This window comes from Paracoccus jeotgali, assembly GCF_002865605.1.
GTDB classification, from domain to species: Bacteria; Pseudomonadota; Alphaproteobacteria; order Rhodobacterales; family Rhodobacteraceae; genus Paracoccus; species Paracoccus jeotgali.
Genome location: NZ_CP025583.1, coordinates 2,854,088 through 2,942,500 on the forward strand (window position 1 = coordinate 2,854,088; position 88,413 = coordinate 2,942,500).

The following is an 88,413-nucleotide window of genomic DNA, read 5'->3' on the forward strand; positions in this document are numbered from 1 at the left end:
GGTGGCGGTCGCGCAGCAACTGGCCCTCGTCCAGAAAGCAGCGGTTGTGGAAATAGTGACATTCCAGCCGCGCGAAGGCCCGCGCATATTCGGGCGAGGCCGCGCCGGGATAGGGGATGTCCAGCCCTGCCAGCCCGCTTTCCCAGATCGTCCAGTGCCGGGCGACGCGGCGTTCAAGCTCTCGGTCGCCGGAAAACAGGCGGCGGTGATAGGCGGCGATCATGTCACCGCGTTCGGCGGGCGGAATCGGCGCGCAGAAATCGCGCCAGCGTTCCGGCCAGAACCGCGCCGCGCCGCCGCCATAGAACCAGTCGAGTTCCTCGTTGCGGCCCAGAAACACCCCGCGCAGCACCAGCCCGGTGACGCTGCCCGGATGCGCCTGCGCATAGGCCAGCGCCAGCGTCGCGCCCCAGCTTCCGCCAAAGACGGTCCAGGCGCCGATGCCCAGGGTTTCGCGCAGCAATTCGATATCGGCGATCAGATGGGCGGTGGTGTTGGCCTCGATGCTGGCATGGGGTGTGGACAGCCCGCAGCCGCGTTGGTCGAACATCACCACGCGGTAATGCTGCGGGTCGAAAAAGCGCCGCATGAAGGGGCTGCACCCGCCGCCCGGCCCGCCATGCAGCACCACCACGGGCGGGCCGTCGGGGTTGCCGGACTGCTCGACATACAGCACATGCCCCGACCCGGCCTCGACCCGCCGGCGGTCGTAAGGCTCGAGATGCGGATAAAGGCGTGAGGCGCCGAATTGCCCTGCTGTCTGATCCATGACTATAACCTTATACAAGCCACAGGTTGCGCGAAAGGGACCGAGGATGACCGACAGTCAGGACCACGCGGAAATCGCCAAATTCGAGGCCATGGCCGCAGAATGGTGGGATCCTGCCGGAAAGTTCAAGCCGCTGCACATGATGAACCCGGTCCGGCTGGGATATGTCACCGACCAGATCGCGGCCGAGTTCGGGCGCGACCTGAAGTCGCCGCGCCCGTTCGAGGGGCTGCGGCTGCTGGATATCGGCTGCGGCGGCGGGCTGCTGTCCGAACCGATGGCCCGGCTGGGGGCCGATGTCGTGGGCGCCGACGCCGCGCCCCGCAACATCAAGGTCGCCAGCCTGCACGCGGCCGAGGTCGGGCTGGACATCGACTATCGCAACGACACCGCCGAGGCGCTGCTGGCCCAGGGCGAAAGCTTTGACGCCGTGCTGGCGATGGAGATTGTCGAGCATGTCGCCGACCCCGCCGGTTTCGTCCAGTCCTGCCACGATCTGCTGCGGCCGGGCGGCGTGCTGGTCATGTCGACGCTGAACCGCAACCTGCGCAGCTACGCCGCCGCGATCATCGGGGCGGAATGGGTGATGCGCTGGCTGCCCAAGGGCACGCATGAATGGTCGCGCTTCATCACTCCGGACGAGCTGGCGCAGATGATGACGCAGGCCGGGCTGCACGTCGCCGACCGGCGCGGCATGGTGTTCAACCCGATCAGCTGGGGCTGGTCACTGTCGGAACGCGACCTGTCGGTGAATTACGCGATGACGGGGATCCGGCGCGCTCAGGAAGGCTGATCGGGGTCGGCGCCGGCGCCGGGCGCTTCTTCCCGAGGCTCCGCCCGGTCGGACGAGTGGTGCACGCCGTCCGTCCACGGCACCGGGTCCAGATCGCGCGGGTTCACCCCCTCCAGACAGGCGGCGTTGATGCCATATTCGTTGGGGTTCGAGCGTCTGCGGTGGTGGGTATAGATGCCGCAATGCCGGCAGAAGTGATGCTGCGCGGTGTGGGTGCCGAACTGATACAGGCTCAGCGCCTCGGCCCCGCGGACGATCCGCAGCCCGTCCAGCCGCGCGGTCAGCGCCACCGCGCCCCGCCGCCGGCAATAGCTGCAATCGCAGCGCCGGGCCGTCTCCAGCCCGCCGCTCAGCGTCACCGCGATCTCGACCGCGCCGCAATGGCAGGTCAGGCGATGCGGCGAGGTGATGACCGGCAGTGTCATCGCCGCACCACCGGGATGCGGGACCGGGCGTATTCGATGGCCGGATGCGGTGGCTTGCCGTGGGTGATGCGCCAGAAGCCCAGCCCGCCCCGGCGCAGGAACAGCGGCAGGCACAGCGTCACGCCCGCCACGAAACCGCCGATATGCGCCCAATAGGCGACCCCGTCCCCGGCCAGCGAGAAGCTGCCGAAAAGTTGCAGCAGAAACCACAGCCCCAGCACCACCCAGGCCCGCAGCGTCACCACCTTGACGAAGATCAGGATGATCGCGACCACATCGACGCGGGCGCGCGGAAACATCAGCACATAGCCGCCCATCACCCCGGCAATCGCGCCCGATGCCCCGATCATCGGCACCAGCGTCCACGGGTCGGACGCGATCTGCGCCCCGGCGGCGGCCAGACCGCAGAGCAGATAGAACAGCAGAAAGCCCAGATGCCCCATCTGCGCTTCCAGATTATCGCCGAAGATCCACAGAAACAGCAGGTTGCCACCCAGATGCAGCAGCCCGGCATGCAGGAACATATGGCTCAGCAGCCCCCACAGGTTGACGCCGTGCACCACCGCCACCGGATACAGCGCCAGATCCTGCCACAGCGCAAAGCTGCCCCCCAGCCAGGGCGTCGTCATCGCGAACATCACCAGATTGGCGATGATCAGCGCGATGGTGACGTAAGGCGTCTGCCCCGAGGGGTTGTGGTCGCGGATGGGAAACATCGCCGCTCCTTGCGGGTTTGGCCAAGGATGACACGCGGCCTCGATCCCGCGCAAGCAGCGGCGCGCGCAACTGATCGCGAGGGGCCTGTTCGCGGCCCCAGACGGGCGCTAGGATCGCGCCAGCACACAGCAGGGGGGCCCCTATGTCCACACTGACCGACCGCAAGAACGCCGCCATCTCTCGGGGCGTCGGCATGACCACGCAGATCTACGCCGACCGGGCCGAGAACGCCGAAATCTGGGACGGCGAGGGGCGGCGCTATATCGACTTTGCCGCCGGGATCGCGGTCGTGAACACCGGCCATCGCCACCCGCGCGTGATCGCGGCGGTCAGGGACCAGCTGGACCGGTTCACCCATACCTGCCACCAGGTCGTGCCGTATGAAAACTATGTCGCGCTGGCCGAGCGGCTGAACGATCTGGTGCCGGGCGAGGGGCCGAAAAAAACCATCTTCGTCACCACCGGCGCCGAGGCGGTGGAAAACGCGGTCAAGATCGCCCGGCACTATACGCAGCGCGATGCGGTCATCGCCTTCGCCGGCGGCTTTCACGGGCGCACCTTCATGGGCATGGCGCTGACCGGCAAGGTCCAGCCCTACAAGGCTGGTTTCGGGCCGATGATGAACGATGTCTGGCATCTGCCCTTCCCGAACCCGCTGCATGGCGTGACGGCCGAGGACGCGCTGGCCGCGCTCGACCGGCTGTTCAAGGCCGATCTGGAGCCGGGCCGGGTGGCCGCCATCATCATCGAGCCGGTGCAGGGCGAGGGCGGCTTCTATCCCGCGCCCGCCGAATTCCTGGTCAAGCTGCGCGAGATCTGCGACGCCCACTCGATCCTGCTGATCGCGGATGAGGTCCAGACCGGCTTTGCCCGCACCGGCAAGCTGTTCGCGATGGAACATGCCGGCGTCGCCGCCGATCTGACCACCATGGCCAAGGGGCTGGGCGGCGGGCTGCCGCTGGCCGCCGTCACCGGGCGCGCGCAGGTGATGGACAGCCCCGCGCCGGGCGGTCTGGGCGGCACCTTTGCCGGCAACCCGCTGGCCATCGCTGCGGCCCATGCCGTGCTGGACGTGATTAAGGACGAGCAGCTTTGCGACCGGGCCGAGCGGCTGGGCCACCGGCTGAAGCAGCGCCTGGCCGGTCTGCGCGACGCCGTGCCCGAGATCGTGGACATCCGCGGCCCCGGCTTCATGAACGCGGTCGAGTTCAACATGCCCGGCAGCGACGCGCCCAATCCCGACATGGCCAACCGCGTCCGCGAACAGGCGCTGAAGCGGAACCTGATCCTGCTGACCTGCGGCGTCTATGGCAACGTGATCCGCTTTCTGGCGCCGCTGACCATCCCGGACGAAGTGTTCAGCGAGGCGCTGGATATCCTGGAAGACAGCATCATTGCCGCCCGCGCCTGACCGGCGGGGGTTGTCCGCGCCCCGGCCGGGGGGCTAGATGGCGGCTTCGACAGGAACAGGGATGCAATCCAGATGGGCGCGATCATCGAGGTCGACCACCTCAGCAAGACCTATGACAAGGGACCGCGCGCGCTGGACGACGTGTCGCTGACCATCGACGAGGGCGAGATCGTCGCCTTGCTTGGCCCGAACGGGGCGGGCAAGACGACGCTGATCTCGATCATCTGCGGGCTGGTGGTGCCTAGCAGCGGCACGGTCCGCGTCGGCGGGCACGATATCCTGACCGACTGGCGCGCCGCACGGCGGCTGATCGGGCTGGTCCCGCAGGAAATCGCGCTGGAACCCTTCGAATCGGTCATCAACACGGTGCGCTTTACCCGCGGCCTTTACGGGGCGCGGCCGGACGACGCCTATCTGGAAAAGCTGCTGCGCAGTCTGGCGCTGTGGGAGAAACGCGACGCGCCGACCCGCGCGCTGTCAGGGGGCATGAAGCGGCGCGTGCTGATCGCCAAGGCGCTGTCGCATCGCCCGCGCGTGCTGTTTCTGGACGAACCCACCGCCGGCGTCGACGTCGCCCTGCGCCGCGAGATGTGGCAGGTGGTCGATCAGCTGCGCCGCGACGGCGTGACCATCATCCTGACCACGCATTATCTGGAAGAGGCCGAGGAAATGGCCGACCGCATCGGCGTCATCGACGGCGGCAAGCTGCTGCTGATGAAGCCCACGGCCGAGCTGATGGGCGATTTCGGCAAGAAACACCTGACCATCTATCTGCACGAGCCGCTGACCGATTGCCCGCCCGAACTGCTGGAACGCGGGCTGACCCCCAGCCGGGACGGGCTGCAGCTGGGCTATGACTATGACACCCGCGCCGATCGGACCGGCATCGCCAATCTGCTGGCCGACCTGGCGGTGCGCGGGATTCAGGTGCGCGACGTCTCGACCAAGCAATCGACGCTGGAAGAGGTCTTCATGTCGCTGGTCGACAATGGCAGCGGGCCTGACGGCAGCGCCGCCCCGGACCGCAACAGCGCAGGAGAGACGGCATGAACTGGGGTGCGATCCGCGCGATCTACGCGCATGAGATGCAGCGGTTCTTCCGCACCATCTGGCAATCCATCGCCTCGCCGGTGCTGTCGACGGTGCTGTATTTCGTGGTCTTCGGCGCCGCCATCGGCGGGCGTATCCAGTCGGTCGAGGGGGTCGCCTATGGCGCCTTCATCGTGCCCGGACTGATGATGCTGACGCTGCTGCAGCAATCGGTGTCGAACGCGTCCTTCGGGATCTATTTCCCGAAATTCTCGGGCACGATCTATGAGTACCTCGTTGCGCCGGCCGGCTGGATCGAGGTCACGGCGGGCTTTGTCGGCGCGGCGGCGTCCAAGGCGATCCTGATCTCGCTGATCATCCTGCTGACCAGCTTCTGGTTCGTCGGCGCGCAGATCAGCCACCCGATCTGGATGCTGGCCTTTCTGGTGCTGACGGCCTTTGCCTTCTCGCTGCTGGGCTTTATCCTTGGGCTTTGGGCCAAGAATTTCGAGCAGTTGCAGATCGTGCCGATGATGGTGATCACGCCGCTGGTGTTTCTGGGGGGCGCGTTCTACTCGGCCTCGATGCTGCCGCCGTTCTGGGAAAGCGTGGCCAAGCTGAACCCGGTCCTCTACCTGATCTCGGGCTTTCGCTGGGCGTTTTTCGACATGGCCGATGTGCCGGTCGGGCTGTCGCTGTTCGCGGTGGCGCTGATGATCGTGGTCTGCATGGGCGCGATCGCCTGGATCTTTCGCACCGGCTGGCGGCTGCGCGACTGACGCCCGCTATTTCCGCAGGCTGTCGCAGATGCGCGCCTGCGGGTCGAGCTTGATATAGTCCCGCGCCGAGATCCGGTGCATCTCGAGCGAGCGCGACCAGCTTTCGTTCCATTTCTTGCGGATGCCGCCGCGATAGAATTGCGCCATGATCTCGGGCACATAAGGCGGGATGATCTTGGTGTTGGGCAGGCGCGGGGCGTGAAAGCCCAGCACCGCCTTTGGCCCCAGACAGGCGTTCGGCATCGTCACCAGCATCGTGCAGGCCGAGCGGCAATAGCCGCGAATCCGCACCGTCCGGCCCGAGCGTTCAAGCTGGGCGCGGGTCTGGACCATCTCGATCACATTGCCGCCGCGATGGTTGGTGACGTCGATGAACTCGCCCACGCGAACGATATCGGCGGCAGCGGCCAGCGGCAGCAGCGCCAGCGCCGCGCCGATCAGCGCGTGACGTGCGCGGGGTCCGGGGGTGAAAATCCTCATGCCCCGCAATCTGCGACGCGGGGCGGCAAAGCAAAAGCAACAGATGCGTGATCTTGTCCGCCCACCCCCGCAGCCCGCGTCAGAACGCTTGCCATTGCGGGGGCCGGGACCTATCTGACACCCGCATGAGCCAGAACCCGCCCCTGATCCGCCCCGATCTGGCCCGCGCCAGCATCCCCGCCGACCCGCGCCGCGCGGGACAGCCCACCATCGGCATGGTCAGCCTCGGCTGCCCCAAGGCGCTGGTCGACAGCGAACGCATCCTGACCCGCCTGCGGGCCGAGGGCTATGCGATCAGCCCCGACTATGCCGGGGCCGACGCGGTGATCGTCAACACCTGCGGGTTTCTGGACAGCGCCAAGGCCGAATCGCTGGATGCCATCGGCGAGGCCCTGACCGAGAATGGCCGCGTCATCGTCACCGGCTGTTTGGGGGCCGAACCCGACTATATCACCGGCGCACATCCCAAGGTGCTGGCCGTGACCGGGCCGCATCAATACGAGCAGGTTCTGGACGCCGTCCACCTTGCCGTGCCGCCCAGTCCCGATCCCTTCGTGGACCTGCTGCCGGCCAGCGGGGTCAAGCTGACGCCGCGCCATTACAGCTATCTGAAGATCTCGGAAGGCTGCAATCACCATTGCCGCTTCTGCATCATCCCCGACATGCGCGGCCGTCTGGTCAGCCGCCCCGCCCATGCGATCCTGCGCGAGGCCGAACGGCTGGTCGAGGCCGGGGTCCGCGAACTGCTGGTTATTTCGCAGGACACCTCGGCCTACGGCGTCGATCTGAAACATGCCGAGGCGCGTGGCCACCGCGCCCATATCACCGATCTCGCCCGCGATCTGGGCCGCCTCGGCGCCTGGGTCCGGCTGCATTACGTCTATCCCTATCCCCATGTGCGCGACCTGATCCCGCTAATGGGCGAGGGGCTGGTGCTGCCCTATCTGGACATCCCCTTTCAGCACGCCCATCCCGACACGCTCAAGCGCATGGCCCGGCCCGCCGCCGCCGCCCGGACGCTGGACGAGATCGCGGCTTGGCGCCAAAGCTGCCCCGACATCACCCTGCGCTCGACCTTCATCGTCGGCTATCCGGGCGAGACCGAGGCAGAGTTCCAGACCCTTCTCGACTGGCTGGACGAGGCGCAACTGGATCGCGTCGGCTGCTTTCAATACGAAAACGTCGCCGGGGCGCGCGCCAACGATCTGCCCGGCCATGTCGCGCCCGAGGTCAAGCAGGACCGCTTCGACCGCTTCATGCAGAAGGCGCAGGCCATATCCGAGGCCAAGCTGCAGGCCAAGCTGGGCACCCGGCAGCAGGTCATCGTCGATCATGTCGATGCCGAGGGCGCGACCTGCCGCACCAAGGCCGATGCCCCCGAGATCGACGGTAACCTGTTCATCGATCAGGGCTTTGAGGAACTCTCGCCCGGCGATATCGTGACCGTGACCGTGGATGAGGCGGGCGAGTACGATCTGTGGGGACATCTTTGACGCGACAATGGGACGCCTCGGGCAAGCCGCGAAAACCGCGTGTCCTGTGCATCGGCGCCCAGAAGGCCGGAACAAGCTGGCTGCATGAACAGCTGAACAGCCACCCCGCGATCTGGACCACCCCGTTCAAAGAGGTCCATTATTTCAACGCCCGCCACCGCCCCGGCGACCGCAAATGGATGCCCTGGCATTTCCGGCAGGCGATCCGCGCCACCGAACTGCGTTTCGACGCCCGCAAGCAGCAGATGCCGGACGATCTGGTGCGCTATCTGCTCGACATGACGCAAGAGCCGATGTTCACGCCCGCCTGGTATCGTCGCGCCTTCGCCCCCGCGCCGCGCCGCTGCCTGCCGCTGGACACGACGCCCGAATATTCGACCCTGCCGCCGGAAGGCGTGGCGGAGGTCGCGGCGTTTCTGCCCCGCGCCCGCTTCATCTATCTGATCCGCGACCCGGTCAGCCGGGCGATTTCGCAGCTGCGGATGAACCTGTCGCGCCGGCGCAAGCTGCCGCGCACGCAGGCTGGCTATCTGGCGCATCTGGACGACCCCGATCTGGCCGACCGCGGCGATTACGCGACCTATGTGCCGCGCTGGCGGGCGCATTTCGGGCCGGACCGGCTGCTGTTCCTGCCCTATGGCCGCATCGCCACCGACCCCTTGGGCCTGATGCGCGAGGTCGAGGCGTTTCTGGGCCTGTCCGCGCATGACTATCCGCGCCTTCGCGCCCAGATCCACCGCGGCGCGTCCGCCCCCGCCTTTCCCGATGCCGGGCGCGAGATCCTGCGGGCGCGCTTTGCCGCGCAATATGATTTCCTCGCCGCCAATTTTGATGCCGAGTTCAACGCCGCCCTCGACGCGCCGCCCGGCCCACGCGCTGCGGCGCCCAAGACCCGCGCCGCTGCCCCATCCGCACCCGATGAAACCGCCGGTTGGGCGCAAGAGTGGCGGGCGCAAAAGCCCTCGGTCATCGGGATCGGGGCGCAGAAATCCGGCACCACCTGGCTGCATGGCGCGCTGTCCCAGCATCCGGGCCTGTTCAGCCCGCCGATGAAAGAGGCGCATTATTTCGACCACCTCTTCTGCCCCGAAAACCGGGGCTGGACGCCCGGCCATGTCGCGGGCGCGGCGCGCTCGATCCTGGCGCGGCACGACCGCGCGGGGCGCGAGCCATCTGCGGCGATGATGCGCTGGCTGGACCGGCTGACCGGGCAAGAGCTGTTCACCGATGACTGGTATCAGTCGCTGTTCGCGCCCGCGCCGCCGGGCACGCGCCCGCTGGACATCACGCCCGCCTATTCCGGCCTGCCGCCCAAGGGTGTGAACCACGTCGCCAGCTATCTGCCCGAGGCGCAGTTCATCTATCTGATCCGCGATCCCGTGGACCGCGCCATCTCGCAGTTGCGGATGAACCTGACACGCGCCAACCGCCTGCCGGCGGACGAGGCCGGCTGGCTGCGGGCCGCCAATGACAAGGTTCTGGCGGCGCGCGGCGATTACGCCAGCTATGTGCCGCGCTGGCAGGCACGCTTTGGCCCCGACCGGCTGCTGATCCTGCCCTACGGCCTGATCGCCGCCGATCCCGCCGGCCTGATGCGCCGGATCGAGGGCTTTCTGGGCCTGCCGCCGCACCGCTATACCGGGCTGGACCGCCGCGTCTTTGCCGCCCGGGGCGCAGAGGTGCCCGACAGCCTGCGCGACGTGCTGGCGGAACGCTTTGCGCCGCAATACGCCTTTCTGGCCAGCCATTTCGACGCCGCTTTCAACGCCGCGCTGCGCTAGGGGCAGGGGCCGCGCCTGCGGCTGACGGCTTCAACTTTGCCGGGCGAGGGCCTACATAGCCTTCAAATCGGCTTCATCGAGGACATTATGGCAAATTACGAATTCGTCTATCACATGGACGGTGTGTCCAAGACCTATCCCGGCGGCAAGAAGGTGTTCGAGAACATCCGCCTGAACTTTCTTCCCGGCGTGAAGATCGGCGTGGTGGGCGTCAACGGCGCGGGGAAATCCACGCTGCTCAAGATCATGGCGGGGATGGACAAGGATTTCTCCGGCGAGGCCTGGGCCGCCAAGGGCGCCAAGGTCGGCTATCTGCCGCAGGAACCGCAGCTCGATTCCTCGCTGAACGTGCGCGAGAACGTCATGCTAGGCGTGGCCGAGAAAAAGGCCAAGCTGGATCGCTATAACGAACTGGCGATGAACTACTCGGACGAGACCGCCGACGAGATGGCGGCGCTGCAGGACGAGATCGACGCCGGCAACCTGTGGGATCTGGACAGCCAGATCGACGTCGCGATGGAGGCATTGCGCTGCCCGCCCGACGATGCCGATGTCGACACCCTGTCCGGGGGCGAGCGTCGCCGGGTCGCGCTGTGCAAGCTGCTGCTCGAAGCGCCCGACATGCTGCTGCTGGACGAACCGACGAACCATCTGGACGCCGAAACCATCGCCTGGCTGCAAAAGCACCTGATCGAATATCCGGGCACGATCCTGGTCGTGACCCATGACCGCTATTTCCTTGACGACATCACCGGCTGGATTCTGGAACTCGATCGCGGGCGCGGCATCCCGTATGAGGGGAATTATTCAAGCTGGCTGGAACAGAAGGCCAAGCGCCTGTCGCAGGAAGCCCGCGAGGACAAGGCCCGTCAGAAGCAGCTGGAACGCGAACTCGACTGGATCCGCGCCGGTGCCAAGGCCCGTCAGGCCAAGCAGAAGGCCCGGATCAACGCCTATAACGAGATGGCCGGCAAGTCCGAGCGTGAAAAGCTGGCTCGCGCGCAGATCATCATTCCGAACGGCGAACGGCTGGGCGGCAAGGTGATCGAGGTCGAGGGCCTGCGCAAGGCGATGGGCGACAAGCTGCTGATCGAGGATCTGTCCTTTTCGCTGCCGCCGGGCGCGGTGGTGGGGGTGATCGGCCCGAACGGCGCCGGCAAATCGACGCTGTTCCGCATGCTGACCGGGCAGGAAACCCCGGATGCCGGCCAGATCACCTATGGCGACACGGTGCAGCTGTCCTATGTCGACCAGTCGCGCGACGCACTGGGCGCCGACAAGACCGTGTGGGAAGAGATCTCGGGCGGGGCCGAACAGATCGAACTGGGCGATGTGCAGATAAACAGCCGCGCCTATGTCTCGGCCTTCAACTTCAAGGGCGGGGACCAGCAGAAGAAGGTCGGCCAGCTTTCGGGCGGGGAACGCAACCGCGTCCACATGGCCAAGCTGCTGAAGGAAGGCGGCAACGTGCTGCTGCTGGACGAACCGACCAACGATCTGGACGTGGAAACCCTGCAGGCGCTGGAAGCCGCGCTGGACGATTTCGCCGGCTGCGCGGTCATCATCAGCCACGACCGGTTCTTCCTCGACCGGCTTTGCACCCATATCCTCGCCTTCGAGGGCGAGGCCCATGTCGAATGGTTCGAGGGCAACTTCGAGGATTACGAGGCCGACAAGATCCGCCGTCTGGGTCAGGACGCGGCCGAACCCAAGCGGGTGAAATACAAGAAATTCACCCGCTAAACGGGCCTGAACCTCGCGAAACCCCGGCGCCGTCTGCGGATGGCGCCGGGATCGGGCTTTTCCCGGCCGCCTGCGCCCCCTAACGTGGCCGAAACCACCCGAAGAGGGCGTCATGGATCTATGGGACAATGGCTGGGCGCTGCGCCTGCGCGATCAGATGCGCAAGATGTGGGTCCGGGTCGTGCTGGGCGGGCTGGCCGGGCTGGTGCTGGCGCTGGCCTCGCGGCTGATCGGGCCGTTCCTGCCGAACATTCCGGAAATCAACCTCGCCTCCGGCTCGGTCGATTCGCTGCTCAGCATCATCGCCTCGTCGATGCTGGCGGTGACGACCTTCTCGATGTCGATCATCATCACGGCCTATGGATCGGCGGCGCAGAATGCGACGCCGCGCGCGACGCGGCTGCTGGAACGCGACCAGACCGCGCAGACGGCGGTGGCGATCTTCATCGGCTCGTTCCTGTTCAGCATCGCGGGCATCATCGGGCTGTCGGCGGGGCTGTATCCGGGCGATGCGCGGGTGGTGCTGTTTGCCGCGACCCTGGCCGATATCGCGCTGATCGCCTGGGCGCTGCTGCGCTGGGTCAGCCATCTGAACGATTTCGGCCGGATGCGGGACATCATCGGGCGGATCGAGGACGCGACCATGCCGCCCGCGCGGCTGTTTCGCGAACGCCCGGCGCTGGGTGCGGTGCCTGGCCGCGACGTGCTGCCCAAGGGGCTGCCGGAACTGCGGTCGAACCGCGCCGGGCATGTGCGTTTCATCGACATGAAGACGCTGCAGGACTGCGCCGAGGAAAACCGCATCCGGGTCGAGATCCTGCGGATGCCGGGCAAATATGTCCACCGGGGCGAGGCGCTGCTGCGGCTGTCGGCGCCGGTCAGCCATGAGATGCTGGTCGAACTGCGCGGGGCGTTCACGATCCGCAACTCGCGCAGCTTCGATCAGGACCCGCTATATGGGCTGATCGTGCTGGCCGAGGTGGCCAGCAAATCGCTGTCGCCCGCGATCAACGATCCGGGCACCGCGATCGAGGTCTTGCGCGCGGGGACACGTGTGCTCGAGGCGCTGCACGACCCGCACCCGCCCGAGGATGAAGAGGCCGAAGACGGCAAGCACGGCACGCGCCATGACCGGGTCTATGCGCCCCCCCTGTCGCCGGCCGAGGTCTATGCGACCTTTTTCGGCCCCATCGCCCGCGACGGCGCCGGCCTGGTCGAGGTGCAAGAGGCGGTGCAGGATTGCCTGGCCGCAGTCGCCCTGATCGGCGACCCCGCCGCGGCCCGTGTCGAGGCCGAGCGCGCCCGCATCCGCGCCCGCAGCGCCCTGTCCGAGGAGTGGGAGCTGGACCGCCTCGCCAGTGCCTGAGCCTGAGGTTGGCGCATGAAAAAAGGCGGCCCCGTCAGGGACCGCCTTTGATCGTCAAGCCTAGGGCCGGATCAGAAGTGATAGGCCGCGCGCAGCTGGATCAGGTCGGTGTCGAGGTCGACGCCGTCGATGTCCGAGATGTCGCTGAAGTCCTGCTTGCTGTATTCCGCGCCGACGGTGAAGTTGTCGGTGACCTTGAAATCAGCGCCCAGACCGTACGAGACGGCGGTCTCGGAGATGTCCAGCGTGTCGACCTCGGCCGAGACCTTGGCGGCGCCCAGCGTGACATAGGGCATGAAGCGGCCCATGTCGTAACCGGCGCGCGCGCGCAGACGGGTCATGTCGCCCTTGTCGTCGATGTCATCGATGTCGAGCTTGTTATAGTCGAGTTCGGCACCCAGGACGAACTGGCCCATGTCGTGCAGATAGCCGACATGCATGCCATAGCCCTTCATGTCGCGATCATTGGTGAAGTTGTCACCGTCCAGATCGAAGGAACCGGTGCCGTACTGCGCACCAGCATAGAAGCCGGTCCAGTCCGAGGCCGAGACGATGGGCGCGGGCGCGACGATGACTTCGGGCTCGGTGACGGGGGCGACATAACCACCGGCAAAGGCGGAACCGGCGACCATGGTCGCGGCGGCGGCAGTGGCGAGAAGATGTTTCATGATGACTCTCCGTTAGAGTGCGTTGTGATGAACCCTAGCTATGGTTGCAGGGCTGCAAGGTGAAGAGGGTGGCAGCGCAGTCGCCTGACGGCGTTACAACTTGGCCACCACGTCAATGTGACAACGCTTGAGCGGCGGAGAGAGTTCTAGCCAGAAAAATAGCAGTTTCAATCGGCTATAAGTCACAGCAGGCGACCTTGCGCCCTGCGGGAGAGGGCGCTTTGGCGGCAAAATGCGGCCGGTTCCCGTCGCAAGCCCGCTATGCGTATCCTGCATGGCTTGGCCGCCTACGGTTTGCGTCGGCCACGAATGAAAAAGGCGCACCTAAGCGCGCCTTTCTGGTTCGATCTGCGACAGGGCTTAGAAATCCCAGTCGTCATCCTCGGTCGCGACGGCCTTGCCGATCACATAGCTGGACCCGGACCCCGAGAAGAAATCGTGGTTCTCGTCCGAGTTCGGCGACAGCGCGGCCATGATCGCGGGCGAAACCTTGCAGGCCTCGGGCGGGAACAGTGCCTCGTAGCCGAGATTCTGCAGCGCCTTGTTGGCGTTGTAATGCAGGAACGCCTTGACGTCCTCGGTCAGGCCCACTGGATCATACAGGTTTTCGGTGTATTTCGTCTCGATCTCGTACAGATCATAAAGCAGCGAGAAGGCGAAATCCTTCAGCTCGGCCCGCTCGGCCTCGGGCAGCTTTTCCACCGCGCGCTGGTACTTATAGCCGATGTAATAGCCGTGGATCGCCTCGTCCCGGATGATCAGGCGGATCAGGTCGGCGGTGTTGGTCAGCCGCGCCCGCGACGACCAGTACATCGGCAGGTAGAAGCCGGAATAGAACAGGAAGCTCTCCAGGAACACGCTGGCGATCTTGCGGCGCAGCGGGTGCGAGGCGCAGTCGTATTCGTCCAGGATCAGCCGGGACTTGGCCTGAAGCTGCTCGTTCTCGGCCGACCAGCGGAACGCCTCGTCGACCTCGGTGGTCTGGCACAGCGTCGAGAAGACCGAGGAATAGCTGCGCGCGTGCACCGCCTCCATGAAGGCGATGTTGGTCAGCACCGCTTCCTCGTGCGGGGTCTGCGCGTCGGGCAGCAGCGAGGGCGCGCCGACGGTGTTCTGGATCGTGTCGAGCAGCGTCAGCCCGACAAAGACCCGGATCGTCAGGCGCTGTTCATCCGGCGTCAGCTGCGACCAGCTTTGAATGTCGTTCGACAGCGGCACCTTTTCCGGCAGCCAGAAATTGGCGGTCAGCCGGTTCCAAATCTCCAGATCCTTGTCGTCCTGAATCCGGTTCCAGTTGACGGCGGCGGGGACCACGCGAGCGCTGTGGGTGGAATCTTTCATCAGGGGCTTCCCTCAGGTAAATGGGAGTCGATACGGCTCTCGTTCAAAGGAAGAGCCAGCGGTTCCAACCTTACCGGATAAAGCTACGGCTCGCCAAGCCCCCACGACATTTTGCGTCCGCCCTTGAAGCGACCCCCACAAATGGTATGGAAGGCAGCATGAGCCGCCTTCCATGAGTTTGATCTGTAGGCGTGCCCCTAGATCGACACCAGAATCGGCCAAGCCTTGAGGCCGTACTCTGAGGCATGAACCATACGGTTCTGTTTTGGGCACCAACGGCTCGGCCGCCAGATATATCGCTTTCCCGCTGGGGCGGGGGGAAGACCATGCTTTTTTTCTGGCATAATTTTGTCCTTATGATTTGGGCCGTTCCTAAATCGGATTGCCAAACCACCGGAAGCTTTGTACCGTATATTCCTCTGACAGATCGTACGGGAAGCTTTGGTGAGTTGGCGCCGCTTGGCCCTTCTAAGAAGCGACTTAGATCGGAAAGCGCTCGGGTCTTCTCGAGCGCTTTTTTCATGTGAATATTAGGTTCGTATCTCCTTTCTGCTTAGGGGTAGTGGATTGGGCGGACGCATCCGCCCAAGTCTCACAGCGTGCAGGAAACGCAGCCCTCGACCTCGGTTCCTTCCAAGGCGTTCTGGCGCAGGCGAATGTAGTAGATGGTCTTGATGCCCTTGGTCCAGGCGTAGATCTGGGCCCGGTTGATGTCGCGGGTCGAGGCGTCGGCCGGGAAGAACAGCGTCAGCGACAGGCCCTGATCGACGTGCTGGGTCGCGGCGGCATAGGTGTCGATGATCGCCTCGGGGCCGATCTCGTAGGCGTCGCGGTAGAATTCCAGATTGTCGTTGGTCATGTAGGGCGCCGGGTAATAGACGCGGCCGATCTTGCCTTCCTTGCGGACCTCGATCTTGGCGGTGATCGGGTGGATCGACGAGGTGGCATAGTTGATATAGCTGATCGACCCGGTCGGCGGGACCGCCTGCAGGTTGCGGTTATACAGCCCGTCCTTCATCACCGCCTCGCGCAGCGCCTGCCAGTCCTCGCGCGTGGGCACGGCGATGCCGGCCTGCTCGAACAGCTCGCGGCCACGCTCGGTCTCGGGCAGCCAGTCGCGGTCGACATATTTGTCGAAGAACGAGCCGTCGGCGTATTTCGAATCCTCGAAGCCGACGAAACGCTCATCCCGCTCGCGGGCCAGCGCGTTCGATTCGCGCAGCGCGTGATAGAGCACGGTGGCGAAGTAGATATTGGTGAAGTCGATGGCCTCGGGGCTGCCGTAATGGATCCGCTCGCGAGCCAGATAGCCGTGCAGGTTCATCTGCCCCAGCCCGATGGCGTGGCTTTCGTCATTGCCCTTGCGGATCGACGGCACCGAATCGATGGCCGACATTTCGCTGACCGCGCTGAGGGCGCGGATCGCCATGCCGACGGTGCCCGCCAGGTCGCCGCTGTCCATCGCCTTGGCGATGTTCAGCGAGCCGAGGTTGCACGAGATGTCCGTCCCCATCTTGGAATAGGACAGGTCGTCATTGAACTCGGACGCGCTGTTGACCTGCAGGATCTCGCTGCACAGGTTCGACATGGCGATGCGCCCGGCGATGGGGTTCGCCTCGTTCACCGTGTCCTCGAACATGATGTAGGGATAGCCGGATTCGAACTGGATCTCGGCGATGGTCTGGAAGAAGGCGCGGGCGTTGATCTTTTTCTTGCGGATGCGCGGGTTGTCGACCATCTCGTGATATTTCTCGGTCACCGAAATGTCCGAGAAGGGCACGCCGTATTCCTTTTGCACGTCATGGGGCGAGAACAGGTACATGTCCTCGTTCTTCTTGGCGAGTTCAAAGGTGATGTCGGGGATCACCACGCCAAGCGACAGCGTCTTGATGCGGATCTTTTCGTCGGCGTTTTCGCGCTTGGTATCCAGGAAACGCAGGATATCGGGGTGGTGGGCGTTCAGATAGACCGCGCCCGCACCCTGCCGCGCGCCAAGCTGGTTGGCATAGGAGAAGCTGTCTTCCAGCAGCTTCATCACCGGGATCACGCCCGAGGACTGGTTGGCGATGCCCTTGATCGGGGCGCCATGCTCGCGGATGTTGGTCAGCATCAACGCCACGCCGCCGCCGCGCTTGGACAGCTGCAGGGCCGAATTGATGGCCCGGCCGATGGATTCCATGTTGTCTTCGATGCGCAGCAGGAAGCAGGACACGAACTCGCCCCGCGCTTTCTTGCCGGCGTTCAGGAAGGTCGGCGTTGCGGGCTGGAACCGGCCCGAGATGATCTCGTCCATCAGCTTCAGCGCCATCGCCTCGTCGCCGCGGGCCAGCGTCAGCGCGACCATGACCACGCGATCCTCGTACCGTTCCAGGAAACGCTCTCCGTCCCAGGTCTTCAGCGTGTAGGAGGTGTAGTATTTGAACGCCCCGAGGAAGGTCGGAAAGCGGAACTTGCGGGCATAGGCCTCTTCCCAGATCCGGCGCTGGAAGTTCTTGGAATACTGATCGAGAACGGCCTCGTCGTAATAGCCCTCTTCGACCAGATACCCCAGTTTTTCGTCCAGCGAATGGAAGAAGACCGTGTTCTGGTTCACGTGCTGCAGGAAATACTGCCGTGCCGCCATCCGGTCCGCGTCGAACTGGATGCGACCGGCATCGTCATACAGGTTCAGCATCGCGTTCAGCGCGTGATAGTCCTTGGCTTCGGCCTTTGGACGGTTCAGGCGGTCGTCAAGCATGTCTTACTCCAGAACAGGTGAAGCCCTTCGCGGATGCGGGCGATGTCGGTGGGGGTGCCGGCCAGTTCGAACCGGTACAGCAGCGGAACGTTGCATTTTCGGGCGATGACGTCACCGGCAGCGGCGAACAGCGCGCCGAAGTTCCGGTTGCCGCCGGCGATCACGCCGCGGATCAGCGCTCGCCGGTCGGGGTCGTTCAGAAAGCGGATGACCTGTTTCGGCACCGCGCCGCGGCCCTTGCCGTCGGCATAGGTCGGGCAGATCAGCACATAGGGTTCGGTCGGCTCGGGCATGGGGGCGTCGGATTCCAGCGGGATACGCAGCGCATCCAGCCCCAGATCGGCCACGAATCGGGCCGTGTTTTCGGACCGGGACGAATAATAGACAAGCTGCGCCATGGTTTCCGATGCCACCTGCTTGATGCCGTGTGCTGCTGTCGCCCAAAGGCGATCAGGACAGCTGGCCGATCAGGTCGGGACGGAACCCGGACCAGTGCGAATCGCCGGCAATCACGACCGGAGCCTGACGATACCCCAGACCGGAGACATGTGCATAGGCGTCTTCGTCCTGGGTCAGGTCGATGACGTCGAATTCGATGCCACGCGCTTCGAGCGCGCGGGTGGTCGCGGTGCACTGAACGCAAGCGGGCTTGGAATAGACGGTGATGCTCATCGGGGTAACCCTTTGTCCTGATCGCGGTGCCGGGCGTCGGACATCCACCCGGAAAGAGCTTTCCCTTCCCGGTTGGCGCGTCCATGGCTGGCACCATGGTGTGAAAATACTTCGACGCCTGTCCTTGCGGGGTCGGCGTGGGCCGTTTGGCAGCCCCTTCTTGCCCCGCTGCCGGGGTTGATTCCGGGTCCGTCAAAGCATCTTCATACTGGGCCGGGTGCGACCTTGTGTCAACAACATATGGTGTTGAACAGCGCCGTTTTCCACAAGCCTTGGGATCAAAAGGCGGAAATGATGATCTTCCCCTTCTGTTCCGTCAGCGGCACCGGGTCAAGCCCGCAGGGTGCCGGCCCGGCCAGCACCGCGCCGCTTTCGGCGTCGAACTGCGCCTGATGCGAGGAACAGATCAGCCGCCCGCCATCGGCGCTGAGGATTCGCCCGCCGCGATGGTCCAGCGGCAGGAACTGGTGCGGGCACAGGTTCAGAAAGCCGCGCAGCCCCGAAGCGTCGCGGATCACCAGCAGCGGAAAGCCGTCGAGGTCGAAGGTTCTGACGCCCTCGACCTCGTGCGATTCGCAGATGACCGTCCCGCTGGCGGGGGCGGTCGACAGGTCCTGCCAGCTCACCCCGCCGCGTCCGAGGTCAGCACCCCGCGCCGCATCTGATCCTCTTCGATCGATTCGAACAGTGCGCGGAAATTGCCCTCGCCAAAGCCGTCATCGCCCTTGCGCTGGATGAACTCGAAAAAGATCGGGCCGATGACGGTTTTCGAGAAGATCTGCAGCAGGATGCGGGTGGTGCCGCCATCGACCACGCCCTCGCCGTCGATCAGAATGCCGTGTTTTTTCATCCGGTCCAGCGGCTCGTCATGGTCGGTGACGCGCTGGCGCGACATCTCGTAATAGACATCGGGCGGGCCGGGCATGAATTCGAGGCCGCTTTCCGCCAGCGCATCGGTCGCGGCATAGATGTCGTTGGTGGCAACCGCGATATGCTGAATGCCCTCGCCCTTGTATTCGCGCAGATATTCCTCGATCTGCGAATGTTCGTCGGCGGATTCGTTGATCGGGATGCGGATCTTGCCGTCGGGGCTGGTCAGGGCGCGGCTGAACAGCCCGGTCTGCTTGCCCTTGATGTCGAAATAGCGGATTTCGCGGAAATTGAAGGTGTCGTGGTAAAAGCGGTACCAGGTGTCCATGTTCCCGCGCACGACGTTGTGGGTCAGGTGGTCGATGTAATAAAAGCCCACGCCCTCGGGCCGGGGGTCAGGCTCGGCCAGCCACTCGTAATCATCCTGCCAGGCGCTGCCGGTGTCCTCATATTTGTCGATGAAATACAGCAGGCTGTCACCGATGCCATAGACCGCCGGGAAATCCAGCACCTTGCCGGGGCCGGTATATTCGCGCGCGCCCAGCTCGACCGCGCGGCGCAGCGCGTGCTGGGCATCGACGACGCGCCAGCCCATCGCCGGGGCGCAGGGGCCGTGATCGGCGATGAACTGGCTGGCATGGCTGTCGGGTTCCGCGTTCAGCACGTAATTGATCCCGCCTTGCCGATACAGCGTCACATTGCGCGACTTGTGCCGGGCCACGGGGGTAAAGCCCATCTTGCGGAACAGCTGGTCAAGCTGAGCGGGGTCGGGATGGGCGAACTCGACGAATTCAAAGCCGTCGGTGCCGGCCGGGTTGGCGTCGCTGATGCTGGCTTTCGGTGCGTCATGCGGGAATGGACCCATGGTGATTCCTTTCGCGTTGTGGTTGGCCCATTCTCGCGCAAAACCTGCACAAAATTCTTGCAAACGCGACAGTTTGGCGCAGATTGATGCGTGTTTCGTGCAGCATCCGGGGCAGGAGGGGGTATGTTGACGCATGACGCGCGCGACCGGGCGATTCTGGCGGCCCTGCAGCGCAACGGGGCGCTGACAAATGCCGAACTGTCCGAGCTGGTGAACCTGTCGCCCTCGCAATGCTCGCGCCGCCGCGCCGCGCTGGAACGGACGGGCGCGATCCGGGGATATGCCGCGCGGCTCGACCCGCGGGTGCTGGGTTTCGGCATCCGCGCCTTTGCCCGCGTCAATCTGCGCAGCCACGGCGCGGCCAGCGACAAGGACTTTGCCAGCTTCATCGCCGCCCAGCCCGAGGTGCGTGCCGCGCATTCCGTCTCGGGCGATGCGGATTATGTGCTGGAACTGGCGGTGCGCGATCTGGATGCGCTGGCCGATTTCATCCATGACCGCCTGCTGTCCCATTCGCAGGTCACGCAGGTGCGGACCGAGATCGTGCTGAAATCCGCCAAGGAAGACGGCGGGCTGCCGATCTGACTCAGAACAGGTCGTACAGCAGCTTCAGCGCCAGCACGGTGGAACTGGTGACCAGCAGCGGCTTGATCAGCCGCGCCCCGATCCGCATCGCCAGCCGCGAGCCAACCCACGCCCCGGCGATCTGCGCCGCGCCCATCGCGATCCCGGTGATCCATAGCGGCTTGCCCACCAGCGCGAAGGCCAGCACCCCGCCAAGGTTCGACGAAAAGTTCAGCAGCTTGGTATGGGCGGTGGCGCGCAGGATGCCGTAGCCGGCCAGCATGACGAAACACAGCATGAAAAACGCGCCCGTCCCCGGCCCGATCAGTCCGTCGTAAAACCCCACCAGCGGCACGACAAAGGCCGTGAACTGCCCCGGCGTGATCCGCGCCGCGCGGTCCAGATCGTTCAGCCCCGGCTTCAGCGCGAAAAAGGCAGCGATGGCGATCAGCAGCACCGGCAGCGCATAGCGCAGCGCCTGCGTGGGGATCAGCGAGACGCAGAACGCCCCCGCCATCCCCGCCGCAAAGGCCAGCATCGCGGCCCGGATCTGCCCGCGCAGATCGACATGCCCCGAGGCCGCATAGCTCAGCGCCGCCGTCGCCGCGCCGAAGACGCCCTGCACCTTGTTGGTGGCCAGCGCCTGCGCGGGCGGCACCCCGGCCAGCATCAGCGCCGGCACCGTGATCAGCCCGCCGCCGCCGGCGATGGCGTCCATGGCGCCCGCCACGAAAGCGGCGGCGATCAGCCACAGGGTCACATCGAGCGCAAGATCGAACATCCGCGCTTGATCCTGCCGCCGCGCGGCATTGTAAATAGGCGAAAGCAGGGAAGGGCAGTCGATGTTGCAGCGATTGAAGATGCGTGTGCCGGTGGTGCTGGCGCCGATGGCGGGGATTTCGACGCCGGAACTGGCGGCGGCGGTGTCCGATGCCGGGGGGCTGGGCTCGCTGGGGCTGGCGGCGATGGATGCGGATGCCGCGCGCGCGGCGCTGCGCCGGACCCGCGCGCTGATGCAGCGCGAGGCGCCGATCAACGCCAATGTCTTTTGCCACGTCCCGCCGCCCCGCGACAGCGAGCGTGAAGGGGCGTGGCTGTCGGCGCTGGCCCCGGATTTCGGCAGCGTCGGCGCCAGCCCGCCCATGGCGCTGCATGACAGCTATACCCCGCTCGACCACGACCCCGACATGGTGGACATGCTGCTGGCCGAGCGGCCGGGGGTGGTCAGCTTTCACTTCGGCCTGCCCTCGGGCGACAGCATCGCCAAGCTGCGCGACAGCGGCGCGGTGCTGCTGGCGACCGCGACCAGCCGGGCCGAGGCCGAGGCCATCGCCGCCGCCGGGCTGGACGGAATCGTGGCGCAGGGGTGGCAGGCCGGCGGCCATCGCGGCATCTTCGACGAGAATGGACCGGACCGCCGCCTGCCGACGCTGGACCTGCTGGCCGAACTGCGCGATCTGGGCCTGCCGCTGATCGCGGCGGGCGGGATCATGACGGCCAGGGACGTCCGCGCCGTGCTGGATGCCGGCGCCTTTGCCGCGCAATGCGGCACCGCCTTTCTGCCCGCGACCGAGGCCGCGACCTCGCAGCCCCATCGCGACGGGCTGGCCCATGGCCGCACCATCATGACGCGGGCGGTGTCGGGGCGGCCCGCGCGGGGGCTGGAAAACCGCATCACCACCCGCGACGACAGCGAGGCGCCGCCCTATCCCTTGCCCTATTCGGCGCTGAAACTGCTGCATCGCGAGGCCGTGGCCATCGGCGAACACGGTTTCGGGCCGTTCTGGGCCGGGACCGGCTGCACCGAGGCGCGTCCCGGCAGCGCGGCCGAGATCCTGTCGCGGCTGACGCCCTAGCCGGGATCGGCCACCGGCGCCCAGATCACCGCCGCGACCGAGGGCGCCGAGGTCGCCAGCATGACCAGCCGGTCAAACCCCAGCGCAATCCCCGAGGCGGGCGGCATCAGTTCCAGCGCCGACAGGAAATCCTCGTCCAGCGGGTAGGTCTCGCCATAGATGCGGGCGCGTTCTGCCATGTCGGCGGTGAAACGCGCGCGCTGCTCGACCGGGTCGGTCAGCTCGCCGAAGCCGTTGGCGAGTTCCACCCCGCAGGCATACAGCTCGAACCGCTCGGAAACGCGGGGATCGTCGGGCGCGCGGCGGGCAAGTGCGGCCTCGGGCGCGGGATAGCGGTCAAGGATGGTCGCCGCGCCGTGGCCCAGATGCGGCTCGACCCGCTCGGCCAGGACGCGGGAAAAGACGTCGGACCATGTGTCATCCGCCCCGCAGCGCACTCCCGCCGCCTGCGCCTGCGCGGCCAGCATGGCCCGGTCGGTCCGGCCTTGGGGCGAGATGCTGGCCAGCAGGTCGATGCCGGCGAAGTCGTGAAACGCATCCGCCACGCTGATCCGTTCCGGGCTGGCATAGGGATCGCAGGTCGCGTCGCGATAGCGCAGCAGATCGGCCCCTGCCGCGTGACCCGCCAGCATCAGGAAATCGGCGCAATCATCCATCAGCACCGTGTAATCCTGCCCCGCGCGATACCATTCCAGCATGGTGAATTCGGGGTGATGCAGCGGCCCGCGCTCGCGGTTGCGCCAGACGTGGCTGAAGGCCGCGATCCGCGTCTCGCCCGCCGCCAGCAGGCGCTTCATCGCGAATTCGGGCGAGGTGTGCAGATACATCGGGTGGGCGCGGGCGTCATTGCCGATCATCTGGGTGGCGAAGCCGTGCAGGTGCGTCTCATTTCCGGGGCTGACGACCAGGGCGGCGGGATCGACCTCGGTGAAATCATTGGCGTCCAGCCAGTCGCGGATGGCGCGCTGGATGCGGTTGCGGGCCAGCAGCGCGGGCCTGCGGTCGGCGTGGCGATGGGGCCGCCACCATTGGCTGTCGGTCATGGTTTCTCTGGCAAAACGGCTGATCTTGCGCTAGGGACACGCGCAATGGGCTTACGCGCCCCCCAAAGACTTCGCAAGGAATCCGCAGATGAAAGTCATCGCATCCAGCCTCCGCAAGGGCAATGTGCTCGAAATCGACGAGCGCCTTTACGTCGTGCTGAAGGCCGAAAACTTCCACCCCGGCAAGGGCACCCCGACCACCAGCGTCGAGATGCGCCGCATCTCGGACGGGGTGAAGGTGATGGAGCGCTGGAAGACCACCGATCAGGTCGAAAAGGCCCATGTCGATGAGCGCAGCTATGACTATCTGTATAATGACGGCGAAGGCTACCACTTCATGGAGCCCGAGAGCTATGAGCAGGTCGTGGCCCCGGCCGATGTGATCGGCGATCAGGCGGTCTATCTGCAGGAAGGGATGCGGGTCTTCCTGCAGGTCTTCAACGGCGTGCCGATCGCGATGGAACTGCCGCAGAAGATGACCGTCGAGGTCACCGAGACCGAGCCGGTCGTCAAGGGCCAGACCGCGTCGTCATCCTACAAGCCCGCGCAGGTGGATAACGGGCTGCGGGTGATGGTGCCGCCGCATATCGGCGTGGGCACGCGCATCGTCATCAACACCACCGACAACAGCTATGTCGAGCGCGCCAAGGACTGACGCCGGGCGCTGATGCGGATGATGGGGCGTCCGTTCGGGCGCCCTTTTCGTCAGCCGCTGATGAACTCGTCGCGGCCATAGCCCTGGATATACAGCAGCGCGGTCAGGTCGCCATGGTCGATCCGGACGCCCGCCTGCGCGGCGACGATGGGTTTGGCGTGCAGCGCCACCCCGGTTCCGGCCAGCCCGATCATGCCCAGATCATTCGCACCGTCGCCCACGGCCATCGCATCGGCGGGCGTCAGGCCGCGTTCGGCGGTGATCTGGGTCAGCGCCTCGACCTTGGCCTCGCGGCCCAGCACCGGCAGCGCGACATGGCCGGTCAGCACGCCCTCATCGGCCAGCAGCGTGTTGGCGCGGTGTTCGTCAAAGCCCAGAACCTCGGCCACGCGCGAGGTAAAGGCGGTGAACCCGCCCGAGACGAGCGCGCAATAGGCGCCCTGCGCCCGCATCGTCGCGATCAGCTCGCGCCCGCCCGGCGTCAGCGTGATGCGCTGATCCAGCACCTTGTCGATGACGCTCTCGCGCAGGCCGGCCAGCAGCGAGACGCGCTCGATCAGCGCCTCGTGAAAGTTCAGCTCGCCATTCATCGCGCGTTCCGTGATGTCGGCGACGCGGGGGCCGACGCCGGCCTCGGCGGCGAGTTCGTCGATGCACTCCTGCTGGATCATGGTCGAATCCATATCCGCCAGCAGCACCGGCTTGCGCCGGTCGCGGGTCGGCTGGACGACCAGATCGAACCCCGCATGGCGAGCGGCGGCGGCGATCTCGTCCATCTCGGGGGGCAGGTCGGCGACCGGAAACTCTGCCGCGATGCCGGGGGCCAGCCAGATCACCCCGCCGCCGCCCAGCCGGTCCCGCAGCGACGCGACATGGTGGTCGGTCAGATCGGCGCGCAGCGGTGCGGCAAGCATGGTCACGGTGTGCATATTCGGCCCCCTTGGCACTTGTCGCGGCACTGGTCGCGGCACTGGTCGCGCCCACCGCTAGCCCAAACCGCGCCCGCGCGCCAGACGGGCAGGGCGAGTGCGGCGGCCTGCGCGGGCTGTTGGGACGCGGGCCGTGTGACGTGGCGTGACTGACGTTGCGTTCCGCGCCCCACGCCCTGCCGCGACACTTGCCCCAAGGCCCGGTTTCGGCACATGCTTGGACGGGAAACCGGCCGCCAGAACTGCCGGCAACCGGGGGGAGACATGACCAGGAATTTCGGATTTCGCGGCGCCGCCGACCGTGACGCGGTCGAGCGTGAGATGCCCTATGAGGAACGCGACAACGGCCGCACCGTCTATGAGGTGCTGTCGCGCACGGCCGAGCGCTTTCCCGACCGCCCGGCGGTCAGCTTTCAACTGCTGTCCGGTCCCCGCGACCATGCCACCACCCTGACCTGGCGCGAGTTCCGCCAGCGCGTGACCGAGACCGCCAACCTGCTGCGCAAGCTGGGCGTGGGGCCGAACGATACCGTCGCCTATCTGCTGCCCAACAGCATCGAGACCCCGGTGGTGCTGCTGGCCGGGATGACGGTGGGCGTGGTCAGCCCGATCAACCCGCTGCTCGAGGCCGATCACATCGCCTCGCTGCTGCGCGCCACCCGCGCCAAGGTGCTGGTCACGCTGAAATCCTTTCCCAAATCGGATGTCGCGCAAAAGGCCGCAGAGGCGGTCGCGCAGGCCCCGGACGTCCAGCATGTGCTGGAAATCGACCTGAACCGGCATCTGACCGGGCTGAAGAAATTCATCGTCCCGCTGGCCCGGCCCAAGGTCACGGTCAAGCATCACGCCAAGGTCCATAATTTCGAGGCCTGCGCCTCGGCCGAAAACCACGACCGGCTGGAATTCGACGACCCGCCCGAGGATCGCGTCGCCGCCTATTTCCACACCGGCGGCACCACCGGCCTGCCCAAGGTGGCGCAGCACAAGTTTTCGGGCATGATCTATAACGGCTTTCTGGGCGGCTCGCTGCTGTTCGACGAAAACGACGTGCTGATCTGCCCGCTGCCGCTGTTCCACGTCTTTGCCGCCTATCCGATCCTGATGAGCTGCGTGTTTTCCGGCGCCCACATGGTCATGCCGACCCCCGCCGGCTATCGCGGCGACGGCGTCTTCGACAACTTCTGGAAGCTGATCGAGCGCTGGCAGGTGACCTTCCTGATCGCGGTGCCCACGGCGATCTCGGCGCTGATGCAGCGGCCGGTCAATGCCGATGTGTCGTCGCTGCGGACGGCGATTTCCGGCTCGGCCCCGCTACCGATCGAGCTTTACACCCGTTTCAAGACCGCGACCGGGGTCGAGATCGCCGAAGGCTACGGCCTGACCGAGGCCACCTGCCTTGTCTCCTGCAATCCGGTGGACGGGGCCAAGAAGGTCGGCTCGGTCGGGCTGCCGCTGCCCTATACCCATGTCCGCATCCTGCGCCGCAATGGCGACGGGTTCATCGAATGCGCGACCGACGAGGTGGGCGAGATCTGCGTCGCCAGCCCCGGCATCTTCGAGGGCTCGACCTATACCGAGGCTGACAAGAACCGCGACCTGTTCGCCGAGGGGCGCTTCCTGCGCACCGGCGATCTGGGCCGGATGGATGCCGACGGCTATCTGTGGATCACCGGCCGGGCCAAGGATCTGATCATCCGCGGCGGCCACAACATCGACCCCGCCGAGATCGAGGACGCGCTGCTCTCGCACCCCGCCGTGGCCTCGGTCGGTGCCATAGGCCAGCCGGATTCCTTCGCGGGCGAGCTGCCCTGCGTCTATGTCGAGCTGGTGGCCGATTCGACGGTCACGCAGGACGAGCTGATGGAACACGCCCGCAGCCACATCAAGGAACGCGCGGCGGTCCCGAAATATCTGGAAATTCTGGACGAATTGCCGAAAACGGCGGTCGGGAAGATCTTCAAGCCCGATCTGCGCAAGCTGGCCATCGCCCGCGTCTATAATCAGGCGCTGGACGGCACCGGCGCCCATGTCGTGCAGGTGGTCGAGGACAAGAAGCGCGGCCTTGTCGCCAAGCTGGCGCGGGACGCCGGCACGGACGAGGCCGAGGTCCGCCAGCGTCTGGGCCAGTTCACGCGGCCCTGGGACTGGGTCTAGGGCCGCGCCTTAGATCTCGTGCGTGTCCAGCAGGGCGCCCACCGGCTCGTCGCCCGCATCCAGCATGGCGACGATCCGTTCCAAGCTGGCGACCAGCATCGCCTGCTCCCACGTCTCCAAGCCCTGAAACTTGCGCACAAGCTGCTGTTGCAGCGCATCGGGCGCGGCGTCGTGGGTCGCCTGCCCGGCGGGGGTCAGCGTCAGCAGCGTCTGGCGCTTGTCGCCCGCGTCGCGGCGGCGTTCCACCAGCCCGGCCTGTTCCAGCCGGTCGATCAGCGCCGACACCGTCGCCTGCGAGACATGCATCCGCTTGGCAATGGCGCTGCCGGTGGTGGCCCCGGTCTCGGCGATGATCTGCACCACGCGCAGTTGCACCGGCGTGATGCCGATGTGCTGCGCGACCTCCTTGCGGTGGATCTCGGTCGCGCGGATGATGCGGCGCAAGGCCATCAGACAGGCGTCGATCCGTTCCATAGCCGGCCCCTTGTTTTCCCCTGATCCTTCGCCTTGCGACGCAGCCGCGTCAAGCCGCCGCCCGAACGGCGCCGCGAATCGCCCGGAACGGGTGTCGAGGTCAATATTTTCGCATTTTTTTCGGCCCCGGATCGGCCAATGCTGCAAGGGCGAAACGGCCTCAAGCCCCGCCCACAGCGCAAAAAATCGGTTTCAACGGTTGAAAAATGCCGCGGCTCCGAGTAGTTAGTCTAGCGAAGCAATAAAAGGGACAGAACGTGACGGATACGATCCACACGCCACCTGACCGGACCAGTTTCCGCAAGCCGCGCGCCAGCGACGGCAGCGACATCTGGGCGCTGGTGCGGGCCTGCAAGCCGCTGGACGAGAACAGCATGTATTGCAACCTGCTCCAATGCGACCACTTCGCCGATAGCTGCATCATCGCCGAGCGCGATGGCCGGCCGGTCGGCTGGATCTCGGGCTACCTGCGGCCCGGCGCGCCGGACACGCTGTTTGTCTGGCAGGTCGCCGTCCACCCCGACGCGCGGGGTCTTGGCCTCGGCTCTCGGATGCTGGATGCGCTGCTGGCGCGGGACGAGATGAAGCCCGTCCGTCAGTTGCAGACCACCATCACCCGCGACAATGCCCCCAGCTGGGCGCTGTTTCGCAGCCTCGCCGCCCGCCATGGCAGCGAGTTGAGCGAGACGCCGTATTTCACCCAAGATCGCCATTTCGCCGGGGCAGCGCCGACCGAGCACATGGTCACGATCCCCCTTGGCGCCGCCATGGCGCGTGTGGCCTGAGCGTCCGCTCTTCCGCAAATCCAGATAAAATCGAGGTTTCCCATGACGACTGCCAAAGCAGCCGATACGACCATCTTTACCCGCCGCGAAAGCGAAGCGCGCAGCTATTGCCGCAGCTTTCCCACCGTCTTCACCAAAGCCAGCGGCGCCATCATGACCGATGTGCAAGGCCGCGAATACATTGATTTCCTTGCCGGATGTTCCTCGCTGAACTATGGCCACAACGATCCCGACATGAAAAGCGCGCTGATCGACCATATCAGCCGCGACGGCATCGCCCATGGCCTGGACATGTATACCGACACCAAGGCCGCCTTTCTGGAAGCCTTTGAAAACCTGATCCTTCGCCCGCGCGGCATGGATTACAAGGTGATGATGACCGGCCCGACCGGCACCAACGCCGTCGAGGCCGCGATCAAGCTGGCCCGCAAGGTCACCGGGCGGCGCAATATCGTCGCTTTCACCAACGCCTTCCACGGCATGACCATGGGCAGCCTGGCGCTGACCGGCAACACCGCCAAGCGCGAAGGCGCGGGCGGCGGCAGCCTTGCCGACGTTACCCACATGCCGTTCGAGAACGCGATGGGCGACAACAACACGCTGGAATATATCGAGTGGGTGCTGGAAAACCCGTCCTCGGGCATGGACGATCCGGCGGCCTTCATCGTTGAACCCGTGCAGGGCGAAGGCGGTCTGAACGCCGCCTCGGCCGAATGGCTGCAGGGTGTCGAACGGCTGGCCCGCAAGCATGGCGCGCTGTTCATCATCGACGACATCCAGTCGGGCATCGGCCGGACCGGCCCCTATTTCAGCACCGAAGGCATGGGGCTGAACCCCGACATGATCACGCAGGCGAAATCCTTCAGCGGGATGGGTCTGCCCTTTGCCGCGCTGCTGATCCGGCCGGACCACGACATCTGGAAGCCGGCCGAACATAACGGCACCTTCCGCGGCAATACCCACGCCTTTGTCACCGCCCGCGTCGCGCTGGAAAAGTTCTGGTCGGATGACGCGTTCCAGAAGGAAACGCTTCGCAAGGCAAAGTATCTTGAGGATCGGCTGACCGAAATCTCGGCCCAGATCCCCGGTTCGGCCCTGAAGGGTCGGGGCATGATGCGCGGCATCGATGTGGGCAGCGGCGAGCTGGCCAGCGACATCTGCGCGCGCTGCTTTGAAGCCGGGCTGATCATCGAGACCTCGGGCGCGCATGATGAGGTGGTCAAGGTGCTGGCCCCGCTGACCATCCCGGACGCGGTCTTTGCCAAGGGCCTGAACATACTGGAATCGGCGGTTTCGGCCGCGACCGGCAACAACCAGATCGCAGCGGAGTAACAACATGATCGTTCGTGATTTCCACAAGCTGAAGAACACCGACAAATCGGTCAGCGATGCGCGCTGGAACAGCGTGCGGATGCTGCTGGCCGATGACGGGATGGGGTTTTCCTTCCACATCACCACGCTGGAAGCCGGGTCGGAGCATACCTTCCACTACAAGAACCACTTCGAAAGCGTCTATTGCATGTCGGGCAAGGGCAGCATCACCGATCTGGCCACTGGCGAGACGCACGAGATCCGCCCCGGCGTCATGTATGCCCTGAACCTGCATGACCGCCACACCCTGCGGGCCGAGGAAGAGCTGGTCATGGCCTGCTGCTTCAACCCGCCCGTGACCGGGACCGAGGTTCACCGCGAAGACGGCAGCTATGCCGCTGCAGACGAAACCTGAAGGGGACATCATGACCACAGCCGGACACACAGTCGAAAAGATCGGCGGCACCTCGATGTCGCGCCTGGATCAGCTGCGCGAGACGCTGCTGATCGGCGCGCGCGAAGGCGACGATCTGTATGGGCGGGTCTTTGTCGTCTCGGCCTTTGGCGGCATCACCAACCTGCTGCTGGAACACAAGAAATCGGGCGAGCCGGGGGTCTATGCCGCCTTCGCCAATGCGCCCGAGGGGCATGGCTGGCTGGAAAAGCTGGACCGGGTGGCGGTCGCGATGCGCGCCGCACATGCCAAGGTGCTGGACCACCCCGCCGATCTGGCGCAGGCGGATGATTTCGTCCGCGACCGGATCGAGGGCGCGCGGTCCTTCCTGATCGACATGCAGCGCCTGTCCAGCTATGGCCATTTCCGGCTGTCGCGGCAGATGCAGATCATCCGCGAGCTGCTGTCCGGTCTGGGTGAGGCGCACTCCGCCTTTACCGCGACCCAGCTTCTGCGCCGTTTCGGCGTGGCGGCGCGGTTCGTCGATCTGACCGGCTGGCGGGACGAGCGTGAGCTGTGCCTGACCGAGCGGTTGCAGGACGGCATGAAGGGCGTCGATCTGTCCACCGAAATGGCCATCGTCACCGGCTATGCACAATGCACCGAAGGGCTGATGGCCGAGTTCGATCGCGGCTATTCCGAGGTGACCTTTTCGCGGCTGGCGGCGCTGACCGGCGCGACCGAGGCGATCATCCACAAGGAATTCCACCTCTCCTCGGCCGATCCGGGGCTGGTCGGGGCCGATCAGGTCCGCAAGCTGGGCCACACGAATTACGACGTCGCCGACCAGCTTGCCAATCTGGGGATGGAGGCGATCCACCCCAAGGCCGCGCAGTCGCTGCGCCAGGCCCAGATCCCGCTGCGCGTGACCAACGCCTTTGAGCCCGACGACCCCGGCACGCTGATCGACGAGGCCCCGGCCGACAAGGCCGCCGCCGAGATCGTCACCGGGCTGCCGGTCATCGCGCTCGAACTGTTCGAGCCGGACATGGTCGGCGTCAAGGGCTACGACGCCGCCATCCTCGAGGTGCTGCGCCGTCACAAGGCGTCCATCGTGTCGAAAAGCTCGAACGCCAACACCATCACGCATTACCTCGACGTGTCGCTGAAGATCGCCCGCCGGATCGAGGCCGATCTGCAAGACGCCTATCCCACCGCCCAGGTGACGACGCGGCAGGCGGCCATCGCCTCGGTCATCGGCCGCGACCTGCGCGGGCTGAACGCCCTGCTGCGCGGGCTGCGGGCGCTGGACGAGGCGGGGATCGAGGTCATCGCCGCGCAGCAACCCAGCCGCTGCGTCGATGTGCAATACGTCATCCCCCGCGACGGGCTGAACGAGGCCATCAAGGCGCTGCATCACGAGCTATGCGCCGAGACCCACAAGCCGCTGCTGGCCGTCACCGCGGCCTGAGCAGCTTTGCAAGGGCCGGTCCGGGGTGTCACATCGCCCGGACCGGCCCTTGCGTCTGAACCGGGGGCGTCCCCGTCCGACCGTGACGGCCACGGCAGGGTGTCCGATCCACCGGATCGCTTGCGACACTCCCGCTTTTCTGAAAACCTTCCGCCCACCCCTTGTCAGTCAAGGCTTTTTCGGGGATGAAAATCGCGCCGCGCCTTTGTCGCGGCATGATCGCCGCGCACCTGCGCGTGCCCTGAAGGACAAGGCCGGCGCGCTGCCGGGAAGGTGAATGATGACCAGAATTGCGGTTGCGGGTTTGGGCTATGTCGGCCTGTCGAATGCGGTTCTGCTGGCGCAGCACAATCGGGTGACGGCGCTGGATGTCACGCCCGAGCGGGTGGCGATGGTCAATGACGGCGTCTCGCCCATCGAGGACGCCGATATCACCGCCTATCTGGCCGGTAACGACCTCGATCTCAGCGCGACGCTGGACCCTGAGCAGGCTTACGCGGGCGCGGAATATGTCGTGGTCTCCACGCCGACCAATTACGACCCGCGCAGCAACCGCTTTGACACCTCGACGGTCGAACATGTGCTGACCGACATCCACCGCATCAATCCCGACGCGGTGGCGGTCATCAAATCCACCATCCCCGTCGGCTTCGTCGACCGCATGCGCGAAGAACTGGACTGGCCGAACATCATCTTCTCGCCCGAGTTCCTTCGCGAGGGGCAGGCCCTGCACGACAACCTGCACCCGTCCCGCATCGTCGTGGGCGAACGGTCCGAGCGCGGCCGCCGCTTCGCCGATCTGCTGGTGCAGGGCGCGATCCGCAAGGACATGCCGGTGCGCTTCTGCGGCTCGGTCGAGGCCGAGGCGATCAAGCTGTTTTCCAACACCTATCTTGCCCTGCGCGTGGCCTATTTCAACGAGCTTGACAGCTATGCGCTGGCCCATGGCCTGAACTCGCGCGAGATCATCGAAGGCGTCTGCCTCGACCCGCGGATCGGCGACCATTACAACAATCCCAGCTTCGGTTACGGCGGCTATTGCCTGCCCAAGGACACCAAGCAACTGCTGGCCAATTACGACCAGATCCCGCAGAACCTGATCTCGGCCATCGTCGAATCCAACCGCACCCGCAAGGATTTCGTCTCGGACCAGATCGTGGCGCGCAAGCCTTCGGTGGTCGGCGTCTATCGGCTGGTGATGAAGGCCGGCTCGGACAATTTCCGCGACAGTTCGGTGCAGGGCATCATGAAGCGGATCAAGGCCAAGGGGATCGAGGTCATCGTCTATGAACCGGTGCTGGACGACGATTTGTTCTATAACAGCCGCGTCGTCCGCGATCTGGAGGCGTTCAAGGCCGAAAGCGACCTGATCCTTGCCAACCGGCAGGCGCCGGAGCTGTCGGATGTGGTGGACAAGGTCTATACCCGCGACCTCTTCGGCGTCGATTGATGGCCGAGGCTGCGCCAAATCGGGTCCTGTCGGTCACGACGCAGCGCAATGAAGGCCCCTATCTGCTGGAATGGCTGGCCTGGCACCGCCTGCTGGGCGTGACCGATTTCCTGGTCTTTTCCAATGATTGCGAGGATGGCTCCGACCGGCTGCTGGACCTGCTGGCGGGCCATGGCGTGGTCACGCATCTGCCCAACCGCCCGCCCGAGGGGCGCTCGGTCCAATGGAGCGCGCTGGATCAGGCGTGGCGGCACCCCGCGCGCAAGGCCGCCGACTGGATGCTGATTTCGGATCTGGACGAGTTTCCGGTGATCCATACCGGCGCGGGTCGGATTGCCGATCTGCTGGCGGCGCTGCCGGATGGCGCCGAGGCGGTCGCTCTTGGCTGGCGGCTGTTCGGCGCGAACGGCATCGCCCAGATCAGCGACGCGCCGGTGACGGCGCAGTTCACCCGCTCGGCCCCGCCCGAGATGATCCACCCCATCGCCGGCACCTTCTTCAAATCGCTCTTCCGCCCGGCCAGCTTTGCCCGCCCCGGCGTCCACCGCCCGCGCCACCGCAAGGACAGCGCGCCGCTGTGGGTGGACGGCTCGGGACGCACTCTGCCGCCGCTGGTGGCCGCCAATGACAAGCGCCTGTCTCTGCTGGGCGTCACCGACAGCCGCAATCTGGCCGAGATGCATCATTACTCGCTGCGCTCGGCCCAGTCCTTCCTGATCAAATCCGAACGCGGCCTGCCCAACCGGGCGGACAAGCCCGTCGACCTCGGCTATTGGGTGGCGCGGAACTTCAACACGCAACAGAACACCGCCGCCCTGCGGCTGCAGCCCGCCTTGCAGGACGAGATGGCGGCGCTGAAGGCGCTGCCCGGCGTGGCCGAGGCGCATGACCAGACGCTGCACTGGCACCAGCACCGCGCGGACCGGATCTGCCGCAGCAGCGCGGGGTATGATCTGTTCTGCAAGCTGCTGCTCGCCGCCGACAGCGCGGTGCCGACGATGCAGCGCCAGCGGCAATTGCTGGTGATGTTCCAGGCCATCAAGGCGGATGTGACGAGCTAACCGCGCGGCCGTCACAGGTCGTTGACGAAAACAGGCTTGCTTACTATGGACGCGACAGGGCCAGCCACCTGCAAGCCGTCCATGACCCTTGCCGCAGCGGGCCGCGCGCCCGCCGAAGTGCCAGATCGGATTTGCCCCATGCGCCTTGCCCCGCCGCCTTTCGCTCTGACCGCTCCCTTGTCGCTTGCGGCGCTGGCCGCCCCGGCGCAGGCGCAGGGCGTGCTTACCGCGACCCTGCCGCGCGATCTGTCGCCGGTGGGCATGTTCCTGCAGGCCGATATCGTGGTGCAGGGGGTGATGCTGCTGCTGCTGGCGGCCTCGGTCGTGACCTGGACGGTGCTGATCGTGAAGGCGTTCGAACTGGCCGGGGCCAATGCCCGCGCCGCCGCCGGGCTGCGGCTGGTGCGCGCGGCAGGCAGTCTGGATCAGGCGGTGGCGCAGGTGCAGGGGTGGACCGACAGCACCAGCCACATGCTGCGCCTCGCCGCCTACGAGCGCGCGCGGGCCGGGGGGCCGGGGCTGCCGGGGCGGATTCAGTCGCAGCTTCAGGGGGCGGTCGGACGCGCCGGGCGGCGGGCGGCGATGGGGACGGGGATACTGGCGACCATCGGCTCGACCGCGCCCTTTGTGGGGCTGTTCGGGACGGTCTGGGGGATCATGAACAGCTTTATCGGCATCTCCGAGGCGCAGACGACCAATCTGGCCGTTGTCGCGCCGGGCATAGCCGAGGCCCTGCTGGCGACCGCGCTGGGTCTGATCGCGGCAATTCCGGCGGTGGTGATCTATAACTTCTTTGCCCGGCTGATCACCGGCTATCGCGCGCGGCTGGGCGATGTGGCGGCGGCGATCCAGCGCCTCGCCAGCCGCGACGCGGATCTGGGGCAGGCCTGACATGATGGGCGGGCCAGAGGATGACGAACTGACCGAGCAGCACGAGATCAACGTCACGCCCTTTATCGACGTGATGCTGGTGCTGCTGATCATCTTCATGGTCGCGGCGCCGCTGGCCACGGTCGATCTCAATGTCGATCTGCCCGCCGCCCGCGGCGCGGCCTCGCCCCGGCCCGAGCAGCCGCTCTATGTCACCATTGCCGCGGACGGGGGGATCAGCATCGGCGATCAGGCGGTGGCGGAGGCGGCGCTGATCGCGGCGCTCGAGGCCGCGACCGGCGGCGACCGTCAGGCGCGGCTGTTCCTGCGCGGCGACCGCAGCATCAGCTATGGGCAGGTGATGGGGGTCATGTCGCGGATGCGCGATGCGGGCTGGACGCGGATCGCGCTGGTCGGGCTGGATCAGGGCGCGGCGCCGTGACGGCGGGGTTTATGCTCGACACTCTGAAATGGACCTGCGCGGCGGGGCTGATCGCGCTGGCCCATCTGGCCGCGATCCGGCTGAGCGAGGCCGGCGAAGGCGGCACCGAGGCACTGATTGAGCCGGTCTTTGTCGAGCTGGTCATGCCGGAGGCAGAGCCGCAGCCGGTGCCAGTGGCGGCGTCGAGCGCGGAGAGCGGCACGCCTAGGGACGATCCCGCCGCAGCCGAGGCCGCGCCGGATCAGGCCATGCCCGAGCTCGCTATTCCCTTCACCCCGCTACCCTCGATCAATGCGGCACAGCTTCTGCCTGAGCCTGATGCTCCGACGCCCGAAGTTCCGGACTTCGTCCTGCCACCGATGCAGACGCTTCCGCCCTCTACAGATTTTGCGGAATTGATCGACCTGCAGCCGCGCCTGATCCGCTCTCAGCGCCCCGCCGCGCGGCCCCGACAGCCGGAGCCGGCACTACAGCGACAGGCTGCGCCGAAACCGGCGGCCACCCCCGACGCAGCCACGCGCCAACCTAGTTCGCCGGCCGCGCAGGGGGTGCCGTCACAGCCTGCCCGTGCCGCGCCCTCGGCCGGGGCGCGTCAGAATTGGCAACGACAGGCGGGCGCCATGATCGCGCGTCACATGCAGCGGACGCGGCTGGGGGCGGGGCGGGGCAGCGTCACCGTGCAGCTTGCGATCACCGTGGGGGCGGGCGGCACGATCCAGGCGCAGCTGGCCAACTCGACCGGCGACGCGCGCCATGACAGCGCGATCTCTCGGCAGGCGGCGCGCCTGCCGCGCGTCCCGCCGCCGCCCGGCGGCCAGCCGGTCCGCATGGTCCTGCCGATTCGCATCGACCTGTAGCGGCTACATCTGATCCAGCAGGTCGCGGTGATAGCGCAGCAGCAGCGCCAGCGAGACCGCGATCAGCGTCAGGCTGACCCCGAAGACATAGCTCAGGCTGACATAATCGGCGTGATAGGATGGATAGAACCCCGCCCGCATCTGCCCCACCACATGCACGAGCGGGTTGTACCACAGATAGTCGCGGTAAGGCTGCGGGATCGAATCGAACAGGAAGATCACGCAGCTGATGATGAAGAGCGGCCGGTTGATGATCGCCCACGCCTTCTGCCAGATCGGCATGTAGTTGAACAGAAAGCAGTTCATCATCCCGACCCCCAGGCCAAAGGTCGCCGCCATGCTGATGCTCAGCGCGATCTTGGGCAGGTCCGGATCGGTGCGGGTGTCAAAGACGGTCACGATGCCGAAAAAGACGATATAGACCACCAGCAACTGCGCGATCATGTTGGTGACGAAACGTGCGATGATCGCGTCGAAGAACGTGACCGAGGGGTAGACCAGCAGCTGCCGCGAATACCCGAGGGCTTGGGCGATCTTGCTCGCGATATCGTTATACAGCATGAAGGGTACGACGCCGGTCGCGTAGAAGATGGCGAAGTTGGTGCCCATCGGCGGGCTGCGGAAGGCCAGCGAAAAGATCAGCGTCAACATGATGATACCGCCGACCGGCTCGAGCACGGCCCACAGATATCCGCCCGGCGTCTTGCCATAGCTGGACGACATCTCGCGCATGACGAGGGCGCCGATGGCGCGGAGGGTCGAGAATTTGCGGGTCGAACCGACGGTGCGCAAGCTTGTCATGTCAGGATCCGGTGTGGCATCGACGGGGCAGCGCCGGACCCTGATCGCCGGGCCGGACGCCGCAAGGAACTATGGACATCGTTCCGCTGCTATGTAGGAAGGGGACGGAAATTACAACGCCTGCCCGCCAGACAGAAGGCTTGTCGCGCATGTCGAACCAGACACCAGGACCGCAACCCGTGCCCGCCAACGCGGCGCAGGGCGAGGGCGCCAATCCCGCCCCGGCCAAGGCCGCGCCGGCGGCTGCGGCTGCAAAGCCTGCGGTGGCGGCGGTGCCCTCGGCGGGCGGTCCCGCAGCGGCGCCGCAATCGGGTGCGGCGAAGCCTGCGCCGCAGCCGGCGAGTGCGGCACCTGCGGCCAATCCTTCGGCCAATCCCGTGCCGCAACCCAAACCTCAAGCGGCCGAGGCGGCCCCCACCGCGAAATCTGCCGCGCAACCTGCGCCTGCGCCCAAACCCGCAGCCGCCAGCCCCGCCGCAGCCCCAGCAGCCCCAGCAGCGCCCAAACCCGCCGCAGCACCCGCTGCCGCCAATCCCGCGCCCCAGCCTGCCGGTGCCGCCGCACGACCCGCCGCCGCCCCGCTCCCCGGTGCGCGGCCTGCTGCCGCACGGCCAGCCGGTCCCGGCGTTGGCGCCGCTGCCCCCGTCATCCCGGTCTTGCCGCCCGCCCGTCCCGCCAAGGTCGAGCGCCGTCACCGTATCGTGGCGCTGTCCTTCGTGCTGGCGGTGCTGTTGCCGCTGCTGGCCTGCGGGGTCTATCTGTGGGGCTATGCCAAGGATCAATACGCCTCGTATCTGGGCTTTTCGGTCCGCAGCGAAAGCGGCACGGCGGGCGCCATCGACCTGCTGGGCGGCATCACCGGGCTGGGCGAAAGCTCGACCTCGGACCCGGACATCCTCTACAAGTTCCTGACCAGCAGCGAGCTGGTGCAGCGCGTCGATGAAAAGCTTGACCTCGTCAACATCTGGTCGCAGCCCGAGAACGATCCGATCTTTGCCTATCACGGCGATCACCGGGTCGAGCAGCTGACCAATCACTGGCGCCGCATGGTCAAGGTCCATACCGATTCGGGGATGCTGGATGTCCGCGTCCTCGCCTTCGATCCGGAAGACGCCTATGCGGTGACGCAGCAGATCTTTGACGAAAGCTCGGCGATGATCAACGAGCTGAACGCCGTCGCCCGCGAGGACAGCATCCGCAATGCGCGGGTCGAGCTGGACAAGGCGGTCGAGCGTCTCAAGCTCGCCCGCCAGACCATGACCGAGTTCCGCGACCGCTATCAGCTGGTCGATCCGGTCGCCGATGTGCAGCAGCAGGTGGGTATTCTGAACTCGCTGCAGCAGCAGCTGGCCGAGGCGCTGATCCAGCGCGGCATCCTGCAATCCAACGCCCGCGGCAACGATCCGCGCATCGAACAGGCCGCGCTGCGCATCAACGTCATCCGCGAGCAGATCGACCAGGAGCGCCGCAAATTCGGCGGCCAGTCCTCGGATGGCGAGCAGCTTTCCTCCGTCGTGGGCGAATATGAACGGCTGGTCGTAGACCGCGAATTCGCCGAGCGGACCTATACCGCCGCGCTGGCCGCCTATGATCTGGCGCAGGCGCAGGCGCAGCAGAAAAGTCGCTATCTGGCCGCCTATGTGCGCCCGACGCTGGCGCAGATGCCGGAATATCCGCAGCGGCTCAAGCTGTTCCTGATCACGGGCAGCTTTTTGCTGCTGATCTGGACCATCGGCGTGCTGGTCTATTACAGCGTCCGGAACCGTCGCTAGGTCACCGCCATGATCCGGCTGCAGAACCTGACCAAGACCTACTACCTGAACGGGCGGCAAAAGACCGTCGCCGACAACATCACGCAGGTCTTTCCGACCGGGGCCTCGGTCGCGCTGATGGGGCGCAACGGGGCCGGCAAGTCGAGCCTGCTGCGGATGATCTCGGGCGGGCTGCTGCCGACCTCGGGCAAGATTTATTCGACCGGGACGATTTCCTGGCCGGTGGGGTTTGCCGGATCGTTTCACGGCGAGCTGACGGGGTCGCAGAATGTCCGCTTTGTCGCCCGCATCTATGGCATCGACAGTCAGGAGATGCTGGATTTCGTCGAGGATTTCGCCGATCTGGGCCAGCATTTCCATCTGCCCTTCCGCACCTATTCCTCGGGGATGCGCTCGCGGCTGGCCTTCGGGGTGTCGATGGCGGTGCCCTTCGACACCTATCTGATCGACGAGGTGACCTCGGTCGGGGATGCGAATTTCCGCGCGAAAAGCAACGAGGTGCTGCATGCGCGGCTGGCCAATGCGGGGGCGGTCGTCGTCTCGCACGGGCTGGGGATGCTGAAAGAGATCTGCGATTGCGGCGCAGTGCTGGAAAACGGCAAGCTGACTTTCTACAACGACCTGCAGGACGCCATCGACCACCACACCGCAAACATGACCCGGCGCTGACGCGCTGGCCTGTGAACGCCCGCGACCGACGCCGGGCGGAACAATCCCGGTGCTGCATGGTTGCCCTTCATTGCACGGGTCGCGTGATCGCGGCCGGGATGACAGGAAGGGATTTCGACATGAAGATGATCTGGACACTCGGGTTTGCTGCATTTCTGGCCCAAGGCGCCGTTGCGGCCGAGGTGACGGCGACGGTCAAGAACACCGAGGGCAGCGATCTCGGCACGGTGAATGTCAGCGACACGCCCTCGGGGACGGCGCTGGCGCGGATCAAGCTGACCAACCTGCCGGCCGGCGTCCACGGCATCCACCTGCACGAGACGGGCGATTGCAGCGCGCCGGACTTCAAATCGGCGGGCGGGCACATCGCCGGCGACCGGTCGCATGGCGTTATGGTCGAGGGCGGGCCGCATCCGGGCGACATGCCGAACCTGACCGTGCCAGACAGCGGCGATGCCGAGCTCGAGGTGTTCCTGCCTGGCCTGAACGTCGAGGAGCATCTGCTGGACGCGGACGGCGCGGCCTTTGTCATGCATTCCGGCGCCGATGATTACGAATCCCAGCCCGCCGGCGATTCCGGCGACCGCATCGCCTGCGGCGTCTTTGCCCAGCCGGGCGGCTGAGGAAATCTGCGTTTTTGCATCGCCCGCCGTTGCGCCTTGGTGCGCAGCGGCGGGCGTCTCTTGTGGGGGTGTGTTGGGGGGCGGCGAGGGGCAGTCGGCAGGGTTCAGCCCTACCGACCTCAACGACAGCCGAAGCAGGCGTGCCGACCTCAGTTCATCTGCCTGACCTTGCGCCACGCCTCACTCAGGCCCGCCAGCGTTGCGGCGGTCGCATCGCCCTTCAGCGGCCCCACCCCCTGCCGATCGAGCGCGCGGTGATAGTGCGGCGCCAGCGCATCCGCGCCCAGGATCAGCACCTTCTGCCCCAGCCACATCGCCCGTGACGCCCCCAGATCCAACCCGATCACCAGCCCCGCAAGCCAGCCCGCCACATGGCCGGGGTTCGCGTTTTCGGTCATCGCCTCGACCCGCAGGCGGAACAGCCGGCCCCATGCGGCATGAGGGCGGGACAGGGACAGGTCGAGTGCCTCGTCAAAGGCGGTTTCATCGAAGGCATTATCCTGACCGAGCAGGCTGAAACGCAGGGCGGTCTCCTGCGACAGCGCCTGCAGAATATCCGACGTCATCACCGTCTGGACGTGGCAGATCTCGCCCGCCGAGACGCGCACCCAGCGCGTGTGATGGCCCGGCAGGCAAACCACCCCATCGAAATCCGGCGCGGCGAGCAGCAGCCCGGCGAGGCGCGTTTCGTCGCCGCAGATCAGGTCCGGCGGATCGGCCTGCGTGATCCCGGCCACCATCCGCAGGCTGCGCCCGTCCGCGCCTTCGGGAACCGTCACCAGCGGCAGGGGCAGCGCCGGGCAGGGGACGCGGCGGGTCGCCGCGTCGATGCCGTCACGGGGCGGGTCGCGCATCCCGCAGGCGATCACCGGCACCTGCGGCCAGCCGGACAGCAATTGCGCCAGCGTGGCCTCGAATCCCTCGCGGCGGTCGAGGCTTCGCGTCTCGACGGGGTCATCGCCGCGCATGGCCCAGGCGCGCAGGGTCCGGGGGCCGGACTCGGCGGCGATCCAGTCGGCATCGGTCATGGTGTTCCTCTCATGCGTAAGCCTGTGGCGCTGGCCGGGGCAACCTGCCTGCCACCCACGCCGCGCGTCAACCCCGCGGCCCCGGCCCTTGACGATCCGCGCCCTCGCGTGACACGAGGCGCTCATGCACCGCGCCGTTCCGCCTGACCATGCCGACGAGTTTGCGCCCGCGCCCCGGCGCCGGTTCCGGCCGCTGCGCTGGTTGGGGCGGTGGCTGCGCTTTCTGCTGCTGCGGGTGTTGATCGCCGCCTTCGGGATGGTAGTGATGTTTGCGCTGATCAACCCGCCGACGACGCTGACCATCCTGCAGGCATCGCGCGATTACCCCATCGTTCAGCGCGAATGGACGCGGATGCAGGACATCGCGCCGGTCATGGCGCGGTCGGTAGTGGCGGCCGAGGACGCCAATTTCTGCCGGCACTGGGGCTTTGACATGGTCGAGATCCGGCGCGTCATCGCCTCGGGTCGGTCGGGCGGGGCGTCGACCATCACGCAGCAGGTGGTCAAGAACACCTATCTTTGGCAGGGTCGCAGCTGGCTGCGCAAGGCGGCCGAGGCGGTGCTGACGCCCGCCGTCGAGGCGGTGTGGACCAAGCGGCGCATCCTGGAGGTGTATCTGAACGTGGCCGAGTTCGGCCCCGGCGTCTTTGGCATCCACGCCGCCGCCGCGCATCACTTCAACACCACGCCCGACGCGTTGAGCGCCACGCAGGCGGCGCGGCTGGCGGCCGTGCTGCCCTCGCCCAAGAAACGCAGCCCGACCGCCGCGAGCAAACGCTCGCGCAGCATCGCGGACGGGGCGGCGACCATCGCGCGTGACGGGCGCGATGGGTGTTTTCGGTAGAGCGGAAAGCGTCGGGGGATCGGGTCAGCGATCGGGCTGAGCCCATTCGTGGACTGACACGGATGGGGCTGTTCGATGACAGCGCGCTATCAAGCCACGATCAGCCGCGCCCCCGCCAACCCGATCAGGCTGACGCGCCCTCGCCTCCGGCTTCGGCGGCGATCTGGGCGCGGGATTTGCGGCCGCGCTCGGTGGCGGATTTCAACTGGCCGCAGGCGGCCATGATGTCCTCGCCGCGCGGGGTGCGGATGGGGCTGGCGTAACCGGCCTTGTAGATGATGTCGGCGAAGGCCTCGATCCGCTCCCAACTGCTGCGCTTGTAGGGCGCGCCGGGCCATTCGTTGAAGGGGATCAGGTTGATCTTGGCCGGAATTCCACGGATCAGGCGGATCAGGCGGCGGGCGTCCTCGTCACTGTCGTTGACGCCGTCCAGCATCACATATTCGAAGGTGATGCGTTCGCTGTTCGACAGCCGGGGATAGTCGCGCAGCGCGTCCAGCAGCGCCTGGATGTTCCAGCGCTTGTTGATCGGCACCAGAATGTCGCGGACCTCGTCGGTGGTGGCGTGAAAGCTGACGGCGAGCTGGCAGCCGATCTCTTCGGCGGTGCGGGCAATCTCTGGCACCACGCCCGAGGTCGACAGCGTGATCCGGCGCCGCGACAGGGACAGCCCTTCATTGTCCATGACCACGCGCATGGCGTCGCGGACGGATTCGAAATTATACAGCGGCTCGCCCATGCCCATCAGCACGACATTGCTGACCAGCCGGGTTTCGTCCTTGGGCTGGCCGGGTTCCGGCCACTCGCCCAGATCGTCGCGGGCCAGCATGACCTGCCCGACGATCTCGGCCGGGGTCAGGTTGCGGACCAGCTTTTGCGTGCCGGTGTGGCAGAACGAGCAGGTCAGCGTGCAGCCGACCTGGCTGCTGACGCAGAGCGTGCCGCGGTTTTCCTCGGGGATATAGACCGCCTCGACCTCGTGGCCGCCGGCGATCCGCAGCAGGTATTTCCGCGTCCCGTCGGCCGAGACCTGACGGGTGACGACCTCGGGCAGGGCGATCTCGAACCGCTCGGCCAGCAGGGCGCGGTAATCCTTGGCGAGGTTGGTCATCAGCGCAAAGTCGCGCACGCCCCAATGATAGACCCATTGCCAGATCTGGCCCACGCGCATCCGGGCCTGACGCTCGGGCGTTCCAGCCTGAATCAGGGCCTGCTGCAACTGGTCGCGGGTCAGGCCGACGATGTTCAGCCGACCCGAGTCGGGCAGCTTGCGTGGAATGGTCAGCACGTCTTGCGTGATCGGGGCGGTCATGGCGGCAAAATCCCTGGGAAGGGGCCAGACATAAGCAGAAAAGGCCCGCCAATCAAGCCGGGCCTTTCGTTTCAGCGTTATTGCGCGTCGAAGCGGCTTACTGGCAGCGGGCCTTGGCGGCGTTGGTGGCCGCGGTGATGCCCGACAGGCTGAAGGTGTCGACGGTCTGGGTGCCGCGCGACGACACCGCCGTCAGCGTGACGCTGGACCCGGCGCGAAGCGCGGCGATCAGCTTGGCATCCTCGGCCGAAGAGCCGGTCCAGGCGTTCTCGCCCTCGGTGAACAGGTCGAATTTCTGGCCGCCGACATCGACCTTGACCGTCGAGCCGGGCTTGAAGGGATAGCCGCCGGTAAAGCTGACCTCGCCCGCCGCGCCGGGACGATAGGCGACATACAGCCGGATATCGCCGCGCTGCACCTCGACCACTTGGCCGTCCTTGGTGTTGCGGGTCGATTTCGGCGGCGAGACCGCCCAGCATTCCTTGGGATTGCTGCCGGCAAACACCGTCCAATCGCCCTCGGTCGCGACGACATTGGTCGATTCCTGCGCCATGACGGGCGCGACCGACGTGGCCAGCGCGGTTGCGACGGCGATGATTGCGGCAGCGCCGCGCAGCGATGTGATGGTCATGTTCTGCCTCCTGCCCGATGGCGTTCTTGACGATGCCTGTGGTCAATGTTCCGTTTCGCCGCCAAGATAGCGCCAAATCGCCGGGCGAAAAAACCCCAATCGGCAGGAAATCGCGCAATTGTCAGTTAAAAGAAGGGAAAGGCCGATGGCGGCAGCGGAAATGATCGAATTGTGGCGGGGCGATCTGCGCGAGGGCGTGCATCGCGGCCATGCGGTGATCCATGACGGGCGCGACATCGTCGGCGCCTGGGGCGATCCGCAGGCGATCATCTTTCCGCGCTCGTCCTGCAAGATGGTGCAGGCGCTGCCGCTGCTGGAATCGGGCGCGGCGGCGGCGGCGGGCTTGGGTCCGCAGGAACTGGCGCTGAGCTGCGCCTCGCATAACGGCGCGGCGCTGCATGTGGGCAAGGTGGGCGCGTGGCTGGACGGGCTGGGGCTGGCCGACAGCGATCTGCGCTGCGGCTGCCACATGCCCTGGGACCGGGACGAGGCGCGGCGGCTGACCTGTTCGGACCACAAGCCGAACCAGCTGCACAACAACTGCTCGGGCAAACATGCCGGGTTTCTGACCTGGACCCGCCACGCCAAGGCCGGGCCGGACTATGTCGAACCCGACCACCCGTTGCAGCAGGCGATCCGGCAGGCCACCGCCGAGGTCTCGGCCGAGGAACCGGCGGGCATGGGCATCGACGGCTGCTCGGCCCCGAACTTCGCCGGCTCGATCACCGGGCTGGCGCGGTCGATGGCGGCCTTCGCCCAGCCCGCCGCCGATGCGCGCGGCCGCGCGATGGAGAGCCTTGTGCAGGCGATGTGCGCCTATCCCGAGCTGGTCGCGGGCGAGGGGCGCGCCTGCACCGAGCTGATGCGGGCGATGGGCGGCCACGTCGCCGTCAAGACCGGGGCCGAGGCGGTCTATATCGCGATCATCCCCGAAAAGCGTCTGGGCGTCGCGGTCAAGATCGTCGACGGCGCCACGCGAGCGTCCGAGGCCGCGATCACCGCGCTGCTGGTGCATCTGGGCGTGCTGGACGCCGCCCATCCCGTCGTCGGGCGGCTGCTGACCGACCCGATGCGGAACTGGCGCGGCATGGCCGTGGGCGGTCTGCGCCTGTCGCCGGGCTTCCCGGTCTGACAGGCGGGGGGCCAGACATGGAAAAACCCGCCGGTGAGGGCGGGTTTTTCTGTCTGCGGCCCAAGCTGGCCCGGTGTCGTCTTAGCCCTGACGGGCCTTGAAGCGACGATTCGTCTTGTTGATGACGTAAATCCGGCCCTTGCGGCGCACCACCTGACAATCGCGGTGGCGGCTCTTGAGCGAGCGGAGCGAGTTGCGAACCTTCATCGGTCTCTCCTCATCGCGGCGCTCAGCCAAGCGCCTTGAAACTGAAATACCCCCGGCCCATGTCCGGGGGCGGTGAAAAATGGTGGGCGGTACTGGGATCGAACCAGTGGCCACTACGATGTCAACGTAGTGCTCTACCGCTGAGCTAACCGCCCGATAGCCGCGCCGATCCGCACCCGAAGGGGCCGCAATCGCCTTGGTTCGGGGGTCTATATAGGCAGTCCGCAGCGGTTTCAAGACGGTTGGCGACAGAAAAGCGCGCCGATATAAACGAAGTCCGGCCGCCTGTGGCAGCCGCGCCGCGACAAGGGGTATCCGATGCCATCCCGAGCCACGACCGAGGAAGATCTTGCCCCGGAATTGCTGCGCCCGGCGCGGTGGGAAAGCGGCGTCATCGTCTGCTCGCCCCATTCCGGGCGCGATTATCCCCAGTGGTTTCTGGACGAAAGCCACCTGACCATGGTCGAGCTGCGCTCGTCCGAGGATGCCTTCATGGACCGGATGATCCGGCCCGCGCTGGCGGCAGGGGCGGTCACGCTGACCGCACGCGTCCCGCGCAGCATCGTCGATCTGAACCGGGCGGCGCAGGAATTCGACCCGCTGACGCTGACCTGCCGCAGCGGCAAGCCGGCCTCGCCCCGCGCGCTGGCCGGCCTGGGGGTGATTCCGCGCGTGGTCGCGGGCGGGCGCCCGATTCGCGCCCGGCCCATCGCGCTGGCCGAGGCCAAGCGCCGAGTCGAGACCTATTGGCGGCCCTATCACGCGACCCTGCGCGGCCTGATCGACGAGGCGCGGGCGCGATTCGGCGGGGTCATCGTGCTGGACATGCATTCGATGCCGCATGACGCGATCTCGCATCTGGTCGGGCCGCTGCCGCAGGTGGTGCTGGGCGACCGGCACGGGCAGGGCTGCGGGCCGGTGCTGCGCGACCGGCTGGCCGGGCTGATCCGGGATGCCGGCTTTCGCTTTCGGCTGAACGCGCCTTTTTCCGGGGCCTATATGGTGTCGAATTACGGCCGCCCGGCGCAGAACGTGCATGTGATGCAGATCGAGATCGACCGCGCCATGTATCTGGACGCGCAGCGGATGCAGCCCTCGGCGGGTTACGAGGCCTGCGCGGCGCGGGTGGGGCGGTTTCTGGAACGCGCGGCGCGGCTGCACCCCTCCGAAGGCGCGACCTCGCTGGCGGCGGAGTAGCGGGGCGGGTTAGCCTGACAGGGCGGGACGTAGCTGCCCGCTTTCTGTTCCGGGCGCGGACTGGGGTTGCGGCGTGGCCGCGAGGGTCTGCGTGACGATGACCCTCCAGCACCTTTCGCGCCACAATTTTCACCGAGACCGCGCAACAGAAAGGGGCGGGGCGCACGCGCCCCGCCCCCCGGTTCAGTCTGCGCCCCTTACTGCGCGGGCGTCGGCGCTGGCGCGGTGTCGAGGGTCTGCGCGTCCTGACCCTGCAGCACCTCTTGCGCCTCGCTCAGCGCCTCGCGCGCGGCTTCGGCGGCGGCGTCGGCGGCCTCGGTGGCTTCCTCGGCCGTCACCTCGGCGGCGGTTTCGGCGCCGCCGAGCGCGGCGTCGAGCGCCTGGTCCAGCGTGTCGCTCGCCGGTTCTGCGTTAGCGTCGGCGTCGGCCTCACCCTCAGCCTCAGCCTCAGCCTCGGTCGCGGTGTCGGCAGCCCCATCCGCCGCAGGTGCCGTCGCATCGGCGGCGGCGTTTTCGGCCGCAGCCTCGTCACCGGCCTTGTCGGTGATGTCGGTCTCGGTCGCTTCGGTGGCGGCTTCCTCGGCGCTGTCGGGAAGGGCGGCCTCGTCGCTGGCCGGCAGGCGGATGGTTGCCGCCGGGTTCATGGCGAAGAAGTTCATCGGCATGATGTGGATGGTCTTCCAGTCGGTCGACATGACCGGCCAGTCCTCGGTCCGCGGGATGTGGTGGAAGCCCGCCGTGAACCACGACACGATGTCGGCGTTCTCCAGCGACTGGTCGTCCTCGACCCACTGCGCCAGCGTGTCGGTGCCGTCCGACTGCATCGCGAAGGTGCCGCCGGCATAGCGCTGATCGGGGTCATAGACCGTGTTCCACAGGCTGTATTCCAGATAGCGGTTGCGCTTGAAGGGCGGGTCGTTGTCGAAATCATAGGGCCCGTAGGCGACATTGCCGTGATGGATCATATAGGCCGGGTTGTGGCCAAGCGGCCCCTTGCGGTCGTGATTCATCACATGGAAATAGCGCGGCTTGAAGGCGCTGAAGGTATAGCGCGCGTTCAGTTCCGAATCGGCCATCACCTCTTTCACCTGCCACATCGACTTGCGCGGCACGTCGGGCAGGTTTTCCGCCGGCACGATGTCCAGCGTCGAGGCCATGTTCGCCGGCTGATCGACGTCGAAATCGAGGCGGAAGTTGAAGTAGTGGTCGTGATTCGGCGCGATCAGATGCGGCGCGATCAGGCTGCCGTATTTCGTATCTTCTTCGGCGGTCGGATCGTCCATATGGGTCGTGGCCGACCCCTTGACCGCGTCCAGCCCGGTGGCGCCGATCTGGATCTCGATCTGGCCGTTCTGCTTGAAGCGGTAGTCGATCAGATAGTCATAATTCCCGACCTCGGAGGCGGTGCGGACGACCAGTTCGGTTTCCGGCCGGCCCTCGGCGGGGGTGAACTGGTTCTCGCCCTGGGCGAAGACCTCGAAATGGCGCCATGCCGGGTCGCCGATATTGCGTTCGAAGATACAGACGGCGTCCGGGATCTCCAACGGGTTGCCGGCATCGTCATTGACCACGGCCGGCAGGAAGGTCGCGAATGAGGGGCAGTCCACATCGCGCCGCAGCGGCGTCAGGAACAGACCGAAGCCGTATTCGCCGCTGTCCATATAGGTGCGCCAATACCAGCCCTCGGACGGGTCCATGTAAGGCACGAAGACCTCGGACAGATGCGCCTGATAGAGCACGCTGCGCCATTCCTCGCCGTCCTTCACGTCCACCTCGGACAGGACCAGGCCGGGGCGCTTGTCGGTGCGCCAGCGGAAGCGCCAGATGTCCCAGTTGACGAGGCCGTCCTCCATGGTGAAGTTCGGGCCGCCTTCCTGCACCAGATGGGGCGGGTTGCCCCGGTCGCGGAGCGGCGCGCGTTCGGCGATCTCGGCCTCGGTATAGCCCCAGTTGTCGGTGGGCGCGGGCAGTTCGCCGATGTCGATGACGTCGACGACCTTGGATTGCTGCAGATCGACCATCGCATACAGCCCCTCGAGAGGCTTTGCATACCAGTTCGAGCTTTCGGACGGCGCCTTGTAGCAGGGCACCTTCATCATCCGCGTGCCTTCATATTCCGGGGTCAGGAAGTTGCCGGCAGTCAGCGGCAGGCAGAACGCCTCGTCGGCCTTGACGCCGCGCTTTTCCAGCCCCTCGACCATGCGCGGATCGGACAGCGCGACCTGCATCGCCTTCATGAACTCGCCGAACAGGATCATCGGCTGGCCTTCTGTCGGCGCGCTTTCCTCGACGCTGCCGGCGGTCAGGTTGACGATGGCGCGCTTGAACCCGTCGGGCGTGGCGTAATCGACGATGACGCGGCGGTCGAGGCTGTCGCCCGGCTGCCAGGCCAGGACCTGATCCTTGGGCGGTTCCTTCAGCTCGATCAGCGGGTAAAGCGTGTCGCCATCGGCCTCGCCCGCCTCGCGCAGGATCTCGGTGGTGCGGCGGATCTCGTCGCCGGACAAGCCGTCCAGCGGATGGGCAAAGGCCGCGCTGCCGGCCAGCGCGGCGGCAACGGTCAGCCCTGCGGCAAGTGTGGTTTTCAGAAGTCTCATGGTTTCCTCCCGTATGGCGATCAGCGGATGATCGTCTTGATGTTGGTGCATTCGCGCAGACCCTCGACGCCGAACTGGACGCCGATGCCGGATTTGCGGACCCCGCCAAAGGGGGCGTTGGGCTGGATCATGCCGTGCTTGTTGATCCAGACGGTGCCGGCGCTGATGCGGTCGGCCAGCTTGCGGGCGCGGTCGGGATCGGCCGACCAGACCGAGGCGCCCAGCCCGCATTTGTCGTCATTGGCCAGTTCGACGACCGCATCCTCGTCGCGCCAGCGGGTGATGCCGATGGCGGGGCCGAACTGTTCCAGATCATGCAGTTTCATCCCCGGCTCGACCCCGGTCAGGATGGTGGTGGGGAAGAACAGGTCGTTGCCCGAGGGCACGCCGCCGCAGACCGCCTTGGCGCCCTTGTCCAGCGCGTCCTGCACGAATTCCTTGACGATGTTGTACTGGTCGCGGTTCTGGATCGGGCCGATGACGTTGTCCTCGTCCATGCCGTCGCCCATCGGCATGGCGCGGGCGACACCGGCCAGCGCCTCGACCACCTCGTCATGCACATCGTCATGCACATACAGCCGCTTGAGCGCCGCGCAGGTCTGGCCGTTATTGATGAAGCAGCCCCAGAACAGCCCCTCGGCGATGGCCTTGGGGTCGACATCGGGCAGGACGATGCCGGGATCGTTGCCGCCCAGTTCCAGCGTCACCTGCTTGATGGTCTTGGCGGCCGATTCCATCACCTTGGACCCGGTCGGGATCGAGCCGGTGAAGCTGATCTTGTCGATATCCTCATGCGCGGTCATCAGCCGGCCGATCTCGCCTTCCGAGGCCAGCGCCTGCACCACGCCGGGCGGCAGCGCCTCTTGCATGATCTCGACCAGCCGCAGGGTCGACAGGGGGGTGTTTTCGGACGGCTTGATGATGACGCAGTTGCCGGCAAGAATGGCGGGCACGATGTGCCAGATGCCGATCAGCACCGGCCAGTTCCACGGCGTGATCGCGCCGACGACGCCGATGGGGACGCGGTGCAGCTCGACCCGGCCCTCGTCATTGTCCTGCAGCACCTCCGGTTCCAGCGTCAGGCTGGCGGTATAGCTGGTCCAGGCCTGACAGCCGCCGATCTCGAACCTTGCGCCGACGCCGTTCAGGGGCTTGCCCTGCTCCGCCGTCAGCAATTCGGCGAGTTCGGCCGCATGGTCGCCGATCAGCCCGGCGATCCGGTTGCAGGCCGCCTGCCGGTCGGCCCAGGGGGTCGCGGCCCAGCCCGGAAAGGCCCGTCGCGCGGCGGCCACGGCCCGATCCAGCGCCGCTTCGTTCGCGCCGATGGCCCGCCCGGCAACGGCGCCGGTCGAGGGGTTCATCACGTCGAAGCCGTCGCCTTCCTGATCGCGCTGCCCGTCGATGATATTGGCATAAGTCGTGGTCATTCGGTCCTCCCTGTGTGACGCGCGCTGGCGTCGCCTCGGCTGCACAGGCTAGGCGCGGGCTTGGGGCCTGTCTTGGCGAATCGCGACATTCGGGGCGGCGTCGGGCTGGGGCGCGCGGCGGTATTGCCCCGGCGTGCAGCCATGCGCGGCGCGGAAATCGCGGGTAAAGCGCGAGATGTCGGGAAAGCCCGCCGCCGCCGCGCAGGCGGTCACGGTCAAGTCGCTGCGCTGACGCAGCAGGTCGCGCACCAGCGCCATGCGCCGCGCCGCAATCGCGCCCGAGGCGGTGTCCCCGGTCGCCGCCAGCGCGCGTTGCAGGCAGCGCAGGCTGACCCCCAGCGTCTCGGCCAGCACCGCAGGCGTCAGCGCCGGGTCGCTGGCCCGCCGCGCGATCAGCCCCTGCGCCGCATCCGCCAGCCGCAGCCCGCTGTCGCCCCCGCCCTGGGCGATGGCCAGCAGCTCCGCCAGTTCGTCCACCTGACCGGCCAGCCGCCGCAAGGCCCGCCCGACCGCCCGCCCCATCACCGAATCGCCCGGCAGATGCAGCCCGCCGGCGGCGGCCTTGCCGAAAGCATCGCTCAGCGGTGCGCGGGGCAGATGCAGCGAGGCCTGGACCGAGTTCCCCTCGTACCGGAACAGCGAGGCGCGGGTCGAACTGGCCAGAAAGAAATCACCCGGCTGCAGCGTCACCTGATGGTCGCGCTGCGCCATATGCGACCGCCCGGACAGTTGCCGGATCAGGAAATAATGCGGCACATGGTCGCGCATGGCATCGGTGGCGTCGCGTTCAATGGCGCGGGCATTGGTCGCCACCCGCACCAGATCGAAACCGCCGAAACGCTCGGCCGTGACCAGACCGGCGGGCCGGGCCGCGGCATGAACCTGAAAGGCACCGCAAACGGCGCGCAGATCGCCCTGAAAACGGCGCGGATCGGCTGTCGGTGGTCGCGGTCGCCAATGTTCGGTCACGCGCCACTCCTCCCCCGGCTGTCGCGTAAACTTTCAAGTTCGAAATATAACAGGTCTAACCCGTCTTTGGTCAAGAACTGTCGGACGGAAATGCGCGGGCGAAGAAAATCGAATAGGCATCGCGCCGGTTTCGTCCTAAGACAGGAAAAGAGCGGGGTCGCGCAGCGATCCTGCCGCAAGATCAGACACTGTGGGGAGGTAAAGATGAACCGTTTCCTGACCGCCGGCATCGCGGCGATCATTTCCGTGGGCCTTGGCGCTGGCGCCTATGCCCAGGACATCACGATCAAGTTCAGCCATGTCGTCGCGCCTGATACGCCCAAGGGCAAGGGTGCCGAAAAGTTCAAGGAACTGGCCGAGCAATACACCGAGGGCAAGGTCAAGGTCGAAGTCTATCCCAACAGCCAGCTCTACAAGGACAAGGAAGAGCTCGAGGCGCTGCAGTTGGGCGCTGTCCAGATGCTCGCGCCCTCGCTGGCCAAGTTCGGGCCGCTGGGCATCCAGGATTTCGAGGCCTTCGATCTGCCCTATATCTTCGACAGCTATGACGAGCTGCGCACCGTGACCGATGGTCCGGTCGGCGCGCAGATGCTGGAAAAGCTGCAGGATAAGGGCATCACCGGCCTTGCCTATTGGGACAACGGCTTCAAGATCATGTCGGCCAACAGCCCGCTGTATACGCCGGACGATTTCCTTGGCCTGAAGATGCGCATCCAGTCGTCCAAGGTGCTGGAAGCGCAGATGAATGCGCTGGGCGCGGTGCCGCAGGTCATGGCGTTCTCGGAGGTCTATCAGGGCCTGCAGACGGGCGTCGTGGACGGGACGGAAAACCCGCCCTCGAACATGTACACCCAGAAGATGCACGAGGTGCAGAAACACGCGACGCTGTCGAACCACGGCTATCTCGGCTATGCGGTCATCGTGAACAAGAAGTTCTGGGACGACCTGCCCGAGGATGTGCGCGGCCAGCTGGAAAAGGCGATGGAAGAAGCGACCGTCTTCGCCAACGGCATCGCCAAGGACGAAAACGACGCCGCCATGCAGGCCATGCGCGACGCCGGCACGACCGAGTTCCACGAGATGACCGACGAAGAGCGTGACGCCTGGAAAGAGGTGCTGCTGCCCGTCCACGACCAGATGGCCGACCGCATCGGCGCCGATCTGATCGCCAGCATTAAGGAAGCGACCGGCGGCTGACCGGCCTTCGGACAATCGGGTGGGGCTGGTGATCCGGCCCCGCCCGCCAGACAGCGCAGCGCGAAAGGGGGCAGTCGATGCGGTTTCTTGACCGTTTCGAGGAAGGTTTCATCGTCATTCTGATGGCTGCGGCGACGATCCTGATCTTCGTCGCGGTGGCGCAGCGGTATTCGCTGGACATGACGGCGAATCTGGTGCGGGCCAGCCGCGGCTGGGAGATCCAGTGGATCAGCGATGCCTCGCGCTGGCTGTATGGCGCGCTGCGCAGCCTGAACCTGGTCTGGGCGCAAGAGGCCTGCATCTATCTGTTCGTCTGGATGGCCAAGTTCGGCGCCGCCTATGGCGTGCGCATCGGCATCCATGTCGGCGTCGATGTGCTGACCGAGCGTCTGGACGGCGCGGCCAAGACCATCGTCACCACCATCGCCATGTCGGGCGGCATCCTGTTCACCTTCATCGTGGCCTGGATCGGCTTTGACTTCGTCTGGCATGTCTACAAGAACGGGCCAATCTCGCCCGATCTCGAGATCAAGATGTGGATCATCTACCTTGCCGTGCCGCTGGGTTCGGCGCTGATGTGCTTCCGTTTCATCCAGGCGCTGTGGATGTTCCTGCGCACCGGCGAGATCGCGCATCACAGCTTTGACACCGTCGAAGGCATCGAGGAAGAGGCCGAGATCGCCGCAGAGGGAAAATCGTGACCGCACTTGCCATTTTCCTGATCCTCGCGGCGCTGCTGGTCACCGGCATGCCGGTGTCCATCGCGCTGGGGCTGACCGTGTTCAGCTTTCTGTTCGCCTTCACCGACATCCCGCTCGACAGTATCGCGCTGAAGCTGTTCACCGGAATCGAGAAGTTCGAGATCATGGCGATCCCGTTCTTCATCCTGGCCGGCAATTTCCTGACCCATGGCGGGGTGGCGCGGCGGATGATCCGATTTGCCGCCTCGATGGTGGGGCACTGGTATGGCGGCATGGGGATGGCCGCGGTGCTGTCCTGCGCGCTGTTCGCCGCGATTTCGGGCTCGTCCCCGGCCACGGTGATGGCGGTCGGCTCGATCCTGATCCCGGCCATGGTCAAGCAGGGCTATCCGCCGCAATTCGGCGTCGGCGCCATCGCGACCGCCGGCGGGCTGGGCATCCTGATCCCGCCCTCGATCGTGCTGGTGATGTATTCGGTGGCCACGACCGGCATGGTGGTGACCGGCCCCGATGGCGGGCCGGTGATGTCGGCCTCGATCGGGTCGCTGTTCATGGCAGGGGTCATTCCGGGGCTGATGCTGGCCGCGATGCTGGGCGCCACGACCTATTGGCGGGCGCGGGCCAACGACTATCCGCGCATGGACAAGGCCAGCTGGCGCGAACGCTGGGCGGCGTTCCGCGAATCGGTCTGGGGGCTGATGCTGATCGTCATCATCATGGGCGGCATCTATGGCGGCTTCTTCACCCCGACCGAGGCGGCGGCCGTCAGCGCCGTCTATGCCTTCTTCATCGCCGTCTGGGTCTACAAGGACATCCGCCTGCGCGACGTGCCGCGCGTGCTGCTGACCTCGGCCGCGATGTCGGCGATGCTGCTTTACATCATCACCAACGCGGTGATGTTCGCCTTCATCCTGACGTCCGAGCAGATCCCGCAGACGCTGTCGGCTGCCATCGTCGATCTGGGCTTTGGCAAGATCGGCTTCCTGCTGATCGTCAACGTCATGCTGCTGATGATCGGCATGGTGATGGAGCCGTCGGCCATCGTGCTGATCATGGCCCCGATCCTGTATCCGGTCGCCGTCAAGCTGGGCGTCGATCCGGTGCATTTCGGGATCATGATGGTGGTCAACATGGAGATCGGGCTGTGCACCCCGCCGGTGGGGCTGAACCTCTATGTCGGCTCGGCCATCTCGCAGCTGGGCCTGACCGAGGTCAGCCGCGCCGCGCTGCCCTGGCTGCTGACCGCGCTGACCTTCCTGATGCTGGTTACTTACATCCCGGCCATATCGCTCTGGCTGCCGCGGATGCTGGGAATGTGACGCGGGGCGCTTTGGACTGGAACATTTCGAACTTGAAATGAATTGACGAAGCGCCTAGCGTAGCCCCAGACGCCGATCATCCGGAAAGGAAGCAATGATGCGCATCGCATGTCTGGGGGGCGGACCGGCCGGTCTATACTTTGCGATTTCCATGAAGCTGCGCGATCCCTCGCATGAGGTGGTCGTGATCGAGCGCAACCGCGCCAACGACACCTTCGGCTGGGGCGTGGTGCTGTCCGACGACGCGCTGGAAAACCTGGAAACCAACGACCCCATCAGCGCGCAGGCGATCCGCGACAGCTTCGCCTATTGGGACGACATCGCGGTGGTCCATGACGGCGTGCGGACGGTGTCGGGCGGGCATGGCTTTGCCGGGATCGGGCGCAAGCAGATGCTGATCCTGCTGCAGCAGCGCGCGCGCGAGCTGGGCGTCGAGCTGCGTTTCGAAACCGAGTTCGGCAATGTCGAGGATTACCGCCGCGACTACGATCTGGTGGTCGCCGCCGACGGCATCAACTCGCGGGTGCGGACGCAGTATGAGGACGTCTTCAAGCCCGACATCGACAATCGCGAATGCAAGTTCATCTGGCTGGGCACGCATCAGAAATTCGACGACGCGTTCACCTTCATCTTCGAAAAGACCGAGCATGGCTGGATGTGGGCGCATGTCTACCAGTTCGACAACGACACCGCGACCTTCATCGTCGAATGTCAGCAGGACACCTGGGACCGCTGGGGTTTTCAGGACATGTCCAAGGAAGAGATCGTCGAGACCTGCCGCAAGGTCTTTGCGCGGCATCTGGACGGGCACGAGCTGATCTCGAACGCGACGCATCTGCGCGGCTCGGCGGTGTGGATGAACTTCCCCCGCGTCATCTGCGAGAAGTGGTATCACGAAAACATCGTGCTGATGGGCGATGCCGCCGCGACGGCGCATTTCTCGATCGGCTCCGGCTCTCGGCTGGCTTTCGACAGCGCGATCACGCTGGCGAACTATCTGCACAGCGAACCCGACATGAAGGCCGCCTTCGACCGCTATCAGGCCGAGCGCCGGCTCGAGGTGCTGCGCCTGCAATCCGCCGCGCGCAACAGTCTGGAGTGGTTCGAGCAGGTCGAGCGCTATCTGGACCTCGACCCGGTGCAGTTCGCCTATTCGCTGCTGACCCGCTCGCAGCGGATCAGCCATGAAAACCTGCGCCTGCGCGACCCGGAATGGCTGGAATCGGCGGAGAAATGGTTCCAGACCCAGGCCGGCGCCGACCCCGATGCGCCGGTCCGCGCGCCCATGTTCGCGCCCTACAAGCTGCGCGACATGACGCTGAAGAACCGCATCGTCGTCTCGCCCATGGCGCAATACAAGGCGGTGGATGGCACCCCGACCGACTGGCACCTGATCCATTACGGCGAACGCGCAAAGGGCGGCGCGGCATTGGTCTTTACCGAGATGACCTGCGTCTCGCCCGAGGGGCGCATCACCCCCGGCTGCCCCGGTCTTTACGCGCCGGAACACGAGGCCGCGTGGCGACGCCTGACCGATTTCGTCCATGCCGAGACCGACGCCCGGATCTGCTGCCAGATCGGCCATTCCGGCCGCAAGGGCTCGACCAATCTGGGGTGGGAGGGGATCGACACCCCGCTGGCACAGGACAACTGGTCGGTCGTCTCGGCCTCGGCCATTCCGTGGTCGCGCGGCAACGCCACCCCGCGCGAGGCCACGCGCGAGGAGCTGGACGAGATCACGCAGCAATTCGTCGCCGCCGCCGAAATGGCCGAGCGCGCGGGCTTTGACATGATCGAGCTGCATGCCGCGCATGGCTATCTGCTGTCGTCCTTCATCTCGCCGGTGTCGAACAAGCGGCAGGACGAGTTCGGCGGCAGTCTGGAAAACCGGCTGCGCTGGCCGTTGCAGGTCTTTGCCGCCATGCGGAAGGTGTGGCCGGCGCACAAGCCGATGTCGGTCCGCATTTCCGCCAATGACTGGGTGGGCGAGGATGGCGTGACCCCCGCCGAGGCGGTCGAGATCGCCCGCGCCTTCCGCGAGGTCGGGGCCGATCTGGTCGACGTCTCGGCCGGGCAGACCTCGGTCGAGGGGCGGCCGGTCTATGGGCGCATGTTCCAGACGCCGTTTTCCGACCGCATCCGCAACGAGACCGGCATCCCGACCATGGCCGTCGGCAATATCTACGAGGCCGATCACGCGAACTCGATCCTCATGGCCGGGCGCGCCGATCTGGTCGCGGTGGGCCGTCCGCATCTGGCCGACCCATATTGGACGCTGCACGAGGCGACCCGGATCGGCGACCGCCATGCCGAATGGCCGCTGCCCTATCTGAACGGCCGCGATCAGGCGTGGCGGCTGGCAGACCGCGAGGCCGAGGCGATCCGGGCATGACCGACGACGTTCCCTTGCGCGACCGCCATGTCGTCGTCACTGGCGGCGGCACCGGCGTCGGTGCGGCGGTGGCACGGGTGCTGGCGGATGCAGGGGCGCGCGTCACCATCATGGGCCGGCGCGAGGGGCCGCTGCGCGAACAGGGCCTGCCCTGGCAGATCTGCGACGTCACCGACGCCGCCGCCGTCGCCCGCGCCTTCCATGCCGCGCGGGACGCGCAGGGGCGGATCCTCGGCGTGATCGCCAATGCCGGCGCGGCGGAAAGCCAGCCCTTTGCGCGCATGACGCCCGACGATCTGGCCGCCATGCTGTCGGTCAATGTGACCGGCGTCTTCAATGTCTGGCAGGCGGCGCTGGCCGACATGAAAGCCGCCGGCTGGGGGCGGATGATCGCCATTGCCTCGACCGCGGGGCTGAAAGGCTATGCCTATGTCTCGGGCTATTGCGCCGCCAAGCACGGCGTCGTGGGCTTGACCCGTGCGCTGGCGCAAGAGCTGGCGATGACCGGGATCACCGCCAACGCCATCTGCCCCGGCTTCATCGAGACGCCGATGCTGGACCGCTCGATCGCCAATATCATCGACAAGACCGGGATGAACCGCGACGAGGCCCGCGCCTCGCTGACCCGCGCCAACCCGCAGAAACGCTTTATCCAGACCGACGAGGTCGCGCAGGCCGCGCTCTATCTGATGGGCGAGGCCGCGCGTTCGATCAACGGTCACACATTGACGCTTTCGGGCGGCGAGATCTGAAGGACATGCCATGCGCAGCGACGTGACCCATTTCACCTGCAACATCGACGGCCCCATCGCCACGGTGTCGCTGAACCGCCCCGAGCGGAAGAACCCGCTGACCTTCGACAGCTATGCCGAACTGCGCGACTGGTTCCGCGATCTGCATTACGACGACGACATCCGCGCGGTGATCTTTGCGCCCAATGGCGGCAATTTCAGCTCGGGCGGGGATGTGCATGACATCATCGGCCCGCTGACCCGGATGAACACCAAGGAACTGATGCGCTTCACCCGCATGACCGGCGATCTGGTCCGCGCCATGATCGGCTGCGGCAAGCCGATCATCGCGGCGGTGGACGGGGTCTGCGCCGGGGCCGGCGCGATCATCGCCATGGCGTCCGATCTGCGCATCGCCACGCCCGAGGCCAAGACCGCCTTCCTGTTCAACCGCGTGGGCCTTGCCGGCTGCGACATGGGCGCCTGCGCGATCCTGCCCCGGCTGATCGGTCAGGGCCGCGCGGCCGAGCTGCTGTATCTGGGCCGCTCGATGACCGCTGACGAAGGGCTCGCCTGGGGCTTCTTCAATCGCGTCGTGCCGGCTGATGAGCTGCTGGACAATGCCCGCGATCTGGCCGGGCGCATCGCCGCCGGGCCGGGTTTCGCCAACATGATGACCAAGACGATGCTGGCGCAGGAATGGGCGATGACGCTGGATCAGGCGATCGAGGCCGAGGCGCAGGCCCAGGCGATCTGCATGCAGACGCAGGATTTCCACCGCGCCTATCACGCCTTTGTCGCCAAGCAGAAACCCGTGTTCGAGGGCGACTGATGGCGGATCTCAGCTTTCTGGACTGGCCCTTTCTTGACGACAGCCACCGCGAACTGGCGGCGCAGGTCGATGCCTGGGCGGCGGGCGCATTGGCGGGCATCGACCACGCCGACACCGACGCCGCCTGCTGCGCGCTGGTGGCCGCCATGGGCGAGGCGGGCATCCTGACCCATTCGGCCATCGCGCCCGACCAGCCCGAGGGGCGGCTGGATGTCCGCGCGCTGTGCCTGATCCGCGAGACGCTGGCCCGGCATGACGGCCTCGCCGATTTCGCCTTTGCGATGCAGGGGCTGGGGACGGGGGCGATCTCGCTCTTCGGCACGCCCGGGCAGCAGGCCGAGTGGTTGCCCAAGACCCGCAGCGGGCAGGCCATCGCGGCCTTTGCGCTGACCGAGCCGGCATCGGGTTCCGACGTCGCCAACTCGACCATGACGGCGATGCGGGACGGGGATGATTACGTCCTGAACGGCGAAAAGACCTGGATTTCCAACGGCGGCATCGCCGACGTCTATACCCTGTTCGCCCGCACCGGCGAGGCGCCGGGCGCCAAGGGGCTGTCGGCCTTCATCCTGCCCGCCGGTCTGCCGGGGTTCAGCATCACCGAGCGGCTTGAGACCATCGCCCCCCATCCGCTGGCCACGCTGCGGTTCGACGACTGCCGCATCCCCGCCAGCGCCATGCTGGGCCAGCCGGGGCAGGGGTTCCGCATCGCCATGTCGGTGCTGGACGTGTTCCGCGCCACCGTCGCCGCCGCCGCGTTGGGTTTCGCGCGCCGCGCGCTGGACGAGGCGCTGGCCCGCGTCACCTCGCGGCAGGTGCAGGGCGCGCCGCTGGCCGATCTGCAGATGGTGCAGGGCCATATCGCGGACATGGCGCTGGGGATCGACGCCTCCGCGCTGCTGGTCTACCGCGCCGCCTGGGCCAAGGACATGGGCGCCCCCCGCGTCACCCGCGAGGCCGCGATGGCCAAGCTGTTCTCGACCGAGGCCGCGCAAAAGATCATCGACAGCGCCGTGCAACTGCATGGCGGCGACGGCGTCCGCAGCGGTGAGGTGGTCGAGCGGCTGTATCGCGAGATCCGCGCGCTGCGCATCTATGAAGGCGCAAGCGACGTGCAGCGGGTGGTCATCGCCCGGCAGGCGCTTGCCGAATTTCAGGGCAGATCGTGATGGCACATTACCGCTTTCCCCAGAAAATCCTGTTCAAGCATTGCGATCCTGCGGGCATCGTCTTCTACCCCCGCTATTACGAGATGCTGAACGACGCGGTCGAGGCGATGTTCAGCGACCTGCTGGGCTGGCCCTTTGAAGAGATGCACAAGACGCCCCCGAACGGCAGCGGCGTGCCGACGGTGCGGATGGAGACGGTGTTCAGCGCCCCCAGCCGCCACGGCGACCGGATCGAGCTGGCGGTGACGCTGACCCGGCTGGGCGCCAGCAGCCTTGGCCTGCGGACCGTCGCCTCGGCCGGCGACGAGGTGCGCTTCACCGCCGAGCAGGTGCTTGTCTGCGTCGACGGCCATGGCCGCCCGCGCGGCTGGCCCGACGCGGTGCGCGAAAAGATCACATCGATCATGGAGGACGCGGCATGACGCCACAGACCATTCACCCCGAAGGCTGGGCCCCGGCCCTTGGCTATGCCAATGGCATGTTGATGCCCGACGGCACGCTGCATGTCGGCGGCCAGATCGGCTGGGACAAGGACAAGGTGTTCCAGACCCATGATTTCGTCGAGCAGCTTGAACAATGCCTGCAGAACGTGGTCGATATCGTCCGCGCGGCGGGCGGCGAGCCGAGCCATATCGGGCGGCTGACCTGGTATGTGAAGAACAAGGACGACTACCTGGCCCGGCAGCGCGACGTCGGCGCCGCCTATCGCCGGGTGATGGGCAAGCACTTCCCCGCCATCTCGATGCTGGTCGTGGCCGACCTGATCGAGGACGACGCCCAGATCGAGATCGAGGCCACCGCGTTCATCCCGCAGGCTTGATAGCCGCCGCGCCAGTTGGGCTGAGATGAGTTTGGCGCGGAGCAGCGCGGCGTTACGGCGCTGATCCTGAAATGCAAAAGCCCGACCGTTCGCGCGGTCGGGCTTTCCGCTTTCGGTTTCTGTCTTCACCCGGCCTCAGGCAAAGCTGCGAACGGTCTGCAAGGCCCCGTCCAGCGCCTCGCCCTTTTCATCCAGCAGCGCGGCCTCGCGCAGGCGGCGGATCCAGTCGGCCCCGTCCTCGCGCGTTTCGACCAGCGCGGCGCCCTGCATGACCCGGTCGAACTTCGACTGGCCGCGGGCATGGGTGTCGGAATAGCCCTTGATCAGCCGCTGATTGCGCAGCAACTCGATGGCGACCGCCGGGCAGGGGGCGGCGCGCACCCGCGTCAGCCAGGCGTCCAGATGCGCCTGTTCCTGCGCGTGACGCAGGGTCCGGCGCCGCCAGCCCTTGGCCCCGGCCAGCAGATACAGCACGCCAAAGCCGATCATCCCGTCGCTGCGGATGCGCCGACCGCCGCCTGCCAGCCGTTCGACCCACCGCATCCGGCGCGGGTTGTCCATCCAGCGTGCGCCCATCCGGGCCGGGAACATCGAGACGACCTCTTCGGCGCGGGGGTGCAGGAACTCGGTCACCTGCATGACCTGACCCTGCCGGACCCCCATCTCGGCCTCGATCCGGCTGCTGCGGCCGGTGCGGGTCTTGGCGTCGGCCACCCGGATGATGTCGTCATAGCTCATGGCATTGGCGACGTATTTCGCCGCCTCGACCAGCAGCGAACCGTCGCCGGGGTCGCGGTCCCGCAGGCTGTCCAGCCGGTCCAGATATTCCGCGCCATAGGCCAGATCCTGAAAATCGACCGTCTTTTCCAGACCGCGCCGGGCCATGTCGCGGGCAGAGTCGGGCAGCGTATCCAGCCGCGCCACAAGCGCCTGCCAGTCGCGCAGCAGCCGGTCCGGGCCGCGCACGGTGGCGTCAGCGGCAGGGGCGGGTGCCGCGTCGGGTGTCTGCGCGGCCGCGCCCGTCGCCGCGCCTGACTGGGCGGCCTCGAAACCGGCGGCGAAGGCGCGCAGGCTGGGCTCGACCCCCTTGCCGCCGGCGCGGATCGCGTCCTCGAACGCCTCGCGCGGGAAGGGCAGCGCGCCCGATCCACCGAGCGCGCCGAACAGCGTCGCCGAAATGACCGAGCCCTTTTGCACCGCCATGGCGTCGAAATCGGCGCAGATCAGGCGGCGGGCGGCGATCTCGGCCGCGGCCAGAACCTCTTCGCTGGAGGCGATGCCGTCGCCGGGCACCATCTTTTCCGACACCGCCAGCGCGCGGTGGGTCGAGGTGATCAGCACGGTCCGGTCCGGGGTGACAAAGCCGCGCATGATGGCGCGGCCGGCCTCCATCATCTCGGCGGTGATCATGATGTCGACATCGCCCGCGGCGGGCATCAGCGAGAACACCGGGTCGCGCTCGCCCGCGGGTGCCATCTCGACATAATAGACCGTGGCCCCGGTGCGTTGGGCGACGCCCGCCACGCTGGTCGCCTGCGCGGCATAGCCATTGGCCCGGGCCAGCGCCTCGATCCAGCCGGTCAGCACGCCGCCGCCCTGACCGCCCACGGCCAGGACCGCCAGCTTGATGATGCCGCCCGCGCCGCTTTCGGGCTGCTGCGCGGCGGGCATCATGGCGCGACCCCGAAGGACAGCCGCCGCGCCTCGCGCCGGCGGGTCAGCCAGCCGCGCAGGCGGGCCCGCATCGCGGCTATGCGCGATTCGAAGCGGCCGGGGTTATGGACCACATCGGCGCGGTAGAAGCTGGGGCACAGGATTGCTGCGTCCGCGACCTCGCCGCAATTGCCGCAGCCGACGCAGCTTTGGTCGATGCTGGCGACCGGATCGTCGCGCAGCGGGTCGTCCAGCACCTTCAGCGACAGCGAGGGGCAGCCCGACAGCCGCATGCAGGCGTGATCGCCGGTGCAGACCTCGGCATCGACGCCGAAGCGGGGGATATCCACCCGCCGCCCGTCGCGGATCGCCTGCGCGCGCAAGGGCTTCTCGCGCCGCTGCCGGTTCAGCATGCATTCGGACGAGGCGACGATGACCTTGGGCCCGGTGTCGGTCGTGGTCAGCGCCTCGCGGATGGTGTCGCGCATCCGGCCGACATCATAGGTCCGGTCGATCTGGCGCACCCATTTGATGCCGATTCCCGCCAGCGCCTTGGAGATCGGGTTGTTCGTCGCCTTGCTGCTGTTCTGCGCGCGCGAGGACATGACGTCCTGCCCGCCCGTCGCGGCGGAATAGTAGTTGTCGACGACAATCGCCACGCCGTCGGATTTGTTGAACGCCATGTTGCCGAAGCTGGAGGACAGCCCGTTATGCCAGAACCCGCCATCGCCGATGATCGCGACCGGGCGTTTTTCGCCGCCGCCGTCGAAGGCGCCATTGGCGGCGGGGCCGAGGCCGTAACCCATCGTTGCGCCGCCGATCTCGAAGGGCGGCAGGGCGGCGAACAGGTGACAGCCGATATCGGCGGCGATCTGGTGCTTGCCCAGCTCCTGCTCGACCAGCTTCATGGCGGCGAAGATAGGGCGTTCGGGGCAGCCGGTGCAGAACCCCGGCGGGCGGATCGGCACCGTCTTGGACAGGTCCGGAATCGCCGGGGCGGGCGCGTTGGGGGCGCGCAGCGCATCGGCCAGCATGTCGGGCGCGGCCTCTTTCAAGAACGCCCCGATGCCGTCGCGCATGACGGTGCCAGTGTATTCGCCCGCCATCGGGAACACGTCCTTGCCATGCAGCCGCAGCGAGGCCCCGGCGCGGTAGAGGAACGAGCCGAGCTGGTTCTCGATGAATTCGGGCTGGCCTTCCTCGACCACAAGGATCGAATCCTTGCCCTTGCAGAAGTCGTGAAACTCGTCCGCCACCAGCGGCCATGTCACGTTCAACACATACAGCGGCACCTGGCTGTTGCCGTGGATATCCGCGAGGCCCAAATGCTGCAGCGCGCGGATCACGCCGTTATACATCCCGCCCTGCAGCACGATGCCCACCGGCGCGCGGTCGGGGCCAAAGACCTCGTTCAGGCCGCGCTCGCGGATGAAGGCCTCGGCGGCGGGCCAGCGGTTCTTCACCTTGTCCTGTTCGTGCTGATAGGACATCGGCGGCAGCACGACGCGGGCGAAATCGGACCGGGGATTGGCCACCGCGTCCTTGACGCTGAAGGCCGGGGGCCGGTTGTCGCGGCAGGCAAAGCTGCCGGTGACATGACAGGCGCGGATGCGGACCATCATCATGACCGGCGTGTTCGATGCCTCGGACAGATCAAAGCTGTCGGACACCGCCTTGACGATGCTGGGCAGGTTCGGGCGCGGGTCCATCAGCCAGAATTGCGACTTCATCGCGAATGCGTGGGTGCGTTCCTGCATGATCGAGGAACCCTCGCCGTAATCCTCGCCCACGATGATCAGCGCGCCGCCGGTCACCCCTGACGAGGACAGGTTCGCCAGCGCGTCAGAGGCCACGTTGACCCCCACCGGCCCCTTGAAGGTGACCGCCCCGCGAATGGGATAATGGACCGAGGCGGCCAGCATGGCGGCGGCGGCGGCCTCGTTGGCGTTGGCCTCGAACCGGACGCCCAGTTCGGACAGCAGATCCTCGGCATCGGCCAGCACATCCATCAGATGCGAAATCGGCGCGCCCTGATAGCCGCCGACATAGCCGACGCCGGATTCGAGCAGCGCCTTGGTGATGGCAAGGATGCCCTCGCCGGTGAAAACCTCGCCCTGTCCGCGCCGCAGGTGCTGGACTTCGGCCTTGAAGGATCGTTCTGCCATGGCTATCCCCTGTTGACGGGTTGGCCCGGCCAGATGCGACCGGGGCAGGCTTTGGCCGCGCGGCCGGTGTTCCGGTTCCAGCGCCCCGATGCGCGGTTTTCAGGGGCGGTTCCGTCAGAATATGAGAAGTCATATAAATTGCAAGCGGCGTGATCGGGTGTCTGCGTGACCGCCGGGACGGGTGCGGACCAGTGCTGCGACGACGGGCAAGCCCGCGATAGCGCGCTGGAATCGATGCCGTCTTTCCTGCTGAACCACATCGTCCACCAGTATCACCAGATCCTTCAGGCGCGGCTGAAATCGCTGGGCGTCTCGACGCTGAAGATGCGAATCATCATGTCGCTGAAGCTGCATGGCTCGCTGAGCGTGAACGAGCTGTGCGGCTTTGCCATTGCCGAACAGCCTACGATGAGCCGCGCGCTGGACAGCTTGGAGGCGCAGGGGCTGATCTATCGCGCGCAAAGCGAGCAGGACAGCCGCCTGCGTCTGGCCGCGCTGACCGAGGCGGGCGAGCAGGTGTTCGACCGCATCCAGCCCGAGATCCTGCAGGTGAACGCGCAGATGACGCGCGGCCTGAGCCAGGCGCAGCAGCAGGCGCTGATGGACAATCTGGGCGAGGTGCTGGCCCGGCTGCGCGACATGCCGCGTCCTTGATCGGGCACCCGTTACCCCGCCGCGTGCAAGACCCTTGCCAGATCGGGGCAATGTATGAATAGTCATTGAACCAGCCGCACGCCGGGGAGGGCGTGCGGTCCCGCATGACAGGTGAGGAGGAAGCCGTGTCAGCACGCCGCAACATTCCGCGTCGGCCCGCAGCATGAGCAGGCGGCGCCAGCCCTATGACGGCGTGGCCCTGGTCGCACCGGTGTCGGTGCCTTATCAGCGGTATTCCATCGAGACCGCGCATTGGTGGATCGCGCGTGCGCTGCGCGGCAGCCTGCAGGCGGCCGGTCTGCGGCCCACCGATCTGGACGGGCTGTCGCTGGCCAGCTTCACCCTGTTTCCCGACACCGCCGTGGGCATCACCCAGCATCTGGGGCTGACGCCGCGCTGGCTGGATCATCTGCCGATGGGCGGTGCCGCCGGCATCATCGCGCTGCGCCGGGCGGCGCGGGCGGTGCAGGCGGGGGATGCCGACATCGTGGCCTGCGTGGCGGGCGACACCAACCGGATCGACAGCTTCCGGCAGCTTCTCTCCAGTTTTTCGCGGTTCGCGATGGATGCGTCCTATCCCTACGGTTTCGGCGGGCCGAACGCGAATTTCGCGCTGCTGACCGACCGTTACATGCAGGAATATGGCGCGACCCGCGCCGATTTCGGGCGCATCTGCGTGGCACAGCGCCAGAACGCGCTGCGCAATCCCGGCGCAGTGATGAAAAAGCCGCTGACGCTGGACCAGTATCTTGACGCCCGCCCCATCGCCGATCCCATCGCGCTGTTCGACTGCGTCATGCCCTGCGCCGGGGCCGAGGCGTTTCTGGTCATGACCGTGGACGAGGCGATCCGCCGCGATTTGCCTTACGCCACCATCGCCGGCACCATCGAACGGCACAACGCACATGCCGACGACCCGATCCAGCTGCGCGGCGGCTGGACGCTGGATATCGACGAGCTTTACCAGATGGCCGATTGCGGGCCGGACGATATCGACCTGTTGCAGACCTATGACGACTATCCGGTGATCTCGATGATGCAGATCGAGGATCTGGGCTTTTGCGCCAAGGGCGAGGCGCCGCAATTCGTCCGCGACCACGACCTGACCGTGACCGGCAATTTCCCGCACAACACCTCGGGCGGGCAGCTCTCGGGTGGGCAGGCGGGCGCGGCGGGCGGGTTCATCGGCCTGGTCGAGGCGATCCGGCAGGTGACCGGGCAGGCCGGGCCGACGCAGGTGGCCGATGCGCGGCTGGCCATGGTCTCGGGCTTTGGCATGATCAATTACGACCGCGGCCTGTGCACCGGCGCGGCGATCCTGAAGGGAGAGGGCGCATGACCCGGCCGCTGACCCCGCCGCCGCGCAAGGACCCGCAAAAGCGCAGCATCCGGCCCACGCTTCCGCCCGAGGCGCGCAGCCGCGCCGCCATGGGCCTGACCGCCGCCGCGGCCGAGGGGCGCTTTGCCCTGCAGCATTGCGCGGAATGCGGCGCGGTCCAGTATCCGCCGCGTGATGCCTGCCACCGCTGCCTGTCGGTCCGGCTGGACTGGAAGGACACCTCGCCGATGGGCGAATTGCTGGCCGAAACCACGGTGCGGACCTCGACCAACCTCTATTTCCGCGAGCGCGCGCCGTGGCGCACCGGCTCGGTCCGGTTGGATGCGGGGCCGGTGGTGATCTGCCACGTTCACGGTGATGTGCCCCCGCGTGCGCGGGTGCGGATGATCAACCGGCTCGACCGCGCCGGGCAGGGGGTGTTGATGGCGATGCCGGAACAGCCGACGCCTGACATGCGCGACGATCCGCAGCTGCGGGCGATGACCAGCGACCCGCATCTGCGCCGCATCCTGATCGCCGACGGGCGCAGCCCCGACGCGCCCGCCATCGCCGCCGCGCTGCACAAGGCCGGCGCCACCACGATCTTTGTGGGCGAGGCGGAGAGCTGGCGGCCCAATCCGCACCGGAGGGCGCTGATGGATGTGCCGGGCGTCTCGATCCTGCCGCTGGACGTGACCGACACCGACAGCGTGCGCGAGCTGGCGGCCGAGATCGGCGGCAAGGTCGATATCCTGATCAACAATGCCCGCTTTCTGCGTCCCGGCGGCGTGATGACGCGCGGCGACACCGGCTTTGCCCGCGACGAGATCGAGGTGAATTACCTGGGCCTGATGCGTCTGGCCCAAGCCTTCGGTCCGGCGATGAGCGGGCGCACCGCCGATGGCGTGAACTCTGCCGTGGCCTGGGTCAACATCCTGTCGGTGCATGCGCTGATGCCGATGCCGGAATTCGGCGCCTTCGCGGCCTCGCAGGCGGCGGCGCTGTCGCTAAGCCTGACGCTGCGGGCCGAGTTCCGCGACAGCGGCCTGCGGGTGATGAACCTGTTTACCGGCCCGACCGATGACGATTGGCACCAGACCCTGCCGCCGCCCAAGGTGGCGCCCCGCAGCATCGCCACCGATCTGGTGCGCGGCCTGCGCGACGGGCTCGAGGATGTGTGGTGCGGCGATGTCGCTGCCGACCTGATCCAGCGGTTCCGCGACAACGCCAAGATACTCGAACGCGAAATGACCATGGGAGGAAGATCATGAGCGTGCTTCAAGAACTGGCCGGGGCGCTCGGCTCTGGACAGGTGCGGGTCGTCGACCTGACCCACACCCTCGACCCCGATTTCCCGGTGATCGTGCTGCCGCCGGAGTTCGGCCAATGCGCCCGTTTCCGGATGGAGGAGGTCAGCGCCTATGACGACCGCGGCCCCGCGTGGAAATGGCACAACATCTCGATGAACGAGCACACCGGCACGCATTTTGATGCCCCGGTCCACTGGGTGTCGGGAAAAGACGTGGCCAATGGCTCGGTCGACGAGATCGACCCCTCGGTGTTCGTCGGCCCGGTGGTGGTCATCGACTGCTCGGGCGGCTGCGCCAGCAATGACGATTACGAGCTGACCCCCGAGATCATCACCGCGTGGGAGGAAGAGCACGGCCGCATCCCCGCCGATAGCTGGGTGCTGATGCGCACGGATTGGTCGAAACGGTCGGGCGCGCAATATCTGAACCTGCGCGACGACGGCGCCCATTCCCCCGGCCCCACGCCCGAGGCGATCCGCCTGCTGGTCGAGGATCGCGACATCCGCGGTTTCGGGACCGAGACCATCGGCACCGATGCCGGGCAGGGCGGCCATTACACCCCGCCCTATCCCGCGCATTTCACCCTGCATGGCGCGGGCAAATACGGGCTGCAATGCATGCGCAACCTGGATCAGCTGCCGCCGACCGGGGCGGTGCTGCTGGCCGCACCCTTGAAGATCAAGGGCGGCACCGGCAGTCCGCTGCGGATCTTGGCGCTGGTCAACGACTGATCCTGTCGTAGCAATAAGGCGATACGCATGACTGACACCTCGCCCCTGATCGCGATGCTGGCGAATGAATTCGCGCCGGCGGACCGGGTTCTGCCGCATCTGCTGGACGGCCGCGCCGTAAGCCTTGGCGACGCGCCGCTGTTCAGTTGCGGCGAGATGCGTCTCAGCTTTGCTGCCGCGCGCGATGCCGCTGCGCGCGCGGCGGCCGATCTAGCCGATGCCGGCATCGCGCAGGGCGAACGGGTGGCGATCCTGTGCGGCAACCGGCCCGAGTTCCTGCCGGTCTTCCTCGGCTGCGGCTGGATGGGCGCAGTGTCGGTGCCGATCAACACCGCCTCGCGCGGGTTTCAACTGCAGCATATCCTGTCGAACTCCGGCGCGCGGCTGCTGGTGATCGAGGACGCGCTGCTCGAGGCGCTGGACGGGCTGCAGCTTGACGCGCTGAACATCGCCCGGATCTGGGTCATCGGCGACGGTGCGCTGCCTGATCTGCCGGGGATCGAGGTCAGCCGCCTGCCGCAAGGCGCGCGCATGGCTGAACCGGCTTCAATCCGCCCCTCGGACCCGCTGACGATCCTCTATACGTCGGGGACGACAGGGCTGTCGAAGGGCGTGGTTTGCCCCCATGCGCAGTTCTTCTGGTGGGGCGTCTATACCGGAGACATGCTGGGGCTGCGCGCGGGCGACGTGCTGCACACGCCGCTGCCGCTGTTTCACACCAATGCGCTGAACTGCCTGTTCCAGGCGCTGCTGATCGGCGGGCATCAGGTGGTCGAGACACGGTTTTCCGTCTCGGGCTTCTGGGCGGCGATGGTCCGATCCGGTGCGACGGTGACCTATGTGCTGGGCGCGATGGTGCCGATGCTGCTGTCGCGGCCCGAATCGGAGGAAGAACGCGGCCACAAGATCCGCGTGGCGCTGGCCCCCGGCGTCCCGGCCCCCGCGGCCGAGGCGTTCACCCGACGCACCGGCATCCTGCTGCTCGACGCCTATGGCGCGACGGAAAGCAACTGCGTCATCGGCTCGACCGTGGACACGATCCGGCCCGGCTGGACCGGCAAGCTGCTGCCCGGCTTTCAGGTCCGCATCGTGGACGAGATGGACAACCCCCTGCCCGATGGCGAGCCGGGCGAGTTGGTCATCCGCGCCGATGAGCCCTTTGCCATGTCGCAAGGCTATTTCGGCATGCCCGACAAGACCGCCGAGGCGTGGCAGAACCTGTGGCTGCATACCGGCGACCGGATGCTGCGCGGGCCGGACGGGTATTTCCGTTTCATCGACCGCATGAAGGACGCGATCCGGCGGCGGGGCGAGAATATCTCGTCCTTCGAGGTCGAGCAGGTGCTGGCCTCGCATCCCGCCATTGCCGAGGTCGCGGTCTTTCCCGTCGCCTCGGATCTGGCCGAGGATGAGGTCATGGCCGCGATTATCCTCCACGATGGGGCGCGCGTGACGCATGAGGAGATCATCCGCCATTGCGAGGGCAAGATGCCCTATTTCGCCGTGCCGCGTTATCTGGAATTCACCGACGACCTGCCCAAGACCGCCAATGGCAAGATCCAGAAGTTCCGCCTGCGCGAACGCGGCATCGCCAGCGACACCTGGGACCGAGAGGCGGCGGGCGTCACGGTGCGGCGCTGATGTGGGCGCGGCTTAACCGAACCTAAACGGATGCTGCGCTAGGCAGGGGCAGGGTCTCCGCCTGCCTCGGTCTACCGAGGCGGCGCGGTGACCATCGCAACCGGCTGACAAGGACACACATGGCCCACGCAACGATTTCTTTCGAGAACCCGCAATCCGGACAGATGCGCGAGGCGCCTGTCGGGTTTTCCTGGACGGTTCTGTTCTTCGGCTTTTTCCCGGCGCTGTTCCGCAGTCACTGGGTCGGCTTCGCCATCATCGCGCTCGCGTCATTCGCGTCCTTCGGGCTGTCCAACCTGCTGTTCATGTTCATCTATAACAGGATGTATGTGAAGCATCTGATTTCAGAGGGGTTTCAGGCCAAAAGCGCCAGCGCCGATCTGGATACGCTTGGCAGAAGCTGGCGATGAAGATCCCGCGACTGGGCGGCCTGCCGGTCAAACCGGCCCCGGAAATGGCGGCGGTTTAGCGGGTCCGCACGGCGGGCAGGGGTGCCGCAAGGCGCTGGCAGGAGCCGGGTCACGCCCCGGCGCTGCTGCCCGTGTCGGCGGCCATGCCGTCGCGCAGCGCGCGCAGCGAATCGCGCATCTGGTCCAGTTCCGTGCCCTCGATGCCGCTGAACAGGCGGTCGATCATGTCGCGATGGCCGGTGGCGACGGTCTCGAAGGTGGAAATCCCCTTGGGCGTCAGCCGCACCGTGATCCGGCGGCGGTCCTCGTCCGAGTGGATGCGCATGATCAGCCCGTCCTGCACCAGCCGGTTGACCACCGTCGTCGCGTTGCCGTTGGAAATCAGCAGCGTCCGCGACAGCTCGGTCATCGTCAGCCCGTCGTGAAAGCGATAGAGCGCGGCCATGACGTCGAAGCGGGGCAGCGTGGTGTCATGCTCGACCCGAAGATATTCGCGCAGCTGGTTCTCGGCCTGGCGGGTGACGCCCAGCATGCGGATCCACAGCTTCAGCCGGCGGATGGCGGGGGTGGGATCGTCGTCGAGGGCGGGCGGGGACTGGGGCATGTGTTCGGTCATGTTGCGGCTTTCTCTTAGTCGGTTGCGGCCATCATGCCCCATATCCAAACATTTTAAGAGCGAAATATCACGCTGCGTCGGATTGCCTCGCCCCGACCTCGGCCCGCGCCTGCCGCCGCTGTCAGATCGGCACGGTCCCGATGCTGGCGCCGCCGCAGACGAACAGGGTCTGGCCGGTGATGAACCCGGCCTCGGGATCGGCGAGAAACATGAAGGCCCGCGTCACATCCGCGACCGTCCCCAGCCGCCCGACCGGGATGCGCTGGGCCAGATCCTGCTGCTGGGGGCTGTCCTTGGGCACGATGCCCCAGAAATTGTCGGTCAGAATCGGCCCCGGCGCGACGACATTGACGGTGATCCCGTGCTCGGCCAGTTCCAGCGCCCAGGTCCGCGCCATGCCGATCATCCCGGCCTTGGACGCCGAATAGGCCGTCCGCGTCCGGGCCCCAAGCGCCGCGCGCGAGGCGTTGAACAGCACCCGCCCGAAGCGCTGCGCCTTCATCGCCGGCAGGAACGCCTGCGTCAGGGTCAGCGCCGCGCCCAGATGCAGTTGGGTCAGCACCTGCATGTCCTGCGGGGTGGCGTCCTCGATCAGGTTGGGCAGGATGATCCCGGCGTTATGGACGAAATGCGTGACTTGATGCCGCGCCGCGAGTTCTGCCGCCGTGCCAGCCACGGCGTCGGGGTCCAACAGGTCGCAGATGACGTGCTCCACCCCCTCGGCCTCGCCCTTGTGACGCGCCAGCGACACCACCCGCCAGCCGCGCTGCAGCATGGCCTGCGCCAGATCGGCCCCGATCCCCTTGTTGCCGCCGGTGATGACCGCCGTGTAATCCACCCCGGCCCCCTATGGCAAAAGCTGGATGCTGCGAAAGGCAGCGTCGCAGTTCAGCAGATCCACGCGCTTGCCGGCGATGCGGATGCCGTCCGGCGTGGCCTTCAAGTCGTGGGTCACGGTCAGCGCCAGCAATTGCTGCTCGTCCAGCCGCGTCTCGACATAATGCATCTGCGTCTTGACGCGGGCGCTGTCCTCGGTCAGCTCGACGATGCGCGGGCGGTTCAGCACATGATTGCAGCGGCTTTTCGGCTTTTGACTGAAGGTCCGGGCGCCGTGCAGCCGCTCGATCCGCAGGCGCAGCATGAAGTTGTCCTCATACAGCAGCGAGGTCTCGGTCAGCGGGTCCTGCTGGTTCCAGTTCAGCGGCATCCAATAGACCGCCTCGGGCAGCCACAGGTCGAGCCATTCGTGAAACCGCCCCTCGTCCAGCATCCACGCCTCGTCATAGACGAAATCGATCACCTCATCGCGGTTCATGCCGCACCTCCCAGCATGAAGCGTTTCCAGGCGTCGAACTGATTGCGCATCTGGCGTTCGGTGGTGCCGTTCAGCACGGCCTCCTTGGTGAAATCCTCGTCCTCTTCATAGAGGCGCTGGATGTTCACCCATTCCAGCCCGTCGGCCATCAGACCCTCTTGCGCGCGCTCATACATCTCGAGATCGTCGTGACCGACCATCGAGGTGGGGGCGTTGATCATCCGGTTGTACATCGCCGTCCGCGCCGTCAGTTCCTCGGGCGCGCCTTCCAGGCGGAAGATCCAGCTTTCGACCAGCGTCTTGTCGGGGCCAAGCGCGATGAAGTTCCGCAGCTGCTGGATCGGGCCCTTGATCATGATGTTGGGGAAATAGACCGTGTTGTGCCGGTTCTCGCCCAGGATCTGCTGGGCGCGTTCGGGGCCGTAGGCCTCGTTCATCGCCTCGACATAGCCCGGCACGGCGGAATAATCCGAGTGGATCGAGTGGTGGACCCCGGTATGGCCGTGCCCGTTCGGCCATGTGCGGATGCCCATGTTTTCAAAGAACTCATAGGGCGACATGAATGGCGCGATGATCTCCATCGCCGGGGGCGTGGGCGTGCCCTCGGGCTTGTCCATCTCTTCCCAGATCTTGACGGCGGTGCCGGCGCTGGATTCATGGGCGACCATCGGGTGGCAGGTGTCGGTCTGGTTCTCGACCAGCATCTTCCAGTTGCAGTTGTGCATGAAACGCAGCGGCGCGCCCGCCACGTTGAGCCGGCCCACGGGCGAGCGGTCCACCATGTTGTCGAGGCTGGAGAGCGAGTCGCCGAAGAACTCGTCGAAGCCGATGCCCTCGGGGGCGAGGCGGGCGAAGACAAAGCCGCGATAGTTCTTCATCGCGCCCACCGGCGCCATGCCATGCGCGGCCTCGGTGTCCTCGAGCCCGGTGTTTTCATAGCCCTTTTTCAGCGGGATCGCGAGCAGGCAGCCATTCGTCTTGAACGACCAGGCGTGATAGGGGCAGCGGAAGAACTTGCCGGTGTTGCCGGCGCGGTCGATGACGATCTTGGTGCCCTTGTGCGGGCAGCGGTTATACAGGACGTGGATCTCGTCATCGTTGTGGCGGACCATGATCAGCGGCTGGTCGCCGATCTGGGCGGTGATGTAATCGCCCTTGTTCGGGGTCTGGCTGTCATGGCCGATATAGACCCAGCAATTCGGGAACAGGTGCTTCATCTCGAGCCGGTAGATTTCCGGGCTGGTATAGACGTCGCGGTGCACCTGCTGCGGCCGGATCAGATGGTCGAGGCGGGTTTTCAGGTCGGGATCGCTCATTCTGGCTTGTCCTTTCACAGGTCGAGCTTGAGGCGGGGGGTCAGCGCGCGGCTGACGCAGATCTGCATGACCTTGCCCGAGGCGCGCTCGGCATCCGACAGCACCACGTCGCGGTGGTCGGGAATGCCGTCCAGCACGTCGGTCTGGCAGATGCCGCAATCGCCGCGCTGGCAGTCATAGACAAGGTCGATCCCCGCCGCCTCGAGCGCCTCGATGATGGTATGGTCGGCGGGGATGGTGACGACCTGCCCGGTCGAGGCGATCTCGACCTCGAAAGGCTGGTCGCCTTCGGCGTGCGAGGCGTTTTCGAACAGTTCGGCGTGAAACTGGCTGTCGTCCCGGCCCTGCTGGCGCATCGCGTCGCGGACCGCCTCGATCATCGGGCGGGGGCCGCAGACATAGACATGGGCGTCGGGCGCGGCGGCGGCGACCAGATCGGCGACCGGCAGCGGTGCGCCCTGCGCGTCGTCGTGATGCAGCGCCAGCCTGTCGCCATGGACCGCCAGCCGATCCGCGAATGCCGCCGCGGCGGCCGAGCGGCTGGCGTAGTGCAGGCGGAACTCTCGGTTCTGCCGGGCCAGCGCGGTGGCCATGGAAATCAGCGGCGTGATGCCGATGCCGCCGGCCAGCATCAGCACCGGATCGGTGCCGGATTGCAGCGGAAAGTGATTCTTGGGCCCGGTCGCGGTGATGTGGTCGCCCTCGGCCAGCTCGTGCATGAATCGCGAGCCGCCCTTGCCGTCCTGTTCGCGGCGCACGCCCAGCAGATAGCTGGTGGGCGCGCTGCACGCGCCGGAGAAATCGATCAGCGAATAGGCGTTGCGGGTGCCGCCGGGCAAGGCGATCTCGATATGGGCGCCGGGTTCGAAGGCGGGCAGGGTCGTGCCGGGGGCGGGCGCCAGCTCGATCTCGCGGATTAGGTCGCCCGCCATTCCGACGCGCTGCACGACAAGCTCAAGATCGGACATGCTCAACCCTTGCTGGCGGTTCGCTTGTCGGGAAGTATCGGATCAGCGTCTTCGATCCGTCAAGATTTAAATTCAAAATAGTGAATATTCATATGTCCCGCCGCCGCAGCGCCGGTGCTTCAAGGTCAAAATAGTGAATATTCATATTTTTCTTGCCTGAAATTTCGGCCGGTGGCAGGCTGCTGATCGACTCGCACCCGCAAGCGAGCAGGGGAGGAATCACATGCACTATACCGCAAAGACCGTTGTCGCGGCGGCCTTGTCGCTGGCGCTGTCCGCCGGTGCCGCCGTCTCGGCCGAGGTGACGCTGCGCCTGTCGAACTGGCTGCCGCCCTCGCATCCGGTGGTCAAGGACATCATGCAGCCCTGGGCCGAACAGGTGAAAGAGGCGACCGAGGGAAGGGTCGAGGTCCAGATCCTTGACGCGCCCCTGGGGCCGCCGCCGGCGCATTTCGATCTGGTCGCCAGCGGCGCCGCCGATATCGGCTTTTCCGCCCACAGCTATACACCCGGCCGCTTCACCCTGACCGAGATCGGCGAGCTGCCCTTCCTGACCCCGTCCTCGCTCGCCAATTCGCTGGCGCTGTGGAAGGTCTGGCAGGAGATGCTGGCCGACAAGAACGAACATGCCGGCGTCAAGGTGCTGGCGCTGTTCGGTCACGGGCCGGGGCATCTGTTCACCACCAATCGCGAGGTCTCGCCCCTGTCGGAACTGAAAGGCGCCAAGATCCGCGTCGCCGGGGCGGTGACCGATCAGCTTGTGCAGGGGCTGGACATGGTGTCGGTGCAGGCGCCCTCGTCCGAAAGCTATGAGCTGCTGTCGAACGGCATCGCCGACGGGATCGTGTTTCCCTATGAATCGGTGCCGTTCTTCAAGCTGGACGGGCTGGTCAAGCACGGGCTGCGGGTGCCGGGCGGGCTGTATAACGTCTCGTTCTTCATGGTGATGAACCAGGCCCGCTTCGACAGCCTGTCCGAGGAAGACCGCGCCGCCATCGACAAGGTCTCGGGCGAGGCATTGGTCCGCATGGCGGGCGAGGCATGGGACGCGGCCGATGCCGCAGGGCTGACCGCGCTGGAGGGCAAGGTCGAGTTCCACGACGCAACCGCCGAGGAAACCGCCGAGATCGAGGCCGACGCCAAGGCCATCTATGACCGCGTGCGCAAGGGCTATGACGCCAAGGGCGTCGATTTCGACGCCGCGCTGGCCATGTTCCGCGAGGAAATGGACAAGGCCGCGCCGTGATGCGCGACCCCGAAGCGATTGCCGACCTGCGCGCGCGGGTCGGCATGATCACCGCCGCCCTTGTCGGGCTGATGCTGGTGGCGCTGACCGCGATCACCGTGCTGGATGTGGGCGGGCGCTATCTGTTCAACTCGCCGCTGCCCGGTGGGACCGAACTGACCGAGATCCTGGTCATGGCGGTGATCTTTACCGGCCTGCCGGCGATCACCCTGGATGACGGGCATGTCACCGCCGATCTGCTGTCGCAGCAACTGACCCCCGGCGGCCGCAGGCTGCAACTGCTGATGTCGCGGCTGGCGGCGGTGGTGGCGCTGGTGCTGATCGCCTGGCAGATGTGGACCCATGGCGCGCGGCTGGCCGGCTATGGTCAGACCACGGTCTATCTGCACATTCCGGTCGGGCCGGTCATTCAGGTCGCGGCGGTGGTCTGCGGGCTGTCGGCGGCCATCGTCGCCGGGCTGGCGCTGCTGCGCGCCCCGCACGGGCTGGAATAGGGGGCGCCGTCATGGATTGGCCGATCGGAACCGCGATCCTGTTTGCGCTGCTGTTTGCGGGCATTCCGATCGGCTATTGCCTGACCCTTGTCGGCTTTGCCGGGGTCGCCAGCATCATCGGCATCGACCCGGCGCTGGCGATGATCGGGCAGGTCTATTCCGATGCCGGCCGCAGCTATACGCTGTCGGTGGTGCCGCTGTTCCTGCTGATGGGCAACATGATCGTGCAATCCGGCATCGCGGACGAGATCTATGACGCCGCCAATGCCTGGCTGCGGCACCGCAAGGGCGGGCTGGCGATGGCAACGATCCTCGCCTGCGGCGGCTTCGGCTCGGTCTGCGGCTCGTCGCTGGCGACGGCGGCGACGATGGGCAAGATCGCGCTGCCGGCGATGCGGCGGCACGGCTATTCCGACGCGCTGGCGACGGGCTCGATCGCTGCGGGCGGGACGCTGGGGATCATCATTCCGCCCTCGGTCATTCTGGTGATCTATGGCATCCTGACGCAGCAGGATATCGGCAAGCTGTTTCTGGCCGGGATCGTGCCGGGGCTGCTGGGGATCATCGGCTATATGCTGGCCGTGCGCTTGTCGCTGTTCATGCGCCCCGAGCAGATCGAGGCGCTGCCCCGGCTGTCGCTGGCCCGGCGGCTGGCCGCGACGCGCGGCGTCGCCCCGGCGCTGGCGCTGTTCGCCTTTGTGCTGGGCGGCATCTATCTGGGCGTCTTCACCGCCACCGAGGCCGCCGGAATGGGCGCGGCCGGCGCGATCCTGCTGACCGCGGCGCGCGGCAAGCTGACCCTGCGCGGGACGCTGGTGACGCTGTTCGACACCGGCAAGACCACCGCGATCATGTTCTTCGTGCTGTTCGGGGCGCTGTATTTTCTGAACTACGTCAACCTGTCGGGGCTTTCGACCGATATCAGGGGCTGGGTCCTGGGGCTGAACATGCCGCCGCTGGGGGTGATCCTGATGATCATGCTGATGCTGCTGGTGCTGGGCAGCCTGCTCGAGAGCCTGTCGATGGTCATGCTGGTGACGCCGATCCTATTTCCCATCGTCACGACGCTGGGCTTCGACCCGATCTGGTTCGGGGTGTTTCTTGTCGTGGCGACGGAACTCAGCTACATCACGCCGCCGATGGGGATGAATGTCTTTGTGCTGCGGGTGGTGGCGCGGGACGTGCCCATCGGGCAGATTTTCCGGGGCGTGGTGCCGTTCGTGATCCTCGATCTGGTGCGGTTGGTCTTGCTGATCCTGTTCCCGATCCTGGCACTGGCGATCCCGCGCTCGATGTAGGGGGCAGGGCGATGGACGGGCGTGCGCAGCCAGAAGGCGAGACGGAAGCCGGCGGGTTTCTGCACGACTACACGCTGTTTCTGATGGCGATGGCCAGCGCTCATGTCAGCGCCGGGTTTCACCGCATCGCGGCCGAGCAAGGGCTGTCGGTGCCGGAATGGCGGGTGCTGGCCTGCCTGCACGACCGCAACACCGCCAGCATGACCGAGCTTGCCCGCCTGTCGCTGATGGAGCAGTCGCGCCTGACCCATCTGATCGGCCGGATGCAGGCGCGGGGGCTGGTCAGCCGCAAGCGCAGCAGCCAGAACCGGCGCAGCGTTCAGGTCCGCCTGACGCCCGAGGGCGCGACGCTGGCCGCCGATCTGGTCGCGCAGGCCAAGGCGCATGAAGGCGTGGCGGTCACCGAACGGTTGGGAGAGGACGGCCGGGCGCAGTTCCACGCCCTGCTGCGCCGGTTGATCGACGAGCCGCTGCCGTAAGGCTGGGGCGGATCATGTTCCGGGCCAGCGACGCGCGCTTACATCCCTGACAGTCCGGCAGGCTCAGCCCAGTTCCGCGACGATGGCCTGGGCGGCGGCGCGCGGGTCGCGGGCCTGCCAGATCGGGCGGCCGACCACGATGTGATCGGCCCCGGCGGCGATGGCGGCGGCGGGGGTCTCGATCCGCTTCTGATCGCCCGCATCCGCGCCCAAGGGGCGAACGCCCGGCGTCACGATCAGCCGGCCCGCCGCTTGCGGCAAGGCGCGAATGGCTGCGGCCTCGCGCGGGCTGGCGATGATGCCGTCCGCGCCCGCGTCAAAGGCCCGCGCGGCGCGTTCGACGGCGATGTCATGCAGATCGCCCGGCGCCATCATCCCGGCATCCAGATCGGCCCGGTCCAGCGAGGTCAGCACGGTCACGGCAAGGATCTTCAACTGAGAACCCGACGCGCCCTGCTTGGCCGCGTTGACCACATGGGGGTCGCCATGCACGGTCAGGAAATCCAGATCGAACGCCGCCAGCCCGCGCACGGCGGCCTCGACCGTCGCGCCGATATCGAACAGCTTCATGTCCAGAAAGATGCGCTTGCCGTGGGCGTCCTTCAGCTCTTGCGCGAGCGCCAGCCCGCCGCCGGTCAGCATCCCCAGCCCGATCTTGTAGAACGAGGCCGCGTCCCCGATCCGGGCCGCCATCTCCAGCCCGGCAAGCGCGTTGCCGACATCAAGTGCCACGATCAGCCGGTCGTCCATCCTTCGTTCCCCTGTCCCAGTGCCGCAAAACCGGCGCGGGCGAGGCATAACGCAGAAATCGGCCACCGACCAGTTGCCGGCGGCCGATTTGCTTGACCCCGTTCGGCCCTAATCGAGTTCCTGCACGCCCCCGCCCGAGACGGTCAGGATCTGGCCGCTGATCCAGCTTGCGGCGGGCGAGCAGAGAAACAGCGCGGCCTTGGCCATGTCCTCGGGCTCGCCCAGCCGGTGGATCGGGGTGTGGGACAGCATCCGGCGCTCGATTTCGTCATCCAGCACCGATTCCAGCGCCGCCGTCCGTGTCGCCCCCGGCGCCACGCCGTTGACGCGGATGTTGCGCGGGCCGAGGTCAAAGGCGATGTTGCGCACCAGATGGCTGGCCGCCGCCTTGGACGCGCCATAGGCGGCCATGCGCTTGTTGCGATTCTCGGCCGCCATCGAGGTCACGGCAAGGATCGCGCCGCCGCCCGCCGTTTCCATATGCGGGGCGGCAAGCTGCGCCAGACGGAACAGCGAAAAGACGTTCAGCTCGAACGCCTGGCGGAAATCCTGCATGGGCATGTCGAAGGGCTTGGGCCCGCCGCCGCCGGCATTGGCGATCAGCGCGGTCAGCTTGCCGAAGCGCGAGACGGTGGTGTCGATCAGGGCCGTCAGATCGCCCTCGCGCGTGACGTCGCAGGCGATGGCGGCGGCCTGGCCACCGGCGGCCGCGATCTCATCCGCGACGGCGGTTGCGGCGTCCTCGGTCAGGTCGCTGACCATCACGGCGGCGCCGGCACCGGCAAAGGTCAGCGCAATCGCCCGACCGATGCCCGCACCGGCGCCGGTGACGACCGCCACCTGCCCGTCGAGCCGAAAATCCTGCGGATCATACATGGCCGACCCCCCGCCGCGTCGCCGGCATCACAGCCCCTGCCGCCGCCGTCCGGCCTTGCGCAGCCCGAAGGAGAGCACCACGAACAGCACCCCGATGGCGATGGACCAGATCGCGATCAGCCAGATCAGCGACAGCAAGCCGGCGGTGGGCAGCGTCACCAGCAGCACCCCGAACAGGATCGACAGCACGCCGCCCAGGATCAGCAGCCATTCGCCCTCGATCTGCTTGCGAAGCTGGATCGCGGCGATGATGCGCAGAACGCCACCCACAACCGCCCAGGCGGCGACGAACATCAGCAGCGCGATGGCGGTGATGCCGGGCATGAACAGCGCGATCAGACCGACGATGACCCCCAGCACGCCGTCCAGCAGGAAGGCCCACCACCTGTCCAGCCGGTCGCGGTAGCGGATCGAATCGGCGATGGCAAAGGCCCCGTCGACCAGCACCCAGGCCCCGAACAGGATCACCAGCACCGACAGCGTCAGCCCCGGCCAGGCAAAGGCCGCGATGCCGAACAGGATCGCCGCGATCCCGCGCAGCAGCAAAAGCCACCAGTTCCGTTCCAGATATGTCATCAGATCGTCCATCATGGCTTCCTTTGCTGAATTGCGCGTCATCTCGCCCCAAATGTCGCCCTGCTTTGCCGATGAAACAAGCCGCAGCGCCGATTTCGCCCGCTTTTTCTGCGGATTGCGGGGCGAAAGTCGCAGAAACGGGGTGGCTGCGACATTATGGCAGGCCGCGCCCTCAGCATCTTTCCGCCGAGTCAGAGGGCTTTGATCTGGGTCATGGACTTTCCCATTCGCGGAAGGTTAACGTGGCAGAGAATCGGGGTCTTTCGACCCCTTGGCCACTTGTTCAGTGAGAGACCGGAATGACATATTTTCAGCCTACTCGTCGTGCGTTTCTGATCGGCGCGGCTGCGGCCGGGGGGGCCGCCTATCTGCGGGGTTCGACCGCGCTTGCCTCTCTCGATCCGAATTCCTTCACCACCGACCGGATCTTTCACGCCACCCATTACGGCCCGTTCGAGGCCGTGGTCCGCGATGGCGAGCTGATCAACATCAACGCGATCACCGAACTGGACGCGCAGCCGACCGAGATGCTGATGTATGGCGTCAAGGACCGGACCTATGACAAAAGCCGCATCAACTATCCCATGGTGCGCAAATCCTACCTGGAAAACTGGCAGAACGGCGACACCAAGCCCGAACTGCGCGGCAAAGAGCCCTATGTCCGCGTCGATTGGGACACGGTCTGGAGCCTGACCGCCAAGGCGCTGCTGGACACCGCGACCGAGTTCGGCAACGAGGCGATCTTCAGCTCGTCCTATGGCGGCTGGGCCAATGCCGGCAACTTCCGCCCCAACGTGATGCAGGGGCGGCTGCTGAACCTGATCGGCGGCTGCACCAACACGCAGGGCGACTGGTCGGCGGGTGCCTCGCAGATCTGCCTGCCGCGCGTCATCGGCGATATGGAGGTTTACTCCGCCCAGACCGCGTGGGAGGTGATCCGCGACAATACCGAGGTCTTCGTCTTTGTCGGCTGCGACCCGATCAAGAACAACCGCATCGAATACACCGTGGCCGACCACCAGATGTCCGGCCCCTGGGCCGAGATCCGCGACGCGGGCTGCAAGTTCATCTCGATCAACCCGCAGCGCACCGCCTCGGACGAATATGTCGGCGCCGAGTGGATCAAGATCGTCCCGAACACCGACACCGCGCTGTTCCTCGCCATGGCCCATCACGTGCTGGAACAGGGTCTGGAAGATCAGGCCTATATGGACAAATACAGCATCGGGGCCGACAAATGGATCGCCTACGTCAAGGGCGAGGATGACGGCACGCCGAAGACCCCGGAATGGGCCGCCGCGATCACCGGCATCGATGCCGCGCAGATCCGCGAACTGGCCGAGCTGCTGGCGAAATCGCGCACCGAGATCGCCGGCGCCTGGTCGCTGCAGCGCGCCCAGCATGGCGAGATGACCCATTGGGCGATCGTCAACTTTGCCGCGTTGACCGGCAAGATCGGCAAGCCGGGGCAGGGCGTGGGCTTTTCCTGGCATTACGGCGGCGGCGGGATGCCGCAATCGTTCAAATCGACGCCCACCGGCCTCAGCCAGGGCCGCAACTGGGTCAAGGGCATCTGCCCGGCCAGCCGCATCACCGAGATGCTGGAGAATCCGGGCCAGAAGTTCACCTATAACGGGCACGAAGGCACCTACCCCGACGTCAAGATGATCTATAACGCCGGCAACAACTTCATGTCGCACCAGCAGGACACCAACCGGCTGATCAAGGCGCTGGAAAAGGTCGATCACATCGTCAGCGTGGACGTCTGGTGGACAGCGGCGACGCGGTGGGCCGACATCGTCATGCCCGCCTGCAGCACGCTGGAGCGCGACGACATCAGCGTCGGCGGCACCTATTCCAACGACAAGGTCTATGCGATGAAGAAGGTGATCGAGCCGGTGGGCGAAAGCCTCTCGGACTATCACATCTGCGAAGGTCTGGCCGACAAGATGAACCTGTGGACGCAGTTCACCGACGGCCTGGACCTGATGGACCACATCGAGGACGCCTACTCCCGTTCGGCCGCGGCAGAGCACACGCCCTTCGAGGAGTTCTGGGAAAAGGGCTATGCCCGTCAGGAGGTGCCCGAAGAGGCCCGCCGCTGGGTCCGTCACGGCGATTTCTACACCGACCCGGACAAGAACCCGCTGCACACCAACTCTGGCAAGATCGAGATGTTCTGCGAGGAAATCGCCGGCTTCAATCTGGACGACTGCCCCGGCATGCCGGTCTGGATGGAAAAGCACGAATATCTTGGCAACGCCAGGGAAGGCCAACTGCACGTCGTCAGCCCGCACCCGTGGTACCGCCTGCACAGCCAGATGGACCAGTCGAGCACGCTGCGCGATCTCTACAAGATCCAGGGGCGCGAGCCGGCGCGGATCAACCGGCAGGACGCCGAGGCGCGCGGGATCGAGGATGGCGACCTGATCGAGCTGTATAACGACCGCGGCACGATCATCGTCGGCGCCATCCTGTCGGACGATATCATGCCCGGCGTGGTCTCGGTCTATGAAGGGGCGTGGCCGTCGCTGGACAGCAAGGGGCGCTGCAACTCGGGTCTGGTGAACTTCCTGACCTCGACGCAGCGGTCCTCGGGGCTGAGCCAGGCGACCAGTGCCAACACCGTGCTGTGCGAGATGCGCAAATGCGAGGATCCCGAGGGGCCGAACATGGCCTATGAAAAGCCCGAGATCACCGAGGATTACGAGATCGCAGAGATCGACGAGGATCTGCTGGGCCTCGACCGCGTCGAGCAGATCACCGAGAACCTGCTGGCCGATGCGACCGAGGGCGAAAAGATCTTCTATGAACGCTGCACGGTCTGCCACGGCCCGCGCGAGGTCAGCCACTTTACCCAGAACCAGTGGAAGGGCATCACCCCGTCGATGTTCCCCCGCGCCGGTCTTGACGAGAACGAGGCGACTTTGGTGATGGAGTTCCTGATGGCCAACGCCTCGGACGCGCCCAAGGCGGATTCGCTGCAATAGAGACCGGCAGACCCCGCCCGGCGCGCCGCTGCGTGCGCCGGGCATCAACAGCACGCCACTGCGGCTTTCCAGTCCGCGACCGGCCTGAAGGGAGGAACTGCATGAACACCATGACCGCAACCGCAGTTGCGCTTGCCGCGACGCTGACCATGGGCTCGGGCCTGGCGGCCGAGACGATCCGCGCCACATCCGGCTTTGGCCCCGATCACTCGCTGGCGACGGCCATCTATCCCGAGATCGGCGCCCGGCTGGAGGAGTTCACCCAGGGCGGCTGGAGTGTCGAGGACACGCCGTCCGGCATGGTCGCGCCGAACGAGATGGTCGCCGGTCTGCGCGACGGCAAGACCGATCTGGGCGCCGTCGTGCTGCCCTATTTCCCCGAACTTTACGCCGAATCCTCGCTGCCGTCCGAGCTGTCGCTGATCGGCAGCGACAGCCGCGCGATCTCGGCCGCGACGACGGAATATCTGGTCACCTGCGACGAATGCCGGGCCGAGTTCGCGGCCAATGGGCAGGTCTATCTGGGGTCGGACACCACGCCCAGCTACAACCTGCTGACCACGCAGCCGGTCCGAAATGCCGAGGATCTGCGCGGGATGCGGATCCGCGTCGGCGCGCCGATCTTCGCGGCCTTCATCACCAAGCTGGGCGGGGTGGTCGTGCAGGCGCCCTCGTCCGAACTGGCCGATGCGCTGTCGCGCAATGCCGTCGCGGGGACCTTCGACGGCGATCAGGAAATCATCGGCGGCGGCGTGCGCGACCAGATCAAGTTCGTCACCGATATCGGGCTGGGCGTCTATAACGGTGCCGCCGCCGCCGTCGCCAGCCAGTCGCTATGGGACCGCATGTCGCCCGAGGATCGCGCCGCCTTGGCCCGCGCCGCGCAATACGGCATCGCCAAGGGCATCGACACCTTCCGCACGCAGGCCGACGAGGCCCGCAAGGTCGAGGGCATCGAGTTCATCGAGATGGATGACAGCCTGCAAAGCGCCCGCGACGCCTTCATCGATGAGCAGCTGACCAACGCCGCCCGCATCCTTGCCGACCGCGGCGTGACCGACTCGCAGGCCAAGGCCTATCGCTATGCCGCGCTGATCGGCAAATGGGAGCATCTGATCACCCCAGAGATGACGCCCGAGGATCTGGCCCAGCTTCGATATGACGAAATCTTCGCCGATCTCGACATGGCCGCTTTCCCCCGATAACGACTTGCTTCGCCCGCGCCGGAACGTCGCGGGCGGCTTTCGTTTCAGATGCTTGCAGCATCGCATTCCGCTTCCCATCTGTAGGACAGGACCCGGTCCGCGCCGCGCCAGAACGGGCTGCGCCTTAGCCGGGGGCTGTAAAAGGAGCGATCCATGGATATGGAAAAATTCACCGAACGTTCGCGCGGTTTCATGCAGGCCGCACAGACCATCGCCATCCGCGAGGAAAATCAGCGCGTCGTTCCGGAACATCTTCTGAAAGCCCTGATGGATGACGATCAGGGCTTTGCCACCAATTTGATCAACCGCTCGGGCGGGGATGCGCGCGCGGTGCGTGCCGCCACCGATCAGGCGGTCGCCAAGCTGCCCAAGGTCAGCGGCGGCGACGGTCAGGTCTATGTCGACCCCTCGCTGGTCCGGGTGCTGGACGAGGCGCAGAAGCTGGCCACCAAGGCCGGCGACAGCTTCGTGCCCGCCGAGCGTCTGCTGAACGCGCTGGCGGTCGCCAACACCAATGCCCGCGACGCCTTGCAGGCCGGCAATGTCAGCGCGCAGTCGCTGAACAGCGCCATCAACGACATCCGCAAGGGCCGCACCGCCGATAGCGCGAGCGCCGAGGACAGCTATGAGGCGCTGGCGAAATACGCACGCAACCTGACCGAGGCCGCCGAAGAGGGCAAGATCGACCCGATCATCGGCCGCGACGAGGAAATCCGCCGCGCCATGCAGGTGCTGTCGCGGCGCACCAAGAACAACCCGGTGCTGATCGGCGAACCCGGCGTCGGCAAGACCGCCATCGCCGAGGGTCTCGCGCTGCGCATCGTCAATGGCGATGTGCCCGAAAGCCTGCGCAACAAGCAGCTTTGGGCGCTGGACATGGGCGCGCTGATCGCCGGCGCGAAATATCGCGGCGAGTTCGAAGAGCGGCTGAAGGCCGTGCTGAAAGAGGTCGAGAACGCCGCCGGCGAGGTCATCCTGTTCATCGACGAACTGCACACGCTGGTCGGGGCCGGCAAGACCGATGGCGCGATGGACGCCGCCAACCTGATCAAGCCCGCACTTGCACGGGGTGAGCTGCATTGCGTCGGCGCCACCACGCTGGATGAATACCGCAAATATATCGAGAAGGACGCGGCCCTTGCCCGGCGCTTCCAGCCGGTGCTGATCGAAGAGCCGACGGTCGAGGACACCATCTCGATCCTGCGCGGCATCAAGGAGAAATACGAGCTGCACCACGGGGTGCGGATCTCGGACGCGGCCCTGGTCGCGGCGGCAGAGCTGTCGCAGCGCTATATCACCGACCGCTTCCTGCCCGACAAAGCCATCGACCTGGTGGACGAGGCCGCCTCGCGTCTGCGGATGGAGGTGGACAGCAAGCCCGAGGAACTCGACCAGCTCGACCGCCAGATCCTGCAGATGCAGATCGAAGCCGAGGCGCTGAAGAAAGAGGATGACGACGCCTCGCGCGACCGGCTGGAGCGGCTGGAAAAGGAACTGGCCGATCTGACCGACAAGTCGCGCGCCATGACCGAACGCTGGCAGGCCGAACGCGATAAGCTGGAAGGTGCGCGGGGGCTGAAGGAACAGCTTGACCGGGCCCGCGCCGATCTGGATCAGGCCAAGCGCGAGGGCAATCTGGCCCGCGCGGGTGAGCTGTCCTATGGCATCATCCCCTCGCTCGAGCGGCAGTTGGCCGAGGCGGAAGGCGAGGGCGAGAGCGACGGCATGATGGTCGAAGAGGCCGTCCGTCCCGAACAGATCGCCGAGGTCGTCGAACGCTGGACCGGCATCCCGACCAGCAAGATGCTGGAAGGCGAGCGCGAGAAGCTGATGCAGATGGAATCGCTGCTGGGTCAGCGCGTCGTGGGTCAGGACGAGGCCGTGGCCGCGATCTCGCGGTCGGTGCGCCGTGCCCGCGCCGGGCTGAACGACGAGAACCGGCCTTTGGGCAGCTTCCTGTTCCTTGGCCCGACCGGCGTCGGCAAGACCGAACTGACCAAGGCGATGGCCGCCTATCTGTTCGACGACGAGAACGCCATGATCCGCATCGACATGTCGGAATACATGGAAAAGCACTCGGTCGCGCGGATGATCGGCGCACCGCCCGGCTATGTCGGCTATGACGAGGGTGGGGCGCTGACCGAGGCGGTGCGCCGCCGGCCCTATTCGGTGGTGCTGTTCGACGAGGTCGAAAAGGCGCACCCGGACGTCTTCAACGTCCTGCTGCAGGTGCTGGATGACGGTCAGCTGACCGACAGCCAGGGCCGCAAGGTCGATTTCAAGAACACGCTGATCGTGCTGACCTCGAACCTTGGCAGTCAGGCGCTGTCGACGCTGCCGGACGACGCCGATTCGGCGATGGCGCGGCAAGAGGTGATGGCCGCGGTGCGGGCGCATTTCCGGCCCGAGTTCTTGAACCGTCTGGACGAGATGATCATCTTCCGCCGCCTGACGCGCGAGAACATGGCCGGGATCGTCAAGATCCAGCTCGCCCTGCTGGAGATGCGTCTGGAGAAGCGCAAGATCACGCTCGACATCGACGACAAGGCGCTCGCCTGGCTGGCCGAGGAAGGCTACGACCCGGTCTTTGGCGCGCGTCCGCTCAAGCGGGTGATCCAGCGCGCGCTGCAGGACCCGCTGGCCGAGATGCTGCTGTCGGGCGAGGTGATGGACGGCCAGACCGTCAAGGTCAGCGCGAACGAGGACGGCCTGCTGGTCGGCGACCACCTCGGCAATGCCGGGCCCAAGCTGGGCGCGGTGGGCGAAGGCCCCAAGGACGCGACGCTGCACTGATGCGGCGGCCCGGCACCCCGTTCACGCGCGGGTGCCGGGTCAAACGCGCAATCGTGAAAGCTGATCGTTTGTCTCGGGCGCGGCTGACTGGCATCATGCCAGCCCAATGAACGCAGGAGCAAACGATGAAACTTCGCTGGTCTGACGTTACCCCCGAATCGATCTGGCTGAACCGTCGTGCTCTTGTGGCCGGCGTGGCGGGCAGCGCGGCGATGGCCGCGATGCCGGCCTGGGCGCTGCAGGGCAAGCCCTCGCCCCTGTCCACCGATCAGAAGCCGAACAGCTTTGAAGAGATCACCAATTACAACAACTTCTACGAATTTGGCTATGGCAAGGAAGACCCCGCCCGCTATGCCGATGCGCTGACCACGGACCCGTGGTCGGTCGAAATCTCGGGCCTTGTCGAGCGCCCCGGCAATTACGGGGTCGAGGATCTGGCCCCGGAATCCGCGCTGGAAGAACGCATCTATCGCCTGCGCTGCGTCGAGGCGTGGTCGATGGTCATTCCCTGGCTGGGGGTGCCGCTGTCCAGCGTGCTGAACCGCGCGGGCGTCCAGCCCGGCGCCAAGTTCGTGGCCTTCCAGAGCGTGCTGCGCCCGTCCGAGATGCCGGCGCAGCGCGGCTCGGGCATCGACTGGCCCTATCGCGAGGCGCTGCGGCTGGACGAGGCCATGCACCCGCTGACGATTCTGGCGACCGCTCTGTACGACAAGCCGATGCCGAACCAGAACGGCGCGCCGATCCGGCTGGTGGTGCCGTGGAAATACGGCTTCAAATCCGCCAAATCGATCGTCCGCATCACCGTCACCGACCGTCAGCCCGAAACCAGCTGGCAGACGCTGCAGCCGCGGGAATACGGTTTCTATGCCAATGTGAACCCGCAGGTGGACCATCCGCGGTGGAGCCAGGCGACCGAACGTCGGATCGGCGCGGGTCTGCTGGCCGGACGGGTCGAGACGCAGATGTTCAACGGCTATGGCGATC

83 protein-coding genes and 1 tRNA gene (2 of these 84 only partly in view) are annotated in these 88,413 nt (G+C 66.4%); 50 read left to right on the forward strand and 34 right to left on the reverse strand.

Going from position 1 to position 88,413, the window contains the following annotated elements; all coding sequences use genetic code 11:
• On the reverse strand, positions 1-769 hold the 5' portion of the coding sequence (gene pip, locus CYR75_RS13725; protein ID WP_101500559.1) for a prolyl aminopeptidase. It extends 224 nt beyond the left edge of the window; 769 of the gene's 993 nt are visible here — the first part of the coding sequence; it begins with the start codon at positions 767-769; its stop codon lies off the left edge, out of view.
• A 46-nt stretch (positions 770-815) separates the two neighbouring features.
• Here pip and ubiG point away from each other — a divergent pair, with 46 nt between their 5' ends.
• The gene (gene ubiG / locus CYR75_RS13730) at positions 816-1,562 is read left to right on the forward strand and encodes a bifunctional 2-polyprenyl-6-hydroxyphenol methylase/3-demethylubiquinol 3-O-methyltransferase UbiG (RefSeq protein ID WP_101500560.1); all 747 of its coding nucleotides are present in this window, start codon (positions 816-818) and stop codon (positions 1,560-1,562) included.
• On the opposite strand, the gene CYR75_RS13735 is transcribed toward ubiG, so the two are convergent.
• On the reverse strand, positions 1,550-1,987 hold the full coding sequence (locus CYR75_RS13735; RefSeq protein ID WP_101500561.1) for a GFA family protein: 438 nt from the start codon (positions 1,985-1,987) through the stop codon (positions 1,550-1,552). The genes ubiG and CYR75_RS13735 overlap by 13 nt on opposite strands.
• Complete coding sequence (locus CYR75_RS13740) at positions 1,984-2,703, reverse strand: rhomboid family intramembrane serine protease (RefSeq protein WP_101500562.1); 720 nt, start codon at positions 2,701-2,703, stop codon at positions 1,984-1,986. The genes CYR75_RS13735 and CYR75_RS13740 overlap by 4 nt, the downstream gene beginning before the upstream one ends.
• Before the next feature lie 143 nt (positions 2,704-2,846).
• On the opposite strand from CYR75_RS13740, the gene CYR75_RS13745 reads away from it, so the two are divergent.
• The 3 genes from CYR75_RS13745 to CYR75_RS13755 all read left to right on the forward strand — a co-directional run bounded on the left by CYR75_RS13745 (position 2,847) and on the right by CYR75_RS13755 (position 5,923).
• Positions 2,847-4,115 (forward strand): 4-aminobutyrate--2-oxoglutarate transaminase, encoded by a 1,269-nt coding sequence (locus CYR75_RS13745; protein ID WP_101500563.1) that lies wholly within the window; start codon positions 2,847-2,849, stop codon positions 4,113-4,115.
• Between the two features lie 72 nt (positions 4,116-4,187).
• A complete protein-coding gene (locus CYR75_RS13750) occupies positions 4,188-5,165 on the forward strand; it encodes an ABC transporter ATP-binding protein (protein ID WP_101500564.1) in 978 nt (325 codons plus the stop codon).
• Positions 5,162-5,923 carry an ABC transporter permease gene (locus CYR75_RS13755; protein WP_101500565.1) on the forward strand — a complete coding sequence of 254 codons (762 nt, stop codon included), beginning with the start codon at positions 5,162-5,164 and terminating at the stop codon, positions 5,921-5,923. The genes CYR75_RS13750 and CYR75_RS13755 overlap by 4 nt, the downstream gene beginning before the upstream one ends.
• Positions 5,924-5,929: 6 nt before the next feature.
• Here the strand turns inward: CYR75_RS13755 and CYR75_RS13760 are convergent, their stop codons facing one another.
• Complete coding sequence (locus tag CYR75_RS13760; RefSeq protein ID WP_101500566.1) at positions 5,930-6,403, reverse strand: hypothetical protein; 474 nt, start codon at positions 6,401-6,403, stop codon at positions 5,930-5,932.
• Between the two features lie 125 nt (positions 6,404-6,528).
• Between CYR75_RS13760 and rimO the strand changes: the two genes are divergently transcribed.
• From rimO to CYR75_RS13780, 4 genes are all read left to right on the forward strand, one after another.
• Positions 6,529-7,896: a 30S ribosomal protein S12 methylthiotransferase RimO gene (gene rimO / locus CYR75_RS13765; protein ID WP_101500567.1), complete on the forward strand. Its 1,368-nt coding sequence runs from the start codon at positions 6,529-6,531 to the stop codon at positions 7,894-7,896.
• On the forward strand, positions 7,893-9,677 hold the full coding sequence (locus CYR75_RS16480; protein WP_225972742.1) for a sulfotransferase family protein: 1,785 nt from the start codon (positions 7,893-7,895) through the stop codon (positions 9,675-9,677). The genes rimO and CYR75_RS16480 overlap by 4 nt, the downstream gene beginning before the upstream one ends.
• A gap of 87 nt (positions 9,678-9,764) precedes the next feature.
• Positions 9,765-11,420 (forward strand): energy-dependent translational throttle protein EttA, encoded by a 1,656-nt coding sequence (gene ettA / locus CYR75_RS13775; protein ID WP_101500568.1) that lies wholly within the window; start codon positions 9,765-9,767, stop codon positions 11,418-11,420.
• A 112-nt stretch (positions 11,421-11,532) separates the two neighbouring features.
• Entirely contained in the window at positions 11,533-12,786 is a 1,254-nt protein-coding gene (locus tag CYR75_RS13780; RefSeq protein ID WP_101500569.1) for a DUF2254 domain-containing protein, read from the forward strand.
• Between the two features lie 71 nt (positions 12,787-12,857).
• Here the strand turns inward: CYR75_RS13780 and CYR75_RS13785 are convergent, their stop codons facing one another.
• The 7 genes from CYR75_RS13785 to hppD form a co-directional block, all read right to left on the reverse strand.
• On the reverse strand, positions 12,858-13,454 hold the full coding sequence (locus CYR75_RS13785; protein WP_101500570.1) for an outer membrane protein: 597 nt from the start codon (positions 13,452-13,454) through the stop codon (positions 12,858-12,860).
• Between the two features lie 360 nt (positions 13,455-13,814).
• A complete protein-coding gene (gene nrdF / locus CYR75_RS13790; protein WP_101500571.1) occupies positions 13,815-14,795 on the reverse strand; it encodes a class 1b ribonucleoside-diphosphate reductase subunit beta in 981 nt (326 codons plus the stop codon).
• A 592-nt stretch (positions 14,796-15,387) separates the two neighbouring features.
• On the reverse strand, positions 15,388-17,532 hold the full coding sequence (nrdE, locus tag CYR75_RS13795) for a class 1b ribonucleoside-diphosphate reductase subunit alpha (protein ID WP_101500572.1): 2,145 nt from the start codon (positions 17,530-17,532) through the stop codon (positions 15,388-15,390).
• Positions 17,514-17,930: a class Ib ribonucleoside-diphosphate reductase assembly flavoprotein NrdI gene (gene nrdI, locus CYR75_RS13800; protein WP_101500573.1), complete on the reverse strand. Its 417-nt coding sequence runs from the start codon at positions 17,928-17,930 to the stop codon at positions 17,514-17,516. The genes nrdE and nrdI overlap by 19 nt, the downstream gene beginning before the upstream one ends.
• 52 nt (positions 17,931-17,982) lie before the next feature.
• Positions 17,983-18,204 (reverse strand): glutaredoxin-like protein NrdH, encoded by a 222-nt coding sequence (nrdH, locus tag CYR75_RS13805; protein WP_101500574.1) that lies wholly within the window; start codon positions 18,202-18,204, stop codon positions 17,983-17,985.
• A gap of 278 nt (positions 18,205-18,482) precedes the next feature.
• A complete protein-coding gene (locus CYR75_RS13810; protein ID WP_101500575.1) occupies positions 18,483-18,830 on the reverse strand; it encodes a Rieske (2Fe-2S) protein in 348 nt (115 codons plus the stop codon).
• The gene (gene hppD / locus CYR75_RS13815; RefSeq protein WP_101500576.1) at positions 18,827-19,939 is read right to left on the reverse strand and encodes a 4-hydroxyphenylpyruvate dioxygenase; all 1,113 of its coding nucleotides are present in this window, start codon (positions 19,937-19,939) and stop codon (positions 18,827-18,829) included. The genes CYR75_RS13810 and hppD overlap by 4 nt, the downstream gene beginning before the upstream one ends.
• A 123-nt stretch (positions 19,940-20,062) precedes the next feature.
• Between hppD and CYR75_RS13820 the strand changes: the two genes are divergently transcribed.
• Positions 20,063-20,524, forward strand: coding sequence for an Lrp/AsnC family transcriptional regulator (locus CYR75_RS13820; RefSeq protein ID WP_101500577.1), 462 nt, complete (start codon positions 20,063-20,065; stop codon positions 20,522-20,524).
• Position 20,525: 1 nt separating this feature from the next.
• Here the strand turns inward: CYR75_RS13820 and CYR75_RS13825 are convergent, their stop codons facing one another.
• On the reverse strand, positions 20,526-21,284 hold the full coding sequence (locus CYR75_RS13825; RefSeq protein ID WP_101500578.1) for a TSUP family transporter: 759 nt from the start codon (positions 21,282-21,284) through the stop codon (positions 20,526-20,528).
• A gap of 61 nt (positions 21,285-21,345) precedes the next feature.
• Between CYR75_RS13825 and CYR75_RS13830 the strand changes: the two genes are divergently transcribed.
• Entirely contained in the window at positions 21,346-22,359 is a 1,014-nt protein-coding gene (locus tag CYR75_RS13830; RefSeq protein ID WP_101500579.1) for an NAD(P)H-dependent flavin oxidoreductase, read from the forward strand.
• Here the strand turns inward: CYR75_RS13830 and epmA are convergent.
• Entirely contained in the window at positions 22,356-23,402 is a 1,047-nt protein-coding gene (epmA, locus tag CYR75_RS13835; RefSeq protein ID WP_101500580.1) for an EF-P lysine aminoacylase EpmA, read from the reverse strand. The genes CYR75_RS13830 and epmA overlap by 4 nt on opposite strands.
• Positions 23,403-23,490: 88 nt before the next feature.
• Between epmA and efp the strand changes: the two genes are divergently transcribed.
• The gene (gene efp / locus CYR75_RS13840; RefSeq protein ID WP_101500581.1) at positions 23,491-24,057 is read left to right on the forward strand and encodes an elongation factor P; all 567 of its coding nucleotides are present in this window, start codon (positions 23,491-23,493) and stop codon (positions 24,055-24,057) included.
• Positions 24,058-24,107: 50 nt separating this feature from the next.
• On the opposite strand, the gene serB is transcribed toward efp, so the two are convergent.
• Positions 24,108-24,986 carry a phosphoserine phosphatase SerB gene (gene serB / locus CYR75_RS13845; protein WP_101500582.1) on the reverse strand — a complete coding sequence of 293 codons (879 nt, stop codon included), beginning with the start codon at positions 24,984-24,986 and terminating at the stop codon, positions 24,108-24,110.
• A gap of 264 nt (positions 24,987-25,250) precedes the next feature.
• Between serB and CYR75_RS13850 the strand changes: the two genes are divergently transcribed.
• On the forward strand, positions 25,251-27,140 hold the full coding sequence (locus tag CYR75_RS13850) for an acyl-CoA synthetase (protein ID WP_101500583.1): 1,890 nt from the start codon (positions 25,251-25,253) through the stop codon (positions 27,138-27,140).
• Between the two features lie 9 nt (positions 27,141-27,149).
• Here the strand turns inward: CYR75_RS13850 and CYR75_RS13855 are convergent, their stop codons facing one another.
• Complete coding sequence (locus CYR75_RS13855; RefSeq protein ID WP_101500584.1) at positions 27,150-27,614, reverse strand: MarR family winged helix-turn-helix transcriptional regulator; 465 nt, start codon at positions 27,612-27,614, stop codon at positions 27,150-27,152.
• A 257-nt stretch (positions 27,615-27,871) separates the two neighbouring features.
• Between CYR75_RS13855 and ectA the strand changes: the two genes are divergently transcribed.
• The 9 genes from ectA (at position 27,872) to CYR75_RS13900 (ending at position 36,255) form a co-directional block, all read left to right on the forward strand.
• Positions 27,872-28,399: a diaminobutyrate acetyltransferase gene (gene ectA, locus CYR75_RS13860; protein WP_192876659.1), complete on the forward strand. Its 528-nt coding sequence runs from the start codon at positions 27,872-27,874 to the stop codon at positions 28,397-28,399.
• A gap of 42 nt (positions 28,400-28,441) precedes the next feature.
• On the forward strand, positions 28,442-29,731 hold the full coding sequence (gene ectB, locus CYR75_RS13865; RefSeq protein ID WP_101500585.1) for a diaminobutyrate--2-oxoglutarate transaminase: 1,290 nt from the start codon (positions 28,442-28,444) through the stop codon (positions 29,729-29,731).
• Between the two features lie 4 nt (positions 29,732-29,735).
• Positions 29,736-30,125 (forward strand): ectoine synthase, encoded by a 390-nt coding sequence (locus tag CYR75_RS13870; protein ID WP_101500586.1) that lies wholly within the window; start codon positions 29,736-29,738, stop codon positions 30,123-30,125.
• A 10-nt stretch (positions 30,126-30,135) separates the two neighbouring features.
• The gene (locus tag CYR75_RS13875; RefSeq protein WP_101501060.1) at positions 30,136-31,575 is read left to right on the forward strand and encodes an aspartate kinase; all 1,440 of its coding nucleotides are present in this window, start codon (positions 30,136-30,138) and stop codon (positions 31,573-31,575) included.
• A gap of 277 nt (positions 31,576-31,852) precedes the next feature.
• Complete coding sequence (locus tag CYR75_RS13880) at positions 31,853-33,025, forward strand: nucleotide sugar dehydrogenase (RefSeq protein WP_404825354.1); 1,173 nt, start codon at positions 31,853-31,855, stop codon at positions 33,023-33,025.
• Positions 33,025-34,086 (forward strand): glycosyltransferase family 2 protein, encoded by a 1,062-nt coding sequence (locus tag CYR75_RS13885; protein WP_101500587.1) that lies wholly within the window; start codon positions 33,025-33,027, stop codon positions 34,084-34,086. The genes CYR75_RS13880 and CYR75_RS13885 overlap by 1 nt, the downstream gene beginning before the upstream one ends.
• 177 nt (positions 34,087-34,263) lie before the next feature.
• Complete coding sequence (gene exbB / locus CYR75_RS13890; RefSeq protein ID WP_225972743.1) at positions 34,264-34,977, forward strand: tonB-system energizer ExbB; 714 nt, start codon at positions 34,264-34,266, stop codon at positions 34,975-34,977.
• 1 nt (position 34,978) lies between these two features.
• Positions 34,979-35,398 carry a TonB system transport protein ExbD gene (gene exbD / locus CYR75_RS13895; protein ID WP_101500589.1) on the forward strand — a complete coding sequence of 140 codons (420 nt, stop codon included), beginning with the start codon at positions 34,979-34,981 and terminating at the stop codon, positions 35,396-35,398.
• An 11-nt stretch (positions 35,399-35,409) separates the two neighbouring features.
• The gene (locus tag CYR75_RS13900; RefSeq protein ID WP_158644663.1) at positions 35,410-36,255 is read left to right on the forward strand and encodes a hypothetical protein; all 846 of its coding nucleotides are present in this window, start codon (positions 35,410-35,412) and stop codon (positions 36,253-36,255) included.
• A 3-nt stretch (positions 36,256-36,258) separates the two neighbouring features.
• Here CYR75_RS13900 and CYR75_RS13905 read toward each other — a convergent pair whose 3' ends face one another.
• Entirely contained in the window at positions 36,259-37,056 is a 798-nt protein-coding gene (locus tag CYR75_RS13905) for an ABC transporter permease (RefSeq protein WP_101500591.1), read from the reverse strand.
• 179 nt (positions 37,057-37,235) lie between these two features.
• Between CYR75_RS13905 and CYR75_RS13910 the strand changes: the two genes are divergently transcribed.
• The 3 genes from CYR75_RS13910 to CYR75_RS13920 all read left to right on the forward strand — a co-directional run bounded on the left by CYR75_RS13910 (position 37,236) and on the right by CYR75_RS13920 (position 40,120).
• Positions 37,236-38,828 (forward strand): hypothetical protein, encoded by a 1,593-nt coding sequence (locus CYR75_RS13910; RefSeq protein WP_158644664.1) that lies wholly within the window; start codon positions 37,236-37,238, stop codon positions 38,826-38,828.
• 9 nt (positions 38,829-38,837) lie between these two features.
• Positions 38,838-39,497 carry an ABC transporter ATP-binding protein gene (locus CYR75_RS13915; protein WP_101500593.1) on the forward strand — a complete coding sequence of 220 codons (660 nt, stop codon included), beginning with the start codon at positions 38,838-38,840 and terminating at the stop codon, positions 39,495-39,497.
• A gap of 119 nt (positions 39,498-39,616) precedes the next feature.
• Positions 39,617-40,120: a superoxide dismutase family protein gene (locus CYR75_RS13920; protein WP_101500594.1), complete on the forward strand. Its 504-nt coding sequence runs from the start codon at positions 39,617-39,619 to the stop codon at positions 40,118-40,120.
• 149 nt (positions 40,121-40,269) lie between these two features.
• Here CYR75_RS13920 and CYR75_RS13925 read toward each other — a convergent pair whose 3' ends face one another.
• Positions 40,270-41,148, reverse strand: coding sequence for a 2-dehydro-3-deoxygalactonokinase (locus CYR75_RS13925; protein WP_158644665.1), 879 nt, complete (start codon positions 41,146-41,148; stop codon positions 40,270-40,272).
• A gap of 124 nt (positions 41,149-41,272) precedes the next feature.
• Between CYR75_RS13925 and mtgA the strand changes: the two genes are divergently transcribed.
• Positions 41,273-41,992, forward strand: a complete 720-nt coding sequence (gene mtgA, locus CYR75_RS13930; protein ID WP_101500596.1) for a monofunctional biosynthetic peptidoglycan transglycosylase — start codon at positions 41,273-41,275, stop codon at positions 41,990-41,992.
• 124 nt (positions 41,993-42,116) lie between these two features.
• Here mtgA and rlmN read toward each other — a convergent pair whose 3' ends face one another.
• Positions 42,117-43,304, reverse strand: coding sequence for a 23S rRNA (adenine(2503)-C(2))-methyltransferase RlmN (gene rlmN, locus CYR75_RS13935; RefSeq protein ID WP_101500597.1), 1,188 nt, complete (start codon positions 43,302-43,304; stop codon positions 42,117-42,119).
• A gap of 97 nt (positions 43,305-43,401) precedes the next feature.
• Positions 43,402-43,935 (reverse strand): invasion associated locus B family protein, encoded by a 534-nt coding sequence (locus CYR75_RS13940; protein ID WP_101500598.1) that lies wholly within the window; start codon positions 43,933-43,935, stop codon positions 43,402-43,404.
• A gap of 145 nt (positions 43,936-44,080) precedes the next feature.
• Between CYR75_RS13940 and CYR75_RS13945 the strand changes: the two genes are divergently transcribed.
• Complete coding sequence (locus tag CYR75_RS13945) at positions 44,081-45,067, forward strand: asparaginase (protein ID WP_101500599.1); 987 nt, start codon at positions 44,081-44,083, stop codon at positions 45,065-45,067.
• Positions 45,068-45,148: 81 nt separating this feature from the next.
• On the opposite strand, the gene ykgO is transcribed toward CYR75_RS13945, so the two are convergent.
• Together ykgO and CYR75_RS13955 are read right to left on the reverse strand one after the other, a co-directional pair.
• Complete coding sequence (gene ykgO, locus CYR75_RS13950) at positions 45,149-45,274, reverse strand: type B 50S ribosomal protein L36 (protein WP_042245282.1); 126 nt, start codon at positions 45,272-45,274, stop codon at positions 45,149-45,151.
• A gap of 80 nt (positions 45,275-45,354) precedes the next feature.
• Positions 45,355-45,429: transfer RNA gene (locus CYR75_RS13955), tRNA-Val, on the reverse strand.
• Positions 45,430-45,592: 163 nt separating this feature from the next.
• On the opposite strand from CYR75_RS13955, the gene CYR75_RS13960 reads away from it, so the two are divergent.
• Positions 45,593-46,471 carry an N-formylglutamate amidohydrolase gene (locus CYR75_RS13960; protein WP_101500600.1) on the forward strand — a complete coding sequence of 293 codons (879 nt, stop codon included), beginning with the start codon at positions 45,593-45,595 and terminating at the stop codon, positions 46,469-46,471.
• 197 nt (positions 46,472-46,668) lie between these two features.
• On the opposite strand, the gene CYR75_RS13965 is transcribed toward CYR75_RS13960, so the two are convergent.
• Genes CYR75_RS13965 through CYR75_RS13975 form a run of 3 tightly spaced genes read right to left on the reverse strand, consistent with a single transcriptional unit; the run spans position 46,669 to position 51,464 of the window.
• Complete coding sequence (locus CYR75_RS13965; RefSeq protein WP_192876660.1) at positions 46,669-49,068, reverse strand: copper amine oxidase; 2,400 nt, start codon at positions 49,066-49,068, stop codon at positions 46,669-46,671.
• A 20-nt stretch (positions 49,069-49,088) separates the two neighbouring features.
• Positions 49,089-50,495 (reverse strand): aldehyde dehydrogenase family protein, encoded by a 1,407-nt coding sequence (locus CYR75_RS13970; RefSeq protein ID WP_101500601.1) that lies wholly within the window; start codon positions 50,493-50,495, stop codon positions 49,089-49,091.
• Between the two features lie 48 nt (positions 50,496-50,543).
• The gene (locus CYR75_RS13975; protein ID WP_101500602.1) at positions 50,544-51,464 is read right to left on the reverse strand and encodes a helix-turn-helix domain-containing protein; all 921 of its coding nucleotides are present in this window, start codon (positions 51,462-51,464) and stop codon (positions 50,544-50,546) included.
• Positions 51,465-51,668: 204 nt separating this feature from the next.
• Here CYR75_RS13975 and CYR75_RS13980 point away from each other — a divergent pair, with 204 nt between their 5' ends.
• From CYR75_RS13980 to CYR75_RS14020, 9 genes are all read left to right on the forward strand, one after another.
• Complete coding sequence (locus CYR75_RS13980) at positions 51,669-52,661, forward strand: TRAP transporter substrate-binding protein (protein WP_101500603.1); 993 nt, start codon at positions 51,669-51,671, stop codon at positions 52,659-52,661.
• 77 nt (positions 52,662-52,738) lie between these two features.
• Positions 52,739-53,362, forward strand: coding sequence for a TRAP transporter small permease (locus tag CYR75_RS13985; protein ID WP_101500604.1), 624 nt, complete (start codon positions 52,739-52,741; stop codon positions 53,360-53,362).
• Positions 53,359-54,681, forward strand: a complete 1,323-nt coding sequence (locus tag CYR75_RS13990; protein ID WP_101500605.1) for a TRAP transporter large permease — start codon at positions 53,359-53,361, stop codon at positions 54,679-54,681. The genes CYR75_RS13985 and CYR75_RS13990 overlap by 4 nt, the downstream gene beginning before the upstream one ends.
• A 97-nt stretch (positions 54,682-54,778) precedes the next feature.
• Complete coding sequence (locus tag CYR75_RS13995; protein ID WP_101501063.1) at positions 54,779-57,073, forward strand: bifunctional salicylyl-CoA 5-hydroxylase/oxidoreductase; 2,295 nt, start codon at positions 54,779-54,781, stop codon at positions 57,071-57,073.
• Complete coding sequence (locus tag CYR75_RS14000; RefSeq protein ID WP_101500606.1) at positions 57,070-57,825, forward strand: SDR family NAD(P)-dependent oxidoreductase; 756 nt, start codon at positions 57,070-57,072, stop codon at positions 57,823-57,825. Before CYR75_RS13995 ends, CYR75_RS14000 begins: the two co-directional genes overlap by 4 nt.
• A gap of 10 nt (positions 57,826-57,835) precedes the next feature.
• Positions 57,836-58,636, forward strand: a complete 801-nt coding sequence (locus CYR75_RS14005) for an enoyl-CoA hydratase family protein (protein ID WP_101500607.1) — start codon at positions 57,836-57,838, stop codon at positions 58,634-58,636.
• The gene (locus CYR75_RS14010; protein ID WP_101500608.1) at positions 58,636-59,805 is read left to right on the forward strand and encodes an acyl-CoA dehydrogenase family protein; all 1,170 of its coding nucleotides are present in this window, start codon (positions 58,636-58,638) and stop codon (positions 59,803-59,805) included. Before CYR75_RS14005 ends, CYR75_RS14010 begins: the two co-directional genes overlap by 1 nt.
• On the forward strand, positions 59,805-60,227 hold the full coding sequence (locus CYR75_RS14015; protein WP_101500609.1) for an acyl-CoA thioesterase: 423 nt from the start codon (positions 59,805-59,807) through the stop codon (positions 60,225-60,227). The genes CYR75_RS14010 and CYR75_RS14015 overlap by 1 nt, the downstream gene beginning before the upstream one ends.
• The gene (locus tag CYR75_RS14020) at positions 60,224-60,625 is read left to right on the forward strand and encodes a RidA family protein (RefSeq protein ID WP_101500610.1); all 402 of its coding nucleotides are present in this window, start codon (positions 60,224-60,226) and stop codon (positions 60,623-60,625) included. Before CYR75_RS14015 ends, CYR75_RS14020 begins: the two co-directional genes overlap by 4 nt.
• 135 nt (positions 60,626-60,760) lie before the next feature.
• On the opposite strand, the gene CYR75_RS14025 is transcribed toward CYR75_RS14020, so the two are convergent.
• Together CYR75_RS14025 and CYR75_RS14030 are read right to left on the reverse strand one after the other, a co-directional pair.
• On the reverse strand, positions 60,761-62,299 hold the full coding sequence (locus tag CYR75_RS14025) for an indolepyruvate oxidoreductase subunit beta family protein (protein ID WP_101500611.1): 1,539 nt from the start codon (positions 62,297-62,299) through the stop codon (positions 60,761-60,763).
• Positions 62,296-64,443, reverse strand: a complete 2,148-nt coding sequence (locus tag CYR75_RS14030; protein ID WP_101500612.1) for a thiamine pyrophosphate-dependent enzyme — start codon at positions 64,441-64,443, stop codon at positions 62,296-62,298. Before CYR75_RS14030 ends, CYR75_RS14025 begins: the two co-directional genes overlap by 4 nt.
• A 234-nt stretch (positions 64,444-64,677) precedes the next feature.
• Between CYR75_RS14030 and CYR75_RS14035 the strand changes: the two genes are divergently transcribed.
• From CYR75_RS14035 to CYR75_RS14060, 6 genes are all read left to right on the forward strand, one after another.
• Complete coding sequence (locus tag CYR75_RS14035; protein ID WP_158644666.1) at positions 64,678-65,097, forward strand: MarR family winged helix-turn-helix transcriptional regulator; 420 nt, start codon at positions 64,678-64,680, stop codon at positions 65,095-65,097.
• A gap of 163 nt (positions 65,098-65,260) precedes the next feature.
• Positions 65,261-66,436: a thiolase family protein gene (locus tag CYR75_RS14040; RefSeq protein ID WP_101500614.1), complete on the forward strand. Its 1,176-nt coding sequence runs from the start codon at positions 65,261-65,263 to the stop codon at positions 66,434-66,436.
• Positions 66,433-67,686, forward strand: coding sequence for an SDR family NAD(P)-dependent oxidoreductase (locus CYR75_RS14045; RefSeq protein ID WP_101500615.1), 1,254 nt, complete (start codon positions 66,433-66,435; stop codon positions 67,684-67,686). The genes CYR75_RS14040 and CYR75_RS14045 overlap by 4 nt, the downstream gene beginning before the upstream one ends.
• Complete coding sequence (locus tag CYR75_RS14050) at positions 67,683-68,456, forward strand: cyclase family protein (RefSeq protein WP_101500616.1); 774 nt, start codon at positions 67,683-67,685, stop codon at positions 68,454-68,456. The genes CYR75_RS14045 and CYR75_RS14050 overlap by 4 nt, the downstream gene beginning before the upstream one ends.
• 27 nt (positions 68,457-68,483) lie before the next feature.
• On the forward strand, positions 68,484-70,097 hold the full coding sequence (locus CYR75_RS14055) for an ATP-dependent acyl-CoA ligase (RefSeq protein WP_192876661.1): 1,614 nt from the start codon (positions 68,484-68,486) through the stop codon (positions 70,095-70,097).
• A gap of 119 nt (positions 70,098-70,216) precedes the next feature.
• Complete coding sequence (locus CYR75_RS14060; protein WP_225972744.1) at positions 70,217-70,507, forward strand: hypothetical protein; 291 nt, start codon at positions 70,217-70,219, stop codon at positions 70,505-70,507.
• Positions 70,508-70,616: 109 nt separating this feature from the next.
• Here the strand turns inward: CYR75_RS14060 and CYR75_RS14065 are convergent, their stop codons facing one another.
• The 5 genes from CYR75_RS14065 to CYR75_RS14085 form a co-directional block, all read right to left on the reverse strand.
• On the reverse strand, positions 70,617-71,123 hold the full coding sequence (locus CYR75_RS14065; RefSeq protein ID WP_225972745.1) for a MarR family winged helix-turn-helix transcriptional regulator: 507 nt from the start codon (positions 71,121-71,123) through the stop codon (positions 70,617-70,619).
• 121 nt (positions 71,124-71,244) lie between these two features.
• On the reverse strand, positions 71,245-71,961 hold the full coding sequence (locus CYR75_RS14070; RefSeq protein WP_101500617.1) for an SDR family NAD(P)-dependent oxidoreductase: 717 nt from the start codon (positions 71,959-71,961) through the stop codon (positions 71,245-71,247).
• A 9-nt stretch (positions 71,962-71,970) separates the two neighbouring features.
• A complete protein-coding gene (locus CYR75_RS14075; RefSeq protein ID WP_101500618.1) occupies positions 71,971-72,438 on the reverse strand; it encodes an aromatic-ring-hydroxylating dioxygenase subunit beta in 468 nt (155 codons plus the stop codon).
• On the reverse strand, positions 72,435-73,754 hold the full coding sequence (locus CYR75_RS14080; RefSeq protein ID WP_101500619.1) for an aromatic ring-hydroxylating dioxygenase subunit alpha: 1,320 nt from the start codon (positions 73,752-73,754) through the stop codon (positions 72,435-72,437). The genes CYR75_RS14075 and CYR75_RS14080 overlap by 4 nt, the downstream gene beginning before the upstream one ends.
• Before the next feature lie 14 nt (positions 73,755-73,768).
• A complete protein-coding gene (locus tag CYR75_RS14085; protein ID WP_225972746.1) occupies positions 73,769-74,722 on the reverse strand; it encodes a PDR/VanB family oxidoreductase in 954 nt (317 codons plus the stop codon).
• Between the two features lie 223 nt (positions 74,723-74,945).
• Here CYR75_RS14085 and CYR75_RS14090 point away from each other — a divergent pair, with 223 nt between their 5' ends.
• From CYR75_RS14090 to CYR75_RS14105, 4 genes are read left to right on the forward strand one after another with little or no spacing between them, the layout of a single operon-like run.
• A complete protein-coding gene (locus CYR75_RS14090) occupies positions 74,946-75,968 on the forward strand; it encodes a TRAP transporter substrate-binding protein (protein WP_101500620.1) in 1,023 nt (340 codons plus the stop codon).
• Positions 75,968-76,462: a TRAP transporter small permease gene (locus tag CYR75_RS14095; protein WP_101500621.1), complete on the forward strand. Its 495-nt coding sequence runs from the start codon at positions 75,968-75,970 to the stop codon at positions 76,460-76,462. The genes CYR75_RS14090 and CYR75_RS14095 overlap by 1 nt, the downstream gene beginning before the upstream one ends.
• Positions 76,463-76,473: 11 nt before the next feature.
• Positions 76,474-77,760 carry a TRAP transporter large permease gene (locus tag CYR75_RS14100; RefSeq protein WP_101500622.1) on the forward strand — a complete coding sequence of 429 codons (1,287 nt, stop codon included), beginning with the start codon at positions 76,474-76,476 and terminating at the stop codon, positions 77,758-77,760.
• An 11-nt stretch (positions 77,761-77,771) separates the two neighbouring features.
• Positions 77,772-78,239: a MarR family winged helix-turn-helix transcriptional regulator gene (locus CYR75_RS14105; protein ID WP_101500623.1), complete on the forward strand. Its 468-nt coding sequence runs from the start codon at positions 77,772-77,774 to the stop codon at positions 78,237-78,239.
• 63 nt (positions 78,240-78,302) lie between these two features.
• Here CYR75_RS14105 and pyrF read toward each other — a convergent pair whose 3' ends face one another.
• From pyrF to CYR75_RS14120, 3 genes are all read right to left on the reverse strand, one after another.
• On the reverse strand, positions 78,303-78,989 hold the full coding sequence (pyrF, locus tag CYR75_RS14110; protein WP_101500624.1) for an orotidine-5'-phosphate decarboxylase: 687 nt from the start codon (positions 78,987-78,989) through the stop codon (positions 78,303-78,305).
• Between the two features lie 108 nt (positions 78,990-79,097).
• A complete protein-coding gene (hdhA, locus tag CYR75_RS14115) occupies positions 79,098-79,865 on the reverse strand; it encodes a 7-alpha-hydroxysteroid dehydrogenase (RefSeq protein WP_101500625.1) in 768 nt (255 codons plus the stop codon).
• Positions 79,866-79,892: 27 nt separating this feature from the next.
• The gene (locus CYR75_RS14120) at positions 79,893-80,456 is read right to left on the reverse strand and encodes an HdeD family acid-resistance protein (protein ID WP_225972747.1); all 564 of its coding nucleotides are present in this window, start codon (positions 80,454-80,456) and stop codon (positions 79,893-79,895) included.
• Between the two features lie 284 nt (positions 80,457-80,740).
• Here CYR75_RS14120 and CYR75_RS14125 point away from each other — a divergent pair, with 284 nt between their 5' ends.
• The 4 genes from CYR75_RS14125 to msrP form a co-directional block, all read left to right on the forward strand.
• Positions 80,741-83,431: a molybdopterin-dependent oxidoreductase gene (locus CYR75_RS14125; protein ID WP_101500626.1), complete on the forward strand. Its 2,691-nt coding sequence runs from the start codon at positions 80,741-80,743 to the stop codon at positions 83,429-83,431.
• A 101-nt stretch (positions 83,432-83,532) separates the two neighbouring features.
• Positions 83,533-84,636, forward strand: coding sequence for a TRAP transporter substrate-binding protein DctP (gene dctP / locus CYR75_RS14130; RefSeq protein ID WP_225972748.1), 1,104 nt, complete (start codon positions 83,533-83,535; stop codon positions 84,634-84,636).
• Between the two features lie 153 nt (positions 84,637-84,789).
• Positions 84,790-87,429: an ATP-dependent chaperone ClpB gene (gene clpB / locus CYR75_RS14135; RefSeq protein ID WP_101500627.1), complete on the forward strand. Its 2,640-nt coding sequence runs from the start codon at positions 84,790-84,792 to the stop codon at positions 87,427-87,429.
• 125 nt (positions 87,430-87,554) lie between these two features.
• Positions 87,555-88,413, forward strand: the 5' portion of a protein-coding gene (gene msrP, locus CYR75_RS14140) for a protein-methionine-sulfoxide reductase catalytic subunit MsrP (protein ID WP_101500628.1). The gene runs 47 nt beyond the window's last position; only the first 859 of its 906 coding nucleotides appear in the window; the start codon lies at positions 87,555-87,557; its stop codon lies beyond the right edge, outside the window.

Coding starts and splice junctions, on each gene's coding strand:
- CYR75_RS14105 (WP_101500623.1), top strand. CDS start 77,772: ATGGACGGGCGTGCGCAGCCAGAAGGCGAGACGGAAGCCGGCGGGTTT.
- CYR75_RS14025 (WP_101500611.1), bottom strand. CDS start 62,299: ATGATGCCCGCCGCGCAGCAGCCCGAAAGCGGCGCGGGCGGCATCATC.
- epmA (WP_101500580.1), bottom strand. CDS start 23,402: ATGACCGACAGCCAATGGTGGCGGCCCCATCGCCACGCCGACCGCAGG.
- hppD (WP_101500576.1), bottom strand. CDS start 19,939: ATGGGTCCATTCCCGCATGACGCACCGAAAGCCAGCATCAGCGACGCC.
- CYR75_RS13785 (WP_101500570.1), bottom strand. CDS start 13,454: ATGAAACATCTTCTCGCCACTGCCGCCGCCGCGACCATGGTCGCCGGT.
- CYR75_RS14045 (WP_101500615.1), top strand. CDS start 66,433: ATGACCCGGCCGCTGACCCCGCCGCCGCGCAAGGACCCGCAAAAGCGC.
- CYR75_RS13870 (WP_101500586.1), top strand. CDS start 29,736: ATGATCGTTCGTGATTTCCACAAGCTGAAGAACACCGACAAATCGGTC.
- CYR75_RS14120 (WP_225972747.1), bottom strand. CDS start 80,456: ATGATGGACGATCTGATGACATATCTGGAACGGAACTGGTGGCTTTTG.
- serB (WP_101500582.1), bottom strand. CDS start 24,986: ATGCACACCGTGACCATGCTTGCCGCACCGCTGCGCGCCGATCTGACC.
- CYR75_RS13900 (WP_158644663.1), top strand. CDS start 35,410: ATGCTCGACACTCTGAAATGGACCTGCGCGGCGGGGCTGATCGCGCTG.
- CYR75_RS13750 (WP_101500564.1), top strand. CDS start 4,188: ATGGGCGCGATCATCGAGGTCGACCACCTCAGCAAGACCTATGACAAG.
- CYR75_RS13905 (WP_101500591.1), bottom strand. CDS start 37,056: ATGACAAGCTTGCGCACCGTCGGTTCGACCCGCAAATTCTCGACCCTC.
- CYR75_RS13960 (WP_101500600.1), top strand. CDS start 45,593: ATGCCATCCCGAGCCACGACCGAGGAAGATCTTGCCCCGGAATTGCTG.
- CYR75_RS13925 (WP_158644665.1), bottom strand. CDS start 41,148: ATGACCGATGCCGACTGGATCGCCGCCGAGTCCGGCCCCCGGACCCTG.
- nrdI (WP_101500573.1), bottom strand. CDS start 17,930: ATGGCGCAGCTTGTCTATTATTCGTCCCGGTCCGAAAACACGGCCCGA.
- ykgO (WP_042245282.1), bottom strand. CDS start 45,274: ATGAAGGTTCGCAACTCGCTCCGCTCGCTCAAGAGCCGCCACCGCGAT.
- CYR75_RS14085 (WP_225972746.1), bottom strand. CDS start 74,722: ATGTCCGATCTTGAGCTTGTCGTGCAGCGCGTCGGAATGGCGGGCGAC.
- CYR75_RS13970 (WP_101500601.1), bottom strand. CDS start 50,495: ATGACCACGACTTATGCCAATATCATCGACGGGCAGCGCGATCAGGAA.
- CYR75_RS14060 (WP_225972744.1), top strand. CDS start 70,217: ATGGCCCACGCAACGATTTCTTTCGAGAACCCGCAATCCGGACAGATG.
- CYR75_RS13920 (WP_101500594.1), top strand. CDS start 39,617: ATGAAGATGATCTGGACACTCGGGTTTGCTGCATTTCTGGCCCAAGGC.
- CYR75_RS14080 (WP_101500619.1), bottom strand. CDS start 73,754: ATGAGCGATCCCGACCTGAAAACCCGCCTCGACCATCTGATCCGGCCG.
- CYR75_RS13820 (WP_101500577.1), top strand. CDS start 20,063: ATGTTGACGCATGACGCGCGCGACCGGGCGATTCTGGCGGCCCTGCAG.
- CYR75_RS13965 (WP_192876660.1), bottom strand. CDS start 49,068: ATGAGACTTCTGAAAACCACACTTGCCGCAGGGCTGACCGTTGCCGCC.
- CYR75_RS14015 (WP_101500609.1), top strand. CDS start 59,805: ATGGCACATTACCGCTTTCCCCAGAAAATCCTGTTCAAGCATTGCGAT.
- CYR75_RS13940 (WP_101500598.1), bottom strand. CDS start 43,935: ATGACCATCACATCGCTGCGCGGCGCTGCCGCAATCATCGCCGTCGCA.
- exbD (WP_101500589.1), top strand. CDS start 34,979: ATGATGGGCGGGCCAGAGGATGACGAACTGACCGAGCAGCACGAGATC.
- CYR75_RS14000 (WP_101500606.1), top strand. CDS start 57,070: ATGACCGACGACGTTCCCTTGCGCGACCGCCATGTCGTCGTCACTGGC.
- CYR75_RS13995 (WP_101501063.1), top strand. CDS start 54,779: ATGCGCATCGCATGTCTGGGGGGCGGACCGGCCGGTCTATACTTTGCG.
- CYR75_RS13850 (WP_101500583.1), top strand. CDS start 25,251: ATGACCAGGAATTTCGGATTTCGCGGCGCCGCCGACCGTGACGCGGTC.
- ubiG (WP_101500560.1), top strand. CDS start 816: ATGACCGACAGTCAGGACCACGCGGAAATCGCCAAATTCGAGGCCATG.
- CYR75_RS13945 (WP_101500599.1), top strand. CDS start 44,081: ATGGCGGCAGCGGAAATGATCGAATTGTGGCGGGGCGATCTGCGCGAG.
- CYR75_RS14020 (WP_101500610.1), top strand. CDS start 60,224: ATGACGCCACAGACCATTCACCCCGAAGGCTGGGCCCCGGCCCTTGGC.
- CYR75_RS14125 (WP_101500626.1), top strand. CDS start 80,741: ATGACATATTTTCAGCCTACTCGTCGTGCGTTTCTGATCGGCGCGGCT.
- pyrF (WP_101500624.1), bottom strand. CDS start 78,989: ATGGACGACCGGCTGATCGTGGCACTTGATGTCGGCAACGCGCTTGCC.
- mtgA (WP_101500596.1), top strand. CDS start 41,273: ATGCACCGCGCCGTTCCGCCTGACCATGCCGACGAGTTTGCGCCCGCG.
- CYR75_RS14050 (WP_101500616.1), top strand. CDS start 67,683: ATGAGCGTGCTTCAAGAACTGGCCGGGGCGCTCGGCTCTGGACAGGTG.
- CYR75_RS13755 (WP_101500565.1), top strand. CDS start 5,162: ATGAACTGGGGTGCGATCCGCGCGATCTACGCGCATGAGATGCAGCGG.
- CYR75_RS13780 (WP_101500569.1), top strand. CDS start 11,533: ATGGATCTATGGGACAATGGCTGGGCGCTGCGCCTGCGCGATCAGATG.
- CYR75_RS14005 (WP_101500607.1), top strand. CDS start 57,836: ATGCGCAGCGACGTGACCCATTTCACCTGCAACATCGACGGCCCCATC.
- CYR75_RS14030 (WP_101500612.1), bottom strand. CDS start 64,443: ATGGCAGAACGATCCTTCAAGGCCGAAGTCCAGCACCTGCGGCGCGGA.
- CYR75_RS13745 (WP_101500563.1), top strand. CDS start 2,847: ATGTCCACACTGACCGACCGCAAGAACGCCGCCATCTCTCGGGGCGTC.
- CYR75_RS13830 (WP_101500579.1), top strand. CDS start 21,346: ATGTTGCAGCGATTGAAGATGCGTGTGCCGGTGGTGCTGGCGCCGATG.
- nrdF (WP_101500571.1), bottom strand. CDS start 14,795: ATGAAAGATTCCACCCACAGCGCTCGCGTGGTCCCCGCCGCCGTCAAC.
- dctP (WP_225972748.1), top strand. CDS start 83,533: ATGAACACCATGACCGCAACCGCAGTTGCGCTTGCCGCGACGCTGACC.
- nrdE (WP_101500572.1), bottom strand. CDS start 17,532: ATGCTTGACGACCGCCTGAACCGTCCAAAGGCCGAAGCCAAGGACTAT.
- rimO (WP_101500567.1), top strand. CDS start 6,529: ATGAGCCAGAACCCGCCCCTGATCCGCCCCGATCTGGCCCGCGCCAGC.
- CYR75_RS13760 (WP_101500566.1), bottom strand. CDS start 6,403: ATGAGGATTTTCACCCCCGGACCCCGCGCACGTCACGCGCTGATCGGC.
- CYR75_RS13855 (WP_101500584.1), bottom strand. CDS start 27,614: ATGGAACGGATCGACGCCTGTCTGATGGCCTTGCGCCGCATCATCCGC.
- clpB (WP_101500627.1), top strand. CDS start 84,790: ATGGATATGGAAAAATTCACCGAACGTTCGCGCGGTTTCATGCAGGCC.
- CYR75_RS14100 (WP_101500622.1), top strand. CDS start 76,474: ATGGATTGGCCGATCGGAACCGCGATCCTGTTTGCGCTGCTGTTTGCG.
- ettA (WP_101500568.1), top strand. CDS start 9,765: ATGGCAAATTACGAATTCGTCTATCACATGGACGGTGTGTCCAAGACC.
- CYR75_RS14075 (WP_101500618.1), bottom strand. CDS start 72,438: ATGAACCGCGATGAGGTGATCGATTTCGTCTATGACGAGGCGTGGATG.
- CYR75_RS14065 (WP_225972745.1), bottom strand. CDS start 71,123: ATGACCGAACACATGCCCCAGTCCCCGCCCGCCCTCGACGACGATCCC.
- CYR75_RS14090 (WP_101500620.1), top strand. CDS start 74,946: ATGCACTATACCGCAAAGACCGTTGTCGCGGCGGCCTTGTCGCTGGCG.
- rlmN (WP_101500597.1), bottom strand. CDS start 43,304: ATGACCGCCCCGATCACGCAAGACGTGCTGACCATTCCACGCAAGCTG.
- CYR75_RS14035 (WP_158644666.1), top strand. CDS start 64,678: ATGCCGTCTTTCCTGCTGAACCACATCGTCCACCAGTATCACCAGATC.
- ectB (WP_101500585.1), top strand. CDS start 28,442: ATGACGACTGCCAAAGCAGCCGATACGACCATCTTTACCCGCCGCGAA.
- CYR75_RS13985 (WP_101500604.1), top strand. CDS start 52,739: ATGCGGTTTCTTGACCGTTTCGAGGAAGGTTTCATCGTCATTCTGATG.
- CYR75_RS14095 (WP_101500621.1), top strand. CDS start 75,968: ATGCGCGACCCCGAAGCGATTGCCGACCTGCGCGCGCGGGTCGGCATG.
- CYR75_RS13740 (WP_101500562.1), bottom strand. CDS start 2,703: ATGTTTCCCATCCGCGACCACAACCCCTCGGGGCAGACGCCTTACGTC.
- CYR75_RS13825 (WP_101500578.1), bottom strand. CDS start 21,284: ATGTTCGATCTTGCGCTCGATGTGACCCTGTGGCTGATCGCCGCCGCT.
- CYR75_RS14010 (WP_101500608.1), top strand. CDS start 58,636: ATGGCGGATCTCAGCTTTCTGGACTGGCCCTTTCTTGACGACAGCCAC.
- nrdH (WP_101500574.1), bottom strand. CDS start 18,204: ATGAGCATCACCGTCTATTCCAAGCCCGCTTGCGTTCAGTGCACCGCG.
- CYR75_RS13880 (WP_404825354.1), top strand. CDS start 31,853: ATGATGACCAGAATTGCGGTTGCGGGTTTGGGCTATGTCGGCCTGTCG.
- efp (WP_101500581.1), top strand. CDS start 23,491: ATGAAAGTCATCGCATCCAGCCTCCGCAAGGGCAATGTGCTCGAAATC.
- CYR75_RS13875 (WP_101501060.1), top strand. CDS start 30,136: ATGACCACAGCCGGACACACAGTCGAAAAGATCGGCGGCACCTCGATG.
- CYR75_RS13915 (WP_101500593.1), top strand. CDS start 38,838: ATGATCCGGCTGCAGAACCTGACCAAGACCTACTACCTGAACGGGCGG.
- CYR75_RS13735 (WP_101500561.1), bottom strand. CDS start 1,987: ATGACACTGCCGGTCATCACCTCGCCGCATCGCCTGACCTGCCATTGC.
- CYR75_RS13980 (WP_101500603.1), top strand. CDS start 51,669: ATGAACCGTTTCCTGACCGCCGGCATCGCGGCGATCATTTCCGTGGGC.
- CYR75_RS14055 (WP_192876661.1), top strand. CDS start 68,484: ATGACTGACACCTCGCCCCTGATCGCGATGCTGGCGAATGAATTCGCG.
- hdhA (WP_101500625.1), bottom strand. CDS start 79,865: ATGTATGATCCGCAGGATTTTCGGCTCGACGGGCAGGTGGCGGTCGTC.
- CYR75_RS13885 (WP_101500587.1), top strand. CDS start 33,025: ATGGCCGAGGCTGCGCCAAATCGGGTCCTGTCGGTCACGACGCAGCGC.
- CYR75_RS14040 (WP_101500614.1), top strand. CDS start 65,261: ATGAGCAGGCGGCGCCAGCCCTATGACGGCGTGGCCCTGGTCGCACCG.